The 114,234-nt window shown below is 58.5% G+C and carries 104 protein-coding genes, 2 tRNA genes, 1 pseudogene and 1 riboswitch (1 of these 108 only partly in view); of the genes and pseudogenes, 68 read left to right on the top strand and 39 right to left on the bottom strand.

The window, feature by feature from the left end; genetic code table 11:
• From ACIPY9_RS00535 to ACIPY9_RS00520, 4 genes are all read right to left on the bottom strand, one after another.
• Positions 1–1,258 carry the 5' portion of a DUF1329 domain-containing protein gene (locus ACIPY9_RS00535; protein WP_400696224.1) on the bottom strand. Its footprint begins 107 nt before the window's first position, so the window shows 1,258 of its 1,365 coding nt (coding positions 1–1,258); its start codon is at positions 1,256–1,258; its stop codon lies off the left edge, out of view.
• Positions 1,259–1,286: 28 nt separating this feature from the next.
• A complete protein-coding gene (locus tag ACIPY9_RS00530) occupies positions 1,287–3,224 on the bottom strand; it encodes a DUF1302 domain-containing protein (RefSeq protein ID WP_400696222.1) in 1,938 nt (645 codons plus the stop codon).
• Between the two features lie 361 nt (positions 3,225–3,585).
• On the bottom strand, positions 3,586–5,268 hold the full coding sequence (locus tag ACIPY9_RS00525) for a fatty acid--CoA ligase (protein WP_400696220.1): 1,683 nt from the start codon (positions 5,266–5,268) through the stop codon (positions 3,586–3,588).
• Positions 5,269–5,396: 128 nt separating this feature from the next.
• Positions 5,397–6,026 carry a LysE family transporter gene (locus ACIPY9_RS00520; protein ID WP_400696218.1) on the bottom strand — a complete coding sequence of 210 codons (630 nt, stop codon included), beginning with the start codon at positions 6,024–6,026 and terminating at the stop codon, positions 5,397–5,399.
• A gap of 83 nt (positions 6,027–6,109) precedes the next feature.
• Here ACIPY9_RS00520 and ACIPY9_RS00515 point away from each other — a divergent pair, with 83 nt between their 5' ends.
• The 3 genes from ACIPY9_RS00515 (at position 6,110) to ACIPY9_RS00505 (ending at position 8,936) form a co-directional block, all read left to right on the top strand.
• Complete coding sequence (locus tag ACIPY9_RS00515; protein ID WP_400696217.1) at positions 6,110–7,075, top strand: 2-hydroxyacid dehydrogenase; 966 nt, start codon at positions 6,110–6,112, stop codon at positions 7,073–7,075.
• 29 nt (positions 7,076–7,104) lie between these two features.
• The gene (locus ACIPY9_RS00510) at positions 7,105–8,103 is read left to right on the top strand and encodes a methyltransferase (RefSeq protein WP_400696216.1); all 999 of its coding nucleotides are present in this window, start codon (positions 7,105–7,107) and stop codon (positions 8,101–8,103) included.
• 40 nt (positions 8,104–8,143) lie between these two features.
• Positions 8,144–8,332: riboswitch (yybP-ykoY riboswitch) on the top strand.
• Positions 8,333–8,351: 19 nt separating this feature from the next.
• Positions 8,352–8,936 (top strand): TMEM165/GDT1 family protein, encoded by a 585-nt coding sequence (locus tag ACIPY9_RS00505; protein ID WP_400696215.1) that lies wholly within the window; start codon positions 8,352–8,354, stop codon positions 8,934–8,936.
• Positions 8,937–8,992: 56 nt separating this feature from the next.
• Here the strand turns inward: ACIPY9_RS00505 and ACIPY9_RS00500 are convergent, their stop codons facing one another.
• The 4 genes from ACIPY9_RS00500 to ACIPY9_RS00485 form a co-directional block, all read right to left on the bottom strand.
• A complete protein-coding gene (locus ACIPY9_RS00500) occupies positions 8,993–9,814 on the bottom strand; it encodes a M48 family metallopeptidase (protein WP_400696214.1) in 822 nt (273 codons plus the stop codon).
• Between the two features lie 214 nt (positions 9,815–10,028).
• Positions 10,029–10,655, bottom strand: coding sequence for an SOS response-associated peptidase (locus tag ACIPY9_RS00495; protein WP_400696826.1), 627 nt, complete (start codon positions 10,653–10,655; stop codon positions 10,029–10,031).
• A 29-nt stretch (positions 10,656–10,684) separates the two neighbouring features.
• The gene (locus ACIPY9_RS00490) at positions 10,685–10,945 is read right to left on the bottom strand and encodes a putative signal transducing protein (protein ID WP_400696213.1); all 261 of its coding nucleotides are present in this window, start codon (positions 10,943–10,945) and stop codon (positions 10,685–10,687) included.
• The gene (locus ACIPY9_RS00485; RefSeq protein WP_400696212.1) at positions 10,945–11,127 is read right to left on the bottom strand and encodes a CPXCG motif-containing cysteine-rich protein; all 183 of its coding nucleotides are present in this window, start codon (positions 11,125–11,127) and stop codon (positions 10,945–10,947) included. Before ACIPY9_RS00485 ends, ACIPY9_RS00490 begins: the two co-directional genes overlap by 1 nt.
• Positions 11,128–11,249: 122 nt before the next feature.
• Here ACIPY9_RS00485 and ACIPY9_RS00480 point away from each other — a divergent pair, with 122 nt between their 5' ends.
• Both ACIPY9_RS00480 and ACIPY9_RS00475 read left to right on the top strand, forming a co-directional pair.
• Complete coding sequence (locus tag ACIPY9_RS00480; protein WP_400696211.1) at positions 11,250–12,416, top strand: 1-acyl-sn-glycerol-3-phosphate acyltransferase; 1,167 nt, start codon at positions 11,250–11,252, stop codon at positions 12,414–12,416.
• Between the two features lie 120 nt (positions 12,417–12,536).
• Positions 12,537–12,743 (top strand): hypothetical protein, encoded by a 207-nt coding sequence (locus tag ACIPY9_RS00475; protein ID WP_400696210.1) that lies wholly within the window; start codon positions 12,537–12,539, stop codon positions 12,741–12,743.
• A gap of 67 nt (positions 12,744–12,810) precedes the next feature.
• Here ACIPY9_RS00475 and ACIPY9_RS00470 read toward each other — a convergent pair whose 3' ends face one another.
• Positions 12,811–13,395 (bottom strand): YajG family lipoprotein, encoded by a 585-nt coding sequence (locus tag ACIPY9_RS00470; protein WP_400696208.1) that lies wholly within the window; start codon positions 13,393–13,395, stop codon positions 12,811–12,813.
• Positions 13,396–13,558: 163 nt separating this feature from the next.
• Here ACIPY9_RS00470 and ACIPY9_RS00465 point away from each other — a divergent pair, with 163 nt between their 5' ends.
• Together ACIPY9_RS00465 and mqo are read left to right on the top strand one after the other, a co-directional pair.
• On the top strand, positions 13,559–13,792 hold the full coding sequence (locus ACIPY9_RS00465; RefSeq protein ID WP_400696207.1) for a hypothetical protein: 234 nt from the start codon (positions 13,559–13,561) through the stop codon (positions 13,790–13,792).
• Positions 13,793–14,512: 720 nt separating this feature from the next.
• Entirely contained in the window at positions 14,513–16,024 is a 1,512-nt protein-coding gene (mqo, locus tag ACIPY9_RS00460) for a malate dehydrogenase (quinone) (RefSeq protein WP_400696205.1), read from the top strand.
• A 65-nt stretch (positions 16,025–16,089) separates the two neighbouring features.
• On the opposite strand, the gene ACIPY9_RS00455 is transcribed toward mqo, so the two are convergent.
• Entirely contained in the window at positions 16,090–16,986 is an 897-nt protein-coding gene (locus tag ACIPY9_RS00455) for a homocysteine S-methyltransferase family protein (RefSeq protein WP_400696203.1), read from the bottom strand.
• Positions 16,987–17,096: 110 nt separating this feature from the next.
• Between ACIPY9_RS00455 and ACIPY9_RS00450 the strand changes: the two genes are divergently transcribed.
• Together ACIPY9_RS00450 and ACIPY9_RS00445 are read left to right on the top strand one after the other, a co-directional pair.
• A complete protein-coding gene (locus ACIPY9_RS00450; RefSeq protein ID WP_400696202.1) occupies positions 17,097–17,918 on the top strand; it encodes an ABC transporter substrate-binding protein in 822 nt (273 codons plus the stop codon).
• Complete coding sequence (locus ACIPY9_RS00445) at positions 17,915–18,748, top strand: amino acid ABC transporter permease (protein WP_400696201.1); 834 nt, start codon at positions 17,915–17,917, stop codon at positions 18,746–18,748. The genes ACIPY9_RS00450 and ACIPY9_RS00445 overlap by 4 nt, the downstream gene beginning before the upstream one ends.
• Before the next feature lie 74 nt (positions 18,749–18,822).
• Here ACIPY9_RS00445 and ACIPY9_RS00440 read toward each other — a convergent pair whose 3' ends face one another.
• The 3 genes from ACIPY9_RS00440 to ACIPY9_RS00430 form a co-directional block, all read right to left on the bottom strand.
• Positions 18,823–19,110 carry a PA4642 family protein gene (locus ACIPY9_RS00440; protein WP_400696199.1) on the bottom strand — a complete coding sequence of 96 codons (288 nt, stop codon included), beginning with the start codon at positions 19,108–19,110 and terminating at the stop codon, positions 18,823–18,825.
• A gap of 66 nt (positions 19,111–19,176) precedes the next feature.
• Positions 19,177–19,668 carry a hypothetical protein gene (locus ACIPY9_RS00435; protein WP_400696197.1) on the bottom strand — a complete coding sequence of 164 codons (492 nt, stop codon included), beginning with the start codon at positions 19,666–19,668 and terminating at the stop codon, positions 19,177–19,179.
• Positions 19,669–19,755: 87 nt separating this feature from the next.
• Entirely contained in the window at positions 19,756–20,313 is a 558-nt protein-coding gene (locus ACIPY9_RS00430) for a hypoxanthine-guanine phosphoribosyltransferase (protein WP_400696196.1), read from the bottom strand.
• 209 nt (positions 20,314–20,522) lie between these two features.
• Here ACIPY9_RS00430 and upp point away from each other — a divergent pair, with 209 nt between their 5' ends.
• Together upp and ACIPY9_RS00420 are read left to right on the top strand one after the other, a co-directional pair.
• Positions 20,523–21,161: a uracil phosphoribosyltransferase gene (gene upp / locus ACIPY9_RS00425; RefSeq protein ID WP_400696194.1), complete on the top strand. Its 639-nt coding sequence runs from the start codon at positions 20,523–20,525 to the stop codon at positions 21,159–21,161.
• A 4-nt stretch (positions 21,162–21,165) separates the two neighbouring features.
• A complete protein-coding gene (locus ACIPY9_RS00420) occupies positions 21,166–22,431 on the top strand; it encodes a uracil-xanthine permease family protein (RefSeq protein ID WP_400696192.1) in 1,266 nt (421 codons plus the stop codon).
• 68 nt (positions 22,432–22,499) lie between these two features.
• On the opposite strand, the gene hemH is transcribed toward ACIPY9_RS00420, so the two are convergent.
• Both hemH and ACIPY9_RS00410 read right to left on the bottom strand, forming a co-directional pair.
• Positions 22,500–23,528, bottom strand: coding sequence for a ferrochelatase (hemH, locus tag ACIPY9_RS00415; RefSeq protein WP_400696191.1), 1,029 nt, complete (start codon positions 23,526–23,528; stop codon positions 22,500–22,502).
• Positions 23,529–23,550: 22 nt separating this feature from the next.
• Positions 23,551–24,453, bottom strand: coding sequence for a TIGR01777 family oxidoreductase (locus ACIPY9_RS00410; RefSeq protein WP_400696189.1), 903 nt, complete (start codon positions 24,451–24,453; stop codon positions 23,551–23,553).
• Positions 24,454–24,754: 301 nt separating this feature from the next.
• Here ACIPY9_RS00410 and ACIPY9_RS00405 point away from each other — a divergent pair, with 301 nt between their 5' ends.
• The 9 genes from ACIPY9_RS00405 to ACIPY9_RS00365 all read left to right on the top strand — a co-directional run bounded on the left by ACIPY9_RS00405 (position 24,755) and on the right by ACIPY9_RS00365 (position 33,743).
• Positions 24,755–25,741: an NAD(P)/FAD-dependent oxidoreductase gene (locus ACIPY9_RS00405; RefSeq protein WP_400696188.1), complete on the top strand. Its 987-nt coding sequence runs from the start codon at positions 24,755–24,757 to the stop codon at positions 25,739–25,741.
• 181 nt (positions 25,742–25,922) lie between these two features.
• Positions 25,923–26,885 carry a YbgA family protein gene (locus tag ACIPY9_RS00400; RefSeq protein WP_400696186.1) on the top strand — a complete coding sequence of 321 codons (963 nt, stop codon included), beginning with the start codon at positions 25,923–25,925 and terminating at the stop codon, positions 26,883–26,885.
• A 3-nt stretch (positions 26,886–26,888) separates the two neighbouring features.
• A complete protein-coding gene (locus tag ACIPY9_RS00395) occupies positions 26,889–27,797 on the top strand; it encodes a MerR family transcriptional regulator (RefSeq protein ID WP_400696184.1) in 909 nt (302 codons plus the stop codon).
• A gap of 10 nt (positions 27,798–27,807) precedes the next feature.
• Positions 27,808–29,238, top strand: a complete 1,431-nt coding sequence (phrB, locus tag ACIPY9_RS00390) for a deoxyribodipyrimidine photo-lyase (protein ID WP_400696182.1) — start codon at positions 27,808–27,810, stop codon at positions 29,236–29,238.
• A 10-nt stretch (positions 29,239–29,248) separates the two neighbouring features.
• The gene (locus ACIPY9_RS00385; RefSeq protein ID WP_400696181.1) at positions 29,249–29,671 is read left to right on the top strand and encodes a nuclear transport factor 2 family protein; all 423 of its coding nucleotides are present in this window, start codon (positions 29,249–29,251) and stop codon (positions 29,669–29,671) included.
• A complete protein-coding gene (locus tag ACIPY9_RS00380) occupies positions 29,668–30,447 on the top strand; it encodes an SDR family NAD(P)-dependent oxidoreductase (protein WP_400696179.1) in 780 nt (259 codons plus the stop codon). The genes ACIPY9_RS00385 and ACIPY9_RS00380 overlap by 4 nt, the downstream gene beginning before the upstream one ends.
• On the top strand, positions 30,444–31,691 hold the full coding sequence (locus ACIPY9_RS00375; protein ID WP_400696178.1) for an NAD(P)/FAD-dependent oxidoreductase: 1,248 nt from the start codon (positions 30,444–30,446) through the stop codon (positions 31,689–31,691). The genes ACIPY9_RS00380 and ACIPY9_RS00375 overlap by 4 nt, the downstream gene beginning before the upstream one ends.
• Entirely contained in the window at positions 31,688–32,494 is an 807-nt protein-coding gene (locus ACIPY9_RS00370; RefSeq protein ID WP_400696176.1) for a DUF1365 domain-containing protein, read from the top strand. The genes ACIPY9_RS00375 and ACIPY9_RS00370 overlap by 4 nt, the downstream gene beginning before the upstream one ends.
• Complete coding sequence (locus ACIPY9_RS00365; protein WP_400696175.1) at positions 32,475–33,743, top strand: class I SAM-dependent methyltransferase; 1,269 nt, start codon at positions 32,475–32,477, stop codon at positions 33,741–33,743. Before ACIPY9_RS00370 ends, ACIPY9_RS00365 begins: the two co-directional genes overlap by 20 nt.
• Positions 33,744–33,808: 65 nt before the next feature.
• On the opposite strand, the gene ACIPY9_RS00360 is transcribed toward ACIPY9_RS00365, so the two are convergent.
• The 6 genes from ACIPY9_RS00360 to hemA form a co-directional block, all read right to left on the bottom strand.
• Entirely contained in the window at positions 33,809–34,327 is a 519-nt protein-coding gene (locus ACIPY9_RS00360) for an acyloxyacyl hydrolase (RefSeq protein WP_400696173.1), read from the bottom strand.
• A 115-nt stretch (positions 34,328–34,442) separates the two neighbouring features.
• Positions 34,443–35,258 (bottom strand): glutamate racemase, encoded by an 816-nt coding sequence (gene murI, locus ACIPY9_RS00355; RefSeq protein WP_400696171.1) that lies wholly within the window; start codon positions 35,256–35,258, stop codon positions 34,443–34,445.
• Positions 35,251–36,006, bottom strand: coding sequence for a molybdopterin-synthase adenylyltransferase MoeB (locus ACIPY9_RS00350; RefSeq protein WP_400696169.1), 756 nt, complete (start codon positions 36,004–36,006; stop codon positions 35,251–35,253). The genes murI and ACIPY9_RS00350 overlap by 8 nt, the downstream gene beginning before the upstream one ends.
• Positions 36,000–36,833 (bottom strand): peptide chain release factor N(5)-glutamine methyltransferase, encoded by an 834-nt coding sequence (prmC, locus tag ACIPY9_RS00345; RefSeq protein WP_400696168.1) that lies wholly within the window; start codon positions 36,831–36,833, stop codon positions 36,000–36,002. The genes ACIPY9_RS00350 and prmC overlap by 7 nt, the downstream gene beginning before the upstream one ends.
• Positions 36,834–37,916 carry a peptide chain release factor 1 gene (prfA, locus tag ACIPY9_RS00340; RefSeq protein ID WP_400696166.1) on the bottom strand — a complete coding sequence of 361 codons (1,083 nt, stop codon included), beginning with the start codon at positions 37,914–37,916 and terminating at the stop codon, positions 36,834–36,836. It lies immediately after the preceding gene.
• A complete protein-coding gene (gene hemA / locus ACIPY9_RS00335) occupies positions 37,913–39,190 on the bottom strand; it encodes a glutamyl-tRNA reductase (protein WP_400696164.1) in 1,278 nt (425 codons plus the stop codon). Before hemA ends, prfA begins: the two co-directional genes overlap by 4 nt.
• 227 nt (positions 39,191–39,417) lie before the next feature.
• On the opposite strand from hemA, the gene ACIPY9_RS00330 reads away from it, so the two are divergent.
• The 15 genes from ACIPY9_RS00330 (at position 39,418) to ACIPY9_RS00260 (ending at position 56,156) form a co-directional block, all read left to right on the top strand.
• Positions 39,418–41,145 carry a tetratricopeptide repeat protein gene (locus ACIPY9_RS00330; protein WP_400696163.1) on the top strand — a complete coding sequence of 576 codons (1,728 nt, stop codon included), beginning with the start codon at positions 39,418–39,420 and terminating at the stop codon, positions 41,143–41,145.
• A 4-nt stretch (positions 41,146–41,149) separates the two neighbouring features.
• On the top strand, positions 41,150–41,767 hold the full coding sequence (gene lolB / locus ACIPY9_RS00325) for a lipoprotein insertase outer membrane protein LolB (RefSeq protein WP_400696161.1): 618 nt from the start codon (positions 41,150–41,152) through the stop codon (positions 41,765–41,767).
• A 2-nt stretch (positions 41,768–41,769) separates the two neighbouring features.
• Positions 41,770–42,618 (top strand): 4-(cytidine 5'-diphospho)-2-C-methyl-D-erythritol kinase, encoded by an 849-nt coding sequence (gene ispE, locus ACIPY9_RS00320; protein ID WP_400696159.1) that lies wholly within the window; start codon positions 41,770–41,772, stop codon positions 42,616–42,618.
• A 40-nt stretch (positions 42,619–42,658) separates the two neighbouring features.
• Positions 42,659–42,733 (top strand) — tRNA-Gln (locus ACIPY9_RS00315).
• Between the two features lie 46 nt (positions 42,734–42,779).
• Positions 42,780–43,721, top strand: coding sequence for a ribose-phosphate pyrophosphokinase (locus ACIPY9_RS00310; protein ID WP_025258597.1), 942 nt, complete (start codon positions 42,780–42,782; stop codon positions 43,719–43,721).
• 138 nt (positions 43,722–43,859) lie between these two features.
• The gene (locus ACIPY9_RS00305; protein WP_400696157.1) at positions 43,860–44,453 is read left to right on the top strand and encodes a 50S ribosomal protein L25/general stress protein Ctc; all 594 of its coding nucleotides are present in this window, start codon (positions 43,860–43,862) and stop codon (positions 44,451–44,453) included.
• 164 nt (positions 44,454–44,617) lie between these two features.
• Entirely contained in the window at positions 44,618–45,202 is a 585-nt protein-coding gene (pth, locus tag ACIPY9_RS00300) for an aminoacyl-tRNA hydrolase (protein ID WP_400696156.1), read from the top strand.
• Between the two features lie 21 nt (positions 45,203–45,223).
• Positions 45,224–46,324 (top strand): redox-regulated ATPase YchF, encoded by a 1,101-nt coding sequence (gene ychF / locus ACIPY9_RS00295; RefSeq protein ID WP_400696155.1) that lies wholly within the window; start codon positions 45,224–45,226, stop codon positions 46,322–46,324.
• Positions 46,325–46,560: 236 nt separating this feature from the next.
• A complete protein-coding gene (locus tag ACIPY9_RS00290; RefSeq protein ID WP_400696153.1) occupies positions 46,561–47,553 on the top strand; it encodes a transporter in 993 nt (330 codons plus the stop codon).
• An 18-nt stretch (positions 47,554–47,571) separates the two neighbouring features.
• Positions 47,572–48,753 carry an MFS transporter gene (locus ACIPY9_RS00285; RefSeq protein WP_400696152.1) on the top strand — a complete coding sequence of 394 codons (1,182 nt, stop codon included), beginning with the start codon at positions 47,572–47,574 and terminating at the stop codon, positions 48,751–48,753.
• A gap of 117 nt (positions 48,754–48,870) precedes the next feature.
• On the top strand, positions 48,871–50,319 hold the full coding sequence (locus tag ACIPY9_RS00280) for a carotenoid oxygenase family protein (protein WP_400696151.1): 1,449 nt from the start codon (positions 48,871–48,873) through the stop codon (positions 50,317–50,319).
• Positions 50,320–50,354: 35 nt separating this feature from the next.
• Positions 50,355–52,097: an FUSC family protein gene (locus ACIPY9_RS00275; RefSeq protein WP_400696149.1), complete on the top strand. Its 1,743-nt coding sequence runs from the start codon at positions 50,355–50,357 to the stop codon at positions 52,095–52,097.
• 18 nt (positions 52,098–52,115) lie between these two features.
• Entirely contained in the window at positions 52,116–53,591 is a 1,476-nt protein-coding gene (locus ACIPY9_RS00270) for an aldehyde dehydrogenase family protein (protein ID WP_400696147.1), read from the top strand.
• A 23-nt stretch (positions 53,592–53,614) separates the two neighbouring features.
• Entirely contained in the window at positions 53,615–55,093 is a 1,479-nt protein-coding gene (locus ACIPY9_RS00265) for an aldehyde dehydrogenase family protein (RefSeq protein ID WP_400696146.1), read from the top strand.
• A gap of 67 nt (positions 55,094–55,160) precedes the next feature.
• A complete protein-coding gene (locus ACIPY9_RS00260; RefSeq protein ID WP_400696144.1) occupies positions 55,161–56,156 on the top strand; it encodes a helix-turn-helix domain-containing protein in 996 nt (331 codons plus the stop codon).
• Here ACIPY9_RS00260 and ACIPY9_RS00255 read toward each other — a convergent pair.
• Complete coding sequence (locus ACIPY9_RS00255) at positions 56,142–56,753, bottom strand: TetR/AcrR family transcriptional regulator (RefSeq protein ID WP_400696143.1); 612 nt, start codon at positions 56,751–56,753, stop codon at positions 56,142–56,144. The genes ACIPY9_RS00260 and ACIPY9_RS00255 overlap by 15 nt on opposite strands.
• A 142-nt stretch (positions 56,754–56,895) precedes the next feature.
• Positions 56,896–58,086: a TDT family transporter gene (locus tag ACIPY9_RS00250; protein ID WP_400696141.1), complete on the bottom strand. Its 1,191-nt coding sequence runs from the start codon at positions 58,084–58,086 to the stop codon at positions 56,896–56,898.
• A 103-nt stretch (positions 58,087–58,189) separates the two neighbouring features.
• On the opposite strand from ACIPY9_RS00250, the gene ACIPY9_RS00245 reads away from it, so the two are divergent.
• The 5 genes from ACIPY9_RS00245 to rfbA all read left to right on the top strand — a co-directional run bounded on the left by ACIPY9_RS00245 (position 58,190) and on the right by rfbA (position 62,430).
• On the top strand, positions 58,190–59,101 hold the full coding sequence (locus ACIPY9_RS00245) for a LysR family transcriptional regulator (RefSeq protein WP_400696139.1): 912 nt from the start codon (positions 58,190–58,192) through the stop codon (positions 59,099–59,101).
• The gene (locus ACIPY9_RS00240; protein WP_400696138.1) at positions 59,102–59,392 is read left to right on the top strand and encodes a hypothetical protein; all 291 of its coding nucleotides are present in this window, start codon (positions 59,102–59,104) and stop codon (positions 59,390–59,392) included. It abuts the gene before it with no gap.
• Positions 59,393–59,564: 172 nt separating this feature from the next.
• Positions 59,565–60,641 carry a dTDP-glucose 4,6-dehydratase gene (gene rfbB / locus ACIPY9_RS00235; protein ID WP_400696136.1) on the top strand — a complete coding sequence of 359 codons (1,077 nt, stop codon included), beginning with the start codon at positions 59,565–59,567 and terminating at the stop codon, positions 60,639–60,641.
• Positions 60,638–61,543: a dTDP-4-dehydrorhamnose reductase gene (rfbD, locus tag ACIPY9_RS00230; RefSeq protein WP_400696135.1), complete on the top strand. Its 906-nt coding sequence runs from the start codon at positions 60,638–60,640 to the stop codon at positions 61,541–61,543. Before rfbB ends, rfbD begins: the two co-directional genes overlap by 4 nt.
• Positions 61,540–62,430, top strand: coding sequence for a glucose-1-phosphate thymidylyltransferase RfbA (rfbA, locus tag ACIPY9_RS00225; protein WP_400696133.1), 891 nt, complete (start codon positions 61,540–61,542; stop codon positions 62,428–62,430). The genes rfbD and rfbA overlap by 4 nt, the downstream gene beginning before the upstream one ends.
• A 59-nt stretch (positions 62,431–62,489) precedes the next feature.
• On the opposite strand, the gene ACIPY9_RS00220 is transcribed toward rfbA, so the two are convergent.
• The 4 genes from ACIPY9_RS00220 to ACIPY9_RS00205 are packed head-to-tail and all read right to left on the bottom strand — an operon-like array spanning position 62,490 to position 66,264.
• Positions 62,490–63,347: a hypothetical protein gene (locus tag ACIPY9_RS00220; RefSeq protein WP_400696131.1), complete on the bottom strand. Its 858-nt coding sequence runs from the start codon at positions 63,345–63,347 to the stop codon at positions 62,490–62,492.
• Entirely contained in the window at positions 63,344–64,762 is a 1,419-nt protein-coding gene (locus ACIPY9_RS00215) for a hypothetical protein (protein WP_400696130.1), read from the bottom strand. Before ACIPY9_RS00215 ends, ACIPY9_RS00220 begins: the two co-directional genes overlap by 4 nt.
• Positions 64,755–65,438, bottom strand: coding sequence for an ABC transporter ATP-binding protein (locus ACIPY9_RS00210; RefSeq protein WP_400696129.1), 684 nt, complete (start codon positions 65,436–65,438; stop codon positions 64,755–64,757). The genes ACIPY9_RS00215 and ACIPY9_RS00210 overlap by 8 nt, the downstream gene beginning before the upstream one ends.
• Positions 65,439–65,484: 46 nt before the next feature.
• Positions 65,485–66,264, bottom strand: coding sequence for an ABC transporter permease (locus ACIPY9_RS00205; protein WP_400696127.1), 780 nt, complete (start codon positions 66,262–66,264; stop codon positions 65,485–65,487).
• A 475-nt stretch (positions 66,265–66,739) separates the two neighbouring features.
• Here ACIPY9_RS00205 and ACIPY9_RS00200 point away from each other — a divergent pair, with 475 nt between their 5' ends.
• On the top strand, positions 66,740–68,731 hold the full coding sequence (locus ACIPY9_RS00200; RefSeq protein WP_400696125.1) for a putative bifunctional diguanylate cyclase/phosphodiesterase: 1,992 nt from the start codon (positions 66,740–66,742) through the stop codon (positions 68,729–68,731).
• Between the two features lie 113 nt (positions 68,732–68,844).
• Here the strand turns inward: ACIPY9_RS00200 and ACIPY9_RS00195 are convergent, their stop codons facing one another.
• Positions 68,845–69,876, bottom strand: a complete 1,032-nt coding sequence (locus ACIPY9_RS00195) for a methyl-accepting chemotaxis protein (RefSeq protein ID WP_400696825.1) — start codon at positions 69,874–69,876, stop codon at positions 68,845–68,847.
• 1,653 nt (positions 69,877–71,529) lie between these two features.
• Here ACIPY9_RS00195 and ACIPY9_RS00190 point away from each other — a divergent pair.
• From ACIPY9_RS00190 to ACIPY9_RS00150, 9 genes are all read left to right on the top strand, one after another.
• Positions 71,530–71,606 (top strand) — tRNA-Met (locus ACIPY9_RS00190).
• A gap of 771 nt (positions 71,607–72,377) precedes the next feature.
• Complete coding sequence (locus tag ACIPY9_RS00185) at positions 72,378–73,367, top strand: aldo/keto reductase (protein ID WP_400696123.1); 990 nt, start codon at positions 72,378–72,380, stop codon at positions 73,365–73,367.
• Positions 73,364–73,951, top strand: a complete 588-nt coding sequence (locus tag ACIPY9_RS00180) for a flavodoxin (protein ID WP_400696121.1) — start codon at positions 73,364–73,366, stop codon at positions 73,949–73,951. The genes ACIPY9_RS00185 and ACIPY9_RS00180 overlap by 4 nt, the downstream gene beginning before the upstream one ends.
• A 24-nt stretch (positions 73,952–73,975) precedes the next feature.
• Positions 73,976–74,968, top strand: a complete 993-nt coding sequence (locus ACIPY9_RS00175; protein ID WP_400696119.1) for an aldo/keto reductase — start codon at positions 73,976–73,978, stop codon at positions 74,966–74,968.
• Positions 74,969–75,030: 62 nt separating this feature from the next.
• Complete coding sequence (locus tag ACIPY9_RS00170; protein WP_400696117.1) at positions 75,031–75,498, top strand: cupin domain-containing protein; 468 nt, start codon at positions 75,031–75,033, stop codon at positions 75,496–75,498.
• 229 nt (positions 75,499–75,727) lie between these two features.
• The gene (locus ACIPY9_RS00165) at positions 75,728–76,501 is read left to right on the top strand and encodes a carboxymuconolactone decarboxylase family protein (RefSeq protein ID WP_400696115.1); all 774 of its coding nucleotides are present in this window, start codon (positions 75,728–75,730) and stop codon (positions 76,499–76,501) included.
• 121 nt (positions 76,502–76,622) lie between these two features.
• Positions 76,623–77,567: an alpha/beta fold hydrolase gene (locus tag ACIPY9_RS00160; RefSeq protein WP_400696823.1), complete on the top strand. Its 945-nt coding sequence runs from the start codon at positions 76,623–76,625 to the stop codon at positions 77,565–77,567.
• Between the two features lie 49 nt (positions 77,568–77,616).
• Positions 77,617–78,669: an alpha/beta hydrolase gene (locus tag ACIPY9_RS00155; protein ID WP_400696113.1), complete on the top strand. Its 1,053-nt coding sequence runs from the start codon at positions 77,617–77,619 to the stop codon at positions 78,667–78,669.
• Between the two features lie 83 nt (positions 78,670–78,752).
• Positions 78,753–79,646 carry a LysR family transcriptional regulator gene (locus ACIPY9_RS00150; protein WP_400696112.1) on the top strand — a complete coding sequence of 298 codons (894 nt, stop codon included), beginning with the start codon at positions 78,753–78,755 and terminating at the stop codon, positions 79,644–79,646.
• A 210-nt stretch (positions 79,647–79,856) separates the two neighbouring features.
• On the opposite strand, the gene ACIPY9_RS00145 is transcribed toward ACIPY9_RS00150, so the two are convergent.
• Entirely contained in the window at positions 79,857–80,549 is a 693-nt protein-coding gene (locus ACIPY9_RS00145; RefSeq protein WP_400696111.1) for an aspartate/glutamate racemase family protein, read from the bottom strand.
• Between the two features lie 123 nt (positions 80,550–80,672).
• Here ACIPY9_RS00145 and ACIPY9_RS00140 point away from each other — a divergent pair, with 123 nt between their 5' ends.
• The gene (locus ACIPY9_RS00140; protein ID WP_400696109.1) at positions 80,673–81,569 is read left to right on the top strand and encodes a LysR substrate-binding domain-containing protein; all 897 of its coding nucleotides are present in this window, start codon (positions 80,673–80,675) and stop codon (positions 81,567–81,569) included.
• On the opposite strand, the gene ACIPY9_RS00135 is transcribed toward ACIPY9_RS00140, so the two are convergent.
• Complete coding sequence (locus ACIPY9_RS00135; protein WP_400696108.1) at positions 81,566–82,057, bottom strand: GNAT family N-acetyltransferase; 492 nt, start codon at positions 82,055–82,057, stop codon at positions 81,566–81,568. The genes ACIPY9_RS00140 and ACIPY9_RS00135 overlap by 4 nt on opposite strands.
• Before the next feature lie 263 nt (positions 82,058–82,320).
• Here ACIPY9_RS00135 and ACIPY9_RS00130 point away from each other — a divergent pair, with 263 nt between their 5' ends.
• The 4 genes from ACIPY9_RS00130 (at position 82,321) to pcsA (ending at position 89,886) form a co-directional block, all read left to right on the top strand.
• Complete coding sequence (locus tag ACIPY9_RS00130; protein ID WP_400696106.1) at positions 82,321–84,273, top strand: acyltransferase family protein; 1,953 nt, start codon at positions 82,321–82,323, stop codon at positions 84,271–84,273.
• A gap of 227 nt (positions 84,274–84,500) precedes the next feature.
• A complete protein-coding gene (locus tag ACIPY9_RS00125; RefSeq protein WP_400696105.1) occupies positions 84,501–86,888 on the top strand; it encodes a TonB-dependent siderophore receptor in 2,388 nt (795 codons plus the stop codon).
• Positions 86,889–87,065: 177 nt separating this feature from the next.
• Positions 87,066–89,081 carry an alkaline phosphatase D family protein gene (locus ACIPY9_RS00120; RefSeq protein ID WP_400696103.1) on the top strand — a complete coding sequence of 672 codons (2,016 nt, stop codon included), beginning with the start codon at positions 87,066–87,068 and terminating at the stop codon, positions 89,079–89,081.
• An 85-nt stretch (positions 89,082–89,166) separates the two neighbouring features.
• Complete coding sequence (gene pcsA, locus ACIPY9_RS00115) at positions 89,167–89,886, top strand: phosphatidylcholine synthase (RefSeq protein WP_400696101.1); 720 nt, start codon at positions 89,167–89,169, stop codon at positions 89,884–89,886.
• A 42-nt stretch (positions 89,887–89,928) separates the two neighbouring features.
• On the opposite strand, the gene ACIPY9_RS00110 is transcribed toward pcsA, so the two are convergent.
• Positions 89,929–91,131 carry a sugar transporter gene (locus ACIPY9_RS00110; protein ID WP_400696099.1) on the bottom strand — a complete coding sequence of 401 codons (1,203 nt, stop codon included), beginning with the start codon at positions 91,129–91,131 and terminating at the stop codon, positions 89,929–89,931.
• A 366-nt stretch (positions 91,132–91,497) separates the two neighbouring features.
• On the opposite strand from ACIPY9_RS00110, the gene ACIPY9_RS00105 reads away from it, so the two are divergent.
• The gene (locus ACIPY9_RS00105; protein ID WP_400696097.1) at positions 91,498–91,941 is read left to right on the top strand and encodes a universal stress protein; all 444 of its coding nucleotides are present in this window, start codon (positions 91,498–91,500) and stop codon (positions 91,939–91,941) included.
• Here the strand turns inward: ACIPY9_RS00105 and ACIPY9_RS00100 are convergent.
• The 3 genes from ACIPY9_RS00100 to ACIPY9_RS00090 all read right to left on the bottom strand — a co-directional run bounded on the left by ACIPY9_RS00100 (position 91,909) and on the right by ACIPY9_RS00090 (position 93,223).
• Positions 91,909–92,307 (bottom strand): DoxX-like family protein, encoded by a 399-nt coding sequence (locus ACIPY9_RS00100; protein ID WP_400696095.1) that lies wholly within the window; start codon positions 92,305–92,307, stop codon positions 91,909–91,911. The genes ACIPY9_RS00105 and ACIPY9_RS00100 overlap by 33 nt on opposite strands.
• The gene (locus tag ACIPY9_RS00095) at positions 92,300–92,743 is read right to left on the bottom strand and encodes a thiol-disulfide oxidoreductase DCC family protein (RefSeq protein WP_400696093.1); all 444 of its coding nucleotides are present in this window, start codon (positions 92,741–92,743) and stop codon (positions 92,300–92,302) included. The genes ACIPY9_RS00100 and ACIPY9_RS00095 overlap by 8 nt, the downstream gene beginning before the upstream one ends.
• A gap of 138 nt (positions 92,744–92,881) precedes the next feature.
• Positions 92,882–93,223: a zinc ribbon domain-containing protein YjdM gene (locus ACIPY9_RS00090; RefSeq protein WP_400696091.1), complete on the bottom strand. Its 342-nt coding sequence runs from the start codon at positions 93,221–93,223 to the stop codon at positions 92,882–92,884.
• A 172-nt stretch (positions 93,224–93,395) separates the two neighbouring features.
• On the opposite strand from ACIPY9_RS00090, the gene ACIPY9_RS00085 reads away from it, so the two are divergent.
• From ACIPY9_RS00085 to ACIPY9_RS00050, 8 genes and pseudogenes are all read left to right on the top strand, one after another.
• Positions 93,396–94,136, top strand: coding sequence for a response regulator transcription factor (locus ACIPY9_RS00085; RefSeq protein WP_400696090.1), 741 nt, complete (start codon positions 93,396–93,398; stop codon positions 94,134–94,136).
• Complete coding sequence (locus ACIPY9_RS00080) at positions 94,133–95,476, top strand: histidine kinase sensor domain-containing protein (protein ID WP_400696088.1); 1,344 nt, start codon at positions 94,133–94,135, stop codon at positions 95,474–95,476. The genes ACIPY9_RS00085 and ACIPY9_RS00080 overlap by 4 nt, the downstream gene beginning before the upstream one ends.
• Before the next feature lie 99 nt (positions 95,477–95,575).
• Complete coding sequence (locus tag ACIPY9_RS00075; protein WP_400696087.1) at positions 95,576–97,813, top strand: TonB-dependent siderophore receptor; 2,238 nt, start codon at positions 95,576–95,578, stop codon at positions 97,811–97,813.
• Positions 97,813–98,724, top strand: a complete 912-nt coding sequence (locus ACIPY9_RS00070; protein WP_400696085.1) for an alpha/beta hydrolase — start codon at positions 97,813–97,815, stop codon at positions 98,722–98,724. The genes ACIPY9_RS00075 and ACIPY9_RS00070 overlap by 1 nt, the downstream gene beginning before the upstream one ends.
• A 215-nt stretch (positions 98,725–98,939) precedes the next feature.
• On the top strand, positions 98,940–100,958 hold the full coding sequence (locus ACIPY9_RS00065) for an acyltransferase family protein (protein ID WP_400696083.1): 2,019 nt from the start codon (positions 98,940–98,942) through the stop codon (positions 100,956–100,958).
• 79 nt (positions 100,959–101,037) lie between these two features.
• On the top strand, positions 101,038–101,709 hold the full coding sequence (locus ACIPY9_RS00060; protein ID WP_400696081.1) for an HD domain-containing protein: 672 nt from the start codon (positions 101,038–101,040) through the stop codon (positions 101,707–101,709).
• 164 nt (positions 101,710–101,873) lie between these two features.
• A pseudogene (locus ACIPY9_RS00055) lies at positions 101,874–102,419 on the top strand (MCP four helix bundle domain-containing protein); the annotation flags it as partial.
• Between the two features lie 207 nt (positions 102,420–102,626).
• Positions 102,627–103,502: a methyl-accepting chemotaxis protein gene (locus ACIPY9_RS00050; RefSeq protein WP_400696822.1), complete on the top strand. Its 876-nt coding sequence runs from the start codon at positions 102,627–102,629 to the stop codon at positions 103,500–103,502.
• Positions 103,503–103,614: 112 nt separating this feature from the next.
• Here the strand turns inward: ACIPY9_RS00050 and can are convergent, their stop codons facing one another.
• The 3 genes from can to ACIPY9_RS00035 all read right to left on the bottom strand — a co-directional run bounded on the left by can (position 103,615) and on the right by ACIPY9_RS00035 (position 105,575).
• Entirely contained in the window at positions 103,615–104,250 is a 636-nt protein-coding gene (can, locus tag ACIPY9_RS00045) for a carbonate dehydratase (RefSeq protein WP_400696079.1), read from the bottom strand.
• An 82-nt stretch (positions 104,251–104,332) separates the two neighbouring features.
• Positions 104,333–104,785: a ribosomal protein S18-alanine N-acetyltransferase gene (rimI, locus tag ACIPY9_RS00040; RefSeq protein WP_400696078.1), complete on the bottom strand. Its 453-nt coding sequence runs from the start codon at positions 104,783–104,785 to the stop codon at positions 104,333–104,335.
• A complete protein-coding gene (locus ACIPY9_RS00035; protein ID WP_400696076.1) occupies positions 104,778–105,575 on the bottom strand; it encodes an energy transducer TonB in 798 nt (265 codons plus the stop codon). The genes rimI and ACIPY9_RS00035 overlap by 8 nt, the downstream gene beginning before the upstream one ends.
• Positions 105,576–105,719: 144 nt before the next feature.
• On the opposite strand from ACIPY9_RS00035, the gene mksB reads away from it, so the two are divergent.
• The 3 genes from mksB to mksF are packed head-to-tail and all read left to right on the top strand — an operon-like array spanning position 105,720 to position 110,513.
• Positions 105,720–107,000 (top strand): Mks condensin complex protein MksB, encoded by a 1,281-nt coding sequence (gene mksB / locus ACIPY9_RS00030; RefSeq protein ID WP_400696075.1) that lies wholly within the window; start codon positions 105,720–105,722, stop codon positions 106,998–107,000.
• Positions 106,990–107,694 (top strand): Mks condensin complex protein MksE, encoded by a 705-nt coding sequence (gene mksE / locus ACIPY9_RS00025; protein ID WP_400696074.1) that lies wholly within the window; start codon positions 106,990–106,992, stop codon positions 107,692–107,694. Before mksB ends, mksE begins: the two co-directional genes overlap by 11 nt.
• Complete coding sequence (gene mksF / locus ACIPY9_RS00020) at positions 107,691–110,513, top strand: Mks condensin complex protein MksF (protein ID WP_400696073.1); 2,823 nt, start codon at positions 107,691–107,693, stop codon at positions 110,511–110,513. Before mksE ends, mksF begins: the two co-directional genes overlap by 4 nt.
• Before the next feature lie 44 nt (positions 110,514–110,557).
• Here the strand turns inward: mksF and ACIPY9_RS00015 are convergent, their stop codons facing one another.
• Entirely contained in the window at positions 110,558–111,892 is a 1,335-nt protein-coding gene (locus tag ACIPY9_RS00015; RefSeq protein ID WP_400696071.1) for a dicarboxylate/amino acid:cation symporter, read from the bottom strand.
• A 91-nt stretch (positions 111,893–111,983) separates the two neighbouring features.
• A complete protein-coding gene (locus tag ACIPY9_RS00010; RefSeq protein WP_400696070.1) occupies positions 111,984–113,039 on the bottom strand; it encodes a tartrate dehydrogenase in 1,056 nt (351 codons plus the stop codon).
• Between the two features lie 135 nt (positions 113,040–113,174).
• Between ACIPY9_RS00010 and ACIPY9_RS00005 the strand changes: the two genes are divergently transcribed.
• Positions 113,175–114,086, top strand: coding sequence for a LysR family transcriptional regulator (locus ACIPY9_RS00005; protein WP_400696069.1), 912 nt, complete (start codon positions 113,175–113,177; stop codon positions 114,084–114,086).
• The last annotated feature ends 148 nt before the right edge of the window (positions 114,087–114,234 follow it).

Raw genomic sequence — 114,234 nt, 5'->3', positions numbered from 1 at the left:
CGTAGCGGCCCGATTGCAGGTCATACAGGGTTTCGATGGCATACCACGGCACCTGCTTGTCGTAGTAGTTCTCGGCATGGGCCTCGGCAACACGCCACAGTTGGCCGCGACCGTCATAGTGGTCGATGACCGCCGCCTGCCAGGTGTCTTCATCGATGAAGAAGTCACGCTTGGCGTAGATGTGACGCTGCCCTTCCTTCAACGTGGCCGTGACATGCCAGACACGGCGCAGCTCATAACGGGTCAGGTCCTGATTGATATGGCCGGCCTTGATGATGTCGGCATATTTGAGGGTGGTGTCGTCGAGCTTGTGGCTGTTGGACGCGATGTACATCTCCTGCTTGCCGATCAGTTTCCAGTCGTAGCGATCCGGTGCGCCGTTGTACATGTCCAGGTTATCGGAAGTCCGCAGGCCGTCCGACGCCGTACCCGGTCCGTCGTAGGACACTTGCGGCGCCCGGCGCACACGACGTTGACCGGCGTTGTAGAGCCAGGCCGAGCGGGGCTCCTTCACCTGATCGAGGGTTTCATGCACCAGCAGGACACCACCGGCCAGACGTGCCGGTGCCGTCACTTCCTGCTTGAAGTAGAACAGGATGTTGCCCGGATTCTTCGGATCGAAATCCTTCATCTTGTCGCGAAACACGAACTGATCCGCGAAATACACCAGGCTGTAGGAGCCATTGGGTTGTGGCGTGGCCTGAGTGACAAAACGCTTCACGCTGCCGCCACGATAGCGAGTGATGTGGTTCCAGATCACTTCGACACCGCTGGACGGAATCGGGAAGGGAATGGCGGTTTCAAAGTTTTCCAGGCCATTGCCGCCACCGACCAGTCTGGTGCCGGTAGCATTTCGCTTGATGGCGGCATACACATCGTCAGGCACCGTGGCCCCTCGATGGGACGGGTACACCGGCATCCTGTAGCTGTCGGGGTAACGCTTGAACATTGCGTATTGACCCGGTGCCAGCTTGTCCTTGTACTGTTCCACGTTCTGCGCCGTGATGGTGAACAGCGGTTTTTCGCTGGCATACGGGTTGGCAAGGAACCCCTTGCCGTCCACAGCCCCCGCATTCCTGGGCATGGGGCTCCAGGCAGGAATGGTGTTATTGGCATTACCGGCCTTCTCGGCCCCCATGGGCGTCAGGCTGGTCCCCAGTTTTGCCGCTTCGGATTCAGACACCGCCGCCATGACGCCGCTCGCCAGTAACGACAACCCCAGCGCACTCGCTTGCAACAGACCTTTTGTTATTTTCATGTTCATCGTCATCCCGAAAACCCTGTCCTTAGAAGTTCATGCCAAAACTGAGTGCCACGAAATCTCTGTCATCCACCGTGGTGTACTTCCCGTCGAAGAAGTTGGTGTAGGAAAGGCTGGCGGTGTAGGTGTTCTGGTATTCGGCATCCAGCCCGAGGCTGACCGCCTTGCGACCCTCTTCAAAGTTGGCGCCAGGACCTGGCGAGTAACCCTTCACGTCATGTGACCAGGCCACACTGGGCTTGAGGTTCACACCGGCGAATACGTTGTTGTAGTCCCAGATGGCGCGAGCGCGGTAGCCCCAGGAGTTGGAGGTGGTGAAGCCATCGTTTTCGCAGTAACGGGTCAGGTTGTTCTGATCGGCACCGGTCAGGGTCCCCGCGTTCAGCGTGGCGCACTGCCCATTGGGCAACGGCCCCGGCCCGTAGACCGGGTCACGGCCGTAACGGATCTTCGAGGTGCTTTCCAGGCCACCCACGTGCGTCCAGCCCACTTCACCGACCACGGTCAGGCGCTCGGCCCCCATCACCTGATCGAAGAACTGGGTGAAGGTGGTTTGCAACTGGGTGATTTCCTTGCGGCGATAGCCGGGCTGATCGGTGTTGGCCTGGCCACTGAGCAGCGAAACGTTCGAGTTCAGCGGCGAAATGCCCGAATAGAGGATATCGGTGGTGTTGATCTGCACCGGAGCATTGGGGCGGTAGCTGATCTCACCGCTCCACGCCGTGCCTGTCGGCAAGGTGGTGGAGAAGCTCAGGCCGTACAGGCGAATGTCTTCCGGGTATTCCACGTAGTAGCTGGAGTTCCCTGCGACCACCAGCGGCAACAGGGTGGGGGCCAGTGCGGTTGCAGTTGCCAGCGGAATCCCGTTGGCCACAAGCGAGCCCACCAGACTGGTTCCGCTGAACGACGCCGTCGAACCACCCCGGCCGCTGAAGATCGGCAGGCGGCTGTGATAATTCATCATGTAGGCGCCAAACTCGGTGTCCAGCGGCTCGAAGTTATAGTGCACGGCAAAGCCGAACTGGCCGCCATCCCGCGCATCGCGGTCAGGCCCGCGACGGACGATTGCGCCTTCATCGGGGGAGCCGAAGGCCACACCCTGCTGAGCCAGCGAGTTGAAGATCGCGTTGCGAGCGCCAGCCGACAGGCCGGCAGTGGCCAGGGACGTATTGAGCCCGCTGGCGCTGCGCAATACAGCCAGGTTGCTGTCACAGCCATCGGCAATCACGTCGGGCTGCGAGAAGAACGTGCCGCAGTTATCCACAACCGTCTGGTCCCACTCCAGCTGGTAGAAGCCCTGGGCGGACAGGTTGTCGGTCAGGCTTTGCGACAGGTAGAACATGTTGACCGGAATCAGGCCTTCCTTGACCTCGGCGCCGGGCCGACGGAATGCCGAGACATCGACCGGGTTGATGCTATTGATGCCGCCCTGGATGAAGGTGCTTTCGCCCCAACTGATCACCTGCTTACCGAAGCGCACGGTGCCAGGCTGATCGGCAATGGCGTAATTGTGATAAACGAATGCATCGAGCAGTTGCCCGCCGGAAGACTTGGCGCCTTCCTTGCGGTTGGAGTCACTGATGTCCTTGAACTGACGGCTTTCGTCCTTGAGCTCGAAGTCATACCAATACTTGCCGCGTACAAAGACGCCAGTATCGCCGTACTTCAGCTCAAGATCGTGGATGCCCTTGAAGATCTTCGAGAAGGTTTCACCTTTCTTGAAGTTCAAGTGACCGTCATCGGAAGTCTGCGAAAGGCCCCGACCGCCGTTGTTGGCACCAATGAGGTTCTTGTTGGCATCGGCAGTCGACCAGCTTGCCCCGACCGATAGCGATGAATCGAAACTGCCTTCGATTTCACCGATATTGAACGTGACACCAAATGCCGGACCGGCGAGGGAGGAAGCGAGACTGACAGCCAGAGGAAGTTTCGCCCGGCGCCAGAAAGGGATTGCAGTTGTCATCGATGCGACTCCATGTGCTTTTATTTTTTTGGCAGTGGGAACTTCCAAAAACGACTCAGCCATCCATCCGAACAACCCGCGGTCAACGCTCATCGGACACCCTGAGGGGCTGTAACACACATTGCATCTTTACGCTCTTGCCAAGTCCCCGTACCGACTATATCCAGCGAATGCCTTTGCTTGATCCCTCTAAAGTGTGATTTGCAAGCATCAAGGCCTCTGGAATGCCTGCTGCGACGGAGTTGAGCAACAGGCCGGCGCAGAATGGCTTAATCAGATAATTTGGCAAGCACTGGATTTATTGCCGACGCAGACGCATGCCGTGCTCATGGAGCACGGCAGCAATGACAGGGAAAGGTATTTAAAGTGTCGACAGAAAAGCGCTGTTGCTGCTTTGCCACTCGACGATGTCCAGCCGCATGCGCTTCTTGTCGAGCTTGCCGACGCTGGTCTTGGGAATTTCAGTAACAACCGCGATCTGGCTGGGGATGGCCCACTTGTTGATATGGCCTTGCTCGACAAAAGGACTGAGGTGTTCCTTCAGACAGCGAGCATCGATGCTCTGGCCTTCATGGACCACCAGCAAGGCAAAGGGACGTTCGCCCCACTGCGAGTCGGCGACGCCCACCACCGCCACTTCGCGTACGGCCGGATGACGGCTGCACAGGTCCTCAAGCTCCAGGGAAGACACCCACTCGCCCCCGGTCTTGATCACATCCTTGATCCGGTCCCGGATATCGATGAAGCCCATGTCGTCCAGGGTCGCCACGTCGCCGGTGTGCAGCCAGCCTCCCGCCCACAGCTCCGCCCCCTTCTGCGGCTCGCGGAAATAACTTTCGGTCAGCCAGGGGGCCCGCAACACCAGCTCGCCCTGGGTTTCACCGTCTGCCGGCAGGAAGTTGCCTTCCTCGTCGACAATCGCAGCCTCTACCAGCATGCCCGGTACACCGGCCTTGATGCGGTAAGTGATGCGATCCTCTTCGGAGCCGGCCCTCAACTCTTCGTTCATGTGAGCAACGGAAATCAGCGGCCCGGTCTCGGACATGCCATAGGCGGCCGTCAAGTGAATGCCCTTGGCCTTGGCGGCCTGGTAGAGACTGCGATTGAGAGAACTGCCACCAATGATGATTTTCCAGCCACCGAAATCGGTGTCCTTCGCGGCCTTGGAGTGAAGCAGCATCTGCATGATGGTCGGCACGCAATGGGAGAACGTCACCTTCTCCCTGCGCCACAACTCCACCAGGAACTCCGGGTCGTAGCGACCGGGATAAACCTGTTTCAGCCCCAGCATGGTGGCGGCATAAGGCATGCCCCAGGCATGCACATGGAACATCGGAGTGATCGGCATGTAGACGTCACTGGCCCCCAGCATGCGCTCATGCTCGATAGACCCCATGATCGTCGCCACGCCCATGGTGTGCAGCACCAGTTGCCGGTGAGTGAAATACACGCCCTTGGGATTGCCGGTGGTGCCTGTGGTGTAGAACGTGGTGGCGACCGAGTTTTCGTCGAAGTCCTCGAACGCATAGTGCGGGCTGGCAGCGGCCAGCAGCTCTTCGTATTCCCCGACCAGATTCGGCAGCTCGGCGGTCTTTTCCGGCTGATCCGTCAGCAGCAGGGTCTTGTCCACCGTGGTCAGGTGCCCGGCAATGGCCTGATACAGACCGACGAACTCGCTGTTGACCAGCACCAGCCGGTCCTCGGCGTGGTTCATGGTGTAGACGATCTGCTCGGGCGAGAGCCGCACGTTGATGGTGTGCACCACCGCACCGATCATGGGAATCGCGAACATGCATTCCAGATAACGATGGCTGTCCCAGTCCATGACCGCCACCGTATCGCCCGCCTTTACGCCTGCGGCCGTCAGTACATTGGCCAGGCGGCAGATACGTTCGTTGAGTGTGGGGTAGGTGTAGCGGACAGTGTCGCGGTAAACGATTTCACGCGTTTTTTCGTAGCGGCTGCCGGACATCAGCAGCCGTTTTATCAACAGAGGGTACTGGTAGGCGCCATCGGCTGGCGGAAGAACGCGAGTCTGTAACATATGAGTCCCTTTTCAAAGTCCACAGGCGAAGTCTGAAATATGGACGCTAGAGCGCTCCTTCGCCAGCCGAATCAGCCAAAGGGACGATTTGCTGACAGGCGACCGTAAAGACGCCTTGTCATCGGGACTCAACGCACCTCGGTCAGCGCCAGTTTCAGGCCCAGTGCCACCAGCACACCGCCCATGACCCGATCGAACCAGTGGCCCATACGGGCAAAACCGGCACGCACCCGGGCCTGGCTGAACAGACACGCCACCAGACAGAACCAGGCTGCCGTCGCAACGGCCAGATAAACGCCATAACCGCCCTGTACCAGCAACGGGGTATGCGGGTTGATGACCACCGTGAACAGCGACAGGAAGAACAGCGTCGCCTTGGGGTTCAGGCCATTGGTTACAAAACCGCTGGCATAGGCGCCCCATGCGGTTCTTTCGCCTGCAACCGCCTTGATCGAATCGTCAGAAGCACTGGCCGGCCTGGCTCGCAGGGCCTTGAAACCGATGTACAGCAGATAGGCAGCCGCCGCCCATTTGAGCGCATTGAACAGCACGATGGACTGGGACACGATGATGCCAATCCCCAGCAACGAATACCCGACGTGAACGAAAATCGCCGAACCGACGCCCAGGGCTGCCCAGAGTCCGGCCTTGCGTCCATGGGCCACGCTTTCGCGCACCACCACCGCAAAATCCGGGCCGGGGCTGGCAACAGCCAGCAAGTGAATCAATGCGACGGTGAGAAATTCTGCCCAGTACATGGGGCCTCCAAAAATTTAAACGAGTTTTTGCTGTTAGGCTCGCTACCCTACCCTCTCAACTTATTACAAAAAAGGTACAGCTAATGACTAATCCGGGCAGAGCAGTTTTCCTCGACCACACGTCTCTGGATCTGGGCGATCTGGATCTCGGCGCGCTACATGAAAGCTTCGGCCAATTGCAGCTGTATGCCAGCACTGCACCGGATCAGGTGAAAGACCGCCTCAAGGGCGCACAAGTGGCAATCAGCAACAAGATCGTGATCGATGCCAGCACGTTTGCAGCATGCCCTGAGTTGAAACTGGTGCTGGTCACGGCCACCGGCACCAACAATGTGGATCTGGCGGCAGCCCGCGAACACGGCGTGACCGTCTGCAACTGCCAGGGCTACGGCACCGCTTCGGTGGCCCAGCACACCCTGTTGCTGCTTCTGGCCCTCGCCACTCGCCTGCCGGACTACCAGAAGGCTGTGCAACAAGGTCTCTGGCAGAAGTCCACGCAATTCTGTCTGCTGGATTTCCCTATCGTTGAACTCGAAGGCAAGACCCTTGGCCTGCTGGGCCATGGCGAACTGGGCGGCGCGGTCGCCAGACTGGCAGAAGCCTTCGGCATGCGTGTACTGCTGGGGCAAATTCCCGGCCGCCCTGCCCGCCCGGATCGTCTGCCGCTTGAAGAATTGCTGCCGCAAATCGATGCGCTGACGCTGCATTGCCCGCTCAACGAACACACCCGCAACATGATCGGTGCCCATGAACTCAGCCTGCTCAAACCCCATGCGCTGGTGGTCAATACCGCTCGTGGCGGGCTGATCGACGAACAGGCCCTGGCCGACGCCTTGCGCAAGGGCCACCTGGGCGGCGCAGCGTCCGACGTCCTGAGCGTGGAGCCGCCTGTCGCGGGCAACCCGCTGCTGGCGGACGACATTCCGCGCCTGATCATTACGCCCCACAGCGCCTGGGGCGCACGGGAGGCTCGTCAGCGCATCGTCAGCCAGGTCATCGAGAACGCGCAGGCATTTTTTGCAGGGACGCCCAAGCGGGTAGTCAGCTAGAATTCGCCCCTTTTTTCAGGAGCGAGAACATGGACCCGCGCAGTGAAGTGTTACTTCGGCAGGCTGAACTCTTTCAAGGCTCGTTGCTGCTGGCCGGATTGCCTGCCGACGACCTGCTGGGGAAACTGCCGAACGCTCGCGGCTGGTGCTGGCATGCGGGCGATCAGGCCGCTCTGGATGCACGTTTCGACGGTCGCACGCATTTTGGTGTGAATGCTCCGCAAGACACATTCGAGGCGGCCGTGCTGTTTCTGCCCAAGGCACGGGACCTGACCGATTACCTGCTCAATGCCCTGGCCTCACGCCTGGCCGGGCGCGAGCTTTTTCTGGTCGGGGAAAAGCGCGGTGGCATTGAAGCCGCAGCCAAACAGTTGAGCCCTTTCGGCCGGGCCCGCAAGCTCGATAGCGCGCGCCATTGCCAGCTCTGGCAGGTCACCGTGGAAAACGCACCTCAGGCGGTCGAACTGCACAGCCTGGCCAGGCCTTATCTGATCGATCTTGAAGACGGTCCACTCACGGTCATCAGCCTGCCGGGCGTCTTCAGCCATGGTCGCCTGGATCGCGGTTCGGCCCTGTTGCTGGAAAACCTCGACAAGCTCCCGAGCGGTCATTTGCTGGACTTCGGGTGTGGCGCAGGCGTGCTGGGGGCTGCGGTAAAACGTCGCTACCCGCACAACGACGTCGTCATGCTCGATGTGGACGCTTTCGCCACAGCCAGCGCAGGCCTGACACTGGCAGCCAACGGTCTTGAAGCAAAGATTCTGACCGGTGACGGCATCGATGCCGCGCCCCTGGGTCTGAACACGATTTTGAGCAATCCACCGTTCCATACCGGGGTGCATACCAATTATCAGGCAACGGAAAACCTGCTGAAAAAAGCACGCCATCATCTGAAATCAGGCGGCGAACTTCGTCTTGTAGCCAATAGTTTCCTGCGCTACCAACCCTTGATCGAGGAGCATGTCGGCCCCTGCGAAATCAGGGCACAGGAAAATGGCTTCCGGATCTACAGCGCCAAACGTTCTTGAAAATAAGAGCTTGCCGAATGGATTTTGCGAAGGCAGAATCCGCTCCGTCCTAGGGGAGTAGTCTCCCACGAGCAACACGCTCGTCCGGCGCGCATCAACATACTTGGTCCTCAGACCATGGTGCGCGCGACCCGGAATCCGCTTCAGACGGATCGGTGGTTTGACAAGACCTATGACACGAACACCTTACCCGGGGCGGGGAGGTTGTACGTGTCATAGCCGTGTCGACCCGCCCCTTAGGAACCCTGATGCTGGAATCCCTGTTAATCCCTACCGCAATCGTCGCGCTCGCCGAAATTGGCGACAAGACGCAGTTGCTGGCACTCATTCTCGCCGCACGCTTTCGCAAGCCCTGGCCAATCATCGCGGGCATCATTGCCGCTACCCTGGCCAACCATGCCGCAGCGGGCGCAGTCGGTGCGTGGTTCAGCAGCTTCTTCTCCGATGCGGTACTGCACTGGACCCTGGCTGCCAGCTTCACGGCCACGGCACTGTGGACACTGGTTCCGGACAAGATGGACGACGACGAAGCCAGCACGGCGCGCAAGTTCGGTCCGTTCATGACCACCCTGATCACTTTCTTCATCGCGGAAATCGGCGACAAGACGCAGATCGCAACCGTGATGCTGGCTGCGCAATATTCCTACCTGTGGCTGGTCATCATCGGCACCACACTCGGCATGCTGATCGCTAACGTGCCGGTGGTGCTGGCGGGTAATTTCGCTGCCGAGAAACTGCCGCTGACCCTGATTCGCCGACTGGCCGCCACGGCCTTCTTCGTCCTGGCCCTGGTTGCGGTGTACAAGGCCATGCAAGTCAGCGGCTGGATCTGATCGAGATGAACAGAGCGCTACAGCGAAAGCCGCAGCGCTCTGCTGCCATCAGCCGATCAGGACTTCTTGGCTTGCTGGTAAAGCGGCATCACCTTGGGAATCGCAGCCTGCAGGGAGGCAATGCGGTTTTCCGAAGCCGGGTGAGTGCTCATGAATTCCGGCTGCGAACCACCGGCGTTCTGGGTCATTTTCTGCCACAGGGTCACAGCAGCATTCGGGTTGTAGCCCGCTCGCGCCGACAGCTCCAGCCCCAGCAGATCGGCCTCGTTTTCATTGCTGCGGCTGTTGGGCAGCGTGAGGCTGTAATTGACCACCGTATCGGCGAGCGCCATGCTGCTCTGCCCCAACCCCAGCAAGGCTCCGGCGCCCTGTTTGGCAAGGGCCACACCGTAGGCCTTGGACATCGCTTCACGACCATGCTCGCGCAGGGCATGGGCGATTTCATGTCCCATCACCGCCGCGATTTCGTCATCGGTCAGCTTCAGCTTGTCGATCAACCCGGTATAGAAAATGATCTTGCCACCCGGCCCGCAGTTGGCATTGAGCTCATCGCTCTTGATCAGGTTCACTTCCCATTGCCATTGCGCCGAATCGGGACGCAGCTTCGGTGCCTGAGCGATCAGGCGATCAGCAATCAGCTTCACTCGCTTTGCATAGGCGCTGGTGGTATCCAGAACGCCCTTGCCACTCGCTTCGCCCAGGGTCTCCTTATAAGACTGGGCATACATCGTGTTGACTTCCTCTGTCGAAAGCATGCTGAACATGTACTGCTTACGCTCGACGCCCACCGAATCTCCGGTGGTGGTATTTACGGCCTGACAGCCGCCGAGCAATAAACCAGCCCCCAGGACACACAGGGGGGCAAATGACTGACGCATGATGTTTCTCCTTATGAGCGAGGCGGTCATCCTAGGCGGACAATCGGCTCAGCACCAGATAGCGGCAAACAGCCATGTTTGTCCGCATTGTAGCGACTTGGTTCCACCGCGAATGAACGTCATGGATCTGTAGGAGCGGATTCATCCGCGAAGACGGCATTCCAGGCGGGGTTGTACCTCTTCGCGAATGAATTCGCTCCTACGGATGCAGGTCTCACAAAGGCGTCAGGCACTCGGGCGCATTGAGCTTGGGATCGTTGACCAGATTGGCCAGCGGCCTTTCGCGCAGCGGCATCTGCACCGAGGCCAGCAGGGCCTGCAAGGTGTGCAGCGGCGTATCCGCCGCCAGCCAGTCTTTCTGCCCCTGGGCATCGAGAATCAGAGGCCGGCGCTGGCTGGCAGCGGCCTGGGTCACCACCGCCACACTCAGATAGGTGTGCCCTTGCACCGGGTACGCTTCCCATACGGCGGCAAAGAACAGGGACGAACCTTCGCCCGGCGTCAGCCAGAACGGTCGCTTGCGTGCCGTACCGCGCCATTCGTAAAAGCCGTTGGCCGGCAGCAGGCAGCGGCGCTGACGAAACGCTTCGCGAAACATGGGCTGCTCGGCCAGGGTTTCGGCACGCGCATGGGCTGGCGTACGGGAAAGGTCGGTCAGCCAGGCCGGTGTCAGCCCCCAGCGGGCTCGCGCCAGTTCAAGCTCGCCTTCGCCCTCTCCCGCCCGCATGATCAACACGGTATCGGTCGGAGAGATATTCCACTGCTCCTGCTGGTCGGCCGGAAAACCCGGCAAGGCCGCAAAGGCGGGATTCCAGCGAAACAGGGCATAACGTCCACACATGAGGGTCAGCAAACTCTATTCAGGGGTGTTCAACACACCAGTACATCGGGAAAACTGTCAGGCTCATCGCCGGACAACGGCAAGGCAGCATTGTACGCAGTGATCAACGCCCGCGCCCGCTCGACCTGCTCATCATCGACCGAGATACCCAGCAGGCCGAACACGGGCAACTCGCCCATGCCGCCCAGCAGGTCGCGCCCCACCAGATGCGCTTCCACCCCTTCACTGGCAAGCATGCCTTGCAACAGCTCGCCTTCCATCAGGTTTTCCGGCTCGTAGATTCTCTGCATCATTCGTTCTCACTGCGAACGTCCAGACTCCAGTCCTCGCCATCGGTCCTCAGGTCGAATACGATCGGCCGACAGCAGACCGGGCAATCCTCGATGTATTGCTGATCCCCGCCAGAGAGGTCCAGCAAAGCCTCTACGGATTCACCGCAGTAAGGACAGTCATAACACTCTAATTCCTGCATCGCGGTCTCCGGGATCAGTTATGCGTATAATTGCCCCCACTCTTTAGAAGGCCGTTTCAGGTTTCGTGCGAAAACACGCAAAACCACCTTCTTTTTACCCTATCCGTATCCAACAAGAGAGCATGATGGGCGAATTCGATGCCATCCGACCTTACAACGATTCAGAAGTCCCGGCTGTATTGGCGCGCCTGCTGAGCGATAAAGCATTCCTCGCAATCCTGACCAAATTCCGCTTCCCGCGTCTGGCAGGTGCATTCGGGTGGTTCCTGCAACCGACCCTGGCCCGAAAACTGCGCCGCGAATTCGCCGGAATCGACTCGGTCGCCACCCTGCAGGACAAGGTCGAATACTACGTCGACCACACCATTGAGCGGGCCACGGACGGTGTGACCTACACCGGCGTGGAATTGCTCAAGTCCGGCACGGCCTATCTGTTCCTGGCCAACCACCGCGACATCGTGATGGACCCGGCCTTCGTCAACTATGCCGTGTATCACGCGGGCCTGCCCACGCCACGCATTGCCATCGGCGACAACCTGCTGCAGAAGCCTTTCGTCAGCGACCTGATGCGCCTGAACAAAAGCTTCATCGTGCACCGTTCGATCACCGGGCGACGCGAGAAGATGGCGGCCTATCAGTTGCTGTCGGCGTACATCAATCATTCGATCACCAAAGATGGCCAGTCGATCTGGATCGCCCAGGCCGAAGGCCGCGCCAAGGACGGTGATGACCGTACCGAGTCGGCCATCCTCAAGATGTTCCACATGAGCCGCAAGGACGAGCCTTTCGGTGAAGTGATCCGCTCGCTGAACCTCATTCCCGTGTCGATCAGCTATGAGTACGACCCATGTGACCACGCCAAGGCTCGCGAGTTGTATATCCGCGCCACCACCGGCAGCTACACCAAGACGCCGGGCGAGGACGATGTCAGCATTGCGCTGGGGATCACCGGCTATAAAGGCCGGGTGCACGTGAACTTCGCACCACCGATCACTGAAGTCTTCGAGGACACCAAGCTGCTGGCGGCCGAAATGGACCGGCAGATTCTCGGCGGCTACCGCCTGTTCCCGGTGCATTACCTGGCCTACGCGCAATGGGCCGATGCCGACCCGGCACTCGATGTACCGCTGGCGGCGGAGGTATTCCCGGCCGACGAACTGGCCCGCGCCAAAGAGGAATGGGAAAGCAGGCTGGCAGACTCGCCTGCCGAGCATCGCCCTTACCTGGTTCAACAATACGCAACGCCTGTGCGCAATCAGTATCGGGCCAAGGCGGGCTTGCCCCTCTGATACAGCTCAAGACCACTGGTGCCTTTTGGCACCAGTGGTCTTGATGTCATTTGAACGTAATACGACTCCTGCACTGTATGGCTCCTCAAGGAATGACCCTTCCCTTTTTTGGAGCTGCACATGCTGCATGCAAACAACCAGGATCGCCTTTATCTGATTGCTCAAAGCGATGAGCAGCAAGAGCTGGTCGATGCACTGGCCTTCAATGTCCATGACCGCCGCTGGCTGGTCTATTGCGCCTTGGGCGGCCACCAACACCACGACCTTCCGGACATGGACCTGGAAACAGGCTTGAGCTTTCTGGATTTCTATCAGCAAGCGGCCTGACACCCGTCGCCAGACACAAAAAAGCCCGGCCCCTCAAAAAGGGGCCGGGCTTTTTTGTGTCTGGCGATTATTGCGCCAGCGTGCTACCGATGGTCGTGTCCTGGAACACGCGGGTCAGGGCATCGCTCAACACGTCGCTCACCAGCTTGGTGTTGGTTTCCTGATTCGGCGCCATGCCGAAACGCTGATCCAGAGAAGCGGCATAACGCCCGCTGTAGCTACGACCATTGCTGCGGACATCGGCGCGGAAGGTCGAACTGATGGTGGCTTCGGTCACATACAGACCTTCCTTTGGCGACTGATATTTCAGTTCGGCCAGGGTCAGGGTCAGTTGCGGCGCGTTACCGCTGCCGGAAACCGGGGTAAAGCCCAGCAGGCGGACGGCGGCTTCAGCCTGGGCCTGCAATTTTGGCAGCAGGTCGGCACCGCTGACGCTGATGGCGCTGGTTTCAGGGTACAGACCGCCACGGGTTCCCAGGGTCGGGCTGGAGCGGCCATCCACGACACGCACGACAACCTGCTGCCCCTGACCGATGGGCGCGAACTGCGCATTGAGTTTGGGTTGAGGACTCAGTTGCTGCGGGCTGTGGGCACACCCGACCAGCGTCAAACTGCTTACAGCAAGCAAACCGAACAAAAGGCGACGCAACATGCTCATCTCTCCAGGGGCCAGGCACTATAAATGTGCCGCAGTATAGCGATGCCAGCGAAAAATGGGACCGTAGAACACGCGTAATGGTTCAGCCATATCGGTGTAATCAGGGTGTAACGCCGCCGGAGCAGGATTGCCTCATTGACTCGACTGGAGCTTCGTCATGGGCCTTTTCCAATCCTTGTTCGGCATGCGTCGCCAATACCGTCACTACGCACTCGTGGATCAGACAGGTATCTGCCGTGCACTCAAGCATTGCACCGAGCGTCCATCGGGCAGCGACTGGGTGGAAGTCCGCGAACAACGCGCCAACTGGCTGAACCAGCCGCTGCCTGCCAGCGCACGTGTGATACCGCACAGCGTACGCCCGACCCGGCACCAGTTGATCACGGCCTGATCAACAGCGAATAAAACTCACTTTATCCGACCAATTCCTGTCGTTTCATCGCTATAATCTCCCCCCGATTATAAGGACGTCTCCTGATCGGGCCTCGCAGCATCGCTAATCGTCGGATTAGCTCTTCCGTAATGCCCACAGAGAGCCGCCCACACAGATCGTTTGTGCACTGGAGTGCTCGATGAACGGCACAGAATCGCTCGATTGTCATCGAACCTTTTTCGCCGGGCAGCGCCTCACTCTTTATGCACCCGATCTGCCAGAGCTGCCATCGCAGCCCTTTTTGAGGTTTGGTTCACGTTTCCAAAAGAACGTGAAAAACGGGTTTCACTACTTCACAAGAGTGTGGCGAGCACATGAATAGGTACGCGTTTGTAAATGCACCGTTAGCGTCTGAATCGGCCCCTTTGAACAGGACTGACCGCGACCGCGCCTCCACCGGAGCCTGATGCCCGCCGCTCGAGGCCGGTTGAATGACCGCAGCCTTGACGATGGTCGAATGGCCGAACAGGTTGAAAAATGAGTTCATGCACACCTGCTGAACCCTTACCCAGCCTGACCGGGACCTGCGCTTAAGATGCGAAAAATTGCGAAGAATCGGACAGGCGATCCTGGCCGGGACACACGGGGCATCACTTCGACCCTCGCCCCGTCCCCCCGGCATCAAGCCTCAGGGTTGCATGCCGTCAATTTGGTGCTGCAGATTTTGGAGACGCGTTAATGGCGCATAACGAAGCAGTCGACGTAGTGTTGGTCGGAGCGGGCATCATGAGTGCCACCCTGGCCGTGCTGCTCAAGGAGCTCGACCCCGGCCTCAAGCTGGAAGTCGTTGAGCTCATGGATTCCGGCGCTGCGGAGAGTTCCAACCCATGGAACAATGCCGGCACAGGTCACGCTGGCCTGTGCGAGCTGAACTATACGCCGCCTGCGGCCGATGGCTCGATCGACATCAAGAAAGCCGTGCACATCAACACCCAGTTCGAGGTGTCGAAACAGTTCTGGGCTTACCTGGCTCGCAAGGGCACCTTCGGTTCATCGAAGTCCTTCATCAACGCCGTTCCGCACCTGAGCTTCGTTCAGGGCGAAAAGGGCATTGCCTTCCTCAAGACCCGCTATGAAGCGATGCACACGCATCATGCCTTCTCTTCGATGGAATACACCGAAGACAAGGCGAAGCTGGCCGAGTGGATGCCACTGATGATGCCTGGCCGTCCAGCCGATGAGCCCATCGCCGCCACCCGGGTCATGAACGGTACGGACGTCAACTTCGGTGCCCTGACCAATCAGTTGCTCAAGCACCTGTCCAGCGCGCCCGACGCCCAGGTCAAATACTGCAAGCGCGTGACCGGCCTGACCCGCAAGGGCGATGGCTGGAGCGTAGCGATCAAGGACGTGAACAGCGGCAGCACACGCGAGATCGATGCGAAGTTCGTATTCCTCGGCGCAGGCGGTGCGGCACTGCCGTTGCTGCAGATGTCGGGCATCGAAGAAAGCAAGGGTTTCGGTGGTTTCCCGGTCAGTGGCCAGTGGCTGCGTTGCGACAACCCTGAAGTGGTCCGGCAACATCAGGCCAAGGTTTACAGCCAGGCCGCCGTGGGCTCGCCGCCCATGTCGGTTCCACACCTGGATACCCGAGTCGTAGACGGCAAGAAGTCCCTGCTGTTCGGCCCTTATGCCGGCTTCACCACCAAGTTCCTCAAGCACGGCTCGTTCCTTGACCTGCCGCTCTCGGTGCGTCTTGCCAACATCAAGCCGATGCTGGCTGTGGCCCGCGACAACATGGACCTGACCAAGTACCTGGTCAGCGAAGTGATGCAGTCGATGGAGCAGCGCCTGGAGTCCCTGCGTCGCTTCTATCCACAGGCCAAGGCCGAAGACTGGCGTCTGGAAATCGCTGGCCAGCGTGTGCAGATCATCAAGAAAGACGCCAAGAAAGGCGGCATTCTGCAGTTCGGCACCGAGCTGGTATCGGCGAAGGACGGTTCCCTCGCGGCCCTGCTGGGCGCATCCCCCGGCGCTTCGGTCACAGTGTCGATCATGCTGGAACTGATCGAGCGCTGCTTCCCGGACAAGACGCGCAACGAGTGGGCCGCCAAGCTCAACGAGATTTTCCCGGCTCGGGAAAAGGCACTGGAAAGCGATGCGCAGCTGTATCAGCGCGTCAGCCAGCAGAGCGACGAGAGCCTGGAACTGATCGAGCAGACAAGCCAGGCACAAAGCAGCATCGCTTGATTGCCTGAGCCATAAAAAACCCGTGAGCTTGTCCAGTCACGGGTTTTTTAATGCCTGAAATCCCTTTAGAAACTCTTTGCCAGTACGGCAATGTGCTCCGGGCCAATACCACAGCAACCGCCGATATGCGTGGCACCCCGTTTTACCCAGTCGGCCGCCCACTGCTGATAGCCTTCGGGATCGAGGTCTTCGCGCAACTCGTCCAGACCGTCGTTGGCCGTCGCATCCTTGGGTTGCGGCGGAAAGGCGTTCGCATAGGCACCGATGCCGATGTCGACCTTCAATGACGTGAACACCTCACGCGCAGCATCGATGGCAGCACCGATCACTTCCGGCTGGCTGCAATTGAACAGAAGGGTCGCAACACCCATTTCGGCAGCCGCCCGGGCGGCGTCGGCAACCGGCTCACCCGAACGCAGACGCGGCACCTCGTCGACCTCTTCATCCTGAAGGGTGAACGACAGCCAGAACGGTTTACCGTCGTCTGGCAGCCCGGCACGAATCGTTTGCGCTTCGACAATGCAGCTCTGGGTCTCGGCCAGCCACAGGTCCACATGAGGAGCCAGCCCGGCAACCAGAGGCTTCAGGACTTCAGCCGCCAGTTCCGGCTTGTAGAGGTCCGGGCGGTAGGAACCGAACAACGGTGGCAGGGAGCCGGCCACCAGGGCTCGCCCACCCGAGGCATTCGCCGACTCACGCGCCAGCAGCCCGGCAAGGGCCGCCAGGGCCTGGCCTTCGCGAGCGAAACGCTCTTCGCCAATATGGAAAGGCACCACGGCATAGCTGTTGCTGGTGATGACCTGCGCGCCGCTGTCGATGTAGGCAGTGTGCACGGCACGTACGGCTTCCGGTGCCTCGCTCAGCGCAAGGGCCGACCATTCGGGCTGGCGAAACGGAGCGCCACGGCGCTGCAGTTCGCGGCCCATGCCTCCATCAAGAATAACTGTCGTGCGCTGCTTCATATGCCATCTACTTATATCTTTATGAAAAAAACTCATTAGGAATGAGCTTGGTATAACGTATTTAATACGGCGCTTTATACAAACTACAATCATTTTCTCAGGGGATATCTGTGAAACTTAGCGCTTTGCTGGGCATTGGCCTGCTGACTCTGGCCGCTTCGACTCAAGCGCTGGCCGGTGCCACGCTGGACCGCGTGGAGAAGAACAAGGAACTGGTCAACGTTCTCATGGAAAGCTACCCGCCCTTCTCTTTCCTGAACGATCAGAATCAGTTGGACGGCTTCGACGTCGATGTCGCCAAGGCCGTCGCGCAAAAGCTGGGCGTCAAGCTGCGCCTGGAAACGCCGTCCTGGGACGTGATCGCCGCCGGTCGCTGGAGCGGTCGCTACGACATCTGCATCTGCTCCATGACCCCGAGCCAGTCCCGCGCGCAAGTCTTCGATTTCCCCATGGAATATTACGCTTCGCCTGCGGTGATCGTGGTCAACGCCAAGGATGACCGCATTCATACCGCCAAGGATCTGAGCAACAAGAAGGTCGGCCTGACCAGCGCGTCGAGCTATGAAAGCTATCTGAACAAGAACCTGGTGATCGAAGGGGCTGAAGACAAGCCTCTGGAGTACCCGTTCGAGAATGTCCAGATCGCCCCTTACGACAATGACAACGTCGCTTTCCAGGACCTGGGCCTTGGCGCAGGTGTACGTCTGGATGCCATCCTCACCAATCTGGTCACGGCCCAGCCACGACTGGATCAGGACAAGCGCTTCAAACTGGCGGGGCCGGCCCTGTATGAAGAGCCCAACTTCGTTGCCATCGAGAAAGGCGATGCCGAATGGGATGCCAAGGTTCGTCAGGTCTTTGCCGAGCTCAAGCAGGACGGCACGCTGAGCAAGCTGTCCCAGAAGTGGATCGGTGCTGATATCAGCAAATGACTTCCTTTGAGCCTCAACGCCCACCCGAGCAGGCTCAGGAAAGCCTGCTCAAGCGCATCTTCGGTTTCCGCGTCCGGCTCTACCTGACCTGGATGGCGATGTTCGCCCTGTTTGCCGGGTTCTTTCTGAGCTTCGACCTGAAGTTCTCGATCATCCTGGACAAGCTGCCGAATCTGATCGGCCTGAGCCTGTCGCCCAATGGCTTTCTGCAGGGCGCGGCCCTCACGCTGTTCGTGTGCCTGTGCTCGATTGTCGTCTCGGTGCTACTGGGGTTCGTCGTGGCCCTGGCACGGTTGTCAAAAAGCGCAGTGGCCTTCGGTATCGCCAGCTTCTACGCCTCGTTCTTTCGCGGCACGCCCTTATTGATCCAGATCCTGCTGATCTATCTGGGCCTGCCGCAAATCGGCATCGTGCCCGGTGCAATCGTGGCCGGCATCATTGCGTTGTCGCTGAACTATGGCGCGTATCTGAGCGAAATCTTCCGTGCCGGCATCATTGGCGTCGCCGCCGGGCAGCGCGAAGCGGCACTGGCCCTGGCCCTTCGCCCGGCACAGATCTTCTGGCGCGTGACCCTGCCCCAGGCCATGCGCACCATCATCCCGCCGACTACCAACCAGTTCATCTCGATGCTCAAGGACTCGTCACTGATTTCGGTGATGGGCGTCTGGGAGGTGATGTTCCTGGCCCAGTCCTACGGGCGCTCCAGCTATCGATACATCGAGATGCTGACCACCGCCGCAGTGCTTTACTGGATCATGTCGATCGGGCTGGAGTTGTTGCAGGCGCGGCTGGAACGCCACTACGGGAAGGCCTATCAGGCCCGGAAATAAATAGCGCAACGTTGTAGGAGCGGATTTATCCGCGAATGAAATTGTTCGCGAATGAACTCGCTCCTACACAGGAATCAGCCGCGAGCCTTCTCGATCAGCTCGATATAGTCTTCGGCATTGCGCTGATCCTTGATCAGTGCGACGAAATCGTTGCCTTGCTCGTCCTTGCCATCCAGCTCGTAACCGGCTTCCTTGAAGAACACCAGAAAACGCTCGAAATCATCGATGCGCAGGCCACGGTAAGCCTTGATCAATTTGTGCAGCGACGGCGAGGTAGCGTCATACGGCTCGAAATCGAGGAACAGTTTGATCTGCTCGTCGCCGATTTCGTCCCCAATCAACTGCTTCTTATCTTTACGCATTGCGGGCTCCAACTTGTCGCGGTCACGTTCACGGGCGGGCAGTTTACCCTTCTGCCTGTACGCGGCTCAACGCGTGCGTAATACGCCGGTGTGCAGATCGGCCCAGACATGACCGTTGGCATAGGTGAGGAACTGGCAATAGACCTTCTCATTGCGCAGCAGATCCACCAGGGCACGGTACTGGTTGACGGGGTAATACAACGTCAGCGTGCGGGACGCATCGTCATAGGTCGGTTTTTTCAGGCTCTTGCTTTCACCATCGAAGTGGATGAGCACTTCGGAAATGGTCGCCCCCTTGTTCAGCGGCTTGCCTTTAAGGCGCAGCAGCAGTGGGGACGTGACGGGAATGGGTTGCTGATTGGACTGACGCTGGTTGCCGATCACGACCGAATACTCGGTGATCTGCAGCAACTGCTGCTGCTCGGGGGCACCGGCTCGCAGGTTCATGTCATCGGGGGGCAGGTATTGGCCATGCATGGGCTCGGCGTACACCGGAGCAGCCAGTACCAGAGCAGACAACATCACACACGCCGTGACGCCAGGCATCGATAACTTCATTTACAACCTCCCTGAAAAACCAGCGACCCTTCCCGCGTCATCGTGCAGGAACACCTTGCTCGAAGGTACTCCTGCCGCTGAAACGGCTTACATGCCCTTGACCGCGTAGATACCGGCAGCATTGCGCCAGTAGCCTTTGTAGTCCATGCCGAAACCGAAGATATAACGGTCCACGCACGGCAGGCCAACGAAATCGGCCTTCAGGTCCGGACGGGCCTTGCGGTCGTGGTCCTTGTCGATCAGCACGGCGGTATGCACTGCACGGGCACCAGCGTGTTTGCAGAAGTCGATGATCGCGCTCAGGGTGTGACCTTCATCGAGGATGTCGTCGATGATCAGTACATCACGGTCAATGAACGACACTTCCGGCTTCGCTTTCCAGAACAGGTCGCCACCGGTGGTTTCGTTGCGATAGCGGGTAGCGTGCAGGTAGGACGCTTCCAGCGGGAAGTTCAGGTGGGTCAGCAGTTTGCCCGAGAAGATCAGGCCGCCATTCATGACGCAGAAGACAACAGGGTTACGCTCGGCCAATTCAGCGTTGATCTGCGCACCGACGCGGGCGATGGCAGCATCGACTTCAGCTTCGGTATACAGGCAGTCGGCCTCGCTCATGATTTGACGGATATGCTCGAGATCAGCAGACATGAAGCTCTCCCAGTAGGGCTGTGTAAGAAAAGCGGGCAAAGGTACGCATCCGCTCCATTCAGGGCAAGCAATTATGGACTAACGTTGCGAGTGTTACTCAAAAGCGACGAACCACACGCTTCGCGACGATACTTCATGTGCGTTAAGACAGTCACAGCTGAATAGATTAATCTAGGCCGTTTTTTTGCCCCCTGCTGGAGCCCTTTCTTATGCCCATTCGTGAAATCCGTCACCCGCTGATCCGCCACAAGCTCGGTCTGATGCGCCGCGCCGATATCAGCACCAAGAATTTCCGTGAGCTGGCTCAGGAAGTCGGCGCACTCCTTACCTATGAAGCCACGGCAGATCTGCCGCTGGAAAGCTACGACATCGAAGGCTGGTGCGGCACCGTCCAGGTCGAGAAGATCGCTGGCAAGAAAATCACGGTCGTACCGATCCTGCGCGCCGGTATCGGCATGCTCGACGGTGTGCTCAGCCTGATTCCGGGCGCCAAGGTCAGTGCCGTGGGCCTGGCCCGCAATGAAGAAACCCTGGAAGCCCATACCTATCTGGAAAAACTGGTGCCGGAAATCGACGAGCGTCTGGCGATGATCATCGACCCGATGCTGGCCACCGGCGGCTCGATGATCGCAACCATCGACCTGCTCAAGAAGGCCGGCTGCAAGGAGATCCGCGCCATGGTCCTGGTCGCGGCCCCCGAAGGCATCGCCGCCGTGGAGAAGGCCCACCCGGACGTGAAGATCTACACCGCGTCCGTCGATCAGCACCTGAACGAACATGGCTACATCATTCCGGGCCTGGGTGATGCCGGTGACAAGATCTTCGGCACCAAGCAGAAGGACGCGTAACCCGATGAAGCAGTCCGAGTTCAACGATCCTCTGTGGCGCACGGTGCTCTCCGGCGCACAAATGCTGTTCGTGGCCTTCGGCGCCCTGGTGCTGATGCCACTCATTACCGGTCTCGATCCCAACGTTGCGCTGTTCACCGCTGGCCTGGGCACGCTGTTGTTCCAGCTGGTGACAGGCCGTCAGGTGCCGGTGTTCCTGGCATCGAGCTTTGCCTTCATCACGCCGATCATTCTCGCCAAGGGCCAGTTCGGCCTGGCCGCGACCATGGGGGGCGTGATGGCGGCAGGCTTCGTCTACACCTTTCTCGGCCTGGCCGTGAAGATCAAGGGCACAGGCTTTATCGACCGGTTGCTGCCTCCCGTGGTCATCGGCCCGGTGGTGATCTCCATCGGTCTGGCCATGGCTCCGATTGCCGCCAACATGGCGATGGGCAAGACCGGTGACGGTGCCGAACTGATCCCTTACAAGACCGCCATGCTGATCTCGATGCCAGCGCTGCTGACCACGTTGATCGTGGCGGTATTCGGCAAGGGCATTTTCCGTCTGGTGCCGATCATCTCCGGTGTGCTGGTGGGCTTTGCGCTGTCGTTCTACTTTGGCGTGGTCGATACCGCAAAGATCGCCGCAGCCCCCTGGTTCGCACTGCCGCACTTCACGGCCCCCGAGTTCAACTGGCAGGCCATTCTGTTCATTGTCCCGGTTGCCCTGGCACCGGCCATCGAGCATATCGGCGGCGTGATCGCGGTCGGCAGCGTGACCGGACGCGACTACCTGAAAAAGCCGGGTCTGCACCGCACCCTGTTCGGTGACGGCATCGCGACCACGGCAGCCGGCCTGTTCGGCGGTCCACCCAACACCACCTATGCCGAAGTCACGGGCGCGGTGATGCTGACCAAGAACTACAACCCGGCCATCATGACCTGGGCCTCGGTCTTTGCCATCTCGCTGGCCTTCATCGGCAAGTTCGGTGCACTGCTGCAAAGCATTCCCGTACCGGTCATGGGCGGGATTCTGTGCCTGTTGTTCGGTTCGATTGCTGCGGTGGGGATGAACACCCTGATCCGTCACAAGGTCGACCTGTCCGAAGCACGCAACCTGGTGATCGTTTCGGTGACCCTGGTATTCGGTATCGGCGGTGTGCTGATCGGTACGGGCAACGGCCCGGATGACTTCGGCCTCAAGGGCATCGCCCTGTGCGCCATCACCGCCATTGCCCTGAACCTGATCCTGCCGGGCAATGACAGCTGGAAGAACAAGCAACTGCCATAACCACAACCGGTAGGAGCGAATTCATTCGCGAAAAGGCCGCAGAACAGCCTTCGCGAATGAATTCGCTCCTACAGCGTCAGTGGAGTGGCTTTTTCACACAAACGGTTCAAGGCTCCGGCCCAGTTCGGGTCGTCGTTCAGGCACGGGATCAGCACCAGCTCTTCGCCTCCCGCTTCCTTGAACTGCTCGGCCCCGCGGTCACCAATCTCCTCCAGCGTCTCGATGCAGTCGGCCACGAAGGCCGGGCACATCACCAGCAATTTCTTCACGCCCTGGGCAGCCAGCTCATCAAGGCGCGCTTCGGTATAGGGTTCAATCCACTTGGCACGTCCAAGGCGCGACTGGAACGACACCGACCATTTACCCTCGGGAATGCCCATGCGTCGTGCAAAGGCTGCGGCTGACTGCAAGCATTGGGCACGGTAACAGGTGGCAAGCACTTCGGGCGGTGCGTTCATGCAGCACTCGTCACTCTTGAAGCAATGGCTGCCGGTCGGGTCGAGCTTGTGCAGGTGCCGCTCCGGCAAACCATGAAAACTCAGCAACAAGTGATCGTGTGGCTGCTGCAAGTGCGGGCGGACGTTTTCCACCAGCGCATCCAGGTATTCGTCCTGATCATAGAAAGGCTTCAGCAGCGAAAACTGCATCGGCAGTGATCGGGTACGCACGACACGCCGGGCCTCTTCGATCACGGTCGTGACCGTGCTGTCGGCAAACTGTGGATAAAGCGGCGCCAGGGTCACCTTCTTGATGCCCTGCTCTGCCAGGCGGGTCAGCACCGTGTCGATGGAAGGCTCGCCATAACGCATCGCCAGTTCCACCGGCCCCTGCGTCCACTCCTTTTTCATGGCCTCCTGCAAGCGCTTGCTCAGCACCACCAGCGGAGAACCTTCATCCCACCAGATGGACGCATAGGCGTGTGCCGACTGCTCGGGGCGCTTGATCAGAATCAGCGACACCAGCAACCTGCGAACCGGCCACGGCAAGTCGATGACATAAGGGTCCATCAGGAACTGATTGAGATAACGACGTACGTCCGGCACTGCTGTAGAGGCAGGCGAACCCAGATTGACCAGCAACAACGCGTGATCGGTCATGCAACATCCTATTTCAATGGCTTCAGGAGCGGCCCGGCAAATCACTCAGGGCAACGCGCAAATCGGTGAATCGGAACGTAAAACCAGCCTCCAGCAAACGCGCCGGCCGGGCACGCTGGCCACCCAGCAGCAGCACCGACAATTCGCCCAGCACAATACGCAGTACCAGTGCAGGCGCAGGCATGAACGCAGGTCGGTGCAGAACATCCGCCAGGGTCCTGGCAAACTCGCGATTACGCACCGGTGAAGGCGCGCAGAGATTATAAGGACCTCGGGCATCGTTACAGTTCAACAGAAAATCAATCGCAGCGATTTGATCTTCGATATGAATCCAGGGCATCCATTGCCGGCCACTGCCGATCGGGCCACCCAGCCCCAGCTTGAACGGCAGCAACAACCGCTGCACAAATCCGCCCCGGTCGGACACCACCAGGCCAGTACGAATGAGGACAACCCGAATGCCCAAGGCCTCCGCACGTTGAGCGGTCTCTTCCCAGGCCGTGCATAGCTGGCTGGCGAAGTCTTCCTTGGCCGGACGAGAGCTTTCATCCAGCTCATGCTCCCCCGCATCGCCATACCAGCCGACAGCCGACCCGGAAATCATCACCTCGGGTCGCTGCTCGCGGCTCTCCAGCCAGGCAAGCAGGTGCTCGGTCAGGCCAATACGGCTGCTCCACAGCAACAAACGGCGCTTGCGGGTCCAGAGACGGTCGGCAATCGGGGCACCTGCAAGGTTGATGACAGCATCGATCGATTCATCGCCCAGCTCTTCCAGCCGGGCAATGCCACGCACGGATTGACCGCACAGCTCAGGCACTTCATCGGGTCGACGGCTCCAGACGGTCAATCGATGGCCCTGTGCAGACCAGAGTCGACAGAGTGCCTGTCCTATCAAACCAGTACCGCCGGTCAGCAATATGTGCATGGCAGGTTACCTCGCGTGGCGTTCGGGGCAATTGAGTAGTCTATTTTTTACAGGTCGCGCTTATTAGAAAAGCAGAACGCTTGCTGAACCATAGGCCACACCTGAAAGAATCGGAGCTTTACTGCCCGACCCGGGCAGTTGGCCCATTGTCTATGAGCAACAGACTGACCGTCTTCAACCGTATGCAGGGCCGTTGGCTCGAATCAGTAAAAACGAGAACGGCTGCAAGTTATACCAAAAACGGAGATTGTACAGGTTTTAACTACGGCGTAGTCTGTGCAGACAAGGTAACGAGGCCCCTATGACTGTACCTATCGCAATCATCGGTACCGGTATCGCCGGACTCTCAGCAGCCCAGTCGCTCAAAGCCGCCGGGCATGATGTACACCTTTTCGACAAAAGCCGCGGCAGTGGCGGAAGAATGTCCAGCAAGCGAAGTGAAGCCGGCTCGCTGGACATGGGCGCACAGTATTTCACCGCCCGCGATCGCCGCTTCGTGGCCGCCGTCAATCAATGGCAAGCCAAAGGCCATGTGGCAGAGTGGCCCCCCTCGCTCTACAACTTCCATGGCGGCAGGCTGAGCCCTTCTCCGGACGAGCAGGTTCGCTGGGTCGGGCAACCAGGCATGAGCACCATCACCCGCGCCCTTCTCGCCGATTTGCCTGTGACATTTTCATGCCGTATCACCGAAGTTTTCCGGGGTGAAGAGCACTGGAACCTGCAAGACGCCGAGGGCAATGGTCACGGCCCCTTCAGCCATGTCGTGATCGCCATCCCGGCCCCGCAGGCAACCCCTCTGCTGGCAGCAGCCCCCAAGCTGGCCAGTGTGGTCGCAGGCGTGAAAATGGACCCGACCTGGGCCGTGGCGCTGGCGTTTTCCGCGCCGCTACAAACCCCGATGCAAGGCTGCTTCGTGCAGGACAGCCCGCTCGACTGGCTGGCCCGCAACCGCAGCAAACCCCAGCGCGATGACACCCTGGACACCTGGGTGCTGCATGCCACCAGCAACTGGAGCAGGCAACATCTGGACATGCCCAGGGAACACGTCATCGAGCATCTGCACGGTGCTTTCGCCGAACTGATCAACTGCCCGATGCCCGAACCGGTCTTCAGCCAGGCGCATCGCTGGCTCTATGCGCGCCCCGCCAGCTCGCATGAATGGGGCGCACTCTCCGATGCCGATCTGGGTATTTACGTCTGTGGCGACTGGTGCCTGTCCGGCCGTGTCGAAGGCGCATGGCTCAGTGGTCAGGAAGCCGCACGCCGTCTGCTTGAACACCTTCAGTAAACATCCCTCCACGCAAACTGCTGCTGTCGAAATGGACCGCAGCAGTGCCGTTCAGGCAGGCGGAAGCCAATTCATTCGCAAAAATCCTGTACAAAAAATTTGACTTGTACAACTACAAACCTATGATGAAGCACGTTGTACAGACTTTTCGGTCTGTACAAGTCTTGCGTCGAGGTTTGTGATGTCCGCATCCGTGATCGATAAGCCGAAACTGGGGATCAGCGCCTGCCTGCTGGGTGTTGAGGTGCGTTTCAATGGCGGCCATAAAGAGTCCCGCCTGTGCACCGAGGCACTGAGCGAATATTTCGATTTCATTCCCGCCTGCCCGGAAGTCGCCATCGGCATGGGCGTACCTCGCGAACCCATCCGGCTGGTCGGTGATCCCGAGCAGCCGCAGGCCATAGGCACCGTCAACAGTGACCTGAATGTCACTCAGGCGCTGGCCGATTACGGGCTGCACATGGCCACCCAACTGGACAATATCTGCGGCTACATCTTCATGCAGAAATCACCTTCCTGCGGCCTGGAACGGGTCAAGGTCTATCGCGAGAACGGTGCACCCGTCGACGGTGGGGGCCGGGGCATTTATGCACAGGCCTTCTGCGCCCGACACCCGGACCTGCCAGTGGAAGAAGACGGGAGGCTCAACGACCCCGTGCTCAGGGAAAATTTCGTCACGCGAGTCTTCGCCTATGCCGCCTGGCAGCAACTGTTGAAAGACGGTGTGTCGCGTCGTGCCCTGAGCGAATTTCACTCGCGCTACAAATACCAGCTCATGGCCAATGACCCGCAGCAATACAAGGCCCTGGGCAACAGGCTGGGCAGCATGGGACGCAGCGATCCGAACGAGATTGCTCCGCGCTATTTCAGAGACCTGATGGCGGCATTGAAAAAATGCGCCACACGCCGTACCCACACCAATGTCCTCCAGCACCTGAGCGGTTACCTCAAGCACAGCCTCGGCAGCGAAGACAAACAGGAAATCCAGCGGCTGATCACCCAATACCATCAGGGCATCGTGCCGCTGATCGTGCCCTTGACCCTGCTCAAGCATCACTTTCGTCAACACCCCGATCCGTATGTCGCGTTGCAGGTGTACATGCAGCCCCATCCGGAAAATCTAAGCCTGCGCAATGCGATCTGAACCATGAATGAGACACACCAAGAGGCACACCAGATAGATGACTGGCTGCCGATCCGCGAGGTTGCACGCCAGACCGGCGTCAACGCCGTCACCTTGCGAGCCTGGGAACGGCGTTACGGGCTGATCGTCCCTCACCGCACGGCCAAGGGACACCGGCTGTATACCCACGCGCATGTACAGCGAGTGATGAATATCCTGACCTGGCTCAACCGCGGCGTGTCGGTCAGCCAGGTCAAGGCCTTGATCGACGAGCCTCAGGCGGGAAATTTCACCCCCGGCAATGACTGGGATGCCCTGCGCCAGACGCTCTTGCAGGCTATTGGCGAGCTGGCCGAACGCCGGGTCGACGATGTCTTCAACCAGGCCATGTCGCTGTACCCGCCACGCACGTTCTGCGAGCAACTGCTGCTGCCATTGCTGGCCGAGCTGGAGAAACGCTGGCAAGGCAAGTTCGGGGCACAGATGGAGCGTGTGTTCTTTTACTCATGGCTGCGCAGCAAGCTCGGTGCACGTATCTACCACAACAACCGACAACTGAACGGCCAGCCATTGTTGCTGGTCAACCACTCCGACCTGCCCCTCGAGCCGCACTTATGGCTGGTGGCCTGGCTGGCCAGCAGTGCCGACTGCCCGGTGGAAGTCTTCGACTGGCCACTGCCGACCGGCGAACTGGCCCTGGCCGTGGAATACCTGAAACCGCGCGGTGTGCTGCTCTATTCCAGCAAGGCACTGAATATCGCCCAACTGCCCAGGCTGCTGGCCAATATTCCCTGCCCGACCGTTCTGAGCGGACCAACGGTACAGATCCACAACGCCGAGCTGCTCGTATGTGCTGACGAGGTCGCCGGACTGACCCTCGCTCATGACCCGCTCAGCGCCCAGATCGAGTTGAACAGACTCGGACTCATTTAAAGGACTTCCCATGCAACTGCTTTGGCTGCGTAGCGATTTGCGCGTTCATGACAATACCGCCCTGACGGCGGCCATGGAGCAGGGGCCCACACTGGCCGTGTTCCTGATCAGTCCGGGTCAATGGCTCCGGCATGACGATGCGGCCTGCAAGGTGGATTTCTGGCTGCGCAACCTGGTCGAGCTGGAAAAGGCTCTGGGTGAATTGAATGTCCCCTTGCTGATTCGTGAGGCCGACACATGGGACAAGGCTCCCGAGGTGTTGTTGCAGCTCTGCTCGGAGCATGCCGTGCAGTGCGTTCACGCCAACGAAGAGTACGGTATCAATGAAAGCCGTCGCGACCAGGCCGTGCAGCAGTCACTGGAAAGCACGGGTATCCGGTTTCACAACCATCTGGATCAACTGCTGTTCAGACCCGGCAGCATTCTGACCCGCACCGGCGGCTACTTTCAGGTGTTCAGCCAGTTTCGCAAGGTCTGTTATGCACGCCTGCATGAAGCGATGCCCCGCCTCGTTCGCATGCCCGATGCCCAACAACCGCTTTCGATCGGCAGTGATGCAGTACCAGGGCAGGCCGAAGGATTTGCCACGCCCTCGAACACCCTGCGCGAGCTGTGGCCTGCCGGGGAACACGAAGCCCGACAGCGTCTGGCCGAATTCAGCGACGAACAGATCCATTATTACCAGAGCGAGCGTGACTTCCCCGCCAAACCCGGTACCAGCCAGCTGTCGCCGTATCTGGCAGCCGGTGTGATCTCCCCACGCCAATGCCTGCATGCAGCCCTAATGGGCAATAACGGTGAATTTGAAACCGGTAATACCGGCACGGTGACATGGATCAACGAGTTACTGTGGCGAGAGTTCTACAAACATATTCTGGTCGGCTACCCCCGTGTATCGCGCCACCGCGCATTCCGGCCGGAGACCGAAGCCGTCAAATGGCGCAATGCCCCCGATGAGCTTGCCGCCTGGCAGGAAGCCAGGACCGGATTGCCCATCATTGATGCGGCCATGCGTCAGTTGCTGGAAACCGGGTGGATGCACAATCGGTTAAGGATGATCGTCGCCATGTTTCTGACCAAGAATCTGCTGATCGACTGGCGTGAAGGCGAACGCTTTTTCATGCGTCACCTGATCGATGGTGACCTGGCCGCCAATAATGGTGGCTGGCAATGGAGTTCTTCCACAGGAACCGATTCGGCCCCTTACTTCCGTATTTTCAATCCACTGGCGCAATCGGAAAAATTCGATCCCGAGGGGCGCTTCCTCAAGCACTGGCTTCCAGAGCTGAACACCCTTAACAAAAAGGAAGTGCATAACCCGGCCCTGGCCGGTGGCCTCTTCGGCGTCGCCAACTACCCCTCGCCCATTGTGGACCTGGGTAAAAGCCGAGCCCGGGCGCTGGCCGCGTTCAAGGCTCTGCCACACCGTCAGCCCGCATAGGCTTTGTGCCATGAGCAATTTTCTGCAGCGATTCGCCCACGAGTTCTCGACGCTCGATAAAGACAACCTTGAGCGAGTCGGCGAGCTGTATAGCCACGATGTGTCGTTTACCGACCCGCTGCACCATATCCAGGGCCTGGATGCCCTGCAGGGGTACTTCGCCCAGCTGTACAGCCATATCAGTGAGCTGCATTTCGATTTTCACCGTTTCGATGAGGTCCGTCCCGGAGAAGGCTATCTGGTCTGGACCATGAGTTATTCACACCCTCGACTGGCGCAAGGCCGAACGATCACGGTCGAGGGATGTTCACATCTGCGTTGGCACGAGAAGGTCTACTGGCACAGGGATTACTTCGATGCCGGCGCATTGCTCTACGAACACCTGCCCCTCATGGGGCGCATCATTGCTTGGCTGAAAAGGAGATTGGCATGAGCATTTCACACACCCGTCGTATCTGGCTGACAGGGGCCAGCAGCGGCATCGGCCTGGGACTGGCCAAAGAGCTGCTTGAAGCAGGTCATCATCTGGCCTTGACCGCCAGAACGCTCCCGCCTTTACAGGACCTGTCAGAGCGATACCCCGGACAGGTTCTCCTGATACCGGGCGACATTACCGACGGCCTGCAAGTGAAGGTCATGGGCGACCGTATCGACGAGGCATGGGGGCATCTCGATACCGCCATCCTCAATGCTGGCACCTGTGAATACATTGAAGCCAGGGACTTCGATGCAACGCTCGTCGAGCGGGTGATCCGCACCAACCTGCTGGCCACCAGTCTTTGCATTCAGGAGGCACTGCCCCTGCTGCGAAAAGGCAAGCGTCCTCATCTGGTGGGCGTGACCAGCGCCGTGACTTACCTGCCACTGCCCCGCGCCGAAGCCTACGGTGCGTCCAAGGCTGGCCTGCGTTATCTGTTTGAATCGTTGCGCCTGGATCTGGCTGGCGAAAACATTGATGTCACAATCGTCAGCCCCGGCTTTGTCGATACCCCCCTCACAGAAAAAAACGATTTCCCGATGCCCATGCGCTGGCCCGTGACCAGGGCGGCCCGGTATATCGCCCAAAAGATAAACGCACCGGGACGCCCTCTGGAAATTGCCTTCCCTCGCACCTTCATAACCAGTTTGCGCCTGCTGGCCCTGTTGCCTGCCCGCGCAAGGCTCGCCATGGGTAAATACATGGCCCGCACACACAGGGATGGAAAATGAAGATCGCGATCATCGGGAGCGGCATTTCAGGCCTGACCTGCGCTTATCTGCTCAACCGCTCGCATGAAATAACCCTGTTCGAGGCCTCGGACTGGATCGGGGGCCACACGCACACCGTCGATGTACAGGTCGACGGTCGCGACTACGCCATCGACACAGGTTTCATTGTCTTCAATGACTGGACCTATCCGAACTTCATACGCCTGCTCGGGCAATTGGGGGTTGCCTTCAAACCCGCCGAAATGAGTTTTTCGGTGCATGATCCGCGCACGGGCGTGGAGTACAACGGCAACACGCTCAACAGCCTGTTCGCCCAGCGCAGCAATCTGTTGTCGCCACGCTTCTGGGGCATGCTGCGGGACATTCTGCGTTTCAATCGCCAGGCTGTGGCCGATCTGGAAAACCGGCGCATTGCTGCCGACACGACGCTAGGCGAATACCTGAAAAACGGCGGTTACGGCCAGCGCTTCATTGATCATTACATCGTGCCCATGGGCGCCGCCATCTGGTCGATGTCCCTGGCAGACATGCTGGGTTTCCCGCTGCAATTCTTCGTTCGTTTCTTCAAGAACCATGGGCTGCTTTCGGTCAGTCACCGCCCACAGTGGTGCGTGATTGAAGGTGGGTCCAGAAGCTACGTTGCGCCTTTGACCGCCTCGTTCAAGGACCGCATCCGCCTGTCCTGCCCTGTCCATCGGGTCGAACGTGACCGCGAAGGCGTGACGCTGCATAGCGCGGCAGGCAGCGAGCGCTTCGACAAAGTCATCTTTGCCTGTCACAGCGACCAGGCATTGCAACTTCTCGCACAACCTTCACGCGCCGAGCAGGAAATCCTCGGAGCCCTGCGCTATGCCGAGAATGACGTGGTCCTGCACACGGACACACGTTTGCTGCCCACACGCTCTCTGGCCTGGGCCAGCTGGAATTACCGTCTCGGAGGCAGTACGCAACACCCCGCGGCCGTCACCTACAACATGAACATCCTGCAAGGAATCGAAAGCGACACCACCTTCTGCGTCAGCCTGAATCAGACCGATGCCATCGATCCGGACAGAATCCTTGGCCGCTATCGCTATGCGCACCCGCAATACAGCCTTGAGGCCGTTGCAGCCCAGGCTCGCTGGCCGAACATCAATGGCCTGGAAAACACCGGCTACTGCGGTGCCTACTGGGCCAACGGTTTCCATGAGGACGGCGTGGTCAGTGCCCTGCGGGTAGCCGAAACCCTGGGGGAAACCCTGTGAACAGTGCTCTCTACAGCGGCCGTATCACCCACCGGCGTTTTGCCCCGCGGGCGCATGCCTTCACCTACCGGATCGGCCTGCTTTATCTGGATCTGGATGAGCGGGAGGACGTGCTCAATCTGTCGCCGTTCAGTGGAGACAAGCGTTTCTCGCCCTTCTCGCTTAGGGAACACGACTACCTGCCCGACCTGACCAAACGTGGCGTTCCGCTCATCGAAGCCGTGCGTGAATACGTCGGCATCGCCTTGGGTCACATGCCATTGGGGAAGGTCTACCTGCTGACTCAGGCACGCAGTTGGGGGCTGTCCTTCAACCCGGTGAGTTTTTTCTACTGCCATGAGATCGACGGCACTCTGGCCGCCATTCTGTGTGAAGTCACCAATACCCCGTGGGGCGAGCGTTATCACTATGTCCTGCCGGCCACCGGTGAAGGTCACCAGCACTTTGCCGTGACCAAGGCCTTTCATGTCTCGCCCTTCCTGCCCCGCGACCTTGAGTACCGCATGAGTTTCAACCAGCCCGCCGAAAGGATTGGCGTGCATATGGCCGACTGGCAAGGTGAACTCAAGGTGTTCGATGCCACGCTCGACCTGCAACGCCAGCCCTTGAGTCGCCAGGCGCTGCACCGCTACCTGCTCGCCTATCCCTGGATGACCGCCAAGACCTGCCTGGCAATCTATTGGCAAGCCATGCGGCTGCTTTTCAAGCGCATACCGGTTTTCTCCCATCAGGACGCTGACGATGATTATCGTGTCGGCGCCGCGCAACCCAAGGATCGACGCCATGAAAAACATCAGCAGTAGTTTTTCTGCCAGTCTGGGGACTCACAACCTGACATCCGCACTTCTGCGTCGGGGTGTCCTGCATCAACTGGCCGGGTTGCGCAACGGCCAACTGGTGGTGAACGAAGGCAAGGAGCGCCATGTCTTCGGCAAGGCTGGCGCGCTGATTCAGGGGGAAATTCATGTCCGGGATTCTGCCGTCTGGGGCATGGTTGCCAGCCATGGCTCCATCGGTGCCGGCGAAGCCTTCATCCAGGGTTACTGGACCAGCCCGGACCTGACCGCCGTGGTCCGGGTCTTTGTCAGCAATCTCGATGTACTCGATGCCATGGAAGGCGGTATTGCCCGTCTGGCACGACCTCTGATCCACGGCCTGCACTGGCTCAATCGCAATACCCGCCAGGGCTCACGAAAAAACATCGCGGCTCATTACGACCTGGGCAATCAACTGTTCGAGCAGTTTCTCGACCCAACGATGATGTATTCCGCCGCACAGTTTCTGAACGAGAACGACAGCCTCGAGCAGGCACAGCGCAACAAGCTGGACCGCATCTGTCAGAAGCTGTCCCTCAAGCCCGAAGACCACCTGCTGGAGATCGGCACAGGCTGGGGCAGCATGGCCATCCATGCGGCACAGCATTACGGCTGCCGGGTCACGACCACGACACTGTCCAGAGAGCAGTTTGCCTATACCGAGCAGCGCCTGATTCAACTTGGCCTGCAGGATCGTGTCACGCTGCTGCTTGAGGATTACCGGGACCTGACGGGGCAATACGACAAACTGGTGTCCATTGAAATGATCGAAGCGGTGGGCCACCGGTTCCTGCCGACCTATTTCAAACAGTGCTCGCACTTACTGAAAAGCAACGGGCTGATGCTGTTGCAGGCCATTACGATTCGCGAACAACGCTATGAACAGGCCAGACGCAACGTGGACTTCATCCAGCGCTACATCTTCCCTGGCGGCGCACTCCCATCGGTCCACAAAATGCTGGAAATCGTCGGAAGCGACACCGACATGAACCTGCTGCACATGGAAGACTTCGGCCTGCATTACGCCCGGACACTGCGTCTGTGGCACGACAATTTTCGGAATGCCCACAGCTCGTTGCTGGATCTGGGGTATGACGAATACTTCCTGCGTCTCTGGGAATTCTATCTGTGCTATTGCGAAGGAGGATTTCTGGAGCGGACCATCGGCACGGCGCAGTTGCTGCTCGCCAAGCCAGACGCCTTGCGCGCACCGCTGCTTGGGCGCTTCGATGCCTGAAGACTGTTCGCGAGCCAGTTCGCACCTATACCAGCAGGGACGAACTCACTCGCGAAAGCGGGGTTTCAGAACGGCATCTTGTAATGCAGTGCATAGCTTTCTATCCCGTCGTTCGGCTCTTTGATGCCGGCGTTGGAATAGTGAGTGGCACGAATGCCGATCTCATGGCCGCCCGCAAAACGCAGACCGAAACCGATGCGGTCTTCAAAGTTGAAAGCCGAGCCCAGCTTGTTGTTTTCAACCTGGGTATTGGAGAACACGGAAACGCCAATCCCCGCCTCGATGTAGGGCTTCACACTCTGCCCGGCGAATTCATAAACAAGCACTGGCGAAAACGACAGGCTGTTATTGCTGGAGCTCTTATCGCCATCCCAGTAGGTGTAGGCTCCGTCCCAGTAGCCGGTCAGGCGTCCCACATCGCTTTTCAGCCAGCTTTTATCCCAGTCGAACTGCACACCCAGGCGATAGGTCATGGTTGATTCGCTGGTATGGCCTACCGAAAACTCTACCCCATCGGCCTGTGCCAGTGAGCTTTGCCCCGCAAGAACGGCCGAGAACGCGGCCGCACACAAGAGTCGCTTCATAAGAAACATCCATTTCGTATGTAGTTGTTAGAACGTGTTGGAAACTGGCGGACGCAGTATAGAAAGCAGCAACAAAGCGTTGGTTCAGCCCCCAGAAGCTTTTTTCACGATTTTTTTACAAACCCAAGCTTCGCACACTGCCAGAACTTTGCCATAGGCCTGGCAGAATTTTTTTGAAATCATTTGGACTGCCACTCGTCCAGTAGGACGTTTCGCCTCCCGGCTCCGTGGCCAAAAGATCGGACTGAGCCAGCAGACGCTGAAGCTGTCGGGCCACGGCAGCGCCGGTATCGATCAGGCTGATCGAGTCAGGAATCATCTGACGCAACAGGGGTTTGAGAAACGGATAGTGGGTACAGCCCAGAATAATGGTGTCGCACCCTTCGGCCAGCAAGGGTTCGACATAGCGCCAAAGCAGTTCACGAATGGCCGGACTGGCCAGATCACCGGTCTCGATCAGTTCGACCAACCCAGGGCACGGCTGGGTGATCACGCACACATCGCTGGCAAAACGGTCGAGCAAGGCCGCGAACTTGGCGCTTTGCAGCGTACCGGTCGTCGCCAGAACGCCCACGACTCCACTGCGCGTCGCGGCCGCTGCCGGTTTGACGGCGGGCTCCATGCCCACGATAGGCCAATCGGGATAACGCTGCCGGATCTGGACGACGCCCGCCGCTGTCGCCGTATTGCAGGCCAGCACCAGGGCCTTGGCGCCTTGCCCATGAAGGAAACCGGCAATCGCAAGGCAGCGTTCAATAATGAATGCAGGCGTCTTTTCGCCGTAGGGAATATGCCCACCGTCCGCGACATACAACAGGGACTCGTTGGGCAGAAGCTGGCGAATTTCGGTCAATACCGAAAGACCGCCCACACCGGAATCGAAGACACCGACGGGCGCAGTACGGCTATAGATCAGACCTGCGTCAGTCATGCCTGGAACCACACACACCACAAGCTGGATCACGCTTGACCTTCAACTCCCGGAAACGACTGCCCAAGGCATCGATCAATAACAGGCGACCGACCATCGGCTCGCCAAAACCGGCCAGCAGCTTCAGGGCTTCAAGGGCCTGCAGACTGCCCACCAGCCCGACCAGCGGGCCAATGACGCCGGCTTCACTGCACGTCAGTTCGGCTTCATGGCCGTGACCGTAAAGACAGTGATAGCAAGGGCTTTCGGCACGACGCGGATCGAAGACGGACAACTGGCCCTCGAGCCGGATCGCCGCGCCGCTGACCAGAGGTTTGCCTGCCGTAACGCACGCCGCATTCACGGCTTCGCGGGTTGAGAAGTTATCCGAGCAGTCGAGCACCAGATCCACCGCCTGCACGGCAGCCGTCAGCGAGTCGGCATCCAGGGCGGTACGGTGGGGAATCAGTGTCACTTCAGGGTTGATGGCCGCCAGACGGGCCATGGCCGAGTCGACCTTGGCCTGCCCGACGCTCTGGCTGTCATGAATGACCTGACGCTGCAGGTTGGTCAGGTCAACCGTGTCGAAGTCGGCCAGGTGCAGCTCACCGACACCTGCCGCTGCCAGATAGAGCGCCACCGGAGAGCCAAGACCGCCCAGGCCGACGATCAGCACACGGCTGTTTTTGAGCCGGATCTGCCCTTCTATATCGACGTGTTGCAGCAGAATCTGCCGACTGTAACGCAGCAGTTCCTGATCACTCAGCACGGCAGGCATCCGAAGGTGATGCGCTCATGTTCGCCCAGATCCCGGCGGGTCTGGACACGCTCGAAACCACGCACGGTCAGCAGGTTACGCACGGCCGCGCCCTGATCGTAACCGTGCTCGAGCAGCAACCAGCCACCACCGCGCAGGTGCGCTGGCGCCTGATCGATGATGGCCCGCAAGTCGTCCAGGCCATCGGTGCCCGCGACCAGCGCGCTGCTCGGCTCGAAACGGACATCGCCGGCCACCAGATGCGGATCGGCCGCCGCGATATAAGGCGGATTACTGATGATCAGGTCGAATTGCCGGCCTTCCAGCGCACTGAACCAGTGGCTGTTGAGCACCACGGCGTTGTCCAGTTGCAGGCGCTGTCGGTTGCGCTCGGCCAGGGCGACAGCCTCAAGCACACGGTCCACGGCGGTCACCTTCCAGAGATGACGCTCGTTGGCCAGCGCCAGGGCAATCGCCCCGCTCCCGGTGCCCAGGTCCAGCACCTCGGCACCGGCAAAGGCCGGAACCAGCTCCAGTGCCGCTTCCACCAGCATTTCGGTTTCAGGGCGTGGAATCAGTGTATGCGGCGCGACTTCCAGATCGAGTTTCCAGAAGCCTTGCTGGCCCAGGATATAAGCCACCGGCTCGCCGGTACGCCGGCGTTGCAGGTAGCCCGCGAACGCCAGCGCCGCTTCGGTACTGACAATACGCTCGGGCCAGGTATGCAGGAAGCTGCGCGGTTTACCCAGCGCAGCGGCCAGCAGTAACTCGGCATCGAGGCGTGCGGTTGGTGAATCTGGAAGCTCAGCGCTTCTTAACAAGCTGGCGATGATGGTCATTTACTCACCCAGTGCCGCAAGTTGATCAGCCTGATATTCAGCGAGTAGCGGCTCTATCACTGCATCGACCCCACCGGCCAGAACTTCATCCAGTGAATACAACGTCAGATTGACGCGATGATCCGTCACTCGCCCTTGAGGGAAGTTATAGGTACGAATACGTTCAGAGCGGTCGCCAGACCCCACCAGCAGCTTGCGCTCGCTGGCAATGGCATTGGCAGCCGCGCTGGTCTGCTGATCATTCAGTTTGGCAGACAACCAGGACATTGCCCGGGCTCTGTTCTTGTGTTGCGAACGTTCTTCCTGGCATTCCACGACAATACCCGACGGCAAGTGCGTAATGCGGATGGCCGAATCGGTCTTGTTGACGTGCTGACCACCGGCACCTGATGCGCGGTAGGTATCGATGCGCAAATCCGCCGGGTTGATCTCGATCGCCTGCTGTTCGTCAGGCTCGGGCAACACGGCCACGGTACAGGCCGACGTATGGATACGTCCCTGGGATTCGGTCTCGGGAACACGCTGGACGCGGTGCGCACCGGACTCGAACTTCAGCTTGCCGTAAACATTGTCGCCTTCGACCCTGGCAATGACCTCCTTGTAACCGCCATGCTCGCCTTCGTTCTCCGAAAGGATTTCCACGCGCCAGCCACGGCGCTCGGCATAGCGCGAATACATGCGGAACAGGTCACCGGCAAAAATCGCCGCCTCGTCGCCACCGGTACCCGCACGGATCTCCAGAAACACGTTGCGTCCGTCGTTGGGATCCTTGGGCAGCAGCATGCGTTGCAACTGCGATTCCAGCTCCGCCAGCTGCAACTTGGCCTCGCGCACCTCTTCGACAGCCATTTCCCGCATGTCCGGGTCGCTGTCCTTGAGCAGGGCCTGAGCACCGTCCAGATCGGCCATGACCTTGATGCGCTGCCTGTAAGTCTCGATGACCGGCTCCACTTCGGCGTATTCACGGGAATAGGCACGAAATTTCGTCTGGTCGCTGATCACTTCCGCATCGCCAAGCAGCGCGGTCAATTCTTCAAAACGGTCGCTGAGCACATCCAGCTTATTGAGCAGTGAAGCTTTCATTGCGAAGGTTTATCCGTCGAGCCCCCACCGAGGGCAAAAAGTTCCTGGGCCATGGCCAGCGCATCGACGCGACCTTCGGCAGACAGCTTTTTAAGCTGAACGCTTGGAGCGTGCAGCAGTTTGTTGGTCAGGCCACGTGCCAGATGAATCAAGACTTCCTCGGCATTACTGCCGTTGGCCAGCATACGCTGCGCCTTGCTCAGCTCTTCGTCGCGCAGCTTTTCGCTTTGCTGACGATAGGCCCGCAATACATCGACCGCAGCCAGCTCACGCAGGCGCGACATGAAATCCTCGGCGCCCACGTTGACCAGTTGTTCGGCCGCCAGTGCAGCGCCCTGGCGGCTCTTGAGGTTTTCGGCCACCACCTCATGCAAATCGTCGACGCTGTAGAGGTAAACGTCGTCCAGTTCGCCGACTTCAGGCTCGATATCGCGGGGCACCGCAATATCCACCATGAAGATCGGCTTGTGCTTGCGCAGTTTCAGGGCGCTTTCCACCGCACCCTTGCCCAGAATCGGCAACTGGCTGGCCGTGGAGCTGATCACGATATCGCTATTGACCAGCTCTGCCGGAATATCCGAGAGCAATACCGCATGAGCACCGAACTCGGCGGCCAGGATACTCGCACGCTCAAGGGTCCGGTTGGCGACCACGATACGCTTGACGCCCAGGTCGCGCAGGTGCCGGGCAACCAGCGTAATGGTTTCACCCGCCCCGATCAGCAATGCCTGACTGCGCTGCAGATCGCTGAAGATCTGTTTCGCCAGACTGACGGCGGCAAACGCCACCGAAACCGGGTTTTCCCCGATGGCCGTGTCCGTACGCACCTGCTTGGCGGCACTGAACGTGGCCTGAAACAGACGGCCCAGCAACGGCCCGACAGTGCCGGCCTCACGGGCAACGGCATAGGCGGATTTCATCTGCCCGAGAATCTGCGGCTCTCCCAGTACCAGAGAGTCCAGCCCCGAAGCCACGCGCATCATGTGACGCACGGCGGCATCGTCTTCATGTATGTAGGCGCTGGCGCGCAGTTCATCCAGGCTCAGGTGGTGATAATCCGCCAGCCACGCCAGAATACTGTCAGCTGCGAGCTGGTCATGCTCGATGTACAACTCGCTTCGATTACACGTCGAGAGAATCGCGGCTTCGCGACTGCTGGTAAGACGGCATAGCTGCTGCAAGGCCTCGACCAACTGTTCTGGCGTAAATGCCACGCGCTCACGAACGTCTACCGAAGCAGTCTTATGGTTAATACCAAGTGCAAGGAAGGCCATTCAGGGTCGCTGGTGGTGACGTGAAGCCAGCAATTGTCCTACTTCGATAAGCTCAGAACAACCACTGCATATTATTGTCCCACTAGAATCGCTCGTTACCGCCCCCGTATCGGGGCTGGCAACGTCGCTGGAACCGCTGTTGCAGTAGTTTTTCCACCGGTGGTGGGTTTTGCCGACAGCCTTGTGTCATGATGCTCCAAACCGCAGGTAAGCCACCTTTCTTATATATGACTAGATCCTCCGCGTTGCTCCTCGCCCTCGTCTTCCTTGGCGGCTGCCAGTCCATGGCGACCGATGACATTCAGCCCGTACCGGCCTCGAAAGACGTCACTCCCGCGCCTGAAACCAAGCCGCTGGTCTATGGCTCGTTCACCCAGGACACCCTGGTCAGCCTGCTGAGCGCCGAACTGGCCGGCCAACGCAATCGTTTCGACATTGCGCTGGACAACTACGTGACCCAGGCCGTCAAGACCCAGGACCCGGGCGTTTCCGAGCGGGCCTACCGCATTGCCGAGTACCTGGGTGCCGACCAGGCCGCGCTGGATACGGCCATGATCTGGGCCAGGAACGACCCGGGCAACCTGGAAGCGCAGAGGGCATCGGCGATCCAGCTGGCACGCGCCGGTCGCTACGACGATTCCATGATGTATATGGAGAAGGTCTTGCAAGGCCAGGGCGATACGCATTTCGACTTCCTGGCGCTTTCTGCGGCTGAAACCGACACCGACACCCGCAACGCCCTGCTCAAGAGCTTTGAGCGGCTGCTGGGCAAATACCCGAACAACGGCCAGCTGATTTTCGGCAAGGCATTGTTGCTGCAACAGAACGGTGACTCCGAGCAGTCGCTCAAGCTGCTGGAGGACAACCCGCCCAAGGAAGGCGAAATTGCGCCGATCCTGCTGCGAACCCGCCTGCTGCAAGGCATGGGACGTGGCAAGGAGGCCCTGCCGATCCTGGAAAAAAGCCTCAAGAAATACCCGGAAGACAAACGTCTGCGCCTGACTTACGCCCGCATGCTGGTGGAGCAGAACCGCATGGAGGACGCCAAGGTGCAGTTCTCCAACCTTCTGAAACAGTACCCCGATGACGACGAGCTGCGTTTCTCGCTGGCGCTGGTCTGCCTGGAAGCCAAGGCCTGGGACGAAGCGGCCGGGTATCTGGAAGAACTGGTGGAACGAGGCGCGCATGTGGATTCCGCGCACCTGAACCTGGGACGCATCCACGAAGAGCGCAATGACCCGCAAAGCGCCCTGGCCGAATATGAACAGGTCGGCCCCGGTACGGATTTCCTGTCGGCGCAGTTGCGTCAGAGCGATATTCTGATGAGCAACGGCAATGCGGCAGAGGCCTCCCGACGCCTCGCAGAAGCCCGTGACATGCAGCCGGACTACGCCATCCAGCTCTATCTGATCGAAGCCGAAACCCTGACCAGCAACAACCAGCCCGATCGCGGCTGGCAAGTGCTGAATCAGGCGCTCAAGCAGTTCCCCGACGATGTGAACCTGCTCTATACGCGCTCGATGCTGGCCGAAAAGCGCAACGATCTGGCCCAGATGGAAAAAGACCTGCGAGCGATCATCAAGCGCGAGCCGGACAACGCCATGGCCCTCAATGCCCTGGGTTACACGCTCTCCGATCGCACGACCCGCTATGCCGAAGCCAAGGAACTGATCGAGAAGGCTCACAGCCTGAACCCCGAAGACCCTGCCGTGCTCGACAGCCTGGGCTGGGTGAATTATCGCCTGGGCAACCTGGATGAAGCCGAACGCCTGCTGCGGCTGGCACTCGAACGCTTCCCCGATCACGAAGTCGCCGCACACCTGGGCGAAGTGCTCTGGGCCAAGGGTGAGCAGCGTGAAGCCCGCAAAGTCTGGGAAAAAGCCCTTGAACAGCAACCCGACAGCCCCATCCTGCGCAGCACTTTGCTGCGCCTGACCGGATCAGAGAACCTTTGACGTCATGTTTTTGCGCCACGTAATCGTATTCAGCCTCATCGCCCTGCTGACCGGCTGTGCCGGCCTCACCTCCCGAGAAGCCCTGCAAGGCAAGGGCGACCCCGCGCAATGGCGCGAACACAAACAACACTTGAGCAGCCTCGATGGCTGGCAGATCAACGGCAAGGTCGGCATACGCGCCCCTCGGGACTCGGGCAGCGGCACCTTGTTCTGGCTGCAACGCCAGGACTACTACGACATCCGTCTCTCCGGCCCGCTGGGACGCGGTGCAGCCCGCCTGACCGGTCGCCCCGGAGGCGTGACGCTGGAGGTCGCCAATCAAGGCCGCTATGAAGCCAGCACGCCCGAAACCCTGCTGCAGGACCAGTTAGGCTGGAAGCTGCCGGTTTCGCACCTCGTCTGGTGGGTGCGCGGCCTTCCCGCTCCCGACAGCAAGAGCCGCCTGACCCTGGATGACGACAGCCGCATGGCCAGCCTCGAGCAGGATGGCTGGCAGGTGGAATACCTCAGCTACGCCGAGCAGAACGGTTACTGGCTGCCCGAACGCATCAAGCTGCACGGGCAGGATCTGGACGTCACGCTGGTCATCAAGGACTGGCAACCTCGCAAGCTGGGACAATGAATATGACAACCTCACGCTTGACCCTGCCTGCACCGGCCAAATTGAACCTGATGCTGCACATCCTCGGTCGCCGCCCTGACGGCTATCACCAACTGGAAACGATCTTTCAGTTTCTCGACTACGGCGACGAACTCAGTTTCGCCGTTCGCGAGGACGGTGAAATCCGCCTGCAAACCGACATTCCCGGCGTTCCTCACGAAAGCAACCTGATCGTGAAAGCGGCACGCGCACTGCAACAACAGTCCAGCTGCACGCTGGGCATGGATATCTGGCTGGAAAAACGTCTGCCCATGGGCGGAGGAATCGGAGGCGGCAGTTCCGATGCCGCAACAACCCTGCTCGCCCTGAATCACCTGTGGAATCTCGGCTGGGACGAAGATCGCCTGGCGGCTCTGGGGCTGACACTGGGGGCCGATGTCCCGGTTTTCGTGCGTGGACGCGCCGCATTTGCTGAAGGCGTCGGAGAAATCCTGACCCCCGTAACCCTCGAAGAACCGTGGTATTTGGTGCTTGTGCCGCAAGTATCTGTAAGTACAGCAGAAATTTTTTCAGATCCACTGTTGACACGTGACACTCCTCCCATTAAAGTGCGCCCCGTTCCCAAGGGAAACAGTCAAAACGACTGTAGAGCGGTTGTAGAGAGGCGTTACCCAGATGTACGTAACGCTTTGAATTTGCTAGGTAATTTTACCGAAGCAAAATTAACCGGAACTGGAAGTTGTGTGTTTGGGGCCTTCCCAAACGAAGCTGAAGCTGATAAAGTTTCGGCCCTTCTTACAGAGACCCTTACAGGGTTCGTAGCAAAAGGAAGCAACGTTTCGATGTTGCATCGCAAGCTACAAATTCTGTGAAAAAGGAATTGAGTGCTGGGCACTCAGATTGATCCACTACAGGGGCGTCGCCAAGCGGTAAGGCAGCAGGTTTTGATCCTGCCATGCGTTGGTTCGAATCCAGCCGCCCCTGCCATTTTCTATACTCATCCAGGCATACCCTCAGCCTTCAGGTACTGCGCGTGTCCAAGATGATGGTCTTTACGGGGAACGCTAACCCCGATCTGGCTCGGCGTGTAGTACGTCAGCTGCATATCCCACTGGGTGATGTCTCCGTCGGTAAATTCTCCGACGGTGAGATCAGCACTGAGATCAATGAAAACGTCCGCGGTAAAGACGTCTTCATTATTCAGCCGACTTGCGCTCCGACTAACGATAACCTGATGGAACTCGTCGTGATGGCTGATGCCTTCCGCCGTTCCTCAGCGTCCCGAATCACTGCTGTGATTCCTTACTTTGGTTATGCCCGTCAGGATCGCCGTCCGCGTTCCGCACGTGTGGCCATCAGCGCGAAAGTCGTCGCTGACATGCTGACCGTGGTGGGTATCGATCGTGTTCTAACGGTTGATCTCCATGCTGACCAGATACAAGGTTTCTTCGATATTCCGGTAGATAACATCTACGGCTCCCCTGTACTGGTGGATGACATCGAAGACCAGCGCTTTGAAAACCTGATGATCGTTTCCCCGGATATCGGTGGCGTCGTGCGTGCACGTGCCGTTGCCAAATCCCTGGGTGTCGATCTCGGGATCATCGACAAACGCCGTGAGAAAGCCAATCACTCCGAAGTGATGCATATCATCGGTGATGTCGAAGGCCGCACCTGTATTCTGGTTGACGACATGGTCGATACCGCCGGCACCCTGTGCCACGCGGCCAAGGCCCTGAAAGAGCACGGCGCTGCCAAGGTTTTTGCCTACTGCACACACCCTGTGCTGTCGGGTCGGGCGATCGAAAACATTGAAAATTCCGTGCTGGACGAACTGGTGGTGAGCAACACCATCCCGTTGTCCGCTGCTGCACAAGCCTGTAGCCGTATCCGTCAACTGGATATCGCACCGGTAGTCGCTGAAGCGGTTCGCCGTATCAGCAACGAAGAATCGATCAGCGCGATGTTCCGCTAAGGGTTATCCCTTCGCGTTCATCTCGTCGACGAAAAGCGCCCCGCCCTGGCATTCGGTCAGGGCGGGGCTTTTTTGCCCATATCGCCTTGGCGCTGGTCGCAAACGCCACTGCGAGCATGGTTATCCTGGAGAAACAAAATGAATGATTTCACTCTGAATGCTGAACTGCGTTCCGACCTGGGGAAAGGTGCGAGCCGCCGCCTGCGTCGTATCGCTAGCCTGGTTCCAGCTGTTGTCTACGGTGCTGAAAAAGCTCCTGAGTCCATCAGCGTCCTGGCAAAAGAAATTTCCAAACTGCTGGAAAACGAAGCTGCTTTCAGCCACGTTATCGAACTGAACGTCGGTGGCACCAAGCAGAACGTCGTGATCAAGGCTCTGCAACGTCACCCGGCCAAAGGCCACGTGATGCACGCTGACTTCGTACGCGTTGTTGCCGGTCAGAAACTGACCGCTGTCGTACCTGTTCACTTCATCAACGAAGAAGCAGCCATCAAGAAAGGCGGCGAAATCTCGCACACTACTTCTGAAGTAGAAGTGTCCTGCCTGCCTAAGGACCTGCCTGAGTTCATCGAAGTTGACCTGGCCAAGGCTGTCGTCGGCACCATCGTTCACCTGTCCGACCTGAAAGCGCCTAAAGGCGTTGAGTTCGTCGCACTGGCGCACGGTAACGACCTGGCTGTTGCCAACGTTCACGCTCCACGCGTAGCACCGGAAGAAGGCGCTGCCGAGTAATTCATTACTCGATAACGTCGGAGTTGCTCAGGAAAAATCGCGAGCGATAGCAGGCAAGGCGGGCGAGATCGCGGAGTTTACATCATGGTAAATGAGCACTTTTCGCCCACATCTGCCGCTTTCGCAAGCGGTGTTATCCACAACTCCAAGGAAGAGCCCCTGTCGTGACCGCCATAAAACTGATCGTTGGCCTGGGAAACCCTGGCACAGAATACGAACAGACCCGGCATAACGCAGGGGCTCTTTTCGTTGAGCGTATTGCTGCGGCGCAACGAGTCAACCTCGTTCCCGAGCGCAAATTCTTTGGCCTGACCGGGCGTTTTACACATCAGGGTCAGGACGTTCGTCTGCTGATTCCTACCACCTACATGAACCGCAGCGGCCAGGCTGTAGCAGCACTCGCCGGCTTCTATCGCATTGCGGTCGACTCCATTCTGGTAGCGCACGACGAACTCGATCTGCCTCCCGGCGTTGCCAAACTGAAAGTGGGCGGCGGGCATGGCGGTCATAACGGCCTGCGCGACATCATTGCGCAGCTCGGCAATCAGAACACTTTTCATCGCCTGCGGCTCGGTATCGGCCACCCGGGCGATGCCAGCAAGGTATCCGGTTTTGTCCTGGGTCGAGCGCCGCGCGCCGAACAGGAAAAACTGGACGCCAGTATCGACTTTGCCCTCGGCGTGCTGCCGGATATCTTCGCCGGTGAATGGAACCGGGCGATGAAAAACCTGCACAGCCAGAAGGCCTGACACCACTCGAGGGGAAACACCATGGGATTCAACTGCGGCATCGTCGGCCTGCCTAACGTCGGCAAGTCCACCCTGTTCAACGCCCTGACCAAATCCGGCATTGCGGCAGAGAACTTTCCCTTCTGCACGATCGAACCCAACACCGGCATCGTGCCGATGCCCGACCCACGCCTGGACGCCCTGGCGGCCATCGTCAAGCCGGAGCGCGTACTGCCGACGACCATGGAATTCGTCGACATCGCCGGTCTGGTTGCCGGTGCCTCCAAAGGTGAAGGCCTGGGTAACAAGTTTCTGGCCAACATTCGTGAGACCGATGCCATCGCCCACGTGGTTCGTTGCTTTGAAGACGAGAACGTCATTCACGTTTCCAACAGCGTCGATCCCAAGCGCGACATCGAAATCATCGACCTCGAGCTGATCTTTGCCGACCTCGACAGCTGCGAGAAACAACTGCAGAAAGTCGCTCGCAACGCCAAAGGCGGTGACAAGGATGCCGTGGCCCAGAAGGCCGTGCTGGAAAAACTCATCCCTCACTTCACCGAAGGCAAACCGGCACGCAGCCTGATGAAAGGCATGAGCGCCGACGAGAAGCTGGTGATCCGCGGTTTCCACCTGCTGACCAGCAAGCCGGTGATGTACATCGCCAACGTGGCCGAAGACGGTTTCGAGAACAACCCTTACCTGGACGTCGTTCTGGCCATTGCCGAAGAAGAAGGCGCGATCGTCGTACCGGTCTGCAACAAGATCGAAGCCGAGATCGCCGAGCTTGAAGAAGGCGAAGAAAAAGACATGTTCCTCGAGGCCCTGGGCCTTGAAGAGCCGGGTCTGAACCGCGTGATCCGCGCAGGCTATGAACTGCTCAACCTGCAAACCTACTTCACCGCCGGTGTGAAGGAAGTCCGCGCCTGGACCGTTCGCGTCGGTGCAACTGCCCCACAATCCGCGGCCGTTATCCACACCGACTTCGAGAAAGGCTTCATCCGCGCCGAAGTCATCGCCTACGAAGACTTCATTCAGTTCAAGGGCGAAGCCGGTGCCAAGGAGGCCGGTAAATGGCGTCTGGAAGGCAAGGAATACATCGTGAAAGATGGCGACGTGATGCACTTCCGCTTCAACGTCTGATATTTACCGTGGATTTCCACGGACGCTGATCCCACAAAGCCCCCGCAATCGCCAGTCGATTCGGGGGTTTTGCATTCAAGCCCTCGCCTCAAACCATCTGGATGCAAGTTCACGATGGCACTCCCAGACAACAGTGTCTCTCCCGAGCAAGACCCTCCCTCTCCATCCCCATAGATTCCAGGTGCACGGAGCAAATAGCTCTCCAGCTCAAAAATCCAACAATAGAGCCAGCACTCATGAAGACCTTGCTTTGCAGCACTCTGGGACTGTTCGCCTTTACCACCGGGATTTCAACCAAAGCCGCGGATGGCCCGCCCCCTCCTTCCGTCAACCAGCCATCCGGCATCAATCTGGGAGGCACCAGTTTCTATGATGGTTTTGCAGGCCCTCCCGGCCTCAGCCATCTGGTTTATCTGAAGCACAACAGCGCCACATCATTCAGAAACAAGAACGGTCACGACAATAACGCCTTCGATACACCCCGGCTCAATGTCACCACCCTGCTGAATCAGCTCAGTTATTACTCACCACAAACGATCGGTGCCAATGCCCACCTTGGCTGGAGCCTTATCATTCCCATCGTTTTTCTGGATGGCGATTTTGGCGATGCCGGGACCAGGCTCAAGGATAACGCCACAGGGCTTGGCGATATTGTCACGGGCCCGCAGGTCCAGTTCGATCCCGTCATCGGCGATGGAGGTCGCCCCGTTTTCGTTCAGCGTTTTGCCCTGGACTTCATTCTGCCCACCGGCCGGTACGACGAGCACAAGGACCTCAACCAAGGCTCCAACTTCTACTCGTTCAACCCTTACTGGGCAGCCACCTGGATGCCAGTCCCTCGCTGGGAGATGAGCTGGCGTCTGCATTACCTGTACAACTTCAGAAACGACGATCCCGCAAGCAGTTCAGCTCAGTTCTTTGAAGGACAACCGGTTCGTAATACCCAGGCAGGAGAGGCCGCCTGGTCCAACTTCACACTGTCCTATGAAGTGGTTCCGAACGTGTCGGCAGGCCTGAACGGTTATTTCTTCAAACAACTGGAGGATGACCGGGTCAATGGCCACAGGCTGGAAGACTCTCGTGAAAAAGTGCTCGGCATAGGCCCCGGACTGTTCTGGAAGATCAGCAAGGATCAAGGATTCTGGCTCAACCTTTATCACGAAACCGATGTCGAGAATCGTGCCCGCAACGACTTCTCCGTCCAGGTGCGCTTTGCGCACGTACTTTGAACCGGTGGTGACACGATCATGAATGCACTGCAAACCGTCGATAGCCGGAAAACACTTTTCGCCATCTGCACGATGATGGTGGTTTCCTTGGGCACCCTGCAAATCCAGCCCCTTCTTGGAGGCGCTTTCGTAGATCAACTGGGCATTCCACTGAATGCCATCGGAACAATTTTCGCCGCAGAACTGACCGCGATGGCCGTTGCCTGCGGCTTCGGAGCACTGCTGATGCCTCGGGTCAACAGACGCCGATTCGTGTGGCTGGCTCTGGCGGCAATGGTGCTTGGCAATCTGGCAAGCACCCAGGCCAGCAACTGGCAGACGCTGACAGCCTGTCGGCTGGTCTGTGGCCTCAGTGGTGGTGCAGTCATGGCTTGCGTCTATGCCACAGCAGCCCTGCGCACCTCCAAGGATGCCAGCTTCGCAATGATCAACGTGGGCAACCTGCTCTGGGGCATCGTGCTGGTTTCGTTCACGCCATTCATTCTCGCTCTTGCAGGTATTCCAGGCGTATTTCTCGTACTGAGTCTCGCAAGCGCCATTGCCCTGCTCGGTTGTCAGCGCATTCCTCCCCGTTTCACAGAACAGACCGGACAGTCCCATACCAGCACAGCACCGCTTACTCTGACGGCCGTTCTGCTGATATCACTTTTCGCCCTGCTGTTCTTCGGACACTCAGCGCTATGGATCTATCAGGAACGTATCGGCAAAAGTATAGGCCTGGAGCCACAACAGATAGGAGCCATTCTGGGGGCCAGTATTCTTGCCGGAGCGTTGGGAGCGGGACTGGCCGGCATCATTAAACGCAAGATCGGCTTGCTGGCTCCTCAACTGATCAGCTTCGGAGCAGCCCTCGCAGCCACGCTGGTCATGGTGTATGGCAATAGCCCTCTGGCATTCGCCATCACTGCCGGCCTGATTCATCTGGTATGGTTTTTCAGTCTTCCCTATCTGTTGTCCATGAGCGCTGAACTGGACCCCAGCGGTCGTCTTGCCGGCTTAGGCAATGCAGCCATTTTCGTCGGTCAGGGAGCAGGCCCGTTCGGGGCTGCGCTGGTGGTGGGAGAAGGTAATTTCAGAGCCGTAGGATGGCTGGCTGCCGCCACTTACATTCTGGCGCTGATGATTGCCTGCATCGTCGTGGCCCGCTTTCGCCAGAACTCCCGTCCCAGACACTCCAAACCAGCATCTCCCCCAGCCTGAACGATCATTTGCCACTTTTGCTTACACTTATAAATGAACCCAGTCGTACATTTATATTGATCCACTTGCCGCCCACGGTTATAAATGTACTCGCGTGACCACTTATAGGAAGCCAATATGACGACCCTCTTTCCTGCGACACCCGAATTTTCAGGCGCGCTTTATCGCCCTAGCCGTCTGGAAGCCGAAGTTGTAGACCTTGAGATAGAAGGCACCCTGCCAACTAGCATCTGCGGGGCCTTTTATCAGGTTTCTCCAGACCCACAGTTTCCTCCGATGCTGGAACAAGACATTTTCTTCAATGGTGATGGCCTGGTCAGTGCCTTCTTTTTCAAGGATGGCAAAGTCTCCCTACGACGCCGTTATGTGAAAACAGCCCGTCTCATGGCGCAGCGGCGTGAGGGACGTTCGCTCAACGGCATCTACCGTAATGCGTATACCAATGACCCACTGGCGGCAGCCGATAACACCACGGCCAATACCACGGTGCTCAAACACAACGGCATCCTGTTGGCCATGAAAGAGGACGCGCTGCCTTATGCCATGGATCCGGATACGCTGGAGACTCTCGGCGTACATGACTGGAACGGCCAGATCAAATCCACCAGTTTCACCGCACATCCCAAGATCGATGCCGCCACAGGCAACCTCCTGGCTTTCAGCTATGAAGCCAAGGGAGATGGCTCTCCGGACATGGCGTATTTCGAGATAGGGCCAGATGGTCAGTTACTGCACGAAATCTGGTTCCAGGCGCCCTATGCCGCCATGGTTCATGACTTTGCCGTAACCGAAAACCATGTTGTCTTCCCGATCATTCCACTCAAGGTAGATCTGGAGCGCATGAAACGTGGCGGCCAGCATTTCCAGTGGGACCCGGAGCAGGCGCAGTTGTTCGCCGTTCTGCCACGCCATGGCAAAGCCAGTGATGTTCGCTGGTTCAAAGGCCCTGCGAATGCCTTTCAGGGGCACACCCTCAATGCGTTTGAGGAAGGTCGCCTGATTCATCTGGACATGCCGGTCACCAGCGGGAATGTCTTCTACTTCTTTCCTCAGGAAGACGGCTTCATTCCGTCTCCCGAAAGCCTGTCGTCCAGTCTATTCCGCTGGACCTTCAACCTTGACTCTCAAAACGATCAGGTCGAACCGCAGCCACTGAACGATTACCCCTGCGAATTCCCTCGCGTCGACGATCGCTACGTGGGGCGCCCTTATGAACATGGCTTCGTCATCGCCTTCGATCCGACCCGGCCTTATAGGGCCGAAAATGGACCGATGCCGTTCCAGTTCTTCAATCTGCTGACTCATTTCAACCTGAAGACCGGGGCCAGTGACAGCTGGTTTGCAGGTGACAGCGAATGCTTTCAGGAACCCATCTTCGTTCCCCGCTCGGCAGACGCCCCCGAAGGCGATGGCTATGTAATTGCACTCCTTAATCACATCGCAGACTATGCCAGCGAACTGGTAGTGCTCGACTCCAGAGATATGGCCTCGGGTCCTGTGGCCAGGGTGAAAATCCCCTTTCGCATGCGCATGTCGCTACATGGTTCCTGGGCTCCGGCCGTGTAAATGATGTGAAAGCCATCATGGCGGAGTCATACGACATGGGTCGATTTTCCTTGAATCGTGCACGTCTGAAGGATGGACGTGCACCTCTACTCTTTAGCGCACACACAACGGCGGCAGCCATGGCGGCCCTTGCTCTGGCGGAGCTTGCGCAGTTCCATCATCCCTGGTGGGCCGCCATGACCGTCTGGCTGGTTGCCCAGCCGAGCCGTGGGCTTCTCATCGAACGTTGCCTGGCAAGGCTGGCCGGAACAGCTGTCGGCGCGCTGGTTGCAGGCGCGCTGCTCTACTGCTTCTTCGACTCCCCGAAGACCCTGCTCATTCTGCTCGGAATCTGGCTTGTACTGTGCGCCGGTATCGGAAACCTGTTTCGGCACTTCAGGAACTATGCCTGGGTGCTGGCAGGTTACAGCGCAGCCATCGTGTCCCTGTTCGGTCTCGCGGCCCCACAGCCCAATCCTGAGCTTGCGACAGAGCGGGTTGCCTGTACGGTCATTGGCATTCTGTGCTCGTTCGCTGTTTCCTGGCTCGTCACGCCGAAGTCCACATCGGCGGTACCGATGGAAGAGCAGCTCGAACGGCTAGTGAACACCGGCATTCGCTGGTGCATGTCATCGTTCTCTGTTTCAGGAGCGGAATCCGATGCGTGTCTCTCCCGAATACTCGGGATGATCAAGGCTCTGGATGAGTCATTTGACATGACTGTTGCCGGATCGCGCTCAGGGAAAAGAAAAGCCCTGCATGCCCGCCAGATTATCGATGCCTTGATCGTCGTACTGGCTGTCATTCATGAGCGGACGAAAGACAGGGAGCCAGCCCTCTGGATCATTGAATTCGATCACAGACGACCCGGAGCGGAAAACCTCGCAGCCCTGATTGAATGTGTGCAGCGTACATCCCTCAGAAATGTCGAGCATCATCAATGCCTGACTGCCCTTCTGGCACTTCACGATGCGCTGAAAGGTGAAAGAAAGCCCGTGAGTGGCTGGACCAGAGCGGTCAATCACGACTGGCGGGCTGCGGGTCTTTCCGCTGTGCGCCCACTTTCTGCACTGACGATCACCGCACTGATCTGGCAACTCACAGGCTGGGGCGAAGGTCCCGTCATGATGATGACGTCGGTGCTGTTTGCCTCGCTTCTTTCCAGTCACCCCAATGCCCGAAAAGCCGTAAAAGATGTCTTCACGGGCTCTCTACTCGGAGGCTGTACGGGGCTCATTGCACGAGCCTGGCTGGTTCCCGGGTCGGAAAACCCTCTGTTGCAGCTTCTGTCCATCGCGCCTTTTTTGCTGGTCGGAGCCTTTTTCATGGCTCGTCCGGGAACGGCAAAGATGGCCATAGACCTCAACATGACCTTTCTTCTCATGTCTCAGCCCGGCGCAGCCCTTGATAGCAGCCTTGAAAGCCTTCTGCCTCAAGCCATGGCGATCCTGCTGGGCGTATTGGCTGCCGCAGCCAGCCTGCTCTTATGTCAACAGACACACCCGGAAAACACCCGCCTGGCCCTGGCACGGCGCATCGCCCAACAGACGCTGAAAGCCGCCAGATCAACCAGACCGACATCGGCATACAGGCGAACACGCCACCTGCTCGTCTCTCTGGTGTTGATCGATGGCACTCCAGATGACCTTGTGAAAGCTGCTTTTTCCTGCATGGCCGCCACTGCGCCCTACTGCCAGGAAGGCATCTTTCAAGCGCCGACGATACTCGAAAAGGCAAGCAATGAAGCACGAGCCGCCGCCCAGAAACTGATCGCACTCACCACTCACTCATCCCCTTGATCCCATACGGAGCCGACAATGAGCCTGATACTCAATCCATGGCAGGACTTCTCTGGACAATTCATCGCAGGCCGATGGTGCCCGGGAAGTACCGGTAAAGTCCTGTCCGACCGGAACCCTTATGACGAAACACTGCTGGCACAAATCAGTCTGGCCAGCCAGCAGGACCTGGACACTGCTTATCAGGCCGCTGCACAGGCTCAAAAAGAATGGGAAGCCTTGCTGCCTTCGGAGCGTGCCAGCGTCTTTCATCGTGCAATCAGCATCCTGGACAGCCGCCACGAAGAAATCGTCAGTTGGCTGATTCGCGAGTCCGGCAGTACCCGTACCAAGGCTGAAATCGAATGGTCGGCAGTGCGCGCGACGATGCTTGCCGCAGCAGCCATGCCCTTTCGTGTCCAGGGCCGGATCTTGCCAGTCGACATTCCCGGCAAGGAGAGCCGTGTCTACCGAAAGGCTCTGGGTGTGGTGGGTGTAATCAGTCCCTGGAACTGGCCCATGCACCTGTCCAACCGTTCAATAGCCCCTGCCCTTGCACTCGGCAATGCCGTGGTGGTGAAACCCGCCGACGATACTCCGATAACCGGCGGCCTGTTGCTGGCTCGTATTTATGAAGAAGCCGGTCTACCGCCAGGTGTGTTGAATGTTGTCGTAGGCGATGTTGCCGATATTGGCGATGCCTTTACCTTGCACCCCATCCCGAAATTCATTTCCTTCACAGGCTCAACCCGGGTCGGCCGTCACATTGGAGGTCTGGCCATCAGCGGCCCGACACTCAAGCGCGTAGGCCTGGAGCTTGGCGGTAATGCTCCGTGCGTGGTGCTCGACGATGCCGACATCGAGTTGGCGGTCCAGGGTGCGACTGTCGGACGCTTTCTGCATCAGGGCCAGATCTGCATGAGCAGTAACAGGATCATTGTCGATTCCCGGATTCATGACCGCTTTGTCGAAGCCTTTGTCGAGCGTGTCCGGAACCTGAAAGTGGGAGATCCAAACGAAAGCGACACCGTGATCGGACCACTGATCAACCAGAGACAACTGACTGGCGCACTCACTCGAATAGAAGAAGCCTTGAGTTCACCTGCCCGGATGGTTTTGAGCGGTGCTCCTCAAGGACAGGTGTTACCTCCACACGTATTCGTCGATGTGTCCAACGACTCGCTGCTGGCACAAACCGAACAGTTCAGCCCGATCGCGCCAGTCATTCGTGCAAGAAATGAAGCCCACGCACTCGAAATGGCCAACACCACAGAATTTGGTCTTTCCAGTGCCGTTTTCACCAGGGATGAGGCACGAGGAGTGCGTTTCGCACTTCAGGTCGAGGCCGGCATGACCCACGTAAACGACATTTCCGTGAACGATGACCCCAGTAACCTGTTCGGTGGCGAGAAGAACAGCGGTATCGGGCGCTTCAACAGTGACTGGATCATTTCGGAACTCACCACCGATCACTGGGTTTCGATCCAGCACGGTCGCCGTCCTTACCCCTTCTGATCCAGCCCGTGAGGAAGCCTTACATGAATACACAGCCAACCGCCTCTTACTCGCTTAACGGGTGCCAGTACATCAACGGCACCTGGATCAGCGGACGCTCCAGTCGCACTCTCGACAATCGGAACCCCTATACCGGGGAACAACTGCTGGCCATGCCTCTGGCCTCCATCGACGATCTCAATAACGCCTATAGTGCTGCGCAAAACGCTCAATCCGATTGGGCGGCCACAACGCCAGCCCGCAAGACCGAGTTGCTGAACAACCTGGCTCGAGTCATCGAGCGACGGGCCGAAGAAATCACTGCATGGCTGATCAAGGAGTCCGGCAGCACACGTATCAAGGCCGGCTTTGAATGCAATACGACGCTCAATCTGGTTCGCGAATGCGCAGCCATGCCTTTTCAGGTAGAAGGGCGAATCCTGACCAGTCACAAGCCGGGCGAACAGAGTTTCGTCTTTCGTGAGCCATTGGGCGTCATTGGCGTCATCAGCCCGTGGAATTTCCCGCTCTATCTGAGCATGCGTTCGGTGATCCCGGCCGTTGCCCTGGGCAATACCGTAGTGCTCAAACCGGCCAGCGATACGGCCGTCACTGGAGGTCTTCTCATCGCTCACCTGTTTGAAGAGGCCGGTTTTCCTGCTGGCGTGCTCAATGTCGTGGTGGGTGCAGGCTCAGAGATCGGCGATGCCTTTGTCGCCCACAAGATCCCAAGCTTCATCTCCTTCACCGGTTCTACGGATGTGGGGCGAAACGTCGGGAGCATCGCAACCGGAGGCCAGTACATAAAGCGAGTAGCCCTGGAACTGGGTGGTAATAGCCCTCTGGTCGTGCTCGACGATGCAGATATCGAGATCGCGGCTCATGCGGCGGTTGTCGGCCGTTTTCTTCATCAGGGTCAGATCTGCATGAGTGTCAACAGGGTAATCGTCGACCGCAAGGTCTATCCGGAATTTGCCGCCCTGGTTGCCGAGCGGGTCAAAAAGCTCAAGGTGGGCGACCCCAATCTGGCGGATACCGTCATTGGTCCGGTCATCAATCAAGCGCAACTGGATGGTTTGCTTCGCAAGATCGACAACGCCCTCGGGGCAGGCATCAAATGCCTCGCAGGTGGCAAAGCCTCCGGACTCGTGCTTGCGCCTCATGTGTTCGGTGACGTACCAGCCCTGCAGGAGCTGGCCGTTGAGGAAACATTCGGCCCGCTGTTACCCCTGGTTGTCGCACAAGACGAACAGCATGCACTGGCACTTGCCAATGCTGGTGATTACGGTCTTTCAAGCGCAGTATTCACAAAAGACATGGCCCGTGGCCTGGACTTCGCTCGCAAGGTCGTGGCCGGGATGACCCACATCAACGACATCACCGTTGACGACCAGCCGAATGCGCCTTTTGGAGGCGAGAAAAACTCGGGGCTTGGACGGTTCAACGGTCATTATGCTCTGGACGAATTCACGCGTGCCCATTGGGTAACCTGGCAAGCAGGAGGACATCACTACCCGTTCTGATCGTACCGGTTCCGTTCAGCCATCGTTCGGCCCATGAGGCCGGACGAACATAACAAGAGAGAACAGGATGAATGCCCTTGCCAGTGTCTGTACCGATCAGTTTCTCCATTCAGACCGCCTGATGAAATGGCGTGAGTTCATGAGCACGCATCTGGGCAAAACCCCGGACTACATTCGCCGGCTGGAAAACACACACTTCGAGCCCATCAATGAGCGCCCTTTCACCGGGCGCCTTGAGTACGGTGCCCTGGGGAGCCTGAACTTCTGTCGAATGACGTGCAGCCCCCACCGTTTCTCCCGAAGCCTGAGCAAAGCCCTGGCGCCTTCCGATACGCCATGGCTGCTTATCCTGCAAATGAGTGAAGTCAGTCACTTTGAGCAGGGCAGTAAAAACAGCACATTGACCCCGGGAGAAATCCTTCTGCTGGACTGCGGTCGTCCATTCAGCGTGACCAGCGTCAAAGGCTGTGAATATCTCATGCTGCTGTGCCATGGGCTCGACGAGTCCGTGCATGAGACGAATGAGCTGCATCTGAACAATCGCAATGGACTGGGGCGCATGCTTCACCATCTGATCACCGATGCGTACGCACAATACGCCTTGCTGAACGATGCCACTTCCAGTCTGGTGGGCCAGAGCATCATTTCGCTTCTGGACAACACGCTGAACAATCAACGCCAGGAAGCCAGGCTCGAACATGATTTCCGGTATTTCAAAAAACACCGGATCAAATCATTCATTGAACACAACCTGGCAGAACGCGACCTGACGATTGAGCGCATAGCCCGGTTCGTGCAATGTTCTGTCCGTACCTTGCACCGGGTTTTCGAGGATGAAACCGCGAGCAGCCTCAGCGATTACATCTTGCAACGCAGACTTTCCCGTTGCGCCGAGGATCTGCGCAGCCCCGACAACCTTGCCCGCTCAATTACCGATATCGCCTATGGCTGGGGCTTCAACAGTAGCTCCCATTTCAGCAAGACATTCAAGACAGCCTATGGGGTATCACCCAAGCTGTTTCGGGAGTCTCGGATAAGGGGCTCGGCCTCAGGAGGACTCTGAAGCTGCATAGCCATGCAAGAATACCCGAACCGCATCCTCGACTGCCTGATCGATGTCCTTGTCCGAAGGTGTGCCTGTCTGCCCCCAGAGCTGGCGCTCAAAAAGATCACTTTCACACAGCGCCTTGAAGTGCAGAGTCAGGGCGCGAGGTTCTGCGGTTCGTAATCTCCCCTTTTCCAGAAGCCTTGCGAAGTTTCGGTCCAGATGTTCCAGGGTTTTTCGGGGACCATTCTCATAGAAAATACGGCTGAGCTCAGGGATGCGGCGTGCTTCGCCAATGATCAAACGGTCCAGTTCCATGACCGCGGGTGAAAGCACCAGCAGCAGGTAGTTTCTACCCAGCCCCCTCAGGGTCTCGACGATACCGGCGTCTTCGGGCAGCGCCTGCAGACGGTCCATGTCAGCCCTTCCCGCTTCAATGACAAAGGCCTCGAACACCGCCTCCTTGGACGCGAAGTAGTTATACAGCGTGACCTTGGAGCCACCGACTTTCGCCGCAATCTGCGCCATCGTCACGCTGTCGTAGCCTTGCTCAAGAAACAGCTGTCCGGCCGAGTCGATAATGGCCTGACGGCGTGCCTCTGTCTTAACTCTCATGCAGGTTCCTCTGGACTCGATAACATCGTGTGCTGGCAAGAATGCATTGCTGGCACAGCAAGTCAAAAGTGTACCTTACCGGACAGTTACGCGAACGTGACCATGAACCCGTTTTTATCTGTCGGCAAATGAGGCTTTCCCCTCAAGTGAGGCCAGACCTGCACGACGGAGCATTCATCGTGCCCAGCGAGGCAATGCAGGGCGACACGAACAGGTGGCCGCGATAAGCCCCGGCCAGCGTCCGGCCAGCCACGATTCCCCACATCACGACCAGCATCATCACCAGCACCACCCCCATGGCATTGAAAAACGCCATGTGCAGTACCGCGCCCAGTTTCAAGGTGCTGATCGCATACACCCCCAGCGGGAAGATAAAGCCCCACCAGCCCAGATTGAACGGAATGCCTGCCTTGAAGTAACGAAGGGTGATCAACAGGGCAAGCGCCATCCACCATAGCCCCAATCCCCAGAACAGAATACCGACGAGCAGGCCCATGCCCTGGGCAATCTCTCCGACGCCAGGCAGCCCCTGGGAAGCGAAGATCGCGGGTGCATCGCTCCCCAACACCAGCATGCCCAGAGCTCCGGTACCAATCGGCCCCAGCGACAGCCAGCTCGAGGCCGCCATGCTTTCGTGTGGCAGCTTGTGCAGGGCCATGCGCAGCAGCAGGATCACCAGAATGCTCAGGGCCACCGGAACCGAGTACGCCCACAACACATAGCTGGCGATAAGGACGGTGAACTGCTCGCTGGCGTCGGTCAGGTGAGGAGCAAGCAGACCGCCACTGGCCGCCGCCACTTCGGCAGCGACGACCGGCAAGAGCCAGACCGCCGTCATCTGGTCGATACGATGCTTCTGACGGGTAAACATCATGAAAGGAATCAGCACACCACAGGCCAGCGCCATGGCCACGTCGATCCACCACAAGGCCTGTGCCAGCGAGATCACGGACTCTCCCCAGCGCGGCAGCCCATACAGAAACAACCCGTTAATGATCGTGGCCAGCCCCATGGGGATCGTCCCGAAGAACATCGAGACCGTCGAATGCCCGAACACCTGCCTGGCTTCATGGAAAAACAGCACCCAGCGGCTCGCATACATCGCGCTGAACAACACGAACAGCCCCATATTGAAAAGCCACAAAGCCTCACCCACGGTCTTGAGCCAAGGCGCAGACAGTGGCAGTTGACCCAGCACCAGAGCCAGAATCCCGGTCCCCATGGTGGCCGCGAACCAGTTGGGCGTGAATTGCCTGATGGCTTCACGGGGCGTCGAAAGAGCCGCCAGTGGTCGGCCGCGTCCCCGGATCACTGCGGGCCTGATGTCGTTCATGTGTCTGTTCCTGCCTGATGACGTGAACAGAGTCTAGAAGCACCCTGATAATTATAAAAATGGGTAATATAGGTTTTGATTACCCATTTTTCAGGTAGATCTAATGAGGCTCAGCCTTCGTCAATTGCAGATCTTTTGCGCTATCACCCGGCATGGCAGCACCACCAGCGCCGCGCTGGCGCTGTCCCTTTCGCAATCGGCCACCAGCGCTGCGTTGAATGAGCTGGAAGCCGCTCTCGAAACACGGCTGTTCGACCGGGTAGGCAAGCGCCTGGTGCTCAATGACAATGGTCAGGCCTTACTGCCTCAGGCCAGAAAAATGCTTGAGAGCGCACAACAGATCGAAGCCGGCTTCCAGCCCGGCAATACGGAGATGAACACGCGACTGCGCGTAGGATGCAGCACGACGATCGGCAACTATGTGCTGCCGTTGATACTGGGGGAATTACGACAGTCGGTCCCTCTCTTGCGGGTCGACGTCGAAATGGCCAACAGCATGAGCATTGCCAGAAAGGTAGCGGACTTCGAGATCGACATGGGGCTGATCGAAGGCCCCTGTCGCCTGCCCGAACTGAGCACCGAACCCTGGCTGGTGGATGAGCTATTGATAGTCGCAGGCAGCCAGCATCCTCTGGCCCGGAAAGAAAGTGTCACACTCAGTGATCTGCACTGTGCCGAGTGGCTACTTCGTGAGCCGGGCTCAGGCACCCGCGAAGAGGTCGAGCAATTGTTACTGCGGCACCTGCACGATCTGTCCGACACCCGACAGATCGGCAGCTCGGAAGCCATCAAGCACACACTGGCCCAGGGCATCGGCATCAGTTGCCTGTCTCGCTGGGTCGTCGCCGACCTGCTGGCATCGCAACGCCTGAAATCCCTGGAAGGCAGCCTGCCACCGTTGACCCGACGCTTTTTCATGATCCGGCATCGAGACAAGTTCATCTCGTCGGGGCTTGAGTGCTTCTGGAACCGTTGCAGCCAGTTCGGAGAAAACCGTTTGCAGGGAGTGGAGTGAATGCAGCCATTGAGCGCACGCGAGGTGTATCAGCAACTGCGGGATACCGCCCAGGGCATTCGTCGCCTGCTGCCGGGACAACAGCTTGAAACCGGCTTGTTGCCCATCACGGTCGATGGATGGGACATGACCCTCGACTTCGACGGCAAGCACCTGCATCACTGCCTGAGTTGCCAGGATCCCGATGGGCGGGCATGGAGCCTCGATACCCAGCGTTTCGGCACGGACCCGGTCAGCCTGCTGAGCACCTGGGAACTGGCGCAGGTCGAGCGATTACTGACTCGAATCTGAGAGAAGGTTTTTTCTATTCAAAATGCCACTTTGTACTATCGTCAAAACAGCTTGTCCCTTACAGTCGCGACCTCCGGAAGCTGGCATGTTCAATACACGGCAAGGCACCGGATGGCTCTCATCCCGCAGTCAGAGTCTCTGAAGGCTTGTCAGAACCCAAGGTAAAACTCTCGTGAAGATCTTAGTAACAGGTGGTGCCGGCTTCATCGGCTCGGCAGTCATTCGACACATCATCACTCACACGACGGATTCAGTCGTCAACGTCGACAAACTGACCTATGCAGGCAATCTTGAATCCCTTCAGTCGGTGGACAAGAGTGAGCGTTACGCTTTCGAGCATGTGGATATCTGCAATCGTGAGGCAATCGACCGGGTCTTCCGCGATCACCAGCCCGATGCCGTGATGCACCTGGCAGCCGAGTCTCATGTCGACCGCTCCATCAGCGGGCCTTCCGAATTCATCCAGACCAATATCATCGGCACCTATACGCTGCTGGAAGCCGCTCGTGGTTACTGGGGCGGGCTGGACGATACACGCAAGGCGGCTTTCAGGTTCCACCATATTTCGACCGATGAGGTCTATGGCGACCTCGAAGGCCCGGAAGACCTGTTCACCGAAACCACGCCTTACCAGCCAAGCTCGCCCTACTCCGCCAGCAAGGCCAGCTCGGACCATCTGGTGCGCGCCTGGAGCCGGACCTACGGCCTGCCGACACTGGTCACCAACTGCTCGAACAACTACGGTCCCTGCCATTTCCCGGAGAAGCTGATCCCGCTGATCATTCTCAATGCCCTGGAAGGCAAGCCACTACCGATCTATGGCAAAGGTAATCAGGTCCGTGACTGGCTTTACGTAGAGGACCACGCCCGGGCGCTGTACAAGGTCGTGACCGAAGGCGAAATCGGTGAGACCTACAACATCGGCGGTCACAACGAAAAGCAGAACATCGAAGTGGTGCACACCGTCTGCGCCCTGCTCGATCAACTGCGCCCCGACTCGGCCTTCCGCCCTCATGCCGACCTGATCACTCACGTTCATGACCGCCCAGGCCATGACCTGCGCTACGCCATCGATGCCAGCAAGATTCAGCGCGAACTGGGTTGGGTTCCTGAAGAAAGCTTCGAGTCCGGCATCCGCAAGACTGTGCAGTGGTACCTCGACAACCCTGAATGGGTCGCTCACGTGAAAAGCGGCAGCTATCAGCAGTGGATCGACAAGAACTACGCGACGCGCACCGGGACTGTATGAAAATTCTTCTGCTTGGAAAAAACGGTCAGGTGGGATGGGAGCTTCAACGCGCCCTGGCTGTGCTTGGCGAAGTGATCGCGCTGGACAGGCACACCTCACAGACCGCTTATGGCGAGCTTTCAGGTGACTTGTCCAGTCCGGACAGCCTGCGAGACACGATTCGCCGTCTCCAGCCTCAGGTGATCGTCAATGCGGGAGCCTATACCGCTGTCGACAAGGCCGAGACCGAGCAGGAGCTGGCCCATCGGGTCAATGCCCTCGCCAGCCAGGCCATGGCGGAAGAGGCCCTGCGGCTCGATGCCCTCTTGATCCATTATTCGACCGACTATGTGTTCGACGGCACCGGCACGACCGCCTGGAAGGAAACCGATGCGGTTTCGCCCGTCAACCATTACGGCACAACCAAGCTCGAAGGCGAACGGCTCATTGCTGCATCGGGCTGCAAGCACCTGATCTTCCGCACCAGCTGGGTGTACGCCTCGCGTGGCAACAACTTTGCCAAGACGATGTTACGACTGGCCAGAGAACGCACGACGCTCAACGTCATCGCGGACCAGATCGGTGCTCCCACCGGTGCCGAACTGCTGGCAGATGTGACAGCAGTGGCCTTGCAACAAACCTTGAAACAACCTGAACTCGGCGGAATCTACCACCTGGCACCGGCGGGCGAAGTGTCATGGCACGCGTATGCGCAATATGTCATCGACGTTGCACGCGCACAGGGCGAAACACTGGCCGTCGAAACCGTCGCTCCCATCGGAACCGTCGACTACCCCACGCCGGCACGGCGCCCCTTGAACTCGCGCCTGAACACCGAGAAACTGCGCGAGGCTTTTTCCCTGCACTTGCCGAACTGGCAAAGCGGCGTAACCCGAATGCTCATGGAAGTACTGAATAAATGATCACGACCAATCGTAAAGGCATCATTCTGGCCGGAGGGTCAGGCACTCGCCTGCATCCGTTGACCCTCGGCGTCTCCAAGCAAATGCTGCCGATCTACGACAAGCCGATGATTTTCTACCCACTGTCGGTGCTGATGCTGGCAGGCATGCGGGAAATTCTGATTATCTCCACGCCTGACGATTTGCCCTCCTTCCGCAAGCTTCTGGGAGACGGCAGCCGGTATGGCATCGAGCTCACTTACGCCGAGCAACCCAGCCCTGACGGACTCGCACAAGCCTTTCTGATCGGTGAAGAATTTATTGGCAAGGATCCGTGCTGCCTGATCCTGGGCGACAACATTTTCTACGGCCAGCATTTCTCGGAAAAACTGCATGCCGCCACGCAGCAAAGCCATGGCGCAACCGTATTCGGCTATCACGTTTCCGATCCCGAACGTTTTGGCGTAGTGGAGTTCGACGAGAACGGCCGCGCCTTGAGCATCGAAGAGAAACCGGCAGAACCCAAATCCAGCTATGCGGTTACCGGGCTGTACTTCTATGACAATCAGGTTGTCGAGATCGCGAAGAACATCAAACCTTCGGCACGTGGCGAGCTGGAAATCACCGACGTGAACAGCGCCTACCTTGAGCAGAAGAACCTGACGGTGGAAGTGCTCGGACGTGGCTTCGCCTGGCTTGATACCGGCACCCATGAGTCTCTGCTGGAGGCCAGCCATTTCGTCCATACCATCGAACAGCGCCAGGGCTGGAAAGTGGCGTGCCTTGAAGAGATCGCCTACACCCATGGCTGGATCACGTCCGAACAACTGAGCGAACAGGCTGAAAAGCTGAAAAAGACCGGTTATGGGCAATACCTGAAAAAACTGCTGAAACCAGGTTCCTTCTGACACAGCCTTACGGAATGCGTCGGTTCAGAAAGCTGACACCGACGCAAACCGCTCTCTTCTCATGATGGATCCTCGTCCGTCAGGTCCTTGACCGCATTGATGTTGTTTTCTACAAGCGTCTTCAGTTTCTCCAGGAATATCAGGTTGCTCATCGGGTCCTGGGCATAGGCCATGAACGTTTCCTTGAATCGCCCATAACGCAACTCATCAAGCTCCAGCTGATTCTCGAAGAACTCTTCACTCGGTATTTCGCTCCTGCCTTGCCCCTGGGCTTTTTTGAGAAACGAGACCCCCGCATACACATGCAACTCATCAATGCCCCAGTCAGGCACAAACGCCTTGCTTTCAGGGGAGAGAAAGTTAGGACGATTGATAATATCCACCGTCTGTTTCAGCCACCTGACAGGTGTATCAAGGAAGTCCTTGGCCAGGGTGGAGCCATCGTAAACAGGCCAGTAGGAGGTGAAATAATCTTCAAGAACATAATACCCCCCCGGTAACACCCACTTGATCAGCGAGAACAGACTGGTCAACTGATCCGATCGTTTGTGGCTGCCATCATCGATAATCACATCGAAAGGCCCGTGCTGCCTTGCAAAGGCCTCCAGCGCAACGGGGTCACCCTGGTCGCAGACAAAGGTCTTGATCCGCTCCGAGTCCAGTGCTGTCTTGGGATACAGGTCGATGCCATAGATATGTGCAGAGGGAAATACCCTTTCCCATAACTTCAAAGATGCCCCACCTGTCTCCCGGTCCTCCCCGCCGATACCGATCTCAAGCAGCCTGAAAGGGCGATCAATATAATCCAGCAGGTGGGCGGCATAAAAAACATGGTAATTGTGTGGTGAGACCTTATCGCACCCGAACTCATGACCCGCGACTCTCAAGGCCTCGATGAAATCCTCTTTGATACTCATCCCGAAAACACCTCTTTGATAAAGTCACGGTGCTCCTCGGTCCACGTTTCACACCAGGATTTTGGCCAGTTGATATTTGAATGTTCATACCTTGCCTGAACATCTCGTGTGCGCAGAGCCCCTTCTTGAAGAGCATTTGAAATGTCATGCATGTCAGGGCGAGCGGGAATGATGTTTTCTGAGATGTCCTTCAGGTACCGGGAGGTCTTGGTTTCGAATGTATTGGTTACGACAATCGCGCCAGACGCCGCAAGGTCCATGGGAATAAGACTCGGATGAGGCGAGGACATCAAGGTCAGACATAAATCAAACGTCTTGGTGATGGTCTTGTACTCGTCCAGTGTCATGCGCGGTAGCTGTTTGACTTCTACGCCCCTCGCCAAGTGAACCGTCGTATTGCCGATCCCCATGCCATAAAACTCCCATTCCTCTGGGTTGAAGGCACCTTTTGAATACGCATCAATCAAGGCCAGGGCCGCCATTTCAAACATGTTCCGATTGACCGCCGGGCGACTGTAAAAAACAAAACGCTTGCGCGGTGCACTTTTCTCCCTGGCAAACTCATGAAAAGAGTAGATGGATGAAGAGCAGGCGTTATCAAAACTGATGGCTTTATACTTTATATCCGAAGAAATGATCCCGTGGCACTTGAGGTATTCAAGCAGTGCACGTGATGACGACAAGGTGTGATAGTGAAAGTCATAGGAATTTCTTGCCATGCAGTACAGGGTATTGAAGGGATGAAAACCTGCTTCAAAATCCTGGATCAGGTAAAGAAATGGCTTGCTGCCCGTGGCCTTCGCTATATGATTTGCGAAATAGGCACTGTACCAGACCGTCGCGACACTGTTGTCGTGTGGAGACACCACAAAGGGTTCCGTACGGGAACCGATATAGGCCACCTCAACTTCATTCATGAGGTTTTCCATGGAAGGAAACTTTTGCAAGGCCTGCCTGAACTCGGCTTCCACATAATAAAAGTTATCGAACAGCACCAGGCGTACCAGGAAACCCTGTTGTTTGATAAACAGTGCAACATTGAAAACACCAAAAAAACCGGCCGAAATGGTGCTTAAGGTAAAGGCAGGGACCAGTACATTGATACGTTTGGGGGCCTGGTCATCGACCACAATATCCGGCGGATCGTAAGCACGATTGACCATCAGGTTCAGCAGATGCGCGTCGTAGACCTGTGGATGTTCTATTTCCGATTTTTCCTGCTCACGCATCATGTCCGCCAACGGAAAGACCATATTGATCAGCTTGAGCAGGTAATAAGCCACTCTGACCCGTGTCGGTAATACGGATGGCGACTTCTGTTCACGAAGGGTCGACAATGCCAGGCGGCAGGCATACGCCCCCAAGACTTCGAATGCTGTAAGTTTCATGAATCTCAGAACACGGGCCTTACTCATACCGTCCTCCGATGCTGGTCACTCCCACCACTTCTCCGGCTTCCAGCTTTATTGTCTTGTTGCAGAACTTGTGGATCAGCTCCCTTGAGTGAGAGGCCATGATGACAATCCTGGAACGGGTCATCATGGCCTCCATGCGTTGCCGTGCCTTGTCCTGAAACGCCTCATCTCCGACACCAAAGACCTCATCGATCAATAGAATGTCACTGGGGTACAACGTGGAGATGGAAAACAGCAACCTGAGCTGCATACCTGACGAATAGGTCCTGACAGGAAGATCGAGATAACCTCCCAGCCCCGAAAACGCTTCAAGCTCATGAATGTCGGCTTTGACTTGATGCAACGAATACCCGTACAACCTTGCCAGACGCTCTATATTCGTCCGACCGGTCAGTTCATAGTCCGTGCCAGCCCCCAGCTCAAACAGGGATCTGACGGTTCCCTCGACACTCCGGGTTCCATGGCTGGGCGTGTAAATACCTGCCAATACACGCAGCAGACTGCTTTTTCCGGCACCGTTGTGTCCGATCAAACCGATACGATCGCCATCCTTGAAGCGGACATTGATATCTTTCAATGCATGAATATGCACCGTATGCCGATCGTCGCTGGAGATCATTCCGCCCGTCGTCATGTGAACCAGTTGACGACGCAATGACCCATTAAGCTCAGTCATCACAGGAAAAGTCAGCGAAACATTTTCAAGTTCGATAGAGGCCATATCAGATCCAGAAAACGATGTTTCTTTTACTGTGGCCAAATACAAGGGCTGCGACACCCCAGCCTGCAAGCCCCAGCAAAGACATGCTCAAGTATTCATGCGGTGCGACCGGTAACGAAACAAGCGGGTTCTTGACCAACGAAAAAAGTGTGGCAATCGGGTTATAGTTGAACCACGGCACGCTGGCTGCAATATCGGACCGCTTATATAGAATAGGGGTCAAAAAAAACAACATGGGCATCAAGGCATCTATTGCAGGCCCCAGGTCCCGGAAACGAGCCCCCAATGTCGACACCAGCAACGATATCCAGCCCAGGTTGACAATGACAATCAAGAGGCCGAGCAAAGCCCATAACGCCCCGAAAAACCCGGGAAATCCGTATATAGAAAACACCACCAGCACAATACTGAAATTATGAAAAAGATTCACAAGGTGCTTCATCAGCAGCCGTAACGAGTGAATGAAAAAAGGAAGAGAGTAGTTACGAATAATCGCTGATTGATGACTAAAACAGCCCGCAGACTCCGAAATCACACCCGAGATCATGAACCACAGCACAAGACCGACCGCCAGATTGGGGAGCATGATCGACAAGTCGATATTCATGACGGCGCTCCAGACGAAACCAAGTCCCAATACGCCCAGCGCCGTTCCAAGCGTTATCCACCAGGGGCCCAGCATGCTTCGTGTGTATCGTGCTTTGGTGTCACTCAAGGCGAAATAAAGCCAGACTTCTCGTCGACGTAAAGCAGAAACTATATCGTTCAGCCCTTCGTTCATGTTTGCGTCCTGTACAGTGCCCTCCCCTGACTGCCGTACTTCCGCCACTCACTCAATAGCAACAGTTATTCAAACGCTTTTCTGAACTGTTAAATCATTGAGACATCTTTATAACGATCCCATAAACATTCCATCTGTAGCCTAGACGTCAACCCTGAACGCTTCAACTACCGTTTATTCTTGACCGTCCTTCATGCCCCTCTTTTTATGACACTGAATATAGTCAGTGACTCTTCTCCCATGCTGCACCGTCCATCGCCGCCTCAAGCTATCTGCATGGGCAGCCGATAACAGTGGTAGCCATATGCCGCCTCAGACGTACCGAAATGAGACGACGCGCTGACCTGCCCCAGAAATGTGTCTGATCGCGGCCCATCGCATCAGCCTCATTCCTGCAGCGAATGGCACTTGATGTACTGGCCATGGATATCTCTTCACAAACGGACTCCTGATCGCACCTGTCGAGAAAGACAAGATGAACAAAGCCCATCTGAAGGCTGAGCTTCTGCAATACACCTTGGGCAGCAACCTTGCTGGCCTGTTTGCTCAATTTGTCGCCGCAATCGGTGTTGTGCTATTGGTCAAGAGCGTCGAGGCCACCCGGGAATGGAACTGGGTATGGCTGTCGATCACCGTAAGCGTTCTGGGGGCCAGACTGGCCTTGCATCGCTACCTGGTTCACGAAATCAATACGCCAAGGGGCAAGTCGGCGCAGTGGCTTGATCGAGCCTGGCTGCTACAGGGAGCCGGACTGTTCGCAACCGGGTTGCTGTGGGCGATCCTGATCCTGGTCGAGTTCAACACCTACAGCCCGGTCCAACAGTACCTGATCATCATGGTGGTATCGGCCATGGCCGGTGGTGCCAGCGGAATCCTGGCTCCCATGCGGGTCATGGGGCCGGTGTACTTCGCGCTCATGATGCTGCCCGTCTGTTTCCAGCTGACCATCCAGACTCCGTCACAATGGATTCTTGGCGTCATCGGCGTGGTCTTTTACGGCCTGATGTTTGTGGGGCATCGCACCAACCACGTTCGCCTGAGCAAATCGATCGAATTACAGAATGAGAACCTGGATCTGGTCGGGCAACTCACCCAGCGAACGGAAGAAATTCTTGCCATCAATGCAGAGCTTGAAGAGCGAGTCGCTGATCGCACTCGCTCTTTGCACATTCTGGCTCACCGTGACCCGCTGACATTCCTGCCCAATCGACGCGGTCTGATGCACGAACTCAGCCCGCTTCCGGACATGGCGCCCGAATCATGCGCGGTCCTTTTTCTCGACCTCGATCACTTCAAACAGATCAATGACGGCCTGGGGCATGCCTGTGGCGACGAAGTGCTTCAGGGCGTTGCAAAACGTTTGCAGTCCCTGCTTCCTCCGGGCTCCTCCATCGCTCGCTGGGGAGGCGACGAGTTCATTGTCGCGACCCCGGCACTGCTCGACGCGCGTATTCAGGCCCGACAACTGGCTGAAAAGCTGGGCGAAGCACTGACTAAAAACTTCGATGTCGACTCTGCCTCCCTGCGCATCGGCGTCAGTATCGGCATTGCCATCCAGGGGGATGACGGCGATGACATCGAAACACTGCTACAGGCGGCCGATCTGGCTTCAGCCGAAGCCAAGCGACAAGGCCGTGGCCGTATTGTGTTTTACGATCAGGAACTGGCGCGCATCCAGCGCCGCAAGCTCGACATCAATATTGCCCTGCGCCATGCCACGCATGACGACAGCCTGTCACTGGTTTTCCAGCCGCTGATCTCTGCCAGCACCGGCGAAGTGATGTGTATCGAAGCCTTGCTGCGCTGGGCCCCTCCTCACCTGGGATCCGTCGGCCCACAGGAATTCATTCCTGTCGCCGAAGAGTCGGACCTGATCGTCGAACTGGGTGCCTGGGTGTTGCGCCAGGCCTGTCGCGCTGCATCGACCTGGGAAGGCACCGGCACGGAAAAGCCGTCGGTTGCCGTGAACGTCTCCATTCGTCAGTTGGTGACCCCTGGCTTCACTCGATTCGTGGATCAGGTACTGGCCGAAGAGTATTTGTCTGCCGAACGGCTGGTTGTGGAAGTCACAGAGTCGGTGTTCGACGAGGCCTGGAAGGAACGCATTCTTGAGTCACTGCATGACCTGAGAAAGCTGGGCGTGCACATCCATATCGACGACTTCGGCACAGGTTACTCGTCGCTCTCGCGACTGCGTGAGCTGCCTATCGATGGCATCAAGATCGACCGTTCATTTGTCGCCCAACTGGACGACCGGGCCTTGTCCGTCGTGGAAAGCGCCGTGCTCATTGCCAAGCGCTTCTCTCTGAAAATCGTTGCCGAAGGCATCGAGACTCAGGCACAGGCGCAATGCCTGCATGCGATGGGGGTGGATGAGTTTCAGGGCTACCTGTTGGGCAGACCGCAACCTGGCGTACAACTTCAGAGCGTAGAGCCGTTCTGGATCACGGATTCCGCCACCGTTTAACGGGCAAGGAACAGAAGATCGCCGAGCCTGCACGTAAGGCTTCCCACATGAAAAACACCTCAACAACCGGAACACATTCCGACCGTTGAGGTGTCATGTCACAGATTCGCGTATTACCCCAGCTGGAAGCGTGCCGTGTTGTCGTTCAATGCGCGGCTGCCCTTGCTCAAGGTATCAGCCGCCTGATTGACCGCACGCGCACCATCGAGCAAGCGACCTGCCGCCTGATCGACCTGCTGGATATTGTTGCTGACCTCATCGGCGGTCGAAGCCTGCTCCTCGACGGCCGTTGAAATCTGCACCAGCGTGTCGGTCACACCTTGCACCGCCGTGGCAATTTCACCCAGACGAATGCCCAGTCCCGTTACCGACTGGGCGTCGTTGACGGCCTGGCCACAGGCGGCCTCCATCAGGGTCACGGCCTGGGTCACGGTGGAGCGCAAACTGTCCACGGTGCCAGCGATTTCTGCTGTAGACGCCTGAGTACGTTGCGACAGGCTGCGAACCTCATCGGCCACCACGGCAAAACCACGCCCCTGTTCACCGGCACGCGCAGCTTCGATGGCCGCATTGAGCGCCAGCAGGTTGGTCTGTTCGGCAATGCCGCGAATCGCATCCACGACCGACTGGATCTGCTGCCCCTGCTCACTGACACGTCCCAATGCAGCAGCCGTGTCGGTCAGTCGTTGATTGAGCTGCTGAATGCTGTCGGTGGTGCGTCGGCTGTCGCGGCTGCTTTCTTCGGCAATCTGACGTGTCTGACGGGCACTGTCGGAGGCCTGCTCGCAGCTTCTGGCCACGCCCTGAGAAGTGGCCGCCAGCTGGGTCGCGGCAGCAGCAATCTGGCTGATCTGATACTGCTGCTCTTCGACTTCGCTGAGCGTGCCGTTGGACTGGGTATTGAGCGTCAGCACCGCATTACCCAATTGCAGGGTTTCGTGATTGACGCCCAACAGGCTGCTGCGCAATTGCACCACCGCCACGTTCAATGCCTGACTGATCGCAGCCAGCTCATCGCGTCCCTGAACCGACACTTCGACACACAGATTGCCGTCACGCAGCGATTCGGCAAGCGTGGTGATGCCACTGGCACTGCGTCGGATCGACGATTGCAGACAGGCGAACAGATAGAGCGCCACCAGCATCAACACCCCGAAAACCACGGCCAGCGGGATGAACTGCATGTTGGAGCTGTCGCGATAATATTCGAGCCGATCGTTCAGAGAAATCAGCGACTGTTTGCGCAACTGAGCCAGCCCGCTCAGCATGGCATCGATACTGCGCTCGAACTCTTCAGGCTTGACCTTGATGGTGCCACCAAACACACCCTCATCGAGTACCTTCAGTTCGGCATCCATCATCGCGGACGTCACGCTGTATTTATCGGACCAGGACTTGAGTTCCGGTGGCAGCTTGGACAACAGCAAGCCACCCGCCTTGTGCATCTGATCCTTGGCATCGTCGATGCGGCTACGCAGGTCGCGCATCTGCAACCGGCTTTGCAGACTGAACTGACCTGAGACCACAGAGGTTTGCCCGATACTGGCCATACGGCCGATACGCTCGATCAGGTCCGGCATCTGCTGCGTGGAGAGCTGCATCAGCATGTAGGTTTCAAGCCAGGGATCGAGAATCAGACCGCTGTCCATCGCGATTTGCTCACGCAAGGCCTGGAGCAGACTCAGGGCGTTCGTGAAACGGTCATACCCGTCCGGCCACCAGCCGACCGTACGCAAGGAAGCCGTATCCATGCCCTTCACCGCGGCCTGCAATGCCTCATAACGCGCCATGGCATCGGCGGTCGCGCCTTCCTGCGCGAGTTTTGCACCGACCGCATCAAGCGTCCTGGCGATGAGGGGAAGGCTGGCATCGACCTTGGCGATGGCGGCCTTGGCGGCGGGGGTAGGCTCACGAAGAATATCGGCGGCCTTCCAGCGCGCAGCGTTGTCACGCTGGTTCGACAGCTCGAAATCGAGGTCATCGAGCACCAGCAATTGGCGCACGCCCGACTGCTCGCCCGAAATCACGGCAAGCTTGTTTCGATAATCCAGCGCAATCATCCAGACACTGCCCACCAGCGGCAGCATGAACAACAGGAACAGGACCTGAAACTTGCGAGCGAAACCGAAATGCCCCATCAGGCGCATACCCGGCGATAAAAGACCATTCATGTCCGACTTCCCCCATAGACAGCCTGCAAACCGGGATGCCCCGATGCCGGTGCCCCAGTTCAAAAAACAAGTAGCAAAATGCCATGTTATTGATTTAATGACGATAGCCATCGCATCTCGTTTGTCCGAAAAGCGATGTCGCCTATTTTTTTAGATGCGAAAAAGCCATCAGGCCCTCGCAGCCCGCTGAGCAAAGCAAGATTTGGACCGAAGTGGCTTTTTTTGAGGATTCCTTCGGGAATATCGGACGATCCGAGTACAGGCATCCTCCCTGCATGCGCAAGCCGAATGGTTGGCACCCATAACAACCGTTCGGGAATGCAGCCTTCAGCATCCAAATACGAAAAACCGATAGAAAGACTTGCCAATATTCGGAAACCCGAACACCCGCCACGGCACCGTTGAGGGCGAGGAAGACCTGCGGCTCAAAACGTCACTGGAAGAAACATTCGCAGGACGCCTCCGAACGCCCCAAAAAAGCGCTCTGACGCCTCATGAAAAACGGGCTTCTGGAGACCCGGAGCCAGAGATTACAGCCCAAGCGCGCTAACCGATTGATCAGACGCAATTATTTTTCATATCAACGCTTGACACATGTGCGTTATCCGCGAATAATGCGCGCCACTTGGCTACATAGCTCAGTTGGTTAGAGCATAGCATTCATAATGCTGGGGTCCGGGGTTCAAGTCCCTGTGTAGCCACCAAGTTCAACAAGAAGCCCGCCTAGTGCGGGCTTTCTTGTTTCTGGCTGTCTGAAATATCCCATACCGACTGCCCCCTCCAAAGCACCTTGGCTTCTACTACTCCGCCAATAGTTACACCCACGCAAACAAGCCCATCATTCCCGACACCGAACTTGCAGCACCTCAAATCGCACGACAGGCTTCCGCCCTCGCTGCAAAATCAGCACGAATGGGGGATTTATCACCTGCATTTTCAAGCAAGACCGGCGAGGACAGGACCATTAGTTTTTGCAAGAATCACAGACACACGCTTTTTCGCGATTGGCGTCTTCAACCATGGTGACTGGTACGCTGACGAAGTGATCGAGACCCTGCACAGAAACTGGCCTGAAGAAATCTCGGCGTGGAGAGTGGGAAATTGCACCTGACTTGACCAAGCGTTTGCATGGCACTTGACCACCTGTTTGCATTCGACTTGACCAGCCATTTGCATCGGATATGACCAGCATACAGATACGTGTTAACCGTTAGAAATCGACCCAAGGGAGCCATTTACAGTTGCCTGCTATCGGCCAGAAGCTGTCGCTCGATTACTTTCTATCAAACGCGGGCGTCAGGCCTGTTTCTGAGCACTTGCTGCGGGCGTCTAGATATCCATGAGGATAAAGTCGCCACTTCCCGTTTTTTTGGGACTGATGAGCAAATCTCATGAACCCTTGCCGATTTAACCGTCTAGTCCCCACTCGTTAGCTCGCTTACTGTTCTCCCAACGCCAAATGTCGGGAGATCCAAATGCACAAGCGCACGCTCGGAAACAGTTCACTCGAAGTGTCAGCCCTGGGCTTCGGTTGCATGGGCTTGAGTCATGGCTACGGCCCGGCGACCGACACACAACAAGCCATTGCGCTGATCCGATCGGCGGTTGAACGAGGCGTTACGCTCTTCGATACCGCCGAGGTCTACGGCCCTTACCTGAATGAACAAGTGCTGGGGGAAGCCCTGGCACCGGTGCGCGATCAAGTGGTCATCGCCACCAAGTTCGGCTTCACCTTCGGCGACGACAATAAACAGCAAATTCTCAACAGCCGACCCGAGCACATCCGGGTCGCGGTCGAGGGTTCGCTGCGTCGACTGAAGACCGATTACATCGATCTGCTTTACCAACACCGCGTCGATCCGGACGTGCCGATCGAGGACGTCGCTGGGGTGGTGAAGGACTTGATTGGCGAAGGCAAGGTCAAGCACTTCGGCCTGTCGGAGGCCGGTGCGCAGACCGTCCGCCGTGCGCACGCCGTGCAGCCGGTAACAGCGCTGCAAAGCGAATACTCGCTGTGGTGGCGCGAGCCTGAGCAGGAAATCCTGCCGACGCTTTGGGAGTTGGGCATCGGCTTCGTGCCGTTCAGCCCATTGGGCAAAGGTTTTCTCACCGGCACGGTGTCGACGGAGGCCACTTACGGCAGCGACGATTTCCGCAGCATCGTCCCGCGTTTCAGCCAGTCGGCGCTGCAAGCCAATCAGGGCCTGGTGGTGTTGATCCGTCAGATCGCCGCGCAGAAACAAGCCACACCCGCACAGATCGCGCTGGCATGGCTGCTCGCGCAGGCGCCGTGGATTGTGCCGATTCCGGGGACGACCAAGCTGCATCGTCTGGAAGAAAACCTCGGCGGCGCGGACATCAAGCTCGACGCCTCCGAACTGAAGGCAATTGATACAGCGTTGGCACAGATCCGCATCGAAGGCGAACGCTATCCTGAAGCCCTCAAGGCGCGTGTCGGTCGATGAGCAACGATCACGATCCGCTGCGGCGCACGGTGATCGCCGCACTGGCCAGCGCCCCGCTGATGTCGCTCGCCGACACGCAAGGCGCCATTGAACCGCGCTCAGGCTCGCGGATTCTGGTCGCGTATTTTTCGCGTTCGGGCAACACCCGCGTCGTTGCCGGGCTGATCCAGCGTGGGCTGGGTGCCGATCTCTTCGAGATTCGTCCGGCCCACGCCTACCCCGAGGACTATCTGCAGACCGTCGAGCAGGCGCGTCAGGAGCGCGACAGCGGCTTTGAACCCGAGCTGCAAAACAAGGTTCACACCCTCAGCGATTACGACACGATCTATCTGGGTTTTCCGATCTGGGGTGAAACCGCCCCGCCGATCGTGCGCACATTCCTCAGCGCCCACGACCTGACCGGCAAGACCCTCATCCCCTTCAACACCCATGGTGGATATGGCCTGGGCAACAGCCGCAGTGTGCTTGTCAAGCACGCGCCGAAGGCCAAAGTGCTGGAAGGCTTTGTGATGGAGGGCGAGCAGGAACGCAAAACCATGGAACGCGTGAACGGCTGGCTGAACGATCACCCTCTCACGTATTAATCGAATTCTGTACGGAGTAACTTCATGAAAATCCGCACGTTGGGCAATGGCCTGGAAGTGTCCGCACTGGGTCTTGGCTGCATGAGCATGACGTCGGCCTACGGGCCGGCAGCCGACCAGGCCAGCATGATCAAGCTGATTCGTTCGGCCCACGAGCAAGGCGTCACCTTGTTCGACACCGCCGAAGCGTATGGCCCGTTCACCAATGAAGAGCTGCTGGGCGAGGCCTTGCAGCCGATCCGCGAGCAGGTCGTCATCGCCACCAAGTTCGGCTTTGATATCGACCTGATCACCGGCGCACGTAGCGGTGGCACCAACAGCCGCCCGGAGCATATACGCGCCGTGGCCGAAGCGGCGTTGAAGCGTCTGCGTACCGATTGCATCGACCTGTTTTATCAGCACCGCGTTGATCCCCAGGTGCCCATCGAAGACGTGGCCGGCACCGTCAAGGATCTGATCGCCGAGGGCAAGGTCAAGCATTTCGGCCTTTCTGAAGCGGGTGTGGAAACCATTCGCCGGGCCCACTCGGTGCAACCGGTCACGGCGGTGCAAAGCGAATATTCACTGTTCTGGCGCGGCCCGGAGCTGGAACTGCTAGCCGTGCTGGAGGAACTGGGGATCGGCTTCGTACCGTTCAGCCCGCTGGGCGCCGGTTTTCTCACCGGTCAGATCGACGAGCACACGCAGTTCGACGCGAGCGATTTCCGCAATTTCGTCCCGCGCTTTTCCCCTGAAGCGCGCAGGGCCAATCTGGCGTTGGTCGATGTGGTGAAAGCCGTCGCACAACGCAAACACGCCACGCCGGCGCAAGTGGCACTGGCCTGGTTGCTCGCACAGAAACCGTGGATTGTGCCGATCCCGGGCACGACCAAACAGCATCGCCTGGAAGAAAACCTGGGCGCGGTCGAGCTGGAATTGACCGGCGACGATCTACGCGTGATCAACGAGCAGATGGCGCAGGTTCAAGTGCACGGTGAACGTCTGCCGGAGTCGGCACTGAAAATGACCGGACTCTGAGTCTGCCCAACGCGGCGCCATGTGCGGCGTCGCTTTCCCTGTCTGACCGGAGAGCCAATCCGATGAACCGATTGATTGCGCCACTCGTTGCTTTGTCACTGATGGCGGCAGAGTCCCAGGCCGCCAGCGAAATCCGCATCACGCCAAACGGCTCGCAGCCCTCGGTCAAGGGCGCGGCGCAAAACTTTACCGGCACGGTGCGCGTTGATGGCCTGTTCAAAGGTGAACCGCCGGCGCGCATCGGCGGCGGCACAGTGACCTTCGAGCCCGGCGCACGCACAGCTTGGCACACCCACCCGCTGGGGCAAACGCTGATCGTCACCGCAGGCGTCGGATACGTGCAGCAAGAAGGCGGCCCGCGACAGGAGATCCGACCGGGCGACACTGTCTGGATTCCGCCGCACACCCGTCACTGGCATGGTGCCACGGCCAACAACGGCATGACCCATATCGCCATCGCTGAAGCCGAGGGCGGCAAGACTGTTACCTGGGGGGAGCCGGTCTCGGAGGCGCAATACGCCGGACAATGAAGTTACGGGATGTTTCCAAGCAGCTCGACCGGCACCTTTGTCGAGAACCGCCATCCAACCTCTAGGCCTCGCATCAGCCGGGTCGTGCCGGAATTGCAGCGGTTGTAGCTAAAACAACTCATGAGTTGCGCTCATGAGCCCATGCGCAATTTCGGGATTAATCACGACAACCATCCTTCGTACGATCCTGCGACACCGCAGAGACCCGCAATGGATGGAGCCTTTCACCATGACCACTGACACACGCAACAGCACAGCCCTCCCCGCACTCATGGCGCTTTGTCTGGGCGTGGGGGCGATGTTCAGCGTTACCACTCAAGCAGCCGAGGCATCGCCGACTATGGCCAGCAGTTCCGCCAGCGCAGCCACCTTGTCGCGCCAACAACAAACGATCCCTCTGATCGCCGCGTTCATGGCGACCAGCGACATGTCCAACCTCAATACCGCGCTCAATCAAGGGCTCGATGCCGGCCTGACCATCAGCGAAGCCCGGGAAATTCTGGTGCAGCTGTACGCCTACGTGGGCTTCCCGCGCAGCCTCAACGCCTTGAACGAGCTGATGACGGTGGTGCAGGCGCGTAAACAGCGTGGTATCGAAGACGCGCCGGGGCATGAGCCGAGCCGGGCAATTCCGATCGGGGATGAGCTGCTGGCCGCCGGCACCGCGAATCAAACCAGGATTTCCGGCGCCCCGGTCAAAGGCCCGGTGTTCGAATTCGCTCCAGTGATCAACCGGTTCCTGCAAACCCACCTGTTCGGCGACATCTTCGAGCGCGACAACCTCGACTGGCAAAGCCGCGAACTGGCAACCGTCGGGGCGCTGGCGGCAACACCAGGTGTCGAGCCGCAATTGCGCTCGCACATGGCGGCGAGCTTGCGCGTCGGTCTGAGCACGGCACAGTTGCACGAGGTCACGGAACTGCTGAAAAAACACGGCGATACGCAGACGACAGAACGTGCCAATACGGCATTGGCCCAGGCCCTCGCGGCTTCGGGGAAATGACATGAAATGTGCAAAATACCTGCTGAGCATCACGCTGTTGAGCCTGTTGGCGGCCTGCGCGAACCGTCCCGATGGCTCGTTGCTGATTCAACAACAAGGCAGCTTCGCCGCCGGCGGAACGGTGACCACTGCACCGGGCACCTTCAACCCGCGCCAACCGATGACGCCCAACGGCCAGACCTACCACGGTGACCACGCCTACGCCTTCTATCAAATCCCGGTGGATGCGCGAAAACTGCCCATCGTCATGTGGCATGGTGCGGGTCAGTTTTCCAAGACCTGGGAAACCACCGCCGATGGTCGCGAAGGCTTTCAGAACATCTTTCTGCGCCGCCATTACGGCGTCTATCTGATCGATCAGCCACGACGTGGCGATGCCGGGCGCAGCATGGTCGAGACCACAATCAAGCCTGTGCCTGACGAACAACTGTGGTTCAACCAGTTCCGCATCGGCCTGTGGCCCAACTACTTCGACGGCGTGCAAGTGGCACAGGATGCCCAGACCCGCGAGCAGTTTTTCCGGGCGATGACGCCGAACACAGGGCCGTTCGACATGGGCGTCGTCTCTGATGGCGTGTCAGCACTGTTCGACAAAATCGGCCCGGGGATTTTGTTCACCCATTCCCAAGGGGGTGGGCCGGGCTGGTTGACGGCGATCAAGAACGACAAGGTCAAAGCCATCGTGGCGTTCGAACCGGGCAGCAGCTTCGTGTTTGCTGACGGTGAAGTGCCTGAGCCGATTCCCAGCGCGTTTGACACGGTGCAAGGAGCGGCGGTGCCGATGGAGCAATTCATGGCCCTGACGCGCATTCCGATTCTGATCCTATACGGCGACAACATCCCGGAACATGAGGTCGACCTGCCCGCTCAGGACAGTTGGCGCGCACGCCTGAAAATGGCCCGTCTCTGGCGTGACGCGGTCAATCGCCACGGCGGTGAAGTGCGACTGATCCACTTGCCGGAGATCGGTATTCACGGCAATACCCACTTCCCCATGTCGGATCTGAACAACGTGCAGATCGCTGACCTGGTCGCGCAATTCCTCAAAGAAAACCAGCTGGACTGACCCTAACATTTTTGCAACTGCCGCCCTCTTGGTTGCTCAGGAGCTTCACGTGAAAAACACACTCAAAGCCACGTTCATGTCGGCATTGGTCGGTCTCTCGGCAGGCGAAGCCTTGGCCGCCGATTACAAAAAGAACCCGTTCACCCTCGCCTACGACGGCGCTATCAGCAAGAACGAACCGGGCAAGGTCAATGTCCATCAGGTCAGCTACAAGCTCAACGGTCTGGATATCGCCGCCAACGTATACACCCCGGCTAACTATGACGCGAAGAAGACCTACCCGACCGTGGTCGTTGCACACCCCAATGGCGGCGTGAAAGAGCAAGTCGCCGGTCTGTATGCCCAACGCCTGGCCGAACAGGGGTACATCACCATCACTGCCGATGCGGCGTATCAGGGTGCCAGCGGAGGTCAGCCGCGCAGCATCGATAAACCGGCGTATCGCATCGAAGACATTCACGGCATGGCCGACTTCATCAGCCAGTTTGCCGGTGTCGATGACGAACGTCTGGGCCTGCTCGGCATCTGTGGTGGTGGTGGTTATTCGTTGGCGGCAGCGCAAACCGACAAACGCTTCAAATCGCTGGCAACGGTGAGCATGTTCAACTCGGGCCGGGTACGTCGCAACGGCTACAACGACTCGCAAATGGACAGCATTCAGCAACGCCTGCAACAGGCGTCAGCAGCCCGCGCGCAAGAAGCGGCCGGCGGCGCGGTGCTGTACTCGGGCGATGCCAACCTCACCGACGAGCAGATTGCCAAACTGCCCTTCGAGCTGTATCGCCAAGGTTATGAGTATTACTGGAAGACCCACGCGCACCCGAACTCGACCTTCAAATACACTACCAGCAGCCTGATCGACTTGATGCGTTTCGACGCCACTGACCATATCGAGCTGATCAACCAACCTTTGCTGATGATCGCCGGCAGCAAAGCCGACAGCCTGTACATGACGCAGGACGCCTTCCCCAGAGCCACCGGCACCACGGACAAGGAAGTGTTTATCCTCGACGGCGCGACGCACATCGAAACCTATTGGGTGCCGCGTTATGTCGATGCCGCGCTTGGCAAACTGACCGCGTTTTACGGCCGCACCTTGTAATCAACTCTCTTGGGGATCGCGCATCCGTGTGCAACCTGCTTTCATGGATGAATCCCGTGCCCCCTCATGAGAGGCTCTCATCAATGTCCCGCGCTAATCTTAACGACCTACAAGCCTTCGTGGTCATCACCCGCGAAGGCAGTTTCACTCGCGCGGCCGCCCAGCTTGGCGTCTCGCAGTCTGCGCTGAGCCACACCATGCGCGCGCTGGAAAGCCGATTGGGGGTGCGCCTGCTGACTCGTACCACGCGCAGCGTTTCGCCGACCGAGGCGGGTCAGCGGCTTTATCAGTCGATGGCGCCTCGGTTCGATGAAATTGAACTCGAACTAGCTGCGGTCAGCGAGTTTCGTGACACCCCGGCAGGAAATGTGCGGATTCAAGCATCCGAACATGCCGCCAACAACATTCTGTGGCCCAAGCTTTCAAAGGTGCTTCCCGACTATCCAGACATCAAAATCGAAATCACCGTCGACTACGCCCTCTCCGACATCGTCGCGCAACGCTATGACGCCGGTGTACGTTTGGGAGACCAGGTGGCTAAGGACATGATCGCCGTTCCTATCGGCCCACCCTTGCGAATCGCGGTCGTGGGCTCACCCGAGTATTTCAAACAGAGGCAACTGCCAAAGGTGCCCGGTGATCTGGCGGCGCAAAATTGCATCAATCTGCGCCTCCCCACCCATGGCAGCCTGATGCAATGGGATTTTGAAAAGAATGGTCACGAACTGAAGGCTCGTGTCGAAGGGCAATGGACGTTTAACAGCAGCCTGCCGATCCTGCGTGCGGCCGTGGCGGGATGTGGCTTGGGTTTCCTGCCGGAGGACATGGTAGCGAAAGAACTAGCCGACGGCAGCCTTGTGCGGGTGTTGGAAGATTGGTGCCAACCCTTTGCCGGTTATCATCTCTACTACCCCAATCGGCGTGAACACTCATCAGCGTTTGGCGTTGTAGTTGAAGCATTACTGTACAAGCGCTGAGTCATCGACCTTCAAGGCGTCTGAAATTTTACCCGCCCACAAGCCCGCGAATTAGCAGATGCTTATGATTGATTGCAGGCGTACGCCACCGGCTGCAATGGATCGATTACTGCTGATAATGAATGGCACTTTTGGCCGAGAGCTGCCGGCCCACATTCTTGTTTCATACCCATTGTCTTGCCAGCTTCCCTCATGCTGCCACTTGCCGTTTTACTCACCCAACGCAAATGCTACCGCCGCCTCCACATGAATGGCCGTGGAGTCATAGCCAGGCAAGGGCAGTTGATCGGTTTCCAGAATCAGGCAGATTTCGGTGCAGCCGAAAATCACCGAGTCCGCACCTTCAGCCTTCGCGACCTCGATCAGCTTGATCAGGATATCCCGTGATGCATCAAACACTTTCCCCAGACTCAACTCATCGAAAATGATGCCGTGGATTGCTGCACGCCCTTCGGCATCCGGCACTCTCACATCAATCCCGTGGGTTTTCATTCGCGCGGGGTAAAAGCCGTTTTCCATGGTATAGCGCGTTGCGATCAGTAATGGCTTGCGACGTCCTTCTGCCTTGAGTCGTTCAGCGACCGAATCCACGATATGGATGAACGGCAGCGAAGTGGCGGCTGCCACTGCGTCGGCAACCAGGTGCATGGTCACGGCGCAGATCATCACACAATCGGCCCCCGCCTTTTCCAGGCTGCGCGCCACATTGGCCAGATAAACTCCGGCCTCATCCCAACGCCCGGTTTTCTGCATGTGCACGATGACTTCAAAGTCCACCGAATGCAGGAGAACCTGCGCCGAATGCAAGCCTCCCAAACGCTGGTTGATCGCCTGATTGAGGCGCCGGTAGTAGACCGCAGAACCCTCGAAACTCATCCCGCCAATCAGGCCGATCGTGCGCATTTTTCCACTCCTTTTCACGTATTCAGTGCTGATACGCCCTCTGCGCTTCAGCGTGATGGCAAGCGAGTGTATGCTTCCGCAAAAATCTTAAAAAATGAATTAACTGAATAACGGATTCTTGTTTTGAGAAACATTGACCTCGACTCGTTACAGATATTCAAGGCCGTGGTCGATTTCGGCAGCATCACGAACGCGGCCGCTCAGCTCAACCGGGTGCAATCCAACATCACAACCCGAGTGAAGAATCTGGAACAACGCCTGGGCACTTCGCTGTTCATTCGCCAAAGCGGCAAACTGACGCCTTCCTCAGAGGGCAGACTGCTTTATCAATACGCTGAAAGACTGCTGGCACTGTCTGCCGAAGCAGAGGCCGCACTCAAGAACGGCACGCCTCGGGGCACGCTGCGAATAGGCACCCTGGAAAGCACTGCCGCCGCGCGTTTACCACCACTCCTCTCGACTTACCACGAGCGTTTTCCGGATGTGCAGATCGAGTTGGTGCCCGGCTCATCGGATGCGCTGATCAGCCGGGTACACCGCGGGGACATTGAAGCTGCGTTTGTCTCGGATCCGTTCAACCGGACAGGGCTGGACAGTCAGGAAGCCTTTGTAGAAGAGCTGGTACTGATTGCTGCCAGAAAAAGCACGATCGCCAATGCCAGCGAACTGCACGGCCATACCATTCTGGCCTTTGCGGCAGGTTGCTCCTACCGGCGCATTCTTGAAGAGTGGCTGGAAAGCTGTGCCGTTACACCGCAACGGGTGCTTGAGCTGGCGTCCTATCACACCATCACGGCCTGTGTGGCGGCAGGAACAGGCATCGCTATCATGCCCCGCTCTGTCTTGAAGGCTGTGCAGGCAGAGCACCTGGTCCGCATTCTGCCGTTGCCCGGCAAGGTGGCTCGTACGCGGACGAGGCTGGTCTGGCGCAGCGGCATTCGCTCCAGTGTCCTGGAAACGCTGCTGGAAGAAATTCAGCGGCAGTCACCAGCCAGCCCTACTGTGACCAGCCAGAGCTAGATCTCCATCACCATCTCATGCCAAGCCATTCCGCCATGGTCCGAAGGCGATGGCTGGACGTAGCGATAGCCCATTCGCTCATACAACGGTACGTGGCGCTCCTTGCACATCAAGTGAATGGTTTTCTTGTCCAGCGCCTTCATGCGCTGGACGAACTCGCGCATCAGAAGCGTGGAGTAGCCCTTGCCCTGGCGGGAGGTGTCGATCACGACGGACATGATCACCACGTTCGGAGCGTCGGAAGAATGCCCCACCAACTCCTTGAACGCTTCGTCAGACATCACGACGTCGAAAGCACAGCCGCAGTTGATGAAACCGACAATCTCACCTTCGTCTTCCAGTAACAGGAAGCCTTGTGGGTATTGCTCGATGCGCGTCGCGATCTTTTCCTGAGTGGCGGCTTCATCGCCCTCATAGGCACTGATCTCGATCTGATAACAACGGGCGGCGTCCTCCGGGACTGCGTGACGAAAACGAAGGGTGGACATGGAAGCGTTTGATCCTGAAGGGCAGATAAAGGGCACCAGTCTAGAGAAAGACGGCGTGTCGTGAATGCAATTTATCAAGGCGCTCTGCCGTACCGAGGCTTGTCACAACTTTGACATCCGCAAAGACAGCGTGATTTCAACGAGGCATGCAAGCTATCAATTTGATGCCAGCCCCCCGTCTTCCTATGGTGAAGAACGGTGAATGCAGTGCCCTCAATTTGAGTGCCACCTTCGAGTTCAATCAACTTCGATATCAGGCACTCATGAAATCAAGCGCAGCCCAGCCCGAGCGTATCGTGAAATACCGCCCCGAAATCGACGGGCTTCGTTCATTGGCCGTGCTGCCCGTGATTCTGTTTCACGCCGGTTTTACGTTCTTTTCCGGCGGTTTTGTCGGGGTCGATATCTTTTTCGTGATATCGGGCTACCTGATCACGTCCATCCTTGCGACAGAAATCACCCAGGGCAACTTTTCGATTCTCTCGTTCTATGAGCGTCGCGCACGTCGCATCTTGCCCGCTCTGTTTTTCGTGATCATCGCCACGCTGCCGTTTGCCCTCGTCTGGATGCTGGACAGCGACATCCAGAACCTGGGACGCAGCATCATGTCGGTCGCAGTGTTCGCCTCCAATCTGTTTTTCTGGAGAAACACGGATTACTTCGACCCGGCCGCGACCGAGCAGCCCCTGCTGCATACATGGAGCCTGGCCGTCGAAGAGCAATATTATATTTTCTTCCCACTGTTTCTGATCCTGGCCTGGAAACTCAGGAGAACGGGCCTGACCCTGCTCCTTCTGTGCATCACCTGTGTGTCGCTCGCATTAGCCGAATGGGCGGCGACCTATCATCCGGCCGTCAATTTCTATCTGCTTCCCACCCGAGCCTGGGAATTGCTGGCGGGGTCGCTCGTGGCGATGCTGATGTTCAAGCCGGGCACAGAGGAATCGTCACGGCATCGCTACAAGGCGGCGCTGGCGGTCATCGGCGTTTGCATGGTGCTGTATTCAATCCTCGCGTTCGACGACACCACGCCCTTCCCCAGCCTTTACACCCTTGTACCGGTCGTCGGCACGTGCCTGATCATTCTGTACGCAACACCGTTCTGCCTGACAGGCAAAGTGCTCTCGCTGAAACCGCTGGTCGGTATTGGTCTGCTCTCTTACAGCGCCTATTTGTGGCACCAGCCAGTCTTTGCCCTTTACAGGCTGTCACCGCTTCAACTCACGGCCCACGATGCCTTCATCTTCCCGCTGCTGATCGCGGCTGTGTTTGCCCTGGCGTGGGTCAGCTGGAAATACATCGAAGCCCCCTTTCGTCATAAGAAACGGATGTCCCGGGCGAGGGTCTTCACCTGGGCCAGCACGGGTATCGTGGTGCTTCTGGGCATTGGCGGCACACTGAACAGGGCTTTCACGCCCGAAGTCGATCCCTTTGCAACGAAGATTCAGGATTGCACCGGTCATGACATGGTCGGCCCGGCGCTGATCTGCCAGAAGATCGGCACCGGCAGCAGGCTGGTGATTCTGTTCGGCGACTCGCATGTACTGCCACTGATCAATGCCTTCAACGAAGACCCAGACCGAACGTACATGTTCATCTCGATACCCGGTTGTCCTCCCCTGGTCGGGGTCGAGCGTTATGACGGCATCGGCAACAGTTCCAACTGCGACAAGCCGGGCCAGTTGCAGGCGTACGCCAGCCAGGTCGCTCACCTACAACCCGAGAAGATCATTCTCGTCGGCCGATGGACCCTGTACATGCACGGCTGGCAAAAGAAGAACGTCCTGCAGAAACGGCATCATCTGCTGCACCTCGAGACGGGCGAAACCGGCTTGACACCCCAACAGGTCGTCGCCGCCGGCCTGAACGCCACCGTCACGTTTTTCACCCGCTCCACGCCCGCGAGCCAACTCTTCATTCTCGAACAAGTGCCCGACATCCAGATGTTCGGGCACGTCAAAACAGTGATCAGTTCCGTGGGGGATCACGTTCCCAGGGCTGCAATCGATACCTGGGATCAGGGCGAGATGCTCATGCTGGACAAAGAAACCCGACAAGGAATATTGAAAGTCATTCGCACCAAACTCTACTTTTGTAACACAACCACCTGCAAGATTGGCCAAGGCAAGAACACCTACTACCTGGATGACAACCACCTCAGCGCCTCAGGTTCCAGGTTGCTGAGCGAGCCCTTGAAGATGGCAATTAGCGACTAATTCTGCCGTTTTTCCAGCGGATACCCTCCCAATCATCTCCCGTAAAATCAGGGTTTTACGGAGACAAATACAAACACAAGAGCAATTGCAAATCGTTTCTATTTACATGGATGTGAAAAAATTGTTAAATCCTGTGCCTAAACGTTGCTCTTTGTTTCGTCAGGCGCCCCTCGCTGTGACTCTACAAAGCCGATTTGTCTTCATTGTCCTTCAGGAATAATCACGAGATGTTTCGTCCCTTTATCCCCGCGTTGACTGGTGCCATGGCACTAGGCCTGTCGGCCCTTGCCCTGGCAGCTCCCGTCAGTCTGAACCTGCCAGCTCAGTCTCTGTCGACGTCCCTGACTCAACTGAGCCAGATCAGCGGCCTGCAAGTGACCTTCGACGCCAAGGCCGTCGCGGGCAAACAGGCCCCGGCCGTACAGGGCACTCTGGAACCTGCACTAGCGCTGAACCAGTTGCTGGCAGGCAGCGGCCTGAAAGCCAACGTCCAGGGCAACGCTGCACAGGTCGTTCCACAGCAGGCCGAAGGCCCGGTGGCCCTGGGCAATGTGAACATCAATGCTGACAGCAGCAGCCTGACAGGCGTCGCCACCACTGAAGGCACCAACTCCTACACCACAGGCTCCATGAACACCGCGACCAAGCTGCCGCTGTCGATTCGTGAAACGCCTCAGTCGGTCAGTGTCATCACGCGCCAGCGCATGGACGACAAGGGCATGAACGACGTCAACGACGTGGTCAAGTACGCTCCGGGCGTGACCCTGCGCAAGTTCGGTCAGGACCGTCAACAGTTCCTGGCCCGCGGCTTCACCATCGACAACCTGATGTATGACGGCCTGCCAAGCAGCCTGGGGACCTTCACTCAGGACACCATTTCCGAAGCCGACCTGGCCATCTACGACCGCGTTGAAGTGGTACGTGGTGCCACCGGTCTGATGACCGGTGCCGGTAACCCGTCGGCCACGCTGAACATGGTGCGCAAGCGCCCTACCGCCACGCCGCAGGTGAGCATCACCACCAGCGCCGGTAGCTGGGACCGTTATCGCACCGAAGTCGATGCGTCCAACAAGCTGAACGACGCGGGCAACATTCGTGGCCGTGTCGTGGCGGCCTATGAAGACGGCAAGAGCTTCGTCGACGAGCGCGAAAAACAGCGCCAGACTTTCTACGGGATTCTGGAAGCCGACCTGAACGACGCGACCACCTGGAGCATCGGTGCTTCCAAGCAGCGTGACGACGCGACCTCCGACTGGGGTAGCCTGCCGTCCGGCGCCAATGGCGAAGACCTGCACCTGTCACGCTCGACCTTCCTGAGTAACGACTGGGCCTACTGGGATCGCGACAACGTCAGCGTATTCACCGACCTGACCCACCGTTTCGACAATGGCTGGAACGCCAAGCTGGCCGCGGCCAGAATCTGGGCCGAGTCCAATACTTTCTCCAGCTACCTGAACTACGGCGGTGCGACCGGCTTTACACAATCCTCCGGTCAATATGACACCACGGACGTGCAGACCAACCTCGACGCCTCCCTCTCCGGCCCGTTCCAGTTGTTCGGACGTGAGCACGAGTTGACCATCGGTGCGAGCCGTCGTCAGGAGAAATTCGATCAGGTCGGCGGATGGTGGGCTGCTTCCCCATCGGTGGATATCTACAACTTCAGCCACAGCGTCATCGCCAAGCCTTCGCTGTCCAACCGCAACCCGTACCAGAGCAAGAACACTTCAACGGAAGAAGCCTTCTATGCGGTTTCCCGTTTCAACCCGATCGATCCACTGCATATCATCGTCGGCAGCCGCCTGACCTGGTATGACTACGACGATCGCAGCGGTACCAGCGATTATAAGGTCACTCAGGAAGTCACCCCGTATGCGGGCGTCATCTATGACCTGAACGACACCTACTCGGTCTACGCCAGCTACACAGAAATCTTCAAGCCGCAGAACAACAACGATGCCTCGGGCTCTGTCATTGAACCGATGACAGGCAAGAGCTACGAGGTTGGTCTGAAGGGAGAGTATTTCGACGGTGCGTTGAACGCTTCGGTCGCGTTGTTCGACATGGTCCAGGAAAATCGTGCCTACCAACTGCCAAACCAGGCAACGGCGTGCCCGGCCCTGGCAGCGGCCAACCAGACTTGCTATGGAGCAGCCGGTGAAGTCCGCAGCCGCGGTATCGACACCGAAATCAGCGGTGAGCTGACGCCAAACTGGCAGTTCTCCGCCGCTTATACCTACGTGCTGAGCCAGTACGTCAAGGATGCAACCGAGCGTAACGAAGGCCGTCTGTTCGCACCTGAACAGCCTAAACACCTGTTCAAGGCCGCAACCAGCTATAACCTGCAAGGCAGCCTGAGCAAATGGCGTGTCGGTGCAGACATCCTTGCCCAGAGCGAAACCTTCAACCGTGTCGGCACAGGCTACGCTACCCAGGATGCCTACTCGGTCGTCGGCCTGATGGCTGGCTACAAGTTCGACGAGCACTGGGATGGTCGCGTCAACTTCAACAACGTGTTCGACACCAAATACTGGCAGGGTATTCCGACCGGTACAGGCAGTGGCGTCTACGGCGACCCTCGTAACCTGATGTTCTCCCTGAAGTGGACACTCTGATCCCTCTGACGAGCTGAGACACTTCTGAAAAGCCGATGCCAGACCTTCTGGCATCGGCTTTTTCATGCCTGCCATTCTGAAATATGTTGACCAGAATGCCTGACAGGCCAGAAGGAATTTTTCACACAGCCTGCGTTACTATTTCCGGTCGAAATTCAGTCAGGACCTGAACTCAGGATGCCCGTAGATCCCGCCGCGCCGCTCACGCCCTTACCCGCCGTACTCGCAGGCCCGCTCTTGCGCCGTCAGGAAGCAGACCGTCTGGTGCTGTGGCTGACAGGATCGCGAGCACTTTCCCTGACCTTGCGTCTGCAATTCACCGACGCCAACGGGCAAAGAAGCAGTACGGACTTTCCGCTGAATGCCGATCAATGCACGGTGATCGCGGTCGGCCGCCATGCCTTTGTGCACCTGATCGATCTCAGACTGGATACCGGGCTGCCCAAAGACGTTCTGATCGAGTACGACCTGCTCATCGACGATGAGCAGCACAGCGGTATCGCCGACTGGGCGCCTCATTTGCTGTACGCCGGTGCCAGCACCCCCGACTTTGTCGTGCGCAGCAAGATCGACCATATGCTTCACGGCTCATGCCGCAAACCGCATCATCCTGCTGCCGAAGGCTTGCTGTGTGTAGACCGCTTGCTGGCCGATAGCAGAGATCCGCTGGAGCGTCCGGCCTTGCTGATGATGAGCGGCGATCAGATTTACGCCGACGATGTGGCGGGCCCCATGCTGCGGGCGATTCATGCCTTGATCGAACGTCTGGGCCTGTTCGGGGAAACACTCGAAGGTGCCGTGGTCGAGGACAGCGCCGATCTCTACAGGCACCCGGCCAGCTATTACCAGCGCGCCGATCTGCTCCCGGCCTTGAAAAGCAACGAGACACTGCGTGAGCGCTTCTTTGGCGGTGTCAGCAAGCCGGTGTTCACCAGCAGTTCGGCGGATAACCATCTGGTGACCCTGGCCGAAGTGATGGCGATGTACCTGCTGGTCTGGTCGCCGACACCCTGGACGCTGATCGAACCGGACATGCCGACACTCGAGGCCGAACAACGTGATCGCTACACCCGAGAACAACGCCTCATCGATGATTTCCGGAACGGTCTGGGCGGTGCGGCCCGAGCCATGGCGCACCTGCCCTGCCTGATGATCTTCGATGACCATGACGTCACCGATGACTGGAACCTGTCGGCCAACTGGGAAGAAAGCGCCTATGGCCACCCCTTCTCGAAGCGCATCATCGGCAACGCCCTGTTCGCTTACCTGCTGTGTCAGGGATGGGGCAACAATCCCGACGCGTTTGATGACCTCATGGAAGATGTTCAGGCATTGAGCGCCGAAGTGACAGCCCGTGATAACCGATGGCTCGGCAAGACCCAGGACACGCTGATCGACCGATTACTGCACTTTCAGCAATGGCATTACGTCCTGCCCACCAGTCCTGCGCTGGTGGTACTCGATACCCGCACCCGCCGCTGGCGCAGTGAGTCGAACTTCAATCAACCGTCAGGCCTCCTGGACTGGGAAGCCCTCAGTGAGCTGCAACAGGAGTTGATCGATCACCCGGCCGCCATCATCGTTTCACCGGCACCGGTCTTCGGGGTCAAGCTGATCGAAACGATACAGCGGGTATTCAGCTGGCTCGGTTACCCCTTGTTGGTGGACGCGGAAAACTGGATGGCACACCGGGGCGCGGCGCAGGTCATCCTGAATATCTTTCGCCACTCCAGAACACCGGGCAATTACGTCATCCTTTCGGGCGACGTGCATTACTCATTCGTCTATGAAATTCTCATCCGCCATCGCAGCGGCGGGCCGCGTATCTGGCAGATCACCAGCAGCGGTATCAAGAACGAGTTTCCCCGTCGCCTGCTCGATATCTTCGACCGCCTCAATCGCTGGCTATACTCACCCCGCTCCCCGCTCAACTGGTTCACCAAGCGGCGCCGGATGAAAGTCATTCCCCGCACGCCTGCGCACAGCAAGGCCGGTGAGCGCCTGTGGAATTCGGCAGGTGTGGGGCAGGTGTTCTTCAATGACAAAGGCCATCCGACCTTGATCCATCAGCTCAATGCCGATGGCTCGGCGCCCACCTGTTTCGTCGAGCCGGATGAATACAAGGACGAGCGGCCTTCTGTGGATAACCGTTTTCTGGAGAATGACCGGGAAACGAGCGACGGTCGCCGCTGAACCTTCTCGCCCCTTATCAGGTCGATAGGTGTTGACGGTCAGGTTGCGGCACCCCTGACACGCATTACTTTCTGGAGAGCGTCCCGTGATAACCAATCAACGCATAGCCAGACTTAACGCATGGGGCGCTCATGGCTTTACCGCCACCGGCGTGGTCCTTGCGTTTCTGGCCACCATTGCCCTGTTCAACAACGAGCCCAAGGCCTGCCTGCTCTGGCTGGGTGTCGCCCTGATCGTGGACGGGGTCGATGGCTCGCTGGCCCGCAAGGTCAATACCCACTCGGTACTGCCACACTTCGACGGTTCGGCACTGGATCTGGTGATCGATTACCTGACCTACGTCTTTATTCCGGCCCTGTTCATCTATCGCTACATTCCGCTGCCGGAATTCACACTGCTCTTGAGCATCTCGATCATTCTGGTGTCGTCGCTGTTCTGCTTCTGCAACGTGGACATGAAAAGCAAGGACAACTATTTCCAGGGCTTTCCGGCAGCCTGGAACGTGGTCGCCTTGTCTCTCTATATCCTGTCGCCAACTCCGTGGGCGACCTTCCTGACCATTGTGGCCCTGGCACTGCTGACCCTGACCCGCATGAAGTTTCTGCACCCGTTTCGCGTGCGAAAATTCATGCCGATCAATATCGCGGTCACTACGGTCTGGTTACTGAGCAGCGCCTTGCTGATCATCAACCATCCCCATAACGGCCCCGTCATGATGGGGCTGTGGTTCGCGATGTCGGCCTATTTTCTGGGGATATGTATCTGGAGAACGTCGCTGGAATGGCTGGGCAGGCTCAAGGCCTGAGGGACATACAGGGGCGGTTGAGGTTGCAACCGCCCCTGCCGTTCAGCACTTGCTGTCTGCCACCGCGGCAGCGTCCTGCTTGCTGAAGAGATAAGTGCTGACGCAGCACAGCAGCAACCCGCCGACGGCCACCAGGCCGCCCACGACGCCCACCTCCGCAACGCCCAACTGACTGCTGACCACACTGCCCAACAAGGCCCCGCCGCCGATACCGATATTGAAAATACCGGAGAACAGGGACATTGCAACGTCGGTGGCATCCGGTGCCAGGGTCAGGACCCGGGCTTGCAGCAACAGCCCGAAGCACATCATGGCCATCCCCCACACGACGCTCAATGACCCCAGGGCCGCGGCCTGAGTCGAAAGCGGCAGCAGCATCAGAAGACACAGGGCAACGAGCGTAATGGCGGCGATCAACAGGCCATTCGGGAAGCGGCTGCTGAACAGACTGAACACGATGGAGCCGATAATCCCCGCGCCACCAGACAACAGCAGCAACAAGGTGGTCATCTCACCGCTCAAATGCGCCACGGTCTGGGCAAAAGGCTCGATGTAGCTGTACGCCGTAAAATGCGCCGTGACGACAATCGCGGTCAGGGCATAGATCGTCACCAGACGTGGACGCTTGAACAGGATCGGCAGGCTCCTGAGCGAGCCGGAGTTCTGGCTGGGCAGCAACGGCAATGTGCGGCTCAGCAGCAATACGGTCAGCGCGGAAATACCAGCGATCCCCATGAACGTCGTGCGCCAGCCCAGTGCCTCACCCAGCACCCGCCCCAGCGGAATGCCCAGCACCATGGCCAGCGAAGTGCCCGTCGCCAGCAACCCCAGCGCCTGAACCTGCTTGCCCGGCGGCGCGATACGCACGGCCAGCGATGCCGTGATCGACCAGAAAATGGCGTGGGCGAAGGCGATACCGACCCTGCTGACCAGCAAGACACCAAAGCTTGAAGCCGTGGCCGAGAGGACATGACTCAAGACAAACAGGATGAAGATGCAGATCAGTAACTTGCGTCGCTCGATGTTGCGCGTGATCAGCATCATCGGCAGGGACATCAACGAGACGACCCAGGCGTAGATGGTCAGCATCAGGCCGACCTGCGCCGTGGTCATGTCGAAACTTTCGCCAATATTGCTCAACAGGCCAATCGGCACGAACTCGGTCGTATTGAAAATGAAGGCAGCCAGGGCCAGGGCAATGACGCCAAGCCAGCTACCGGTACGGACCTCTGGGGGTGTATTCATTAAGACGCTCAAGGAATATGACGACCCTCGGGCCGTTCGCCATGCCTGGACACAGCACCTGTACAACACACTCAGGCCAGCCCCGATACCGGAACACAAACGCAAAAACGCCCCGCTCATGAACTGATGATCGAGCGCAGCGTGCGAGGTGGATTCTTGTGGGTATGGGGATATAACCGGATGGCCGGAATTCTACGTCTGGATGACAGGGATCACAACCAGTCGATCAGTCATGAACCCGATGCGCTGACAGCCGGTAACGCACACACATCAGGATTGCGTCAGGTGCATTTTATAGTTGCAGCCCGCAGCATTTACCGAGGGCCGATGGGCATGCAGACTGGCCGATCACGAGGAGAAGCCTGCATGTTCAAAACGATTCTGGTCGCACTCGATGGCAGCCCGCAAAGCCGCAAGGTGCTGGAACTGGCCAGTTCCTTTGCCCGTTCGGCCAGTGACGATACACGCCTGCATCTGGTCTGCGTACTGGACCCGGCTTATGCGCTGGACGACAGCAAAAGCCTGTTCGCCAATCAGGAGTACCCGGCGGCCGCCACTGAGCAGCACCATGCCGAAGACCTCATTGAAAGCGCCCTGTTGCAACTTCAGGAACGGGGCATCCATTGCTCCGCCCAGACCCTGACCGGCGACCCTGCACAGGCCATCTGCGAAGAAGCCACACGGATCGACAGCCAGTTGATCGTCATCGGGCATCGCCATCTGACGTTTCTCGGCCGCCTGCTTGACCCCTCCGTCGGCGGCAAGATCCTCAATGCCTCACCCTGCCCGGTGCTGGTCGAGGTGCGTTGAACGTTCGGCAAGCCAGACCACGGCGCACAAGGCCAGGCCCGCGCCGTTCAAAGACACCGGGTTGAACGCCTGCACCAGAAAGTGGGGATTGATGAGGGCCACGTCGATCAGCAAGCCGGCCAGCACGACGGCACTGACCATTACTGACGCCCGCTTGAAACGCCCGGAAAGCAAACAGATCGCCAGGACTATTTCCGCGACGCCACTCAGCCAGGCCACCCACTGCACATCAGCGAAACCATGGGACTGGATCATCTCGACCTCTCCCGGACTGAGCCAGAGAATCTTCGGCACCAAGCCATGGTAGAAAAACATCAGCGCCAGCCCCGCCCGGGCGACCCAGGCAATACGCTGTAACTCACTCATGAGCAGCCGCCTTGAGAAAACGCTGTTCATGGTCCGCCGTGGGCAGCAGGCAACTGTCGTAACGGCCAAACAGGCGATAGCGATTCAAGGCAATGCGGTCGTAGAGCCAGTCGCGCAAGGGACGGGGAACAATGCGTAACACCACCAGCCAGGACCACGGTCGTGGCATCTGGCGCATGACCTGAAGAAAGGCATCGGAACGCAGGAACAGGCAGTCATTGAGGATCACGGCCATGGTGTCGAACTGATCGACCGGCAACCCCGCCCACTTCAGCAGCGCCTGCCCTTCAGCGGACTGAACGGCCGCCAGCCGGATACGCCGGGAAGTGTCGTAACGAATGAGAAATTTCGCCCAGCCATTGCACAGCTTGCAGACGCCATCGAAGAGCACGACACACTCATCGGCCTGCAAATAGGGAGCGGGAGTTGAAGGCATACAGTGTTCTCCTTGAAGAACCGACACTTTACCGCTGAAGCCACATGAATGAAGCCAGTATGCCCGGAAAACAAAAACGCCTCGCGGTCATCAAGGCGACCAGCGAGGCGTTTCAAATCACGCGAAGTGTGAGCCGTATCAGACCTTGCGGACGAACTCGGACTTCAGCTTCATGGCACCGATACCGTCGATCTTGCAGTCGATATCGTGGTCGCCGTCGACCAGACGGATGTTCTTGACCTTGGTGCCGACCTTGACCACCAGCGAGGAGCCCTTGACCTTCAGGTCCTTGATCACGGTGATGGTGTCGCCGTCCTGCAGCACGTTGCCGGTGGAATCCTTGATGACTTTCACGTCATCGGAAGCCTCAGCGCTGTCGCCGTCAGCAGACCACTCATGGGCGCATTCCGGGCAGACCAGCATTGTGCCGTCTTCATAGGTGTACTCGGAATTGCATTTCGGGCAGGACGGTAAGCTCACAGTGTTTCTCACATCGAAGGGGGAAAAACCATGGATTATAAAGGGCTTTTCATCTTTTAGGGGAACGGGCATCGGCAGTGCAGCCTGCGCGGGTTCTGCGCAACACCCCGGACCTGTGTTTTTCAGAAACGGAACGTTGCCGCACAGGGTCGTGAATGAGATGATCGCAACTGTGAATAAATCTCATCCGCAAACATCTCCTGATGAAACGCCTGTCCATCTGCTTCTGATTGAAGACGATGTGCAGTTGCGTACCCACCTGAGCGAACACTTCACACGAAGAGGCTTCGCGCTGTCCAGCAGCGAGCGCGGCGATCTCGGCCTGCAACTGGCCAGCGGGCAGCGATTCGACCTGGTGCTGCTGGACATCATGCTGCCAGGCCTGGGCGGGCTGGACGTGCTGGCCAGCCTGCGCCGCGAACAAGGGATTCCGGTCATTCTGATGTCGGCCCTGGGGGCCGAGCAGGATCGCATCAGCGGTTTTACCCAAGGTGCCGACGATTACCTGCCCAAGCCGTTCAGCCTTGCCGAGCTGGATGCCCGGGTCGATGCCCTGTTGCGGCGCGTCGCACTGGATCGTCGACGCTGGGAACCGTTGCCTTCCGCGGCTTCGGACGCCTTGCAAAGGGATTTCGTGGCGCAGGATGTTTCAGCCAAGGGCCGGGCTGCCGGCCTGACCGCTTCGGAGTTTCGTCTGCTGGTCACGCTTCAGGAACACATGGGCGAGCCACTGAGCAAGGCGTTTCTGTATCAGCATGTCCTGCACCGGGGCTATACGCGGCTGGACCGTGGCCTGGACGTTCATGTCTGTAATCTGCGCCGCAAGCTGACGGCCATTGATGTGCATGACCTATCGATTCAGGCCGTGCGCAATCAGGGGTATGTGCTGGTTCAGGTAAAGGCCGACGGATGAGCCTGCGCCATTCACTGCTGTGGAAGCTGGCCCTCGCGCAGGTCGGGTTCTGCCTGTTGCTGGTGTGGGCGATCTGGAGCTGGAGCCTGCAGGTCGAGCGCAGCACTTACTTTCTGGACCCGGCTGATCAGGCAAGACTCGCCAGTTACGCCCAACAGGCCGAAGAGGTCTGGCAGAGCCGCGATCCCGAGCGACTGGAACGCTGGCGAGAGGCCTTGCAACAGAGTGAGAAAACCTGGGTCGCCGTCATCGGGCCGCACCTGCAAAGCCTGGGCACACAGCCCCTGAGCGCTAAAGAAAGCAGTCACCTGACGTTCATGCGCAAGCTGGACTGGCCCATGAGCCGACGCCTGCAGGATCAACTGCCGTTTGTGAGCATCGAATTTCCCCTTCACCCCGAACAGGGCCGTCTGGTCATGCAGTTGCCCGAGCGGCTGTTACCGGCCGGGCTGACGCCCTGGACGCACCTGTTCACTCACTGGGTCGTCCCGGCCTTGCTCGCGTTTGTGCTGGGGCTGCTGTTTTATCGGCAACTGGTCGTCCCGTTATCTGACCTGCGTGAACGCGCCAACGCCCTGCGTGCCGATGACCTGGACAGCGTCATCGACAGTTCGGTTTCCAGAAGGCGCGACGAGCTGGGAGAGCTGGCCCGCGCCTTCGAGCACATGGCCGAGCGTTTGCGACAAAGCCTGAAACAGCAGCGCCAGTTATTGCGTACCCTGTCCCATGAGATCCGCACGCCCCTCGCACGGCTGCGTATCGCCAGCGAGAGCGAATTGCCTGCGCAGCAATTGCAGCAACGCCTGGCCAGGGAAGTGGACGACATGCAGCGGCTGGTGGATGACTCGCTGGACCTGGCCTGGTTCGAGACCGAGCGTCCGGATCTGCCGCTCGAACCTGTCGTCGTGCTGTCGGTCTGGGAAGCACTGATCACAGATGCCATGTTCGAGAGCGGCTGGCCCGCTTCAAGGCTGCCCTGCGAACTGAGCGCCGACTGCGTGGTGCTGGCTCACCTGGACAGCTTTGCCCAGGCGCTGGAGAACCTGTTGCGAAACGCCATTCGCCACTCTCCCGAAACAGGCATCGTGAGTTTGTCGGGCGTGCGCGATGGCGATCACTGGCAGCTGTGCCTGCAAGACCAGGGCCCCGGAGTTCCAGAGGCTGACCTGCAGCGTATCTTCGAGCCTTTTCTACGGCTCGACGGAACTCAAGGCAAAGGCTTCGGGCTGGGGCTGAGCATCGCCCGGCGAGCGATCGAGCTGCAGAATGGCACGCTGTGGGCCAGCCGCGGCCATCAAGGCCTGCGCATGAATATCAGGCTGCAAGCGGCAAATGTTTAGAAAGTTAATGCGCTTTACTCGCATTTGCATCTCACTATCATTAGCGATCTCTCAAGGCTAAATGCTATTAGCCAGACAAGCTGCATCAGGAGATCACCGATGTTTTTGCGACTGCCGCCCCTGCCCTTCTTCGCGCTGCTGTTAAGCACCTGCAGCCTGCTTCCTCACCTCGCATCGGCAGAGGAAACCGTTGCCAAACCTGTGGAACTGGAAGCACAGACCATCCTGGCGACCGCCGAAGAAGAGATCAAACAGGCCCCCGGCGTGTCGATCATCACCGCCGAAGACATCAAGAAGCGTCCTCCCGCCAATGACCTGTCGCAACTGATTCGTACCATGCCTGGCGTCAACCTGACCGGTAACTCCAGCAGCGGCCAGCGCGGCAACAATCGTCAGATCGACATTCGCGGCATGGGGCCGGAAAACACCCTGATCCTGATCGACGGCAAGCCGGTGGGCAGCCGCAACTCAGTGCGCTATGGTTGGCGCGGGGAACGGGACAGCCGTGGCGACAGCAACTGGGTGCCTGCCGATCAGGTCGAGCGCATCGAGGTCATTCGTGGCCCGGCAGCGGCCCGCTATGGCAACGGTGCGGCAGGCGGTGTCGTGAACATCATCACCAAGCAGCCCACCCCGGAAACCCATGGTTCGGCGACGATCTACAGTTCCTTCCCGCAACATGGCGACGAAGGCGCGACCAAACGCATGAACTTCGGCCTGAGCGGCCCGCTGACCGACACCCTGAGTTATCGCGTCTTCGGCAATGTGGCCAAGACAGACTCCGATGACTGGGACATCAACAGCGGTCATGAATCGACACGCATCGGCACCCAGGCCGGTACCTTGCCCGCTGGCCGTGAAGGCGTGCGCAACAAGGATGTCAAAGCCATGCTGAGCTGGAAACTGTCTCCTCAGCAGACCCTGGACTTCGAGGCGGGCTACAGCCGCCAGGGCAACATCTACACCGGTGATACGCAAAACACCAACTCCAACAGTTCGGTCAAACAACTGCTGGGCCGGGAAACCAATCGCACCTTCCGCGAAACCTATGCCTTCACGCACCGTGGTGACTGGGACTGGGGCGACTCGCTGGCCTACCTGCAATACGAAAAGACCCGTAACAACCGCATCAGCGAAGGGCTGGCCGGTGGCACCGAGGGGATTTTTTCCAGCACGGCCTTCAATACCACCGTCCTGGAAGACCTGACCGCCCATGGCGAAGTCAACGTGCCGCTGCACTGGGGTGTCGAGCAGGTCGTCACGCTGGGCAGCGAGTGGGTCGAACAGAAACTCGATGATCCAAGTTCCAATACCCAGACCACCACAGCCGGGGGCAGCATTTCCGGTCTGTCGAGCAGCAACCGCAGCACCGAAATGTCGGCGCGGATCTCGTCGCTGTTCGTCGAAGACAACATGGAAATACGCCCCGGCACCAAGTTGACGCCGGGCCTGCGCGTGGACCATCACGATATCGTCGGCGACAACTGGAGCCCGTCGCTCAACCTGTCTCAGGAACTGACCGAGACCTGGACCCTGAAAGCCGGTATTGCCCGCGCCTACAAGGCCCCGAACCTCTATCAACTCAACCCCAACTACTTGCTGTACAGCAACGGCCAGGGTTGCTACGGGCAAACCACCAGTTGCTACCTGCGGGGCAATGCCGACCTCAAGGCCGAGAACAGCATCAACAAGGAACTGGGTATCGAGTACAAGAATGACGGCGTGGTGGCCGGGCTGACCTACTTCCGCAACGACTACAAGAACAAGATCGAATCCGGCATGACGCCCGTCGGCACCGCGAGCGGCGGCAGTGGCAGCACCGCCAATGCGAGTATCTTCACCTGGGAAAACATCCCCGAAGCACTGGTCGAAGGGCTGGAAGGCAACCTGACCCTGCCGCTGACCGACGCGCTGACCTGGACCAATAACTTCACCTGGATGCTGCAATCGAAAAACAAGGAAACCGGCGATGTGCTGTCGGTGACGCCCGAGTACACCGTCAATTCGATGCTCGACTGGCAGGCACTCAATGACTTGTCCTTCCAGTTCAATGTGGCCTGGTACGGCAAGCAAAAACCCAAGAAATACGACTATCACGGCAACCGTGTCACCGGCAGTGCCAATAACCAGTTGTCGCCTTACGCCATTGCCGGGGTGAGTGGCACTTATGAGCTGACCAAGAACCTGAGCCTGACAACCGGGGTTGAAAACCTGTTCGACAAACGTCTGTATCGCGCCGGTAACGCCCAGGGTGTCACCAACATCGACGGCGCGGGGGCTGCGACTTACAACGAAGCGGGCAGAACGGTGTTCACCAGCCTGACGGCGTCATTCTGATGAAAGTCCACAGCCTGAAAAAACTGTTCATGGCACTGGCTGTCCTGTGGATGGGCAGCCCGTCGCTTCAGGCACGCCCGGTCGCAGAGCAGCCGATGGACGGTGCCGTGTTGCAGCGTCAGGACCTGCCGTACCGTTTCGAGACACTGGATATCGACTCGGTCGACGGCCAGCGCCATTACCGGGTCTGGGTCGCCAGCCCTAAACGCTCTGCTCCCAAGGAAGGGTTTTCGGTGGTGTACATGCTGGACGGCAATGCCGCATTGGGCAGCCTGGCACCGGACCTGTTGCAGCAGCTGGACCAGGGTGCCGCTCCCGTTCTGGTGGTCATCGGGTACGCGACGAACAACCGGATCGACCGCGCCAGCCGCACGTTAGACTACACGCCCTCTACGGGTTCAGGAGAGCAACGCGACCCTTTGACCGGGCAGCCCAACGGCGGTGCCGATGCATTTCTCGATCTGTTGCAGACACGCATCAAACCGGCGGTCGCCCAAAAGGTCGCGCTCAATACCCGGCGTCAGACGTTATGGGGCCACTCTTACGGCGGTCTGCTGGTGCTGCATGCCTTGCTGACTCGTCCTCGAGACTTTCAGAACTATGCGGCGGCCAGCCCTTCCCTGTGGTGGAACGATGGCTGGATCAACCAGGAACTGGACGGCTTCGGAGCGCGACTGGGAACCCACAAGGCCAATCTGCTGTTGATGCGGGGCGACAAGGAGCCTGCCGCCCCTCCTCCGATTCAACTGACGGAGCAACCGGCAGACCGTGCAGCGCGGACCTTTCTGGCATCCCTTCAGTCCGTGAGCCACTTGAGCCACCAATACAAGGTTTTCCCCGGTCTGAGCCATGGCCCGATGCTGGATGCCTCATTGCGTTACACCTTGCAATGGGTCAACCGGCAACCTTGATGACACCCTGAACAACGAAGGTCGCCCGGCCTTCGTCGTTCAGCTCCTGCGCTGGACAGCTCAAAACGGCTGTTGTACAAATGACCGGCGTCTGTATCACCTCTCCTGCCATTACGCCGTTTGCAGCCCTCAATCAAAACACTCCACGCCTCGCGTTGGCGGTAGCTATTGCAGCCCGCTGTAACCGCACTACGCCCCTATCAAAGGGCAAACACATGCGTCTCTCTCACAATCCGGCACTCGACTATCGCCCGGAAATCGATGGTCTGCGTGCGGTCGCCGTCGTGCCGGTCATTCTGTTCCACGCAGGCCTGCATGGGCTGTCGGGTGGATTTGTCGGTGTGGATATCTTCTTCGTGATTTCCGGCTACCTGATCACCTCGATCATTCTGGGCGAGATGCAGGCCGGAACGTTCTCGCTGATCAACTTCTATGAACGCCGCGCACGGCGGATATTGCCTGCGCTGTTCGTGATGATGCTGATGTGTCTGCCCCTGGCCTGGTTGATCCTCGACCCGCCGGACCTCAAATACTTCGCCAAGAGCCTGGTGGCCGTCCCGACCTTTTCATCCAATGTGCTGTTCTGGCTGGAGAGCGGCTACTTCGACGCGACAGCAGAACTCAAACCTTTGCTGCACACCTGGACCCTGGCGGTGGAAGAGCAGTATTACCTTTTCTTCCCCCTGTTCCTGATGCTGGGCTGGGGGCTGGGGCGCAAGTGGCTGTTTAGCCTGTTGATGATCGTTGCCCTGGCGAGCCTGACGATTTCTCAACTCGGCGCACGAGACGACGCCACCCACACGTTCTATCTGTTGCATGCCCGGGCCTGGGAGTTGCTGCTCGGCTCGTTCATTGCTTTTTATTTCTCATGGAAGCCCAGACACCAAGGCCCGAGCCTGTTCAACCAGGGGGCAACAATGCTCGGCGCACTGCTGATTGCCTACGCCCTTGTGTTTTTCGACAGCAGTACGTCATTCCCCGGCCTCAATGCACTGGTGCCGACGCTGGGGGCCGCGCTGATCATTCTCTTCGCCACCCCGCACACCTGGGTCGGCCGGTTGCTGAGCACGCGTGCATTCGTCCTGATTGGCATGATCAGTTACAGCGCCTACCTCTGGCATCAGCCTTTGTTTGCCTTTGCCCGGCAAGTCAGCCTGACCGAACCGGGATTGCCGTTGATGCTGTCGCTGGCCTTGTTGTCGCTGGTATTCGCCTGGCTGAGCTGGCGCTTTGTGGAACAGGTCTTTCGCAAGAAAGGCCATTTCAGCCGTCGCCAGGTCTTCATGTTCGGTGGCGCAACGTCGACGCTATTCATTGCGCTGGGGATGACGGGTTATCTCAATAACGGCTTCACCCAGCGCTTCAATGTCGACCCCGCGATATTCGAGGCCTTTGCCGACCCGCAGATCCGCCATGGCTGTGACCGGCACTATGGCGGCCAAGGCTGGGACATCGACTTCTGCCTGCTGGGAGCGGCCGACAAGGGGCGCCCGCCGGAACTGGCCATCTTTGGTGACAGCCATGCCGAAGCCTTGCTGTCGACATTCGATGCAATCGCCCGGGAACGGAATGAAGCCATCGTGCATATCGGACTGGGAGGCTGCCTGCCGCTGCTGGGCGTGGATGTTGCCCACGGCAACTATGAAGCGGGCGTCTGCGAAACCCTGGCCAACCGTGAGTTCGAGTACGTGATGAAGCACAACATCAAGAAAGTCGTGCTGGTGTCACGCTGGACCCTCTACACAGACGGCGATTATGGGGACCGGAAGATGAGCCAATACTTTCTGGTTTCCCGCGACAGCCAGGAAAGAAGCCGGGAAGCCTCACGTGCGCTGTTCCAGTCCGCGTTGCACAGAACCGTTCAGGCGTACCGGGGCCTCGGCGTCGAAGTCTTTATCGTGGCCCAGGTCCCGCAACAGATGATCAATCCCAAGAGCCTCTATTACCGTCTGGCACGGGATCACGCGCAAACCCGGGAGGAAAAGTTGCAGATCATCAGTCGGCTGTCCGTGCCCATCGAGAAACACCATGACCTGCAACGCTTCACCCGCGAACTGTTCGAGCGTGACAGCCGCAACAAGACGATAGCGCTGGTGAATCTGGATGAGGTGTTCTGCAAGGATCAATATTGCCTGTTGGGCGACCTGAACTCCTATTACAAGGATTTCAACCATTTGAACGACAATGGCGCACGCTTGATTGCCCGACAGATCGGCAGCATTTTTGCGCAGTAGCCGACAAAGAACGCAAGGCCCGGTCGAACGACCCGCCTCGCAGTGCTTTACTTACACAAGCCCCATCAGGAGTCAGTCAATGACAGACGCCGGTTTTGCGCCTTTTCAGGACTTCGCCAGACGGCTGATACCCCACACCCAGGCGAAGAAGATAGACGGTTCGCACGATATCTCTCACTTGCTGCGGGTCTGGAAGAATGTCTGCGCCATTCGCGACCACGAAGGGGGGAATCAGGAGATCCTGCTGGCGGCGACACTGCTGCATGACTGCGTGTCCGTCGAGAAGGACTCGCCCTTTCGCGCCAGCGCCTCACGGCTGGCAGCCTCGAAAGCAACCGACCTCTTGACCGAAATGGGGTGGGACGAAATCAGAATCGCGGCGGTCGCCCATGCCATCGAGGCCCACAGCTTTTCAGCGGCCATACCACCCGCGACGCTCGAAGCCAGAATCCTCCAGGATGCCGATCGTCTGGATGCCCTGGGCATGGTGGGTGTGGCGCGAGTGTTCTATGTTTCCGGACGGATGGGCAGCGCGCTCTATGACCCGCAGGATCCGCAGGCCCTTCAACGCCCCTACGACGACAAACATTTTGCCGTCGATCACTTCCACACCAAGCTCCTGCATCTGGCCGACCACTTCCAGACCGAGACCGGCGCAGAAATGGCCCGGATCAGGCATGCCCGCCTGCAACGCTTTCTGGCTGAACTGATGGAAGAAATCGAAGCCCCCTCACCGCCTTCACAGCCCTGAACCGCACTACCAACTCTTGATGCCAAAACGGCAACGCTTTCGCAAGATGTCATAAAGACATCACATAACTGCCTTATAAACGGCTCCTTCGAGATGCCTGTCTATAGAGGTTGTTTGCCGTGAAAAAATTCCTGCCTCGTTTTTTGCGTCAGCAATCCAGAACGATGGTATTGCGCCGCTTCAAGATCACATCGCGCCTGGTGCTGTGCTTTGGCATCACGTCGTTGCTGATGGTTGCGCTAGGAGCTTTCTGCCTGCTGCAAATGCAGGACATTCGTAACCAGGGAGAGGCCGTGGAAAGTGGCGCGTTACCCAGTATTGCCATGGCGGATGCGATTGCCATCGGCCTCGTGAAACTGCGTAGCGAAACGACACGACTGATCGCCAACGCCGACGATCCCGGTGCGGTCATCAACAGCAAGATCAACGTCGAACAACTGCGCAATGAAGTCGAGAAAGGCTTCAAGGAATACCTGGCGCGCGTCCCCGAAGGCACGGAGCATGACTCGATCATTGCCTTGCAGGATGCCTATAACGCGTTCATGCCCGGCCTGCAGGATGAGATCAAGCTGATCGAACAGAACAAACTGGACGAAGCGCGCATGCTGTCCAACACCATGCTGGCCTTGCAGGGCGACCTGATGGACATGCAGGTGCAACTGCTGCGCGAACTCAACAAACAAAGTGCAGCCACGGCCGTTGAAGCGGCAGGTGCCAGCTATGAACAGACCCGCATCATCGCCCTGAGCGCCATTGTGGTGGCGCTGGTCCTGACCCTGCTGCTGGCGTGGCGCTTGAGTGTGAGCATCATCTATCCGGTGCGTTACGCCCTGCACATCGCCAATACCATTGCCGAAGGCGATCTGACCGAACAGGTCATCCCGCCAGGCAAGGACGAGCCCGCACAACTGCTCATCATGCTGGGCCGCATGCGCAGCAACCTGCACGGCACCATCGACCAGATCTACGCAGCGGCAACCCAACTGTCTCAATCCGTCCAGGAAATGGGCACCATCGCCGAGGCCAGCGCCCTGAACCTGCAACTGCAGAACGATGAAATCGAACAGGCAGCGGTCGCGGTCAACCAGATGAGCCAGGCAGCCGTGGAAGTGGCGGGCAATGCCAGCAACACCGTGACCGAATCGGAAGCCTCAAACCAGGCGGCGGCACAAGGCAAGGACAGGTTGTCGGCCACGATCAGCTCGATCAAGGAACTGACCAGCAATGTGCTGGATTCGTCGCATCAGGCAGAAGGCCTGGCCGAACGGACCCAGAACATCAGCAGTATCCTCGATGTGATTCGCGCCATCGCCAACCAGACCAACCTGCTGGCACTCAATGCGGCCATCGAAGCGGCACGCGCCGGTGAAGCGGGCCGTGGATTCGCCGTCGTTGCCGACGAAGTACGCTCACTGGCGCAGCGCACCAGCGCCTCGACCACCGAAATCGAAGAGCTGATCAGCGGCGTTCAACAGAGCACCCAGGAAACCGCAAACGCCCTGCGCCACACGGCCACGCAAGCCAACCAGACCCTGGAACAGGCCGCCGCGACCGGTGAAGCGCTGACCGTCATCATCAGCTCGACCACCACCATCAACGACCGCAACCTGATCATCGCCAGCGCCGCCGAACAGCAGGCACAGGTGGCCGGTGAAGTGGACCGCAACCTGAGCAGCATCCGCGACCTGTCCAGCCAGACCGCCTCGGGCGCACAGCAAACCACCGTCGCCAGCAATGCCTTGTCGATGCTGGCCACGGACCTGAACCTGATGGTGCAGAGGTTTGTGTTGTAACCGCCTCCCCGTAGGAGCGAATTCATTCGCGAATGACAGTATTTCAGGCAATGTATTTATTGCGGATGTACCGGCCTTTTCGCGGATGAATCCGCTCCTACAGAGGTGGTGGTTACAGGGGGCGCAGACGATACTGCGGTGGGAGTTGTTCCGGACCACTGATGGTCGCGTTCAGGCTTTTCCAGCGGCCATCCTTGATGCCGTAGATGCAGCCATGCACCGACAGGCTCTGGCCACGGTGCCAGGCGTTCTGGATGATGCTGGTATGGCCAACGTTCGCCACCTGCTGAATCACGTTGAGTTCGCACAGGCGGTCAACCCGCTCTTCCTCGGTCGGCAGCTTGGCCAACTCGTCACGCTTTTCGTAATACAGATCGCGAATCGAACGCAGCCAGCCATCGATCAGGCCGAACTGACGATCCTGCATGGACGCTCGCACACCACCGCAACCATAGTGCCCGGTCACGAGGATGTGTTTGACCTTCAGTACATCAACGGCGTACTGAATGACTGACAGGCAGTTCAGGTCGGTGTGCAACACGACGTTGGCCACGTTGCGGTGTACGAACAGATCGCCCGGCAACATGCCGACGATCTCGTTGGCGGGAACGCGTGCATCCGAGCAGCCGATCCAAAGATATTCCGGGGTTTGCTGGCGAGCCAGCTTGGCGAAGAACTCAGGGTCTTCCTGTTTGATCGCATCGGCCCAGCGCTCGTTGTTATCAATCAGGTCTTGTAGATCGTTCATGCTATGACGCCTCGATAATGATGCCCCTCTATGACTGGCGTCCCTCTCTCCAAGTCACGCGGTGCCATCACGAACGCCAGCATCACTCCAGAAGCGTACAGGCCATGACCACGGCATCCTCGCGACCGCCCACGGCCGGGTAGTAATCGCGACGCCGGCCGATCTCGTTGAAACCATAGTTCTCGTAGAGCCGGTAGGCCGGTCGATTGCTGTCACGCAACTCGAGGAAGCATTCGCGGCCGTTGAGTTGATAGGCACGCTTCATCAGGTGATCCAGCAGACGCAAGCCCAGGCCACGCCCCTGGCTTTCGGGCTTGACGGTGATATTGAGCAGGTGCGCCTCGTCGATGATGACCTGAATGACGCCATGCCCCACCTGTTGCGCGCCCTCGAACATCAACCAGATTTCATAGGTCTTGAGGCCTTCGAGGAAAATCCCCCGCGTCCAGGGATGGCTGAAGGCGGCGTACTCGATCTTCAATACCGCATCCAGATCGGCCTCGGTCATCGGGCGGAAGGTTATTGCATCACTCATCTACGGATTTCCAGCGCGCCATCAGCCGACGCATGGCTTGCCAGACGTCAGCCTTGCGGTGAGGCTCGTCCATCAGTAATTCCAGACCCGGCAGCGCCCAGGCAGACCCGAGGCCTTCGATTTGCAGTTCGCGATTGTACGCATCGACTTCCGCCTCACCGGCAAAACGCACGGCAGGCTGGCCGATCAGCCACAGACAGGCACAGGGCTCGTCTTCCAGACGGGCCGCAACAAACTCCTGCACAAAGTCACGCGCCGCTTCAGGCCCCTGATCCATATTCCCGCGAACCAGCAGCGGCCAGCGCACCGGCTCACCGATGATCTGCGGACTATTGGGCAGGCCAGCCGCGCGCAGCATGTCCTTGAGCAGCAGATAGGAAGGGTCGCGGCTCTGGAAAGGTTGCCCGGTGGGCAGCTCCACCAGCAACAGGCAACGCCCCGCCCTCAGCAACTGCAAGGAAAAACGCGGGGGTGGCACGGCAACGGGCTTGACCGGTGCTGCAGCCGCTTCTTCTGATGCCGCCACGGGCGCGCTTTTGCTGGCAGACGAGGGACGCGGGACCTCGATCTTCGGACGCTCAGCCTGACGTGCAACAGGCACAGCCGCCGCAGTGGCCTGAGCAGCAGCCGCCGATTCCGGTACGGCAGGTGCAACGCTTTCGACCTCGACCGGCAACAGCGCAAGCAGCTCCGGGCGAGACGGAGCCGCGAAAGGCAGTTCAGTGCGCGGCAACCAGTTGACCACCTGCATGGCAGTCAAATAGGCGCGGCGACGGGACTCGTTCAGCAAAGGTCGGCCACCTGTGGATAAGTTAAGCGCGCAATTCTAGCGCTCTTCGCGGTTTCGCGCCGCAGTTGATCGCCGGGAGGTGAAATCTTGAGCGGCTGATGCAGTACAATCGCTGCTTTTCATTTGCCAACAGTCGGCCTACCAATGATCGAACCCAAGCGCGTCCTGCGCGCCCTTGCCGAACACTGGGCGCTACTTGAGCCTTTATGCGAGCACTTCGACCAGGGCACCCTGAGCCTGAGCGAACTGCGTCAGCAACTGGCCGCTCAGCAGCTGGACAGTACCCCGCAAGACATCACCAATCTGTTGGATGTGTGGATTCGTCTGGACATTCTGGTGCCTGTCGCCAAGAGCCCGAACCGTTTCGAGCTCAATGCACAGATCCATGACTTCCTGTCCTATCTGCGCCGTGAGCACCGTCTGGGCCTGTGCCTGGAAATCGAAGCCTACCTGCGCCATCTGGAGCGGCTGGCCGGTTACATCCAGGACGCCTTCGACATTCGCGACGCCAACGACCTGGCCCGCCAGTTGCGCCTGCTGGACATGCGCGTGCGCGATGTCCTGAAAAAGCTCGCCAACGACGAACAGGCGCTGGTTGCCGTGGCCGATCGCGCCAAGACCAGCGACCGCCAGATTCCCCTGCGCCAGCGCTACGCCGAGGTACTGGCAACCTGGGACGAATACGTCGAGCCGATGATCCAGCTGGTGAACGCCGACGGTGCATTCGAGCAAGGCGTGCGCAAGGTCGAGAACGTCCTGCTGCGCCTGCTGACCGAACAGCAGCGCCTGGGACATCTGGTGGACGACGACATGCTGTTGCGCACCCACGCGCGCATCCTGGAAATGCAGACCAGCGCCCAGCTCACCCTGCGCCATGCACGGGAACTGCTGCTGCCGCTGCGCGAGGAAGCCCGTCGTCATAACGCGGTGACCCGTGGCGCAGCGCTGGCCCTGTCGGCCATCCGTCGCAAGGGCATCGATGCCGTGCCGCAAGCGGCCATGCCGATGTTCACGCGCCCACAGAGCACGTTTCTCGGCAGTGCCAGCCAGGTCGAGGCCTACGTCTACGCCCTGGCGCGTTTCGAGCCCAAACCGGCGAAGTTCCCCAAGGCCAGCGGCAGCACCCGCAAGGGCGTACCGCCCCAGGCACCGCGTACCGTCAAGGAAATGCTCGAGCGCTGCGAAAATGCCCTGCCGATGCCCGACCTGATGGTCTGGCTGCTGGAGCAGGAACCCAACGGTGCCACCGACGAATTGCTGTACTGGTTCTCGCGCCTGTCCCGCGACAAACGCTTCGCCCGTGAACGCCTGGAGCGTCGCGAGTATTTCACTCAGGAGCATCGCGTCAGCCTGCGCTCCTTCGCCCTGCTTGCCACCCGAGACGAGCAGTCCGAGAATTCCGAGAGCACTCTTCATGCATCTTGATCTTTCCGAAATGTCCCAGCTGGCGCCGATCTTTCGCGAGCTGTTCAAGGGGTATCACATCAGCCGCCGCGACCCGGAGCTGTATGCCCAACTCTCCAATGCCCAGGATCAGTACCGCATGCTGTTCAAGGCGCTGGGGTTCGAGCTGGTCTGTGACACCCGCGGTTTCTACTACTTCGTTCCGGAGCTGGCGGCTGCACAGGTCAACAAGACCGCACAGCGTCTGGCGCTGTTCACCTTCATCCTCGTCGAGCATCTGGCCGACCAGGGTCGTGACCCGATGGCTGTACTCGACGGTGGCACCCTGGGCCGCGACGAGCTGCCTTCGATGCTGGACAAGTACCGCGACCTGTTCCTGCAGGCTGAAGTGCAGACTCAGGAAGAACTCGAAGAAAAGATCATGCGCCGCATGACCCAACTGGGCTTCGCCAGCGAAGAAATGGGCATCTATCGCTTCCTGCCACCGATGCACCGTTTCCTTGACGTGTGCCTGTCAGTGCAGCAGGACCGTGACCTGGCCGCCAGCCTGCACAGCGATCTGCCGCTGCCGACGCCGATCCTGATCGATGAAGACAGCGATGAAAAACTGCTGCAGACCGACGACCCGCTGGACCTGACCGAATTCGACGAAGAAACCGAAGAACAGGCGCTGGCCCGTGCAATCGCTGAAGAACAACAGGAGATGGGCGCATGAGCCAGGAACGTTATGGCATTCGCCGCTTTGCCCTGCTCAATACCGCAGGCTACAGCCTGGGCCTGTTCCCACTGGAAAACCCGCTGTCGGTCTATGGTGCGAACAACCTGGGCAAGAGCGCCTCGATCAACGCCCTGCAATTCCCGATTCTGGCGCGCATGTCGGACATGAGTTTCGGCAAGTACAGCCTGGAACAGTCGCGCCGTTTCTACTTTGCCTCGGACACCAGCTACATTCTGGTGGAGGTCTCCCTGCCCCACGGTCCGCATGTCATCGGTGTCGTCGGTCGCGGCCCGGGCGGCGGCTTCGGTCACCAGTTCTTCGCCTATGCCGGTGAGCTGGACCTGAGCCATTACCAGAAGAACGACACCTGTCTGCGCCAGAAAGAGCTGTTCAGCAATCTGGAAAGCAAGGGCCTGAAAGCCTACGAACTGAAGCCGGACGAATTGCGTCGTCTGCTGGTGGGCGGACACACGTCGATCCCGCTGGACCTGACCCTGATCCCTCTGCGCTCCACCAGCGAACAGAGCCTCAAGACGTTCCGCGCCCTGTTCATCAACCTGCTGCACATGCGCGAAATCACCGCGGCGAAACTCAAGCAGCTGTTTCTGGATGCCTTCGAGCACAGCCTGCGTTCCGGCAGCGTCGATTACATCGCCGCGTGCGAAGAAGCATTCCGCGATGTGCGCCGCATGGAGCAGGACTACAACTCGCTGGTCCTCGCCGGTCCGCTGGTCGAAGCCCTGGCCGCCGGCGTCAAGCAGCGGGATATCCTGCGCGGCAAGCTGCATCGCCTGTCGCCGCTGCTGGACTCGCTGCTCGGCACCTGGTCGGACTACTCCAGCGCCCGCAAGGAAGAGCTGGTCACCCAGGCCGAGCATTACCGTGCCCAACAGGACGAAATGCAGAACGACCAGCGCAACAGCACTCAGGAGCTGATGCGTCTGGAGCGTGAAATCAGCAGCATTCAGCGCTGGCTCGGCGAACTGTCGGTGCTCAAGAATCGCTTCGCCCTGATCGATGACGTCAAGGTGCTGGAGCAGCAACTGCTGGCCGCCAAGGATGCTCACGACGAGCTGGCCGGTGCCCTGGCCCAGTCCCGGCAGTTCAGCGCCGAAGATCTGGAAGAACGCCTGCGGGATCTGGAAAAGCGCCTGAAATCGGTCAAGCAGCAGCTCGACCACGCGGACAACAACAGCTATGCCCGCCTGCGCGAAGAGTTCTCGCAGCCGGATGTCGAGCGCCTGATGCGCCTGTTCAACAGTGCACTGTTCAGCCTGCCTCTGGGCGAACAGGGTATTGCGCTGGACGATGGCGACGCCTGGGTCAAATCCCTGGAAACCATTCTGGATGGCTTCAAGGGCGACCAGTTCCAGGTGCCGGGCCTCTCGATCAACCTGTCGCATATCGAGCCACCCGCCTTGCAGGCACTGGCTGACCGCGCCGCCTTGCGCGACCAGAAAGAGCGTCTGGAGAAAGAACTCAAGCAACTGAAGACCCAGCAGGCGGTCGCCGCCGACCGCGCGGCCAGCAAAACCCAGACCGAAGCGCTGTACCAGCAGGTTCTGGACGCTCAGAAGGCGCTGGAAGACTACCGTCGCAGCCAGACCCTGAGCGCGGAAGAAGCCGGCAAGCATGAGGAACTGGCGCAACTGGAAGCCACGCAGGACGAGCTCAAACGCTCCAGCGATGCCTTCACCGAACGTGTCCAGCAACTGTCCGCCAAGCTGCAACTGGTCGCCCGGCAGATCGGTGACATGGAAGCCAAGCAACGCACGCTGGATGACGCACTGCGTCGCCGTCAGTTGCTGCCGGCGGACATGCCATTCGGTACGCCGTTCATGGACCCGGTCGATGACTCCATGGACAACCTGCTGCCCCTGCTCAATGACTATCAGGACAGCTGGCAGAGCCTGTTGCGCAGCGATGGCCAGATCGAAGCGCTGTACGCACAGGTCCGCCTCAAGGGCGTGGCCAAGTTCGACAGCGAAGAGGACGTGGAGCGTCGCCTGCAACTGTTGATCAACGCTTATGCCCACCGCACCGACGAAGCCCTGACCCTGGGCAAGGCACGCCGTGCTGCCGTGACGGACATTGCCCGCACCTTGCGCAATATCCGCAGCGACTACGACAGCCTCGAGCACCAACTGGCGCTGTTCAACCGCGAGATCAACAAACGTCAGGTGTCCAACCTGGCCAGCTTCCGCATCGTCCTTGCGCCGAACAAGGAAGCCCTCAAGCATATCGACCAGATCATCCACAGTGCCGGTCAGTATGAAGAAGGCGAAACCCTGTCGGTGTTCGACCTGAGCCAAAGCGCCGAACAGGACAACAAGAACGAAGAGGCCAAGGAATACCTGGCCCGGCTGGTGGCGGCCAACCACAACCAGTTGGGTCTGAAAGACCTGTTCGAGCTGGCGTTCGAGATCACCAAGGTCCATGGCCAACCGGTTATCCACACCGATATCGATGGCGCGGCCTCCAACGGTACGACCATGACCATCAAGGCGCTGACCAACATGTACTTGTTGCTGCACCTGATGGACCGCGATCTGGCCGGTCGCGTGCGCTTGCCTTACTACCTGGACGAAGCGGCAGACATCGACGAGAAGAACCAGTCGGCCTTGCTGGAAACCAGCCTGCAACTGGGCTTCGTGCCGATTCTGGCGAGCGTGAAGCCTCAGGTTTCGGCCCATGTGGCCATCGACCTGGAAGGCGGCAGCGGTCCCAACGGTATCTACATCGATGAGGCGGACTGGAAGTACATCCGCCGTCGTGAAGAGGCCCGACAGGAAGAGGCTCCGGCGCTGGCTGAATAACGGCGCCGAAGTCTGGGGGGTGGTGAGCTTCACCACCCCGCTTCTCAAGCCCGGGAAGCGTTTTTCAACCCGGGAACGACTGCATTTTCCACAGTGACAGCCGCTTCCACTTCAGACGTCCCCATCTCCCGCTCGCCATTGAGCGCCTTGTTCATCTTCTCCATATCCAGTGCCCCCACCCATCGGGCGATTGCCATGGTGCCCACCCCGTTACCGATGGTATTGGTGATGGCCCGCGCCTCGGACATGAAGCGGTCTACCCCCAGCAACAACACCATGCCAGCCACCGGAATGGTCCCCAGCGACGCCAGTGTCGCAGCCAGGATGATGAACCCGGAACCGGTCACCCCGGCCGAGCCTTTGGAGGTGAACATCAACACGGCGAGTACGATCAACTGGTCGGTCAGGGTCAACGGTGTGTTGGTCGCCTGAGCGATGAAAATCGCCGCGATGGTGTAGTAGATCGCCTGACCATCGGGATTGAAGGTCAGACCGGATGGGATGATCATCCCCGCGACCGGCTTGGAAACGCCGGCCTTTTCCATCTTGGAAATCATCTGCGGCAGCACCGATTCCGAAGAGCTGGTGCCCAGCACCGTAAACAGCTCCTCCTTGATGAAGCGCAGAAACCGCCACAGGCTGAAGCCGCAATAACGGCAGATCGGCCCCAGCACCACAATGACGAACACCAGGCACGTGAGGTAGACACACGCCATCAGCTTGCCCAGAGAAAACAGCGAGCCAAACCCGTACTTGCCGATGGTGAACGCAATGGCCCCGAAGGCGCCGATCGGTGCCAGCCGCATCACCATGTTGACGATCTTGAACATGCCTTGCATGAGGCTTTCCAGCGTGTCGACGAACGCCTTGCCACGCGGGCCGACATTGGCCAGTGCAACACCGAGCAGGATCGAGAACAACAGGATTTGCAGCACATTTCCCTTGGCGAAGGCATCCACAATGGTGTCGGGGATGATGTTCATCACGAAATCCATGAACGTGGCGTGCTTGGCGGCCGTGGTGTACGTGGCGAGGCTCGCGGTATCCAGCGTGGCCGGATCGATGTTCATGCCTGCACCCGGCTTGAATACATCGACCACCACCAGCCCCACGACCAGCGCCAGGGTCGACACCACCTCGAAATAGATCAGGGCGCGAAAACCGACTCGCCCCAGTTCTTTCATGTTTTCCATACGGGCAATGCCGGTCACGACGGTCAGGAAGATGACCGGCGCAAGCAGCATCTTGATCAGTTTGATGAAGGCATCGCCAAGAGGTTTGAGCGCGGTTCCGGTTTCAGGAACCAGCACACCGACGACAGCGCCGAGGATGACGGCAAGAAGGACTTGTACGTACAGCTTCGAGAGAATTCTTTTCATGACGGGGCCCTGATTTTTTATTGTTGTCAGGAAATGCCAGGAGACGCATGGATGATCGCCTCCTGGCGTTATGCCGCAGTACTACTTTGAATCAACGATTGATCAGCTTGATCACCGCGTCGGTGATCTGTCGGGTGGTGGCGGTGCCACCCAGGTCCGGGGTATGCAACCCGCTTTCCGTGACGGCCTCGATTGCCGACATCAGTTGCTTCGCCGAAGCAGCTTCACCCAGATGCTCCAGCATCATGGCGGCCGTCCAGAAGGTGGCCACCGGATTGGCAACGCCCTTGCCGGTAATGTCGAAAGCGGAACCATGGATAGGCTCGAACATGGAGGGGAACCGGCGTGACGGATTCAGGTTGGCGGTGGGGGCAATCCCCAGGCTGCCAGACAGTGCCGCGGCCAGGTCGGACAGAATGTCCGCATGCAGGTTGGTGGCGACAATGACATCCAGTGTCGCAGGCTTGAGCACCATGCGTGTGGTCACGGCATCGACCAGTTCCTTGTCGATCCTGACGTCCGGGAAGTCCTTGGCGACCTCGTAGAAAATCTCGTCCCACAGCACCATCCCGTGGCGCTGGGCGTTGGACTTGGTGACCATGGTCAAGTGCTTGCGAGGGCGGCTTTGGGCCAGCTCAAACGCAAAGCGGTGAATACGCTCGACACCGGCGCGGGTGAAGACCGACACCTCTGTCGCGACCTCTTCCGGCAAGCCCCGATGAACACGTCCGCCATTGCCGGAATACTCGCCTTCGGAGTTTTCACGCACCACGACCCAGTCGATCTGATCGCCGTTGTGCAGCGGGCTTTTGACACCCGGAAGAACACGGGCCGGGCGCACGTTGGCGTACTGGTCGAAACCCTGACAGATCGGCAGGCGCAATCCCCAGAGGGAAATATGGTCAGGCACATTCAGGGCACCGACTGCACCGAAGAAAATGGCGTCGAAGGTTTTCAGTTCCTCAAGACCGCCGTCGGGAATGTAGTAGCCGTTCTTCAGATAGTTATCGGAGTTCCAGTCAAAGTGTTTGAAGTCGATTTCAAAACCGGATTTTTTCGACAGGGCTTGCAGAACCTCGACACCGGCAGCAATCACCTCAACGCCAATGCCATCGCCCGGGATTGCAGCAATCTTGTATGCACTCATGGTCCACTCCACTTTTGATACGTTCTTGTTGTAACGGTTGAACAGGCTGTTCAGCCGAGTGTGGGGGGAGTATATGTAGTGAGTACAAAGCGGTGAGTTACTCAAAATAACTACATAAATAACTCTGAGTTACGAATGAATCAGACCCTGGACCTGTCTTTTTTCTACCTACTGGCCAAGCAGGGCAGCCTGGCGGCTACAGCACGAGAGCTTGGAATCACGCCACCGGCTGTCAGCAAACGCCTGAGCGCGCTGGAAGCCCGCTTCGGGGTTCGCCTGGTAAACCGCACAACACGCTCGATGAGCCTGACTGCCGAGGGCGAGCTGTACTTTTCCCATGCAGCCCGGATCCTGACCCAGATTGATGAGGTCGAGCAGTTGGTCAGCAGCAGCCGTGCAACGCCCAAGGGGCTGATTCGCGTCAATGCGTCGCTGGGCTTTGGGCGTCGTTATATCGGGCCGGCATTGGCGGCGTTCTTTTCTCGCTATCCGGAAGTGGAGATCCAGCTGGAAATCAGCGACCACCCGCTGGACCTGGCCACCCACGGCTTTGACCTCGGCATCCGCTTCGGCACATTGCCGGACGCCGCTTTTCATGCCCGCAAGATCGCATCGAACCGCCGCCTGTTGTGCGCGTCTCCGCTGTACTTGGAGCGCCATGGCGTGCCGCAGCGCTTGTCGGACCTGCAGCATCACAACTGTATTTTTCTCAGGCAAAACGAAACGCCCCATGGCGTGTGGAGTTTCACCAACGGCGGAAAAACCCAGAACATCAAGGTGAGAGGAGCATTGGGCTGCAACGATGGCGAAGTCGCACTGAACTGGGCGCTGGAGGGTTATGGAATATTGCTCAGGGCCGAGTGGGACATTGCCCGGTATGTGCGCAGCGGTCGACTACGTCTGGTGCTGGAGGATCAGACGCCGACTCGTGCGGATGTGTATGCCGTTTATCCACAGCAGCTGCATCTATCGGCTCGGGTTCGCAGCCTGATTGATTTTCTGGTCGAACGATTCAGACACATCGATAACCTGGACGAAGCTGAATAAGCCGTTTCAGATTTATTGCGCCCATAAAGACAAAACCCCAACTGCCTTCGCAATTGGGGTTTCGCAAATGAATCTTGACGATGACCTACTCTCACATGGGGAAACCCCACACTACCATCGGCGATGCATCGTTTCACTGCTGAGTTCG

The organism is Pseudomonas sp. NPDC089734 (assembly GCF_044748865.1).
Classification (GTDB): domain Bacteria; phylum Pseudomonadota; class Gammaproteobacteria; order Pseudomonadales; family Pseudomonadaceae; genus Aquipseudomonas.
Note: the sequence above shows the minus strand (reverse complement) of the source record. Positions and strands in the feature narration are given on the sequence as shown.

What these genes read in the sequence shown, in the direction of transcription:
- ACIPY9_RS00530 (WP_400696222.1), bottom strand. Translation starts at nt 3,224, where the DNA reads ATGACAACTGCAATCCCTTTCTGGCGCCGGGCGAAACTTCCTCTGGCT.
- ACIPY9_RS00525 (WP_400696220.1), bottom strand. Translation starts at nt 5,268, where the DNA reads ATGTTACAGACTCGCGTTCTTCCGCCAGCCGATGGCGCCTACCAGTAC.
- ACIPY9_RS00520 (WP_400696218.1), bottom strand. Translation starts at nt 6,026, where the DNA reads ATGTACTGGGCAGAATTTCTCACCGTCGCATTGATTCACTTGCTGGCT.
- ACIPY9_RS00515 (WP_400696217.1), top strand. Translation starts at nt 6,110, where the DNA reads ATGACTAATCCGGGCAGAGCAGTTTTCCTCGACCACACGTCTCTGGAT.
- ACIPY9_RS00510 (WP_400696216.1), top strand. Translation starts at nt 7,105, where the DNA reads ATGGACCCGCGCAGTGAAGTGTTACTTCGGCAGGCTGAACTCTTTCAA.
- ACIPY9_RS00505 (WP_400696215.1), top strand. Translation starts at nt 8,352, where the DNA reads ATGCTGGAATCCCTGTTAATCCCTACCGCAATCGTCGCGCTCGCCGAA.
- ACIPY9_RS00500 (WP_400696214.1), bottom strand. Translation starts at nt 9,814, where the DNA reads ATGCGTCAGTCATTTGCCCCCCTGTGTGTCCTGGGGGCTGGTTTATTG.
- ACIPY9_RS00495 (WP_400696826.1), bottom strand. Translation starts at nt 10,655, where the DNA reads ATGTGTGGACGTTATGCCCTGTTTCGCTGGAATCCCGCCTTTGCGGCC.
- ACIPY9_RS00490 (WP_400696213.1), bottom strand. Translation starts at nt 10,945, where the DNA reads ATGCAGAGAATCTACGAGCCGGAAAACCTGATGGAAGGCGAGCTGTTG.
- ACIPY9_RS00485 (WP_400696212.1), bottom strand. Translation starts at nt 11,127, where the DNA reads ATGCAGGAATTAGAGTGTTATGACTGTCCTTACTGCGGTGAATCCGTA.
- ACIPY9_RS00480 (WP_400696211.1), top strand. Translation starts at nt 11,250, where the DNA reads ATGATGGGCGAATTCGATGCCATCCGACCTTACAACGATTCAGAAGTC.
- ACIPY9_RS00475 (WP_400696210.1), top strand. Translation starts at nt 12,537, where the DNA reads ATGCTGCATGCAAACAACCAGGATCGCCTTTATCTGATTGCTCAAAGC.
- ACIPY9_RS00470 (WP_400696208.1), bottom strand. Translation starts at nt 13,395, where the DNA reads ATGTTGCGTCGCCTTTTGTTCGGTTTGCTTGCTGTAAGCAGTTTGACG.
- ACIPY9_RS00465 (WP_400696207.1), top strand. Translation starts at nt 13,559, where the DNA reads ATGGGCCTTTTCCAATCCTTGTTCGGCATGCGTCGCCAATACCGTCAC.
- mqo (WP_400696205.1), top strand. Translation starts at nt 14,513, where the DNA reads ATGGCGCATAACGAAGCAGTCGACGTAGTGTTGGTCGGAGCGGGCATC.
- ACIPY9_RS00455 (WP_400696203.1), bottom strand. Translation starts at nt 16,986, where the DNA reads ATGAAGCAGCGCACGACAGTTATTCTTGATGGAGGCATGGGCCGCGAA.
- ACIPY9_RS00445 (WP_400696201.1), top strand. Translation starts at nt 17,915, where the DNA reads ATGACTTCCTTTGAGCCTCAACGCCCACCCGAGCAGGCTCAGGAAAGC.
- ACIPY9_RS00440 (WP_400696199.1), bottom strand. Translation starts at nt 19,110, where the DNA reads ATGCGTAAAGATAAGAAGCAGTTGATTGGGGACGAAATCGGCGACGAG.
- ACIPY9_RS00435 (WP_400696197.1), bottom strand. Translation starts at nt 19,668, where the DNA reads ATGAAGTTATCGATGCCTGGCGTCACGGCGTGTGTGATGTTGTCTGCT.
- ACIPY9_RS00430 (WP_400696196.1), bottom strand. Translation starts at nt 20,313, where the DNA reads ATGTCTGCTGATCTCGAGCATATCCGTCAAATCATGAGCGAGGCCGAC.
- upp (WP_400696194.1), top strand. Translation starts at nt 20,523, where the DNA reads ATGCCCATTCGTGAAATCCGTCACCCGCTGATCCGCCACAAGCTCGGT.
- ACIPY9_RS00420 (WP_400696192.1), top strand. Translation starts at nt 21,166, where the DNA reads ATGAAGCAGTCCGAGTTCAACGATCCTCTGTGGCGCACGGTGCTCTCC.
- hemH (WP_400696191.1), bottom strand. Translation starts at nt 23,528, where the DNA reads ATGACCGATCACGCGTTGTTGCTGGTCAATCTGGGTTCGCCTGCCTCT.
- ACIPY9_RS00410 (WP_400696189.1), bottom strand. Translation starts at nt 24,453, where the DNA reads ATGCACATATTGCTGACCGGCGGTACTGGTTTGATAGGACAGGCACTC.
- ACIPY9_RS00405 (WP_400696188.1), top strand. Translation starts at nt 24,755, where the DNA reads ATGACTGTACCTATCGCAATCATCGGTACCGGTATCGCCGGACTCTCA.
- ACIPY9_RS00400 (WP_400696186.1), top strand. Translation starts at nt 25,923, where the DNA reads ATGTCCGCATCCGTGATCGATAAGCCGAAACTGGGGATCAGCGCCTGC.
- ACIPY9_RS00395 (WP_400696184.1), top strand. Translation starts at nt 26,889, where the DNA reads ATGAATGAGACACACCAAGAGGCACACCAGATAGATGACTGGCTGCCG.
- phrB (WP_400696182.1), top strand. Translation starts at nt 27,808, where the DNA reads ATGCAACTGCTTTGGCTGCGTAGCGATTTGCGCGTTCATGACAATACC.
- ACIPY9_RS00385 (WP_400696181.1), top strand. Translation starts at nt 29,249, where the DNA reads ATGAGCAATTTTCTGCAGCGATTCGCCCACGAGTTCTCGACGCTCGAT.
- ACIPY9_RS00380 (WP_400696179.1), top strand. Translation starts at nt 29,668, where the DNA reads ATGAGCATTTCACACACCCGTCGTATCTGGCTGACAGGGGCCAGCAGC.
- ACIPY9_RS00375 (WP_400696178.1), top strand. Translation starts at nt 30,444, where the DNA reads ATGAAGATCGCGATCATCGGGAGCGGCATTTCAGGCCTGACCTGCGCT.
- ACIPY9_RS00365 (WP_400696175.1), top strand. Translation starts at nt 32,475, where the DNA reads ATGAAAAACATCAGCAGTAGTTTTTCTGCCAGTCTGGGGACTCACAAC.
- ACIPY9_RS00360 (WP_400696173.1), bottom strand. Translation starts at nt 34,327, where the DNA reads ATGAAGCGACTCTTGTGTGCGGCCGCGTTCTCGGCCGTTCTTGCGGGG.
- murI (WP_400696171.1), bottom strand. Translation starts at nt 35,258, where the DNA reads ATGACTGACGCAGGTCTGATCTATAGCCGTACTGCGCCCGTCGGTGTC.
- prmC (WP_400696168.1), bottom strand. Translation starts at nt 36,833, where the DNA reads ATGACCATCATCGCCAGCTTGTTAAGAAGCGCTGAGCTTCCAGATTCA.
- prfA (WP_400696166.1), bottom strand. Translation starts at nt 37,916, where the DNA reads ATGAAAGCTTCACTGCTCAATAAGCTGGATGTGCTCAGCGACCGTTTT.
- hemA (WP_400696164.1), bottom strand. Translation starts at nt 39,190, where the DNA reads ATGGCCTTCCTTGCACTTGGTATTAACCATAAGACTGCTTCGGTAGAC.
- ACIPY9_RS00330 (WP_400696163.1), top strand. Translation starts at nt 39,418, where the DNA reads ATGACTAGATCCTCCGCGTTGCTCCTCGCCCTCGTCTTCCTTGGCGGC.
- lolB (WP_400696161.1), top strand. Translation starts at nt 41,150, where the DNA reads ATGTTTTTGCGCCACGTAATCGTATTCAGCCTCATCGCCCTGCTGACC.
- ispE (WP_400696159.1), top strand. Translation starts at nt 41,770, where the DNA reads ATGACAACCTCACGCTTGACCCTGCCTGCACCGGCCAAATTGAACCTG.
- ACIPY9_RS00305 (WP_400696157.1), top strand. Translation starts at nt 43,860, where the DNA reads ATGAATGATTTCACTCTGAATGCTGAACTGCGTTCCGACCTGGGGAAA.
- ychF (WP_400696155.1), top strand. Translation starts at nt 45,224, where the DNA reads ATGGGATTCAACTGCGGCATCGTCGGCCTGCCTAACGTCGGCAAGTCC.
- ACIPY9_RS00290 (WP_400696153.1), top strand. Translation starts at nt 46,561, where the DNA reads ATGAAGACCTTGCTTTGCAGCACTCTGGGACTGTTCGCCTTTACCACC.
- ACIPY9_RS00285 (WP_400696152.1), top strand. Translation starts at nt 47,572, where the DNA reads ATGAATGCACTGCAAACCGTCGATAGCCGGAAAACACTTTTCGCCATC.
- ACIPY9_RS00280 (WP_400696151.1), top strand. Translation starts at nt 48,871, where the DNA reads ATGACGACCCTCTTTCCTGCGACACCCGAATTTTCAGGCGCGCTTTAT.
- ACIPY9_RS00275 (WP_400696149.1), top strand. Translation starts at nt 50,355, where the DNA reads ATGGGTCGATTTTCCTTGAATCGTGCACGTCTGAAGGATGGACGTGCA.
- ACIPY9_RS00270 (WP_400696147.1), top strand. Translation starts at nt 52,116, where the DNA reads ATGAGCCTGATACTCAATCCATGGCAGGACTTCTCTGGACAATTCATC.
- ACIPY9_RS00265 (WP_400696146.1), top strand. Translation starts at nt 53,615, where the DNA reads ATGAATACACAGCCAACCGCCTCTTACTCGCTTAACGGGTGCCAGTAC.
- ACIPY9_RS00260 (WP_400696144.1), top strand. Translation starts at nt 55,161, where the DNA reads ATGAATGCCCTTGCCAGTGTCTGTACCGATCAGTTTCTCCATTCAGAC.
- ACIPY9_RS00255 (WP_400696143.1), bottom strand. Translation starts at nt 56,753, where the DNA reads ATGAGAGTTAAGACAGAGGCACGCCGTCAGGCCATTATCGACTCGGCC.
- ACIPY9_RS00250 (WP_400696141.1), bottom strand. Translation starts at nt 58,086, where the DNA reads ATGAACGACATCAGGCCCGCAGTGATCCGGGGACGCGGCCGACCACTG.
- ACIPY9_RS00245 (WP_400696139.1), top strand. Translation starts at nt 58,190, where the DNA reads ATGAGGCTCAGCCTTCGTCAATTGCAGATCTTTTGCGCTATCACCCGG.
- ACIPY9_RS00240 (WP_400696138.1), top strand. Translation starts at nt 59,102, where the DNA reads ATGCAGCCATTGAGCGCACGCGAGGTGTATCAGCAACTGCGGGATACC.
- rfbD (WP_400696135.1), top strand. Translation starts at nt 60,638, where the DNA reads ATGAAAATTCTTCTGCTTGGAAAAAACGGTCAGGTGGGATGGGAGCTT.
- rfbA (WP_400696133.1), top strand. Translation starts at nt 61,540, where the DNA reads ATGATCACGACCAATCGTAAAGGCATCATTCTGGCCGGAGGGTCAGGC.
- ACIPY9_RS00220 (WP_400696131.1), bottom strand. Translation starts at nt 63,347, where the DNA reads ATGAGTATCAAAGAGGATTTCATCGAGGCCTTGAGAGTCGCGGGTCAT.
- ACIPY9_RS00215 (WP_400696130.1), bottom strand. Translation starts at nt 64,762, where the DNA reads ATGAGTAAGGCCCGTGTTCTGAGATTCATGAAACTTACAGCATTCGAA.
- ACIPY9_RS00210 (WP_400696129.1), bottom strand. Translation starts at nt 65,438, where the DNA reads ATGACTGAGCTTAATGGGTCATTGCGTCGTCAACTGGTTCACATGACG.
- ACIPY9_RS00205 (WP_400696127.1), bottom strand. Translation starts at nt 66,264, where the DNA reads ATGAACGAAGGGCTGAACGATATAGTTTCTGCTTTACGTCGACGAGAA.
- ACIPY9_RS00200 (WP_400696125.1), top strand. Translation starts at nt 66,740, where the DNA reads ATGAACAAAGCCCATCTGAAGGCTGAGCTTCTGCAATACACCTTGGGC.
- ACIPY9_RS00195 (WP_400696825.1), bottom strand. Translation starts at nt 69,876, where the DNA reads ATGCTGGTGGCGCTCTATCTGTTCGCCTGTCTGCAATCGTCGATCCGA.
- ACIPY9_RS00185 (WP_400696123.1), top strand. Translation starts at nt 72,378, where the DNA reads ATGCACAAGCGCACGCTCGGAAACAGTTCACTCGAAGTGTCAGCCCTG.
- ACIPY9_RS00180 (WP_400696121.1), top strand. Translation starts at nt 73,364, where the DNA reads ATGAGCAACGATCACGATCCGCTGCGGCGCACGGTGATCGCCGCACTG.
- ACIPY9_RS00175 (WP_400696119.1), top strand. Translation starts at nt 73,976, where the DNA reads ATGAAAATCCGCACGTTGGGCAATGGCCTGGAAGTGTCCGCACTGGGT.
- ACIPY9_RS00170 (WP_400696117.1), top strand. Translation starts at nt 75,031, where the DNA reads ATGAACCGATTGATTGCGCCACTCGTTGCTTTGTCACTGATGGCGGCA.
- ACIPY9_RS00165 (WP_400696115.1), top strand. Translation starts at nt 75,728, where the DNA reads ATGACCACTGACACACGCAACAGCACAGCCCTCCCCGCACTCATGGCG.
- ACIPY9_RS00150 (WP_400696112.1), top strand. Translation starts at nt 78,753, where the DNA reads ATGTCCCGCGCTAATCTTAACGACCTACAAGCCTTCGTGGTCATCACC.
- ACIPY9_RS00145 (WP_400696111.1), bottom strand. Translation starts at nt 80,549, where the DNA reads ATGCGCACGATCGGCCTGATTGGCGGGATGAGTTTCGAGGGTTCTGCG.
- ACIPY9_RS00135 (WP_400696108.1), bottom strand. Translation starts at nt 82,057, where the DNA reads ATGTCCACCCTTCGTTTTCGTCACGCAGTCCCGGAGGACGCCGCCCGT.
- ACIPY9_RS00130 (WP_400696106.1), top strand. Translation starts at nt 82,321, where the DNA reads ATGAAATCAAGCGCAGCCCAGCCCGAGCGTATCGTGAAATACCGCCCC.
- ACIPY9_RS00125 (WP_400696105.1), top strand. Translation starts at nt 84,501, where the DNA reads ATGTTTCGTCCCTTTATCCCCGCGTTGACTGGTGCCATGGCACTAGGC.
- ACIPY9_RS00120 (WP_400696103.1), top strand. Translation starts at nt 87,066, where the DNA reads ATGCCCGTAGATCCCGCCGCGCCGCTCACGCCCTTACCCGCCGTACTC.
- ACIPY9_RS00110 (WP_400696099.1), bottom strand. Translation starts at nt 91,131, where the DNA reads ATGAATACACCCCCAGAGGTCCGTACCGGTAGCTGGCTTGGCGTCATT.
- ACIPY9_RS00105 (WP_400696097.1), top strand. Translation starts at nt 91,498, where the DNA reads ATGTTCAAAACGATTCTGGTCGCACTCGATGGCAGCCCGCAAAGCCGC.
- ACIPY9_RS00100 (WP_400696095.1), bottom strand. Translation starts at nt 92,307, where the DNA reads ATGAGTGAGTTACAGCGTATTGCCTGGGTCGCCCGGGCGGGGCTGGCG.
- ACIPY9_RS00095 (WP_400696093.1), bottom strand. Translation starts at nt 92,743, where the DNA reads ATGCCTTCAACTCCCGCTCCCTATTTGCAGGCCGATGAGTGTGTCGTG.
- ACIPY9_RS00080 (WP_400696088.1), top strand. Translation starts at nt 94,133, where the DNA reads ATGAGCCTGCGCCATTCACTGCTGTGGAAGCTGGCCCTCGCGCAGGTC.
- ACIPY9_RS00075 (WP_400696087.1), top strand. Translation starts at nt 95,576, where the DNA reads ATGTTTTTGCGACTGCCGCCCCTGCCCTTCTTCGCGCTGCTGTTAAGC.
- ACIPY9_RS00070 (WP_400696085.1), top strand. Translation starts at nt 97,813, where the DNA reads ATGAAAGTCCACAGCCTGAAAAAACTGTTCATGGCACTGGCTGTCCTG.
- ACIPY9_RS00065 (WP_400696083.1), top strand. Translation starts at nt 98,940, where the DNA reads ATGCGTCTCTCTCACAATCCGGCACTCGACTATCGCCCGGAAATCGAT.
- ACIPY9_RS00060 (WP_400696081.1), top strand. Translation starts at nt 101,038, where the DNA reads ATGACAGACGCCGGTTTTGCGCCTTTTCAGGACTTCGCCAGACGGCTG.
- ACIPY9_RS00050 (WP_400696822.1), top strand. Translation starts at nt 102,627, where the DNA reads ATGCTGGGCCGCATGCGCAGCAACCTGCACGGCACCATCGACCAGATC.
- can (WP_400696079.1), bottom strand. Translation starts at nt 104,250, where the DNA reads ATGAACGATCTACAAGACCTGATTGATAACAACGAGCGCTGGGCCGAT.
- rimI (WP_400696078.1), bottom strand. Translation starts at nt 104,785, where the DNA reads ATGAGTGATGCAATAACCTTCCGCCCGATGACCGAGGCCGATCTGGAT.
- mksB (WP_400696075.1), top strand. Translation starts at nt 105,720, where the DNA reads ATGATCGAACCCAAGCGCGTCCTGCGCGCCCTTGCCGAACACTGGGCG.
- mksE (WP_400696074.1), top strand. Translation starts at nt 106,990, where the DNA reads ATGCATCTTGATCTTTCCGAAATGTCCCAGCTGGCGCCGATCTTTCGC.
- mksF (WP_400696073.1), top strand. Translation starts at nt 107,691, where the DNA reads ATGAGCCAGGAACGTTATGGCATTCGCCGCTTTGCCCTGCTCAATACC.
- ACIPY9_RS00015 (WP_400696071.1), bottom strand. Translation starts at nt 111,892, where the DNA reads ATGAAAAGAATTCTCTCGAAGCTGTACGTACAAGTCCTTCTTGCCGTC.
- ACIPY9_RS00010 (WP_400696070.1), bottom strand. Translation starts at nt 113,039, where the DNA reads ATGAGTGCATACAAGATTGCTGCAATCCCGGGCGATGGCATTGGCGTT.
- ACIPY9_RS00005 (WP_400696069.1), top strand. Translation starts at nt 113,175, where the DNA reads ATGAATCAGACCCTGGACCTGTCTTTTTTCTACCTACTGGCCAAGCAG.